Source organism: Desertibacillus haloalkaliphilus (assembly GCF_019039105.1).
In the GTDB taxonomy this organism is placed as follows: Bacteria; Bacillota; Bacilli; order Bacillales; family KJ1-10-99; genus Desertibacillus; species Desertibacillus haloalkaliphilus.
In genome coordinates this window covers 1-83,342 of record NZ_JAHPIV010000016.1, presented here as the reverse complement: position 1 = coordinate 83,342, position 83,342 = coordinate 1, and the positions used below count along the sequence as shown (strand labels likewise).

Sequence of the window (83,342 nt, the reverse complement as noted above, 5' to 3'; positions counted from 1 at the left end):
GCAGGTCCAGCACCTGGAATGATGCCTGGATACGGAGCAGGTCCAGCACCTGGAATGATGCCTGGATACGGAGCAGGTCCAGCACCTGGAATGATGCCTGGATACGGAGCAGGCCCAGCACCTGGAATGATGCCTGGACACGGAGCAGGCCCAGCACCTGGAATGGTGCCTGGACACGGAGCAGGCCCAGCACCTGGAATGGTGCCTGGACACGGAGCAGGCCCAGCACCTGGAATGATGCCCGGATACGGGGCAACACCGCATCCAGGGGCATTGCCAGATAACCAACATACTGCTCAGCCACCCGGAGCAATGCCTGGGCATGTAGCGTCACCAGCTACAGATGCTCATCCTGATTATGAGGCTGTTCCGGGCCAGCATGAATTTATTAACGATGTAATGGATGACCTTGATTATAATCATATGTATCCATATGGAGTCGCACCTGGTATGTACCGAGGTGAAGATGAAGGGTAAGTGAGTTTGTAAGGTCGACAATTGAACAGTAACGCAAAAAAAGTGCAGGAATATTCCTGCACTTTTTTATTATTTAGAGTTTGCTAGTGATTTCTTTTTTTGTGGCATATCAGGCATTTCATTAACAGATACAACTTCTTCTGTCTTTTTCTGTGGTGGTGTCCAGTATTGTTCGTTACCTGGTAAGTCATCAAACCAAGCTGCGTCTTTTGGACAGTCAAGAACCATAAACTTACCGTAATTATTATCTCGTGATTGGTGATATTTTAGATAAGCTTTTCCATCTTCAATCGCTAATACCTCGATTTTACCAGATGTGTGACTCATTGAAAGTCTTACACGTTTACCTAGTCCTGATGTTCTAGCTTTCGCTTCTTCAACGATATTGTAAACTTCTTCAAGTGTTAAGACAAAGTCGTTGTTTCCTGCAACAGGGCGGTTAATGAAGAAGTAGTAAGGCGTCACCCCTGCCCATGAAAGCTTATCTAATAATTCTCCTAGGACGGCAGGATCATCGTTGATTCCTTTTAATACAGGTGTTTGGTTGACAACAATCGCACCAGCATCATGTAGTGCTTGGAACCCTTTTCTTGCTTCTTCAGTGATTTCAACAGGGTGATTAATATGTGCCATAATATAAATTCGGTTTTCCGGTGTTGAATATTCACGGATAAGATCTAGCAACTCTTGATCTTCATAGATGCGCATCGGGTTAAACACTGGTAATTTTGAACCAATACGAATAATTTTAACATGGTCAATCGCACGTAATCGCTCAATAATGTATCGTAGCTTTTTCGTTGCTAGAATGAGTGGATCGCCACCCGTAAGTAGAACGTTATTAATTTCAGGTGTTCTAGCAATATAGTCAAGTCCTGGATCAACATCTGACATTGCTTCTTTTACGTCATTTCTAAATAAACGCTTTCTAAAGCAGTAACGGCAATAAGCCCCACATACTTCAGAACAGATAAGAAGAGCTGTTGTTTTATATTTATGCTGGCAGCCTGGTACGGCATAGTTTGTGTCTTCATCGGAAGCATCCCAGCGCCCATACTCATCTAATTCCCCTTCATTTGGTATAACAAGTTTTCGTATAGGATCGTTCGGATTTTCCCAATCAATTAAACTCAAATAATACTCATTTACACGAAAGACAAATTTGTCAGTAATTTGTTTTAACTTTTCTTTTTCCTGCTCTGGAATTTGATCTACCTTATCCAAATTCATAATGTACTTAGGTTGTGCCATGTTCGATCACCTTCCCCTTTTAATTCTTCTATCTTGTACCAAAATGATTATAACAACTAAGGTGATAAAACGTCAAAAAAGAAAGAAAAATTCTAATAATGTAAAAAAATGAAGTGTAACCTTCATAATTGACTAGGTTTCACATCATTATGAATCTTGACTTATCGTTTTAGTTATGAAATGAAATCTGTACTTCATTTCATAATGAATGAATAGGTGAATGTATGAAATTTTACATTCGTTTTTATTTAAATTTGAATTTTATACTTCAAATTTGTGAAAAAGTAGTATACTATGGAATAAATCATTCATATGATAATAACAAAGAAAGAAAACTTTCTTAAAAGTGAGGGAATAACTAATGGCGATCAAAAAGATCGATCACCCAATGCTTGAGTTTATTGAAAAGACAGAAGGCTCCTATGCATTTATGGAGAAAGCAAAAGAGGTTATGCCAGGTGGTGTGACGGCCAATATTAAATCATTTGCGCCATATCCGCTTGTGATGAAAAAGGCAAAAGGTGCTTATGTGACTGATGTTGATGGGAACGACTATATTGATTATTTACTATCATATGGTGCATTGATGTTAGGGCATGGTCACAAGGCGATTCAGGATGCCGTGATCAAACAGTTTCAGGACAACGGCACATGTTTATTTGGAACACCACATGAGCTTGAATATAAAATGGGAAAAAAAATAAAAGAACATTATCCAAGTATTGATTTACTTCGCTATACGAATTCAGGTACGGAAGCCACATTACTCGCACTTCGCTTAGCTGCTGCTTATACAGGTAAAAACAAAATTGCTAAGTTTGAAGGCCATTATCATGGCGGCTACGATCAAGTGTTATTAAGTGTTAGTCCATCGCTACAAGAGGCTGGAGACGAAAACCACCCCGCTCCTGTCGTTGAATCTAGTGGGGTAGATGCGTATCACGAAGAGCATACAATTATCTTACCATTTAATAACCTTGACGCTTGTAAAACGATCCTATCGAAGCATAAAGATGAGATTGGGGCTGTCATGATTGAACCTGTTCAAGGTGGCTTTATTCCAGCTGAACAGTCGTTTATGGATGGACTGCGAAAGCTAACAGAGGAGCTAGGAATTGTCCTCATCTTTGATGAAGTAAAAACAGGCTTTCGCTTAGGGCTTGGTGGCGCGCAATCAATATATGGGATTACACCAGACTTGACGACACTAGGGAAGGTTGTTGGCGGTGGATACCCGATTGGAATCGTTGGTGGAACAGAAGAGATCATGATGGTCAGTTCACCGACCTCGTCCTCCGATGTGTTTGATAGCAGTCAGAGCAAAACATCGTCAGCGAAAGATGTCCTCTTCCATAGTGGCACGTATAATGGCCATCCGACTATTTTAGCTGCAGGGCTTGCAACCATTGAAGTCCTTGAAAAGGAAATTGATCACGTATTTGAAATGACAAATCAGTTAAAGTCAAGATTAGAGGAGCTCTTTAACTCAAGAGGAATTCCAATGAAAGCGGTTGGCATGGGATCGATATTTAGTGTAGTATTAACAAATAAAGAGAAAATATTAAACTATCGAGATCTCCAACAAACCGACTTGTCAACAAGAAAGGAAATTGATCTTCATTTATTAAATGAAGGGATATATACAAAACCATTGAATCGATACAGCTTATCTACGGCTCATACAATGAAGGAAGTCGAGAAGACAGTGAAAGCTTATGATAAGGTGTTAACGAAGTTGTTTGGAGGGACTCGGTTTTAAAGGATGAGATCATGATGATTGAAAGTGACGTTTATCGCCGAATTATTGATCTTCAAGATAAAATGAGTAAATCACAAAAAAAGATTGCTAATTATTTAATTACCTACCCTGAAACAGCTCCATTTTTAACGGCTTCTAAGCTCGCGAAAACCGTCGGGGTAGGGGAGGCGACAGTGATTCGTTTTGCGGTTTTTCTTGACTATAAAGGTTACCCAGATTTACAGCGCCATCTTCAGGAAGCTTTGCAACGAAAGTGGACGTCAGCGGAAGTGTTTGCACGTACGACTGATGCAACCGAAGAACCTGAAAGTGCGTTAAAAGAGATTCTATCAGATGATATTCAGAATTTAAAAACAACGTTACATCAAATCGATACAGAAGTTTTTCAACAAGCAGTAACCGATATTGTTAATGCGAAGCGGATTTACATTATTGCCTATCGTAGCGCTGCTAGTATTGCGTTATTTTTAGAATTTTATCTTGATCTCGTTTTGCAGAATACTGAGTTGGTAGATCAGGCTGATGGCGTATCAGAGCATTTATTAGATATTACAGAAGAGGATCTTGTCATTGGTTTTGGCTTTTCGCGTTATACGAAGCGGACTGTAGAGGTTATGAAGTATGTGAAGCAACGCGGAGCTAAGACCTTGGTGATTACCGACCACCTCATGTCTCCACTTATCCCTTATGGTGATAAAAATTTACTTGCGACAACTGAAATTAACTCATTTATTGATTCATTCTCCGCACCATTAAGTATTGTAAGTGCATTAATCACAGCAGTGACAAGATCAGAACATGAAAAGGTCGAAAGTAGATTACAGCACCTTGAAGAACTATGGGGTAACTTTAATGTCTTTCACGAATAACGAATATGTCGCGATAAGAAAACGCTGTGCAGATTTGAACTGCACAGCGTTTTTTCATGAATTATACGGGTTGGTGTTCTGCTTGATTTTTCTTGGCACGCACATATTGAATAATTCCAATCAGTACTAATAACACGAGCCCTGGAATTGAAACAAATAGGTTTCCTGGGTAGATTAAGAGAATACCGGATACTAAGAGAAGGATTCGCTCAATAACTTTTGGATTGGTAACAAAATAGTTCATCATACTTGCACTTATTGCCGCCATCCCAATAAGAGCTGTCAATAACACGGGCGTTAGTGTGGCAAATGTTGCATCCTCAAGTACGAGAACAGGGTTATAGACGAATACATATGGAATAATGAACGCTGCGATTGCGAGCTTTAAGGCGGTTACCCCTGATTTCATTGGGTTCGCCCGAGCGATTCCAGCCCCAGCATATGCAGCAAGACACACAGGTGGCGTAATATCAGCAACAATACCAAAGTAGAACACGAACATGTGAGCAGCTATCACTGGAACACCGAATTCGATTAATGCTGGTGCAGCCATCGAAGCTGTCACCACATAGTTTGCTGTAGTTGGTAATCCCATACCAAGCAGGATACATGCAATCATCGTAAAGAATAAGATTAAGAAAAAGTTTCCGCCTGCAAGTTCTAAAATCCCGCCTGCAATTTTACCACCAAGGCCAGTTAACACAACAGTACCAACGATGATCCCTGCTGTTGCACAGGCTGCGATAACGGGTAAAGCGACTCTTGCCCCTTGTTCAAGTGCATGGAACATATCTTTGATTGACATACGAGTATCTTTTCGGAATAAGCTGACAGCAAAAGCGGCAAAAATCCCCCAAAGGGCTGCGTACGTTGCTGTAAATCCATTTAAAAGTAAACCGACAATTGTCACAAGCGGTAATAATAAATCCATACGCTTGGCGAGCATTTTAAACCCTGGTAATTGATCTTTTGGTAAACCTCTAATTCCTTGTTTTTTCGCTTGGAAATGGGTTCCCATAAAGACGCCAGAAAAATAAAGCAGGGCAGGTATTAAAGCAATAATGATAATTTCACTATATGGTACACCTGTATATTCAGCCATAATAAACGCCGCAGCTCCCATGATTGGCGGCATGATTTGTCCACCGGTTGATGCAGATGCTTCGGCAGCCGCTGAAAACTCTGGCTTAAAGCCTGCACGCTTCATCATTGGGATCGTAAACGACCCAGAGCCAACAGTGTTGGCAACTGAACTACCTGTTACCATCCCTTGAAGAGCACTTGCGGAAACAGCTGCTTTTGCTGTCCCACCGGTCATTCTTCCGGTCGCTCCGAAGGCTAAATCATTAAAGAATTTGCCGATCCCCGTTTTCGTTAGCATGACACCGAAGAATAAGAATAAATAAATATAAGTGGATGAAATTTGAATTGGAATCCCAAAAATCGCTTCTGTACTATAGAACATTCTTGTCATTAAGCGTGAAAAGTCAAAGCCTTGGTGACCAAAGTAAGGAATGCCGCTTCCCCAAAGTGAGTAAGCGATAGCAAGACCTGCGATAATAACAATTGGCAGTCCAACTGCTCGTCGTGTCGCTTCTAGTAGCAACAGAACCCCAACAGCGGCAACGATCATATCGAGATCTGTATAGCCTCTAATAATCGCTTCACGTACTAGGCGTTCATAATTAAAGATAATGTAGAAGTTCGCACCCATTGCGAGGAATGCAAGAACGACATCGTACCATGGGACGCCCGGTTTTTTTAGCATCGAGCGTTTGAGAGGATATAAAATGAAAATGAGGGCGAGTCCGCTCCCTAAATGAATTGCGCCTTGGATCAATGAAGTGTATGGCCCTTTAATCGCTGTATAGAGATGAAAGACTGTTAGTGAAATCCCGATGATTGTTAGGACCCATGCCCACTTCCCAAGATTCACTCGATAAGCTGATTCCTTATCATATTTTGCAATTAGTTCTTTCTCAGACAAGTTTTTATCTTGAGTCAAAACCACTCACCACCTTTTAATTCTCGTCGTTCATTATCCACGAAAAAGTAGGAAGCAGGTTACTAAACCATTGAATAGGACTGTTTTTAGTACATTTAAACGGTATTAGTTTCATTATATTCCACTACTGTGCTGGCTATCCTGCTTTTTCGTCGATAATCTTAACAATATCGCTTAAAAAAGACCGGACAGCTTAATGCCCGGCCCTTACATCTTTACTCTAGTAAACCGATTTCTTCAAAATATCTTTCCGCACCTGGATGGAACTCAAGACCATTTGATCCATTTAGTACGTTATCAATTGTCATATGTTCACCTTGTTGGTGCGTAATGTTTTCTGAATTCTCATAAAGAGCTTTTGTAATTTCATATGCTAGTTCTTCACTGATTTGATCTGTTGAACCAACAAGAACGGCATATGCTGTAATTGTACTAACAGGCTCTTCTAGGAAATCATATGCATCAGCAGGGATCTCTAAATGTTCGTATCCACTGTTTTCTTCAATAAATCCTAGCGCTTCACCTTCAACCGGTAGAATCACAACATCACGTTGTGTCGCTAATTCATTTACACTACCCGCAGGTAAGCCCAGTAATCCAAATGTTGCATCAAGTTGACCATCTTGTAGGCGTCCAGCTGCATCACCAAAACCTTCTTCAAATGCATCATAATCGCCATCTTCAAGACCATACGCTTCTAAGATTAGACGAGCTGCAGCTTGTGTACCACTTCCTGGTGGTCCAATCGCTACGCGTTTACCCTCAAGGTCTGCAATCGAAGTAATTCCAGTCCCCTCAACGGTAACAACTTGCATAACTTCAGGGTAGATATGACCCATGAATCCAAAGTTAGTCACAGGAATACCATCAAATTCACCTTCACCATTCAATGCGTCAAGAGCAGGGAGGTGAACAGACATCCCTAATTGCATTTCACCACGAGAAATTTGTGCAATGTTATCAACAGAAGCTCCTGATGAAACTGCACTAACGTTAAATCCTTCGTATTCAACGTGGTCATTCATTACGTTCGCCATTTCCTGACCAAGCGGATAGTATGTTCCGCCAGTACTTCCTGTACCTAACTGTAGATCAGTAAGGTAATCAGCGTCTGTCGCTTCCTCAGATGTACCCTCATCAGCACCTGTGTCTGCGTCATCAGCAGGAGCATCATCATCAGCTGTACCACAAGCTGCTAAGACGATCGCAAACGCAAACATACTTACGAGCAGAAATAATAACTTCTTTTTCAACGTAATTCCCCCTTGTTTATGTAGTTTTTAGCGTGAACTTTGTTCACACTCACTTTTTCATTTAACCAAAAAATACCTTGGTTGTCAAAGAAAAAAGGTAAGACCATGTTCTTATACGCGGTAAAATAAAAAATAAGCTCAAAGGTAGTCTTTGAGCTTAAGGTCACTATTATTCAATCCAGTCGTAATTCTCTGGGTCATCAGCTGGAATTGGTTCAGAAATGGTCATATGACCGAGGAATTCCTCACGATGTTCCCCATCAATTAATACTTGAGTTTCACTGAAACCGAATTGTTCCATGATAAGAGCTATTTGCGTTAATAACATACCTTCACCGCCAGACCCTAAGTTCGCTTCTAAGATCTCATTTGAGAAGGAAACATGTGCAACGCCCTCAATCTCCTCGACAGACTGTACAGTCACATTTGAAGGGATGAGGTAGCTAAGCTCGTTATGAGTCGGACCTGCAATCCATGTTTCTAATGTTGCTTTGAATAATTCATCATCTGTCGCTTCAATGCTTTCTTCTACGCGGTAAATTTCCATCTGTTGCTGATCAGTAAAATAGAGCGTAACTGGGTGTGTCTTCGCTTCTTCCGCGTTAGCGTCCTCTTCTTCTTGACCATCAGCGCCTGTTTGTTGGTTTACTTCTTCAGAATCAATTTCAGAATCGATCAGTTCTTCATTTTGATCGGTATCGATGCCATCATTTGTATCATCAGAATCAATCGTTTCATTATTTCCACAAGCAGCAATAATGAACACTAAACTTATCGTTAGTAATAACATAAGATGTTTTTGTTTCATATTAAATCCTCCTAATTTGCAATATGATAAGAGAGCTTGTCTAAATTTTACATCATTTCGGTTAAAATTCAATCATTTTTTTGGACTCTTTCAAAGGAACTAGAATCGTTCAATTTTCTGTAATAAATATGTCAAAATGATTATCTTCTTAATAATTAAAATCAGACGATCTGCCGTCTTGACATTTGGTTTTTAGCAGTATTTAGAAGAATATTTGTTTACACACAAAAAAAGAATAGGGCCCCACTAAAAAAGTGGAGCCCTCATCCTGGATTAACCTACCTCTAGTGAGGGACTAACGATTACGACTCTTCGTTTTCGTTAGCCGCTTCTTCACCATCTGGTTTCATTTCATTAATTTTTTCTTGATTCTCTTCAATCCATTGTTGAGCAACAACGTCTTCATCAATGCCTTCCTCAATTTGAACGATCATTTCTTCGATATCCTCAACAGGCATACTCCAGTTACTTAAAAATTCATACGCTTCAGGGGCTTTGTTTTCTAACTCATGATTCGTTAGTACATGTACTTCTGATGCCTCAACAAACCCTTGAGGGTCTTCGAGTACTTTTAAATCCCAGTTAACAAACATTGGATGTGGTCTCCAACCAAGGAAAAGTACAGGTTCTTCATCACCAATGACACGCCTTGCTTGAGATAACATACCGGCTTCACTGGATGTTACAAGTTCTAGGTCGAGATCATACGCTTCGATCATTTCACGGGTTGTCACTGTCAGACCTGCACCTTCTTCAATCCCGTAGATAGTACCTTCGAACATATCTTCATTTCCTTGAATATCTTCAACAGAGTCAATTCCTTCAACATATTCAGGCACGACCCAGCCGAGCTCTCCATTTGGGTAGCTGACAGCTACGTCATCAATACTATCACCATAGCGTTCCATATAGTTCGCGTGCATGTCTGGTAGCCAGGCATCCATAAAGACATCAATGTCACCTCTTGAAAGACCTGTGTAAACGGCACCTGCATCACCACTTTGGATGTTAACAGTATAACCCATCTCTTCCAAAACGGATTTTGCCACTTCTGTTGGAGGAATCGTGCTTGTCCATGGAGTTAATCCTAGCGTAATTGTGATATCACTGCGGTCGGCCCCTTCATCTGTTGGTGCAGCATCTTCTTCCTCGGCCGGGGCACACCCTAGCACCATCGTAAAAAAGAGAGGGAGAAGGAAGCTAAGTTTTACGTATTTTTTCATTTGTTTCACTCCTTATTATTTTGATAATTACCTATTTTTGTTGCTTATTCCATGTGTGATACGGTCTAATAAAATAGCTAACACTACGATACCTAAACCACCGATTAGACCTAATCCAACGTTGACGCTTGAAATACCAGCTAACACAATCGAACCTAGGCCTGGGGCACCGATCATCGATGCAATAACGGCCATTGATAATGAAAGCATAATGGTTTGGTTCACACCAGCCATAATAGTTGGGACTGCTAGCGGTAATTGTACCTTCGTTAACATTTGCCAAGGTGTAGAGCCAAAGGCGCGTGCGGCCTCAACGACATCACCTGGTACTTGGCGAATCCCTAAATTAGTTAAACGTACCGATGGCGGCGTGGCAAACACAAATGTCGAAATGACAGCAGGAACACCACCAAGACCAAAGAGCAAGATTGCTGGAATTAAGTAAACGAAACTTGGTAGGGTCTGCATAAAGTCTAATATCGGACGTACAACTCGTTCCACGCCATTTGACTTGGCACTCCAGATTCCAATCGGAACTCCGATAATAATGGAAAAGATCGTTGCAACAATCACAATCGTTAGAGTTTGCATCCCTTCAATCCATAGATCAACAGAGCCAAGATAGATAAGTCCGATAAGACTAAATAAAGCGATTCCTTTTCCTGCTGTTCGCCAGGCAAGGATGACGAGTAAAATCGTTAAAATTTCTGGTGGGATCCAGATCAGAAACACTTCAATCGCATTTAATATAACAGCAATATAGCTACTAAGCATGTCAAAAAATCCACCGAGAACCGGCAACAACCAGTTATCAACAAAACGGTTTGTCCATTCTTCTAACGGGAGGTAAAAATAATTCATGATTCATTCACCTCCTCTTTGTGCTCATCTTCCACATCATCTTCCTCATTATCTTCTTTTCCTAAGGCTAAACCTGAGAGGATCGATACTCTGACGATGATTCCTTTAAGCTTTTCATCTTCAACAACTGCAATCGGATATTTGGTTTCAGCGGCGACTCCAATTAATTCATGAAGCGGGGTATCTGGAGAAGTGGTTGGATAATCATGAATTAATAAGTCCTCCACCCATTTATTTTCTTTTAACCCCGTTAATGCGTCATCAATCGTAAGTAATCCTTTTAAGTTCCGTTCTTTATCGACAACGAAAATACTTGAAATTCCTTTCTCTTCCATTCGGCGAATCGCAACCCTCGGACCATCCTTCCAAGAGGTGACAACATCTGGTTTTTTCATGATATTTGATGCAACCAGTATCTTCGAGCGATCAACATCTTCGACGAAGTTGGAAACATACGTATTGGCAGGGTTTGACAAAATATCTTCAGAGGTCCCAACTTGTACGATGTTGCCGTCTTTCATAATTGCGATGCGATCACCAAGCTTTAATGCTTCATCAAGATCATGAGTAATAAATAAAATGGTTTTCTTGAGATCACTTTGTAGCTGAAGAAGCTCATCTTGCATTTCTTTACGAATGAGCGGATCAAGCGCACTAAATGCTTCGTCCATAAGCAAAATATCAGTTTCATTTGCAAGTGCTCTTGCGAGGCCGACCCGTTGCTGCATCCCACCACTCAATTCATCGGGTCTGCTATCTTCATAGCCCTTTAACCCAACATCGGCAATTGCTCGTTTTGCTTTTTCGACACGCTCTTTTTTCGGTACATTCTGTACTTCAAGACCGTATTCGACATTCTGTTGAATCGTTCGGTGTGAGAATAAAGCAAACTTCTGAAATACCATACCTAATTTTTTTCGTCTGACTAACATTAGATCTTTTTGGTTCATTGTCGTAATGCTTTCACCGTCAATGAAGATTTCACCATCTGTTGGTTCAATCAATCGGTTAATCAAACGAATTAATGTTGATTTACCACTTCCGGACAGCCCCATAATCACGAAAAACTCTCCTTCTTTTACTGTGAAAGAAGCGGTATTGACACCAACTGTTAATCCTGTTTCTTTTAAAATCGTTTCTTTGCTCTGACCTTGTTTTAGGCGCTTAACTCCTTCTTTGGGATTTGCACCAAACACTTTGGTAAGGTTGTTAACTTCGATTTTATCCATTGGTGACTCTCCTTTAGTTGTCCTCAAAAGTCTAATCTTACTATTTCTCAATTTCGAAGATTCATGTATGGTAACAATTTTTTTAGCGGGAAACGGGTGTGAAAGAACAGTTAAACAAAAGGATAATATCTTAACAAAAACGAACTATATTTAAAGCGAGGTATTTAAAATCTAGGTGTAATAAAGGAGGTTGATGAATTGTTGGAAGATTCGAGCTTTTCGATTCAGCCTAAAAAACAAGGAAAGCAAGCCTTTCATTTCCAAGACATTGGGGACTTGCTTTCCTGTCAAAAAGAAGGGGACCAGTTACGTTTAGAGTGTGAAGGCGGCTATGTGACGATACTTTTTTACAGTGAGCAGATTGTTCGAATCATTATGAATCCAGTTCAATCACCGTCCCTAAAAAGCAGCATTGCGGTAGTGAAACCCCCTGAACAGGTTGACATGAGTTATGAAGAACATGATTCCTACTTGCGTGTAAAAAGCAAGAGTCTAATTATCAAGGTCCAAAAAGCCCCGGTACGAGTGACCGTCCTTGATCAATACAATCGTATGATCGTTTCAGAGAGCGATCGTGGGATGGGGGTGACTGATCAAAGGAAAGTGATTTGTTATAAAGATATGGATAAAGCAGATCACTTTTATGGGTTTGGTGAAAAACCAGGCTTTCTCGAAAAGCGAGGCGAGAAGCTTGAAATGTGGAACTCGGATGTATTTGCGCCACATAATCCAGAAACAAATATGTTGTATCAATCGATCCCTTACTTTATGTCACTACGAGAGGGGAATGCTTACGGTATTTTTTTTGATAATACGTTTAAGACCGTCTTCGATCTTAAGACGAGTAACGATTTTTATTCATTTGGTTCTGAGGATGGACAATTGGACTATTATATCTTTGCGGGGTCTAAGCCAAAAGATGTTGTATGTCAATATACGGAGCTGACAGGCAAAACACCATTGCCGCCAAAATGGGCATTAGGCTATCACCAGTCAAGATACAGTTATGAAACGGAAGAAGAGGTGCGACAGGTCGTCGATCAGTTTGAAAAAAAAGACATTCCACTTGATGCCATTTATTTAGACATTCATTATATGAACGGTTATCGTGTGTTCACATTCGATCAAACACGTTTTCCGAATCCAAAACAGTTAATAACTGACTTAAAGGAAGCTGGCGTGCAAGTAGTACCGATTATTGATCCTGGGGTCAAAGTCGATCCTGAATACTCGGTCTATTACGAAGGGGTTACTCGTGATTTATTTTGTAAATATATTGAAGGATCGATTTTCTATGGAGATGTATGGCCAGGCAAAAGTGCTTTCCCTGACTTCGTTAACGAGCGTGTTCGCAACTGGTGGGGAGAGAACCATCGATTTTTAACGGAACTTGGGATTGAGGGCATTTGGAACGATATGAATGAACCAGCTGTTTTTAATGAAACAAAAACAATGGACATTCACGTGATGCATGACCTTGATGGAGAGCGCAAGTCACACTGGGAAATGCATAACGTCTACGGCCTTTATATGAGTGAGGCTACCTATGAAGGGTTGAAACAACAGCTAGCTGGTAAACGTCCTTTTTTAGTCACTCGTGCGGGTTATGCAGGTGTCCAACGTTATGCTGCCGTATGGACCGGGGATAATCGTAGTTTTTGGGAGCATTTACAAATGATGATTCCAATGTGCATGAATTTAGGTTTATCCGGTGTGAGCTTTTGTGGGGCTGATGTAGGTGGCTTTGCTCATGACACGACGGGCGAATTACTTATACGGTGGATGCAAGCTGGAGCATTTACCCCCTTTTTTCGAAATCATAGTGTATTAGGTAGTGTTCGCCAAGAGCCTTGGTCATTTGGTGAAGAAGTCGAAAAACATATAAAAAAGGCCATCGAGCTACGCTATCAATTGATGCCTTATTTGTATACATTATTTTATGAAACAAGTGTTACCGGGATCCCGGTGATGCGACCAATAATCCTTGAGTATCCTTCTGATCCAAACGTATATCATATCTCTGATCAATTTTTAGTTGGAGAACAGCTACTCGTTGCTCCAATCCTTACACCACATACGTTTCATCGCGTTGTTTATTTTCCAGAGGGTACGTGGATTGACTACTGGACAGATGAGACGATTGAAGGTGGGCGTCATCATATGATCGAAGCTTCAATGGATCAGGTTCCACTTTTTGTAAAAGAGGGCGCGATTTTACCTCATGATCTAAATCAACATATGGGGGGCTGTGAACAACGTACGCTAACTTATCATATCTATCCAAAAGAGGGAACGGAGACATCGTTTGGTTTGTATGAGGATGATGGTAAAACGTATGCTTATCAAAATGGGGAGTATTTGATGTGGAAAATCAGTTGTTTGAAGCACCAACAGCGAGTTATTGTTACGACGGAAGCATTGCATAACCAATTTCAAGCGCCCTGGAAGGAAGTTGTCTGTCATGTTCATGGCGTTAGTAATCAAACTAGTATATTGCTTAATGGCAAGGAAGTTGAGCAACTAACTTATAACCCGCAAACAAAGCTAGCTACCTTTGCTTGGAGAAACTGACGTCCTAAACCAGTCAAAACAGATAATTAGAATTCATATGATATAATAAAGACAGTGATAACCTGAGCATATATGCTAGGATTACAGTGTAAAGGTTAGTGATCGTTCATGCCATATACAAAAGCATTTAGAATCGGGTACGGAATTATAATCATTCTATTAATCATTTACTTAGCTAGTTTAGTTGATTGGATTTTTTATCCAATTGTTGTTCTGGTGCAAACATTGTTTGCACCGATTATCTTAGCGGGTGTCCTCTATTATTTGCTACGCCCCTTTGTTAACTTGCTTTCTAGAAAATTACCGAGAAGTGTAGCGATCTTACTTTTGTATTGTAGTGTAGCTTCACTTGTGACGTTACTTATTTTGTTGATTGGTCCAGAACTGCAAAAGCAGTTTAATAGTTTAGTTGGGAATATTCCACAATTAGTGAGAGATATTCGCGATATGATGATTGGATTACAGAATAATGAATACATTGCACGGTTTCAGGAAAGTGATAACTTCTCAATTGAAGACATTATGGCCCGAATTGAACAAGATATTAACCATATTCTTTCTCGGATCGGTTCAAATGTTGCGAGCTTTATCGGAGTTATTACAAATATCATCATCGTCGCGATTATTATCCCTTTTATATTGTATTATATGTTAAAAGAAGGTGAGAATGCGCCTCGTCAAGTGTTACGGTTATTTCCAAAAAAACACCAACATGAAGGACGTCGTATTTTAGGAGATATGGATCGAGCTTTGAGCTCTTATATTCAAGGACAAATAATCGTGAGTATTTGTGTTGGTGTATTAGTGTATATCGGATATCGAATTATTGGGCTTGATTATTCACTTGTGTTAGCCTTGATCGCCATGTTTACAAATGTAATTCCGTTTATTGGACCTTGGATTGGAACATTTCCGGGTGTAATTGTCGGCTTGTTGCATTCACCATTTATGGCATTGCTAGTTGTTATTGTTGTAGTCATCGTTCAACAAATTGAAAGTAACCTTATTTCTCCGCAAGTGATGGGGAGGAAGCTAGCTATCCATCCGTTAACGATCATTTTATTATTATTAGTTGCAGGGCAATTTGCAGGGCTCGTTGGCTTATTACTTGCTGTTCCTACATATGCAATATTAAAAGTCATCGTAAGTCATACTTATCGGCTGTTAAAGCTAAGAAAAGCCGATTAGGGTGTAAGAAACTTGAGATTTTCTAGCTAGTTCGGTAAAGTAGGAGAAAATGTAATTATGAATAGACGAGGTGTGAACATGGCATACGAGTTAGACGGAATTAATCAAATTGAATTTGAGGAATTAAAGGAAGTCATTAAGAACGACGATGATGAACGAATTGTCATTGATGTACGTGAACCTGAGGAATATGAAGAAGCACATATTCCCAAGATCCCGTTAATCCCGATGCAATCAATCCCTAATGTGATTGAGGAATTTGATAAATCAAAAGAGTATGTGTTCGTTTGCCGAAGCGGCACACGCAGCCAGAATGTGGCGATGTTTTTTAAACAGCATGGCTTTAACAAGGTTACGAACTATGCTGGTGGTATGTTATCTTGGGCAGCAGAAACGAACCAAGGCCGCGAAAATATTGTAGAGAAAATTAGTGACCTTTATAAAAAGTAATTAGGATTGTAAAAAAGCCTTTAATTGGTAAATTCCAATGAGGCTTTTTATTTTGCATGTAACCGACACACCCTATACAAAGGGAGGTGAAGGCATGGAAACTAACAACCATAAACAAAAAGCTCACGTTAAAACACCAGAAACAAAAGAAATGCTGACAGATACGCCAAAAGATGAAGAACTAACAATAAAGTCTGACTTGAACTCCAAAAACCCTTTTAAAACAACCGGCTCGTATTATCCAGGTGACTCTGTAAATGAACATAAAGAATTAGAGGAAGCGAATGCAGAAATTGCACAAGAAGAAATCCAGCAAGTCTACAATAACCAGTAAATCATACTCTGTTTATCCAGTGGTTGTCCTACGAGGTCGTACCTTGTAAGGCAACCTTTTTACTTAGCAACACTTTTGTGTATATGTTTTTTATACGGGCGTCAAAAAAATGTATAAAAAGTATTGTAATCACTTGAGAAAAGATATATTATAATATTCAGAAAAGTGGAAAAGTTAAAGTGCTCAGAAATAATGTAAACGGTTACTTATCGATAGATGGGAGGGATAAAGTAGTCTGTTAAATGATGTTCTCGATCAAAATGGTACTTCAAGAAAAGATGTTGAAGTTACATTTCTATCATACAATTTCTAGGAGGTAAAAGAGTGAACATTGAAAAAGGTGTTGGATTTAAGAACGTTTTCTCCGATTTTCGGCGTGATTTACATTCTAAAAACTTTGCTTCTGGTATTGTCGCAGGAATTTTTGGCTTAAGTGTAGGGTTAGTTTTTATTAGTGCGGGTACAGCTGCTGGGTTAAGTTCTGAATTAATCATGATGTGGCTGACTAGTTTTGTGTTCATTAATGGATTATTTGGAATTTTAATGGCATCGTATTATCGTCAACCGTTAGCGATGGCGAATTCGATACCTGGGGCTTTATTATTCACAGCTGCAGTTCCAATGGTTGGTCTTGGTCCTGTGCTTGGAGCAACATTGATTGCGGGGGTGATCACTTTACTAGTCGGGATCTCTGGTTTAATGGGAAAGGTTATGCATTTTACACCAACACCGATCATTATGGGGATGATTGCAGGGGTCCTTTTGAGTTTCGGGTTAGATATGTTTCGACCATTAGAAAGTGCATTCGTTCCAGCACTACTAATGATTGGTACATACTTAATCCTCACGCGAGTGGCCCCGAGATTTCCAGCGGTATTAGGTTCATTGATCGTCGGGATATTCTATTTAACATTGACAGGCGTGGACATTTCGGGTATAGAATTTACTGTACAGTACCCAACATTTGTCATGCCGGAATTTACATTAGAAGGCTTTCTTACGTATGGACTTCCCTTGGCAATTATTTTAATAGGGATGGAGACGCCTGTTGGTGTAAGTTTGTTACAGTCGGTCGGTTACAAGCGCTTACCGATTAACGGTATGACTACCGTTACAGGAATTTCAACAATGATTTCTTCCTTTTTTCATCTGCATAGTACTTGTGTAGCGGCACCGATGACGGCGATTTGCTCTTCACCAGAATCAGGAAAAAGAGAGACAAGATGGGTTGCAGCTGTTATCGTTGGGATGCTTTTCATGGCCGCATCTCCAGTCTATGGTGCCATTGTAGGTTTGCTCCATGATTTGCCAGGGTTCTTCATAGCGATTATTGCTGGACTACCATTACTTACTGTATTGATTTCGACATTGACAAAAGCTTTCGACCATTCCCATAAGGTAGGTGCGATATTTGCTTTCCTTATTGCTGCTTCAGACGTAACCATATTTTCAATTGGAGCCCCCCTTTGGGCATTAGTGTTTGGAATCATTGCTTCCTTGCTAGTTGAGCCAAAAGACTTTAACTTAAGGAAAAAGGAAAAAATTGATATCGCTGCTTAGAATAATAACTAAATTTAGATGAGGTGAAAACTCGTCTCTTATTAAGAGGTTGTCCTTGGGTCTCATTACCGTAGGATAACCTTTTTTAATTAGTAAAGGGGGTCGGAGAGGAAAGGGCGCCAAAAAGACAGGGTGTTCACAAGGAGCACGCTATTTATCTCCTCTCAATTCATAGAAATTGGGAAGATGAATTGTGTGAGGATAGGTGTTTATAGGTTTTTCTTGCAGGTATTTTAAAAAAAAAGAAAGAATATATAATTGTTATTGTTGAAAAGGGGGAGAGTTGGGTGAACCGCTGGTTTAAAATTGGATTGATTATTTGTTTATACATAGGTTTAGGATATGGACAAGCAAGTGCTAGTAATAGTGTTTCCTATTATTTTGATGGGCAGCGACAGTACGAATTTGCCAAGCCAATACATAATGATGGTCATTACTGGTTTCCTGCTGCGCCTTTATTAAAGCAAGTCGAGAAGCAAATAAAATATGACACAAAGACACAAGATTCTCAGGAAGAGGTTTCGGTGAGGACAATCGATGCACTGATGGCTGATCTTGAATCTGAGCAAGTTGTGGTTGGTGATCGGGAGATGATTTCCGATTCGGTTTTGGAAGATTACGGTTATTCAGTTTATCACTACGATCAAAATAATAGTTTGCATGTAAGCTCACCTGAATTGATGACGATTGCGGGTATAACGATTGGGAGTATGAAGCATGTAGTGGACACACAATTAACCGGGGTAAAATGGGATACGGCTTACGGGAAAAAAGCTGATGTTATTGGTTATTTTGGAGAGATGATAGATCTTCACTATACTGATCGGTACGGAATTGAAAGAAGTGGACAAGTACCTGAGCTCCAAATCGAAGTTACTGATGGTGTAGTATCCTACATGATTGTATCATCACCACAATTTTCAACGTCTAAGGGAATTGTTGTCGGTGACCGCCTTACGGATGTGATAAGATCCTACGGAACAAACTATTATCGTGAAAGGATTGATGGCAAAGAAGTCTTGATCTATGATGTTGAATTTGGATCAATTTGGTTTATTGCGAATTCTGAGCGTAAAATTGAACGAATCGGTTATTGGGATCATTGGGTCCGTGGGTTTTAAAGAAAAGCCGGCATTCGAGTGCGAGACTGCTGAAAAAGTAACAGGCAGGACAATTCAGGAAGAGTAATGGCTCCGCACGTTGCATAAAGGGCACTGAAAAAGTGAATTTCATACTTTTTCAGTGCCCTCTGCGAGTGCCGGCTTATTTATCGAGAGAAGTGTGTTCTTGAAGGAGCTATGTTTCAATCAGCTTATCAATATCAATCTTATATTTACGAATTTTATAAAGAAGGCTCTGCCTAGAAATTCCTAGCTGCTCCGCTGCTTGTGCTTGATTGCCTTCCGCACTTTGGATCGCGCCTTCAATCGCATGCTTTTCAAACGATTGTAACTGTTTCGGAAGTGGGAGACGATCATCAATCGGGTTTGCTCGCAATGTATCCGTGGCATCATGTTGATTTTCCTGAGCAAAATGTTTAATTTCTTCAGGGAAATCGCTTAATCGTAATTCTTCATCAGGTGAAAGAACCGCGGCACGTGCGAGTGCATTGTACAGCTCACGAATGTTGCCTGGCCATGGATAGGATGATAATGCAGCGAGAACAGCTTTAGGTACAGTGTACTGACGGTTGTGCTCCTCATTCAGCTGCTCAAGTGTTTGCGTAATGAGAAGAGGGATATCTTCTTGACGCTCACGTAGAGGAGGGAGCTCAATCCCAATAATGTTTAGTCGATAATATAGGTCTTCTCTAAATTCACCTTGCTGAACCATTTCTGCTAAGTCACGATTCGTTGCTGCAATAATTCGAACGTCGACATGCTTTGGTTTCGTACTTCCAAGCGGAATAAATGTCTTTTCTTGGGTCACTTGTAGTAACTTTGCCTGTAGCTCTAGTGAGATTTCGGCAATTTCATCTAAGAATAGCGTACCCCCGTCAGCTGCTTCGAATTTTCCCTTTTGTGTTTGAGTCGCCCCTGTAAAAGCACCTTTCTGATAACCGAATAGTTCGCTTTCAAGAAGGTGATCAGGGATCGCAGCACAATTTATCGGAATGAATGGTTGATTCCGGCGTGGACTTTCTAGATGAATCGCATGTGCACATCGAGATTTACCTGTACCGCTTTCACCTTGTAAAAGAACGGTAATATCTTGGATAGAAATCCGTTGAATGAATTCAAATACTTGCTGCATTTTCTTACTTTCACCGATCATCCCATGCATATGGTACTTCTTTTTAACTGCGTCCTTTAATTGTTTGTTTTCTTGATTTAATTGCGCCCATTCAAACGTACGTTCAATCACAACTTTCAGTTCATCTGCTTTGATCGGTTTTGTTAAATAATCAAAAGCGCCAATCTTCATTGCTTGTACAGCATCTTCAACATCACCATATGCGGTACACAGGATGTATTGGGTTTGTGAATGAACTGTTTTCCACTTTTCTAGTAGTTTAATTCCAGTCGTATCAGGTAAGTGAATATCTAATACGACGACATCGATCATCTGTTCGTTGATGGTCGCTTCTGCTTGAGCGCCTGTTGAAGCTTCATAAACATCATAGCCTTCTTTATCGAGTGTTAATTTAATATATCTTCTTAATTTATCGTTATCTTCAACAAGTAAAATGGATTTACTCACGATAATTTCTCCTTTTATATGACTGTAGTGATCGCCAGTCGACATCAGTCATCCTCAATGATTTTCAATGGGAGATGGTAAAATAATTGTAAATGTTGTACCAACTCCTTTATCACTTTCAACTTCGATGTGACCTTTATGTTGGGTAATAATGTCATGAGTGATCGATAAGCCGAGGCCTGTTCCTTCTTGTTTTGTTGAAAAGAAGGGATTAAATATTCGTTTTAATTTTGATCGCTCGATCCCAATTCCTTCATCCTGAATGATTAATTCAACGTTCTCCTCACGTCGTTCTGTTGTAACAGTAAGTATTCCACCTGACTGTTTCATGGCCTCGATTCCGTTTAAAAACAGGTTAAGCAGTGCTTGGATCAGTTGATTGCGATCCCCAATCATTACACATGGTTTTGATTCGAGGTGGTGGCTAACTTCGATTTGATAATAGTTACATTGGTGGGAGAGAAGTTGGATTACTTCATTTACCACTGTGTTAACGTCAAATTGTTTTTCCTCTTTCTTATGTTGACGACTTAATTTTAAAAAGCGACTGACTAACTCATTCATTCGTCTCGTCTCATCGGAAATATCTGATAAGGCCTCTTCAATGAGTGCGAGTGTAGGTGTCGTTAACTGTTCTTTCTTAATAAGGTCTTTGAGTTCAGCATCAACGACATCAGTTGCTAGTTGAATTGTCCCTAGTGGATTTTTAATTTCATGGGCAAGTCCAGCTGTCATCTGTCCAATCGCTGCTAAATGTTCTGAGCGCTGCAAGTGGCTTTCCAGTTGTTTAATTTTTGTAATATCCCAAAAGGTGATTAAGACTCCGATAAAGTTCTCTTGTTCGTCGAGTAAAGGGAAAATGGATACTTTCAAGATTTGTTTTTTACCTTCTGCATTGATGGACGAGATTTCTTCCTCAAGTTCTGTGAAACGTTCGGTTTTGTCTTTGAACTGTTGTAAAAACTGGCGTAATTTTTGTGATGGCAACGCGGAGATTGATTTACCGATAAGTTTATCCTTTTGGGTGTGAACGAGTTTTTCACCCGCCTTATTGAGCGAAGTGATTTCACCACGAGGGTCAGTCGTCATGACGCCGTATGGAAATGATTCTAAAATGAGCTGGAGGTAACGCTCTTTCTGCTTGAGCTCATCGGCCATATGTTTCATCGCTTTGCCTAAGGTTTGAATCTCATCTTTTTCTTTTAAAATATCAATTTTCCATTTCTCACCTTTTGCATAAAACGTTGCTTGGTCTGTTAATTGTTTAATCGGCTTAATGATCCAGCGCATACTGAGAGTAAGTACACTGATACCTGCAATGAAAATAAATACCCAGCCTTTTGTTAGGACGCTTGATAGGGCACTAATGGGAGCAAAGGCTTGTTCAACTGGTTGAATAGATAGGGCGAATACCGGTAGGTGATCGATTGGCCGATAGGCAATTAAGGAATCAATATTAGCAAACGATGCATCTTCATGGATTCCGGTTTTTTCTGTATAAATATCAGAGAAGAAAGATTCGTTAAATAAGCTCGTTCCACTTAAACGGCTATTTTTTGTATCGATAAAAACATGGCCGCTATGGCTAACTAAAAGGCTTCGACCTTCATTACCAATCATCGTTTCTTCAAGAAATGATGTTAGGTGCTCAAGGTTTACAGTTGCAATTAACGACCCAGTGATTTCACCATGCTCTTCCTCTTGAAACGGAACAGTAATCATCACGGCTGTTGAATCACGATCAGGGACAATCGATACGAACGAGTTTCTCCTCCACATCACTTCGTTGGCTTGTTCACGAATGATGTTGTAATTGGTTGTCACAAACGGCGTAATATGCCTAATCGTACCATTGTGATTTAAATAGGCAATTTGGTGAAAAAAAGGGTCCGTAATCGTCAGTTGATTCATCATATCAATATCAGCATGATCTGGATAGTCGCCATCCCGTTGCTGCTGTGTCATGACTTCTAGCAAACCAAGTTTTTGTTCAAATAATTGTTTCGTTGTATTCGCTAAAACTGTTGTTGCTTGTGTCATGTGTACTTTTGTTTGTTGTTCCAACGTTTCCTTCGATGAATGAATAGCTAATGAGAAAATAAATGTTAACGGTATAACAATAAAGCAAAGCCCAAGGACGAAAAAACGCCCGGCCAATCCTTTAGGTAAAAGCCTATTCATGATGTTTAATCCTCTCTATGAATCGTACTGATCCGCTGTGTTAATAGTTTTCATCTCTTTATTTTAACAAAAACCACTGTTAGAAGTAAGAGACTGTTGAAAAAGTAACAGGAAGGCCAATTCAGGAAGAGTAATGGCTTCGCACATTACATAAAGGGCACTGAAAAAGTGGATTTTACACTTTTTCAGTGCCCTCTAGAAGTAACAGTGTTTTTTTGGATGCTAAACAACGGCCCAGTGTCCAATCGTTTCTAGGGCAGAGTTTTGTGGGTAATAGTTTTTGAAAATTTTATAGTAGAGCCACTCTTGCTTGCTACGAATCGTAATTGACTCATTGTTTTGGGCACATACTAGCTCTTCGTCCGTTACCGCCTCATTTGCATAGCTTTCAAGAATATCAACGGCTCCGCTACCTTCTGAGAACTCGGCTTTTTTACGCCATAAAATGTGCTCAGGTAATACACCTTCAAACGCCCTTCGTAATAGTGCTTTTTCCATCTCTTCCTCGTTCGAAAGTTTTAACGAAGATGGGATTTTTAATGCGTAGTCAATCAGCTCTAAATCAAGGAATGGAACGCGGCCTTCCAAGGAATGAGCCATGCTCATCCGATCTAAACGCTGTAAGTTAATATTGTGTAGGCTGTTAATGATTCGTATCAATTCTTCATTTAGCTTAGTCTCGTCAGTAATCTCTTGTAGATAAGCGTACCCAGAGAACAATTCATCCGCCCCTTCGCCGGAAAGGACAACTTTCACATGCTTTGCTGCTAGTTTTGAGACAAAGTAACAAGGGATCGCACTACGAACGAGAGATGGGTCATAAGACTCTAAATAATAGATCACCTCTGGTAAGGCGTCGATTAATTCTTCTTTTGTATAGATGTGTTCATGGTGTATAGTACCAATTGATTTGGCGACATCGCGTGCAGCTTCGATATCTGGACTTCCTTCAATCCCAACGCAAAAAGAGTGCAGAGGACGTTCTTGATTGCGGTATTTTTGAGCAATCGCAGCGATTAAACTACTATCTAGTCCACCGCTTAAGAGAACACCAACTTCAACATCAGCTACGAGGCGTTTTTGTACGGATTTTTCTAGGATCGATTGTATGCCAGTTAGAATTTCAACTTCATTCGTTTTATCTAGAAGCTGTGACGGTGCTTTAATGCGACGATACGAGACGAAACCGCTCTCGGGTGTATAGTAGTGTCCTTGTGGGAACTCTTTGACATCGGTTGTGACATGGAAAAGTGTTTTTAACTCAGATGAAAAAGCCATGTTGCCATTTTCATCGTATCCATAATAAAGTGGCTTAATTCCTAGGGTGTCTCTTGCAGCCATGAATGTCTCATTTTCAACATCGGCGATCACAAAGGCAAACATCCCATCTAGATAGGTTACACCTTTAGCACCATGAGCTTCATACAATTTTAAAGGGACTTCACTATCTGAATCCGTCTTAAATGTTGTTGTTTTTTTGAGCTGTTCTTTCAAATGTTGGTAATTATAGATTTCACCGTTACAAACGATATATTTGCTTTGTTCTCGATTAGAAATCGGTTGTTTTCCATTATCAACGCCGATAATGGAGAGACGACGATGCCCGAAGTGAAAGTTGTTCACTTCGACATGGTCACCTTCGTCTGGACCGCGGTGGGTCATACTTTCTAACATGCTATCGATTTTTTCATTATCAATTGTACCAGTGACGGCAAATATGCCACACATGTCATTCACCTCTATTATGTTTCATATTTATTCTTCGATTAATCCTTGTTCAAGTAACCATTCGCGGGCAACTTCTGATTCATTCATTTGTTCAATATCTACCGTATAATTTAGTGTTGTCATTGTTTCGGTGTCTAAGCTTTCAGCTAGTGGTGCTAGCAACTCTACAAGTTCTGGGTGCTCGTCTACAATAGCTTCACGGACCGTAACCGCAGCATTATAAGCTGGGAAGAACTCTTTGTCATCTTCTAATGCTAGGAGGTCAAACCCTTTAATTCGGCTATCAGTAGAGAATCCCATCGCAATATCGACTTGTCCTTCATCTAATGCTTGATACGTTAGCCCAGAGTCCATACGAATGACATTAGAACTTCCGAATTGGAAATCATACACGTCTTCAACACCACTCAAACCATCTGAACGTGTTGCAAATTCTGCGTTAGAAGCAAACGTCAGTGTGCCAGGATTTTCGTTCACATAATTAGCTAAATCAGAAATCGATTGAATTCCTAGTTGCTCGGCGTGATCTTCGCGAATCATTAGCGTATACGTATTATTGACGTTTGACATATCTAACCACTCAATTTGATTTTCTTCCTTATCGATCGCTTTTACTGTTTGATAAGCTTCTTCAGCAGAAGATGCTGGCTCTTGATCAAGGTAGTTAATTAAACCAGTTCCTGTATATTCCCAATAAAGGTCAACTTGCTCATTTGACAGCGCTTGACGAAGAACCTCACTACCCATATTTGTTTTTTCTTCGATTTCATAACCATTTTCTTTTAAATAGATCGATGTGATTTTTGCAAGAATAAATTGCTCAGTAAAGTTTTTCCCACCAACAACTAATGTTCCTTTGCTGTCTAGGTTGTCACTAGATGTAGAGTCATTTCCACAAGCAGCAAGTAGTAGGAGTAAAAGTGTAAGTGCTATTGCTAGATATGTTTTTGTTTTCATCGTATTCCCTCCAAAAAATTGTTTGTAATTAGTTTGATGTTGACGCAGCTCGTCGTAAGCCTTTGGAAACAACGACTTTTTCAAAGAGGCGCAGTAGCAAGTCTACTAGGATGGCAAGGATCGTTACGGGTACTGCACCTGATAGTAAGTACGTGTGATCCTGCATCACAATACCTGTAAAGATCAGATCACCTAATCCGCCACCACCAACAAGGTAAGCGAGCGCAGCTGTTCCGATATTCATGACAATGGCTGTTCGAATTCCAGCCATAATTGGGTATGCTGCATTTGGTAATTCAACTTTGCGCAAGATTTGCAGTGGGGTGAACCCCATTCCTTTGGCAGCATCGATGAGGGCTGGGTCAACTGCATTAAGCCCTGCAACTGTATTTCGTAAAATAGGAAGTACTGAAAAGGCAAACAGTGCAAATACAGCAGAGTTAAAGCCTATACCTAAATAAGTCATAACAATCGCTAGAATTGCAATACTAGGAATGGTTTGTCCAAGGTTAGCAGTATTTAAAAACAGCCATTCTAATTTACGAAAGCGTGGCCTCGTTACGAAAATGCCGACGGGGATTGCGACGAGCAATGCCAACAGCGAAGAGACGACAACCATTTGAATATGCTGTATGAACAAATGGAAGAATTGTTCTGGCTGATCAAAAATAATTTGAAAGTTGCCAGCTGTTAAAGACCAAACAAAAAAGATAACAATGAGAATGGCAAAGGTAATTTTAATCCCATTGGTAAGTAGCTGTTGGCGTTTCATTGGTTTTCACTCCTTTCCATTTTATGCGGTCTTACTCAATTTTTGTAAAAAGTTTTGCAGGTCAGTCATCGTCAGTTGGCCAATGGCCTTATCATCTTTGTTAACAACAGTCAATTGTTTTTGCGTTTCATTAAAGAGCAGCGATAATACATCTCTTAAGTTATGATCAAGTGATATGGTTGCCTGAAGATTGTTCGTTTTTCCTAGCTGCTGAATACCCTGATCATCCAATAGATCAGCAACTGTAAACAAGCTTAAACGTTTGAGTGCACGGTCATTTCCGACAAATTGTGAAACGAATTCATTTTTTGGGTGCGCTAAAATATCAGCAGGCGCATCAAATTGCTTAAGTTGTCCAGCTTTGAATATGGCTACTTTATCGCCCATTTTAATCGCCTCGTCGATATCATGACTAACAAATAAAATCGTTTTTCGTACCTCTTGTTGAATTTGTAAAAATTCATTTTGAATATGAGTACGAATAATTGGATCTAGTGCTCCAAATGGTTCATCCATAAGCATCACCGGAGGGTCTGCTGCCATGGCACGGGCAATCCCAACTCGTTGTTGCTGCCCTCCTGATAACTCATGCGGATAGCGTTTACGGTACTCATCGGGTGCTAATCCAACAAGGTCCATTAAATAATTAAAGCGATCACGCATTTTTTTACGATCCCAACCAAGTAGGTTTGGAACAACGGTAACATTTTCTTCAATCGTCATATTTGGAAATAGTCCATTACTTTGAATGACATAACCGATGTTTCTTCTTAGTTCAATTTCATTTAATGAATTCGTATCGGTACCATTAATAGAAATTTTTCCTGATGTAATAGGTACAAGCCGGTTAACCATTCGTAGTAAAGTTGTCTTTCCACATCCTGATGGACCTAAAAATACAGCAATATTTCCTTTTGGTACGGTAAAACTAACGTTATCAATTGCTGTGACATTTCCATCATACTGTTTTGTAACTTTATCGAATGTTATCATAAGTAACCCCCATTTTTGTTTTAAGATTGCATTCCTTTTGGTGTTAGGAAGCGTTGCAAAAGTCCAAGCACTGTATCGGCAATAATGGAGAGGATCGATACGGCGACAGCGCCGACAATAATCATATCTCGATTTGATCTTGAGATGCCTTGGTCAATCAGTACACCTAGTCCACCTGCACCGATAAAAGCCGCAATTGCCCCAATTCCGATACTCAAAACAACGGCTGTTCGAACACCGGCCATAATGACAGGAAGAGCAATTGGAATTTCAACTTGACGTAAACGTTGGAACGTTGACATCCCAATTCCTTTTGCTGCATCACGCATATTTGGATCGACATTTGTAATTGCCACATACGTATTTCGTATAATCGGTAACTGTGAATAAAGAATTAATGCGATTAACGCTGGTAAAAAACCAATCCCTTGATTAATAAGAGAAAGAATTGGAATCATTAAGCCGAAGAGGGCGATACTAGGGATCGTCATTATAATCGCACAAATTTGCAAGACGACTTCTGCTAAACTTTTATTCGTTGATAGATAGATTCCAGTTGGAACACCAATTACAATCGCAATGATAATCGCTAAGCCAACGAGCTTTATATGTTCCCATGTTAAAACCAAAAGGTCTGTTTGGTTATTGAGAATATATTGAATGATACTTTCCATTGAATATTCACCTCCTATGTTCTCATCTTTTTAGTTATGCAAGATGTGTGCCAACTTATAAAATGTCGAAAAGAGCAGTTTTTTGCTGAATTCTAACAAACGATGTAAAAAATATTTAACGACGCTGGGGATGTGCACGTAAAAATAATTTAACAACGGGCGTAATGTATGCCAATATGTAATAAAAAACGTAAAGAGGTTAGTGAAGAGGGGGGTTATCAGAGCAAAAGTTTTAAACGATTATGTAGTAAATGATAGAATAATGATGAAATTCAATTTTTAGTGAGGTTAAAAGGGGACATTTTGTGATGATTACGATAAAAAATGAAAAAATAGCTCATATCCCATTTCTCCATGTTGCTAATGGCGAGAGATTTAATGAAGCCTTGCCGCTTGTCATTTTTTTACACGGTTATACGAGTGCGAAGGAACATAATTTGCATTATGCGTATTTATTAGCTGAACAAGGCTTTCGCGTTGTTTTACCTGACGCGCTATATCATGGGGAGAGAGAAGAAGAGAGCCTAACAGGAAAAGAGCGAGATCTTTATTTTTGGGATATTGTTGTTCAAGGGATCAAAGAGGTATCGCTAATTAAGGAAGAGTTAGATAAGCGCGGCTTTATTATCGATGAAAAGGTTGGTGTTGCAGGAACGTCGATGGGGGCGATTACGACGTTTGGAGCGCTGTCTGTGTATGAGTGGATTACAGCTGCCGTATCGTTAATGGGCAATCCTTGTTATCAACGATTTGCTAGCGCACAACTTGCACAGTTACAACAGCAAAATGATTCATTGCCGATGGAGAAGCTACAACAGAAGGTTAGCAAGCTAGCATCATTTGATTTATCAGAGCGTCCTGAAATATTGAAGCAACGCCCGTTATTATTGTGGCATGGGAAAAAAGATGATGTTGTTCCATATAAGTACATAGCCGAGTTTTATAATACAATCAGACCTCAGTATCGAGGGAACGAAGAGTGTTTAACATTTATCACCGATCCTCTTTCCGCTCATAAAGTGACAAGAGGTGCAGTCTTAGAAACAGTGGCTTGGTTTGAGCGGCACATCAGCCATTCGCGTATTGAAGCATAAAAGTAAAAAAATACTAATGATAGAACTGTAATGAAAAGCTAAATCTGATCATTACAGTTCTTTTTTATACTAAAGTCGTCTTTGAAGAAACGTTACGCTTATTTGTTTATTTCACGGCCATTAAGTAAAAAGTAAAATAATGAGCATTTCATCTTACATAAGAAGTGGAATAATGGTTAGATTCATGCGAACGAGTAAAAAGGGGTGTCTAGATGATTGAGGAAACGAAGAAAGTCATTGTCATTACATTTGCAGCCGTATTGCTTGCAATTGCATTAAATATATTTTTAATCCCAGCAAACGTGTTTGCAAGTGGCTTTACTGGTGTGGCACAGTTATTAGCTGTCGTTTTGCCACTATCCACTGGGATTTTATTATTCTTATTAAACGTCCCAGTTGCGATATTAGGTTGGTTAAAAATTGGGAAGGCATTTACCTTCTACAGCTTTTTAAATGTAGCACTAACGACTCTTTTTTTAGAGATTATTCCGGTTATATCTGTGTCTAATGACATTCTCTTAAATGCAGTTTTCGGTGGTGTGATCTCAGCTTTTGGTGTGGGTTTAACGCTGAAATGGGGGGCATCCTCAGGGGGGATGGATATTATCATCTTGATCCTCTCACGTCTAAGTGATCGGCCATTAGGACCGTTATTCTTTATACTAAATGGATTGATTGTTGTCACGGCAGGTTTGATGTTTGATTGGGAAAAGGCATTATATACGTTAGTCTCACTCTATGTTGCATCTCGTATCATTGATATGATCCATACTCGACACGTTAAAGTAACAGCATTGATTGTCACAAAGAAACCAGATGAATTACGGAAGGCGATCCATGAACGTGTAACGCGAGGACTAACTAGGATTCCTGCTAAGGGAGGATATATGGAAGATGATAAAGAAATGTTAATGATTGTGATTACTCGGTATGAGCTCTATGCGTTGCAGCATGTCATTGAGACGGTTGATCCTGCTGCATTTACGAATATCGTTGAAACGACCCAGATCTTTGGTTTGTTTCGCAAAGATGATTAATAGGGGGTATCTTTAATGTGGGTACGGCTGTTATTATATATGATTCTCATGTTACTGTCCGTTGGCTGCGGAACTGCTGAGGAGAGAGTGGAGCAAGGGGATGAAGAGATGAAGGAATCACTTGAGTTCGTTTTTGATATCAAGCAACAGGGGGAGGACGTGCAGTTTCTCATTGGTTTACGAAATACCAGGGAGGAAGATGTTGAGCTTGAATACATCTCTGGACAGCAATTTGAGATTACAGTTGTCAATCCAGATGACGAGATCATCTACCGTTTCTCAGAGGAGATGGCTTTTACCCAAGTGATCGTTGAAGAAACGCTTCTAGCAAACGATGAGCAATTGTCGGAAATAAGCTGGAAGGTTAATGATGTACCATCAGGTACTTATAAGGCTGTCGCTGAGTTATTGGTACGATCGATTAACGGTGAGGAGGTTGCACCAAGAACGTTTCAAGCAGAACAATTGATAATAATTGAAGAATGATTAATAAGAAAAGGGCAGTGGTACTAGGTGAAAATCTAGTTATCACCGCCCAATTTTAAAACGTTATTTTAAATCAGTCTGTTCTCTTCTCCGTGTTCATATGCCATTTTGTTTTCCCAGCTTTCTCAAGCGCTTTTAAAACGGCTTGCCACTTTTCTTGAGCGGGGTTTCCCTCAGAGGAAGAGGGGTGTTTTTGTACAATTGGTAGCTTTGAACATGATGGTTGCCAAAAGGTTTTAAACACGTCTGGTAAATCGTTCTTTTCCACCATTATTTACCTCCTTCATGATTTACGAAGTTCGAGTAATGATTTTAAATCATCATTTGATAGCTCCGTGAGTTGATTTTCACTCGAAAGTAAAATTTGGTCTGATAGTTGTTGTTTTCGTTCAATCATCCGGTCGATTTTTTCTTCGAGTGTACCAGAGGTTACCATTTTATGAACGGTCACATTTTGTGTTTGTCCAATTCGATAGGCCCGGTCGGTTGCCTGATTTTCAACTGCAGGGTTCCACCAACGGTCGTAATGAATGACATGATTAGCAGCTGTTAAGTTTAGACCAACACCTCCTGCTTTTAAAGACAGGATGAACGTAGAGATCGCTTGATCTTGTTTGAAACGTTTAATCATCTCTTCTCGTTTATTTCTTTGAATGCTCCCATGTAAGAATGGAACAGGAAAGCCTAACTTATTTGAAAGCCCCTTCTGAATGAGCTCGCCCATTTCTTTATATTGTGTGAAGATCAACGTCTTCTCATCGTTATCTGTAATTTGTGTGACTAACTCTTCAAGTAAATCCCATTTTTCAGAGCGGTGCTCTAATCTTCCGCCATCCTTTAAGAAATGGACGGGATGGTTACATATTTGTTTTAATTTCGTTAAACTGCTTAAAATCAAAGCTCTACGTTCCATTTCAGAAACGGTGTCAACCTTTTCTAATAAATCATTAACAACGGCTTGGTATAAGCTTGCTTGTTCAAGTGTAAGCCCAACCCTGTGTGTTTGTTCTTGCTTCGAAGGCAGCTGTAAATTTAGATGCTGATCCGATTTGCTACGCCTTAACAGGAAAGGGGAAATCAGCTGTTGTAACTGCTTTAGGCGTTGATCATTTTGGTTGCGCCCTTCGATTTCTTTGATAAATGTTTGTTGGAAGTGCTGATATGAATTTAAATATCTATGGTTTAGAAAATCGATGATCGACCATAGCTCCTTTAAGCGATTTTCAATCGGCGTTCCTGTTAATGCGATACGGTGATACGCATTGATTTTTTTAATCGAACGGCGTTGCTTCGTTTCGATATTTTTAATTTGCTGAGCTTCATCCAATAGGAGTCCATTCCATGTGATTGTTGCCCACACATCCTCATCACGTACTGCTAGTGCGTAGGAAGTAATAATTAAATCATAATCCTCTACTAAGTTCCGTAACTCTGTTTCACCCGCGCGGTTGGCCCCGTGATGAACATAGATGCGTAAGTGCGGAGCGAATTGTTCTAGCTCATTTGTCCAGTTACCGATTAATGATGTCGGACAGATTAATAAAAATGGTAGATGCACAGCTCCTTCTAGTTGTTGAGTTTCAAGAACCTTTACAAGGTAAGCAATTGTTTGGATTGATTTCCCTAACCCCATGTCATCAGCTAGGCAAGCGCCAAAGCCAAGTTTGCGCATATGAAGAAGCCACGAATAACCTTCTTGTTGATAGGGGCGTAATGTCCCGGTAAGAGTTTCCGGGGGCGTTGTAAGTGGGATCTTTTTGCTTCTAACTTCTTCAAGTAATTTCTGTAACTTTTCATCCCAATGGATGTCAACATCGACGGTTAACTCTTCATCAAGTTGAACGTCCTCATCGGCGAGCTGCAATTGCCATGCATCAAAATGCGTAATCGCCTCTGATTTTTGTTGTTCAAGTGTATCTTTTAGTTTTTCCGCTTGTGTCGGGTCCCAAACGACCCATTTGCCACGAATGTTAACGATGGGTTGTTTCGTATGGACAAGTGTATCAAATTCTTGTTCACTTAATTTCGCATCACCTATGGAGACAGTGTAGTCAAATTCCGTTAGGCTTTGCCAATTCATAATTGGATCAACAGATGCTTGTTTTTCAGTTTGCTTGTCTTTTACGGCTAATTGGATGGATAGTTGTTGTCTTTCATCATTCCACCAAGACGGGACAAAAATCGTAAAACCAATGTCTTCAAGCAGTGGGCTATCCTCGATTAGAAACGAATAAACATCTTCGCTTGTTAGTTCCATTTCAAAATTTGTTGGTGACAGCTGTTTAATGAGGGGGACTTTATTAGCCCCTTGCTGTATATCGTGCTTTAGTTTTGAAATTGGATTTTCTCGCCATGGGTGTAGCCCTTCATGCAAATCCTTCATCGATACGATCAAGGATGGATCATTCCGATCTTGGACAAACAGTACTAGCTTCCACGGCTCATCTTCTGTTTCAGGATCATCAATCGCAATCCCAGTTTTAAACGGGGATGAGGGGATAATCCCTAAATGCTCTTGTAACGTTGTCTCATTCATTTGCAGTTGTTTGGTTTCTCCTTCTTCAACCGAACGTAACCAATCTTGGATAGAGGGACTTTCCTCTGACAATTGAGCAAGTGCTCTTCTGAATTCGTTATTATTTAAGAGCAACTGCTTAATGAGACGGTCTGCGACTTCATTTGCGAAATCTTTTAGCGAATACGTCACAGATGGATTCGTGTTTGTTGGTTGTAGTTGATATTGTTCGGCTTTCAATGCCACACTGGCAGGCGGAATACACATTTCCCATGATTCGATATTCATATTTGTGAGCTGCCAACGCCCGTTTGTCGCTAGAATGACCTCTCCTGAAATAATTTCTGTTTGAATTTGTGAGAAGAAGAGCAACCAATAGCGTAAATCATCACCGATCAGCCATTCCTCATCGTTTAGCCATGACTTCATGGTTTCGATTGCTTCGGGTAAGTCTTCTAGCGAAAGAGAAATCCCTTCTACTGGAAACAAATGAGAAGTATTTGAGCGATCAGCATGATAGACTGGTGTGTTCCCAGCATGTGAATAAAACATACGTTCAACTAATGGTGCTTGTAATAACGCTTTTTTTGATTCGATAAATGTTCCATAAAAAGAGTCTGAATGGTACTTAAACAACGCGAGCTTTAGTTCAGACGGCGGATAGAGGAAAGGGTACTGAAAGTTAACGATTTCTTGGTATTTTTTATGCTGTTTACGTTCACCCCAGATAAAAAATTGTTCCTCTTGATCAAGCCATCCACCGTGAAGAATAATTTTATTTGGATTATGTTTATTGTACAATCTTTTTCATCTCCTGTAGCAAGGCGCGATACGTTTTGTATTTTGTTCGGAGCTGACTTATATATGAATGGAAGCGATCAGATAAACCAAGTTGCTCATAAATCAACTGTAATTCTTTCATATGAGAGACGGCTTGTTCATAGTGGCTACGGGATTTCTTTTCAATGAGCCGTACAATAAATTGATGGTAAAGTGGTAAAAGTTGTTCTGGTGCTGATTTCTTCGCGTAGTTAATCACTTGTTTTTTTTCATCGCTTAGTAGGCTTGGTTCTGTTTCATTTGTTAATAAACGAGCGATCGCTTTTTTGGTCTGGCCTTCGTTTAATAAGATCTTATAATAGAGCTGTTCGATTTTGGGCACATACAATTGTTCTTCTAATCTTGGAAGGATATAGTCAAGCGCCTCTTCTTTATAATCAGCAAAATCTTTCATCCGTTGAAGATACGTACTGTAGGAGGGGGACTGGAGCCACGCATTCCACAGTAAGATGATCTGTTCTTTTTCGTTACCCGTATTCATGAGCATCCGTTCGTATATCGGCTCGAGGCTTCCGAGCGATTTATTTTTCCAGAAGGTTAGAAATAAATCAAACCAGTTTTTGATTAAGTCCCAATCTTGGCGACGCTCTAGTAATTGAAAATGGTGAATAAGATCATTTGGGGTTAACGAATGTTTCATTTTACGAAGCAAGGACAATGATAATGCTCCATTTTCACAATCGAGAGCAAGGATACTTGCTAGCATCGTTAGTGACTCGTTGTTTGGTGAGCGTTTTTGCTCGGTTATGAAGAGATTGAGTACTTCCAGCTTTCGAGCTTGATTCGAATCATGCGTTAACCATTTTATTAAAAGTAGGTGCCACGGCGATTGTTTTACATCATTAGATAAAAAGTAACGGTGGATGAGTGTCTCTGTAAACCATAAGTAGAAATCCGAATCATCACGACGCTGACACTCAACAATGAACGGTTCACTTTCATTAATGAGTTGCGAAAAGAAACGAGTAAACCTACGCTCATATGTGTGATAGGTGTTAAATTTTCGACCGAGGGCAAATAAGCCATGGATCATTACGTTTACACAAATGAGCCGTTCACGAACATGCTCCTCATTTGAGTAGTTTTGTGCTGTTGCCCGGATGCAACGTTCAACAATTTGTTTTAAGTGATCGTCATGAAAATAACCTGCTGTTGTTAATGAACGATAGCTAGTTATAATGATTGAGTCGAGGTGAGATTGTAATTGTTCTTCGATATCTTTTGGTTTATGCTGCTCTATCACTAGAGTTACTGTACGGTTCTTGTATTCCTCTAGTTGTTCTTGGACTCTATAACGATGTTCTTCAATGTAGAACAAGGCAGCGACAAGGTGTTTACAATAATCGTGATAAGGACAAGTGCATGTACTTTCTGTAAGGTCATCAAGGTGAACCTCGACCGTATAAATCGACGATCCATGAACGGTAGCTTCAAGCACCTCCGCACTCGTCACTTTTATATCTGCAACGTTCCCTTTTTTGTAATAGTTCACACCGCGAGTAGCTATGTGACTGACGACATGGTCATGAATAAAGGTATGCAATTGTTCACTACTGAATGTTAAGTTTGTCATGATTTATTCACCACTACCTACTTGTAATTGTTCATCATTCCATTGTAACGTCCATTATTAAAAGAAACAATCTTCTGCTCTTATTTTTTCTTCGATCAGGGGGGAGGAAAGGTTAGAAAGAGACTGCCCCACCAAGTGTCACCTCAGGAACAGTGGTAGGGATCTTTTACCCCTATGCTCTAAATCGTACAAAAATGAGGTGATTCTAGTGATGGAACAGTCTCTGTTAATGAGCAAACTAAATGAAAAATGAATAGAAACTTAAGACAATGATCGCGCCGATGACGACAAAAATTAAGTTAGCACCAAAATAGGCAATAATAATTGCGGTTAGTCCACCGATGATTCCAAACCAAATGTCTTCGTTAACCGTTAAAATGCCTGGGAAAATTAAAGCCCCCAGTGCTGCATAAGGTACGTTTCGTAAGATCGCTTGTAATTTGGGAGGGATGCGATTTGCATTGAGTGTGACTAAAGGCAACATTCTCGGAATATATGTAACAATCGCCATTCCCATAATCAGCCAGAACATTGACATTGACATTATGATTCCTCCTTTTTCTCAACTAGTTCAATGAGAAGGGAGGATAGAATTGTTGCTGCGATAATTGACCATCCGCTCGGCAAAAAAAACACAAAAAGAGTATTAAACATCGCAGCAGAAATAGCTAAAGAAACAACTTTGCGATGTTTCTTTAGTGATGGCATTAATAAAGCGATAAACATCGCATAAAGGGCAATAGCCATACTTTCTTGGATCGTTTGTGGCAATGCCGATCCAACTAAAAAGCCGAGCGCTGAATGTAGTACCCAACTTCCATAGGCAATCACTCCGACACCGAGGACAAAGGACGTCGTTACTTTCCGTTCTTGAGTTGTCGTTACAGCAAATACCTCATCAGTAATACCAAATGCACATATTGCTTTTTTAATCGGGTGATCATGTTCGAGTTTTTCACTAACAGAAGCACTCATTAATAAATGACGAATATTTACAATGAAAGTTGTGAAGATGATTTCAAGAGCACCAGTACCTAGTGCGATTAAATTTAGTGCCATATATTGTGCAGCTCCTGCAAAGACAAAAGAGCTCATCAGAACAGCTTCTAGAAAGGTGAGTCCTGTACTTTTTGCTAATAAACCAAATGTTAAAGCGGCTGGGAAGTAACCTATTGCAATTCCGATACCGGCAACGACTCCACGAGGAAACTCTGATTTTGGTTTAGTGACGCTTGTGGTTGCCAACATAGCCTTACTCCTTTCAATCCATTAGTATGTTATAATGTATTAATTGTATGATATAGTATAACTTAATTCAAGGAGATATTATATGGACAAAATAAACTTAAATCATCGAATTGGAAAACGATTAAAACAAATTCGAGAGCAGCAGCGGTTAAGTTTAGAAAAAGCAGCTGAATTAACGAACGTGAGTAAACCGATGCTAGGACAGATTGAAAGAGGCGAGTCAAATCCGACGGTCAGTACGCTTTGGAAGATTGCTAACGGTCTTGGTGTAGGTTTTTCACGGTTTATTGAAGATGAACGACCGAAAGTAAAGGTAGTTAGCCGTCATGCGATTGAGCCATTGAAAGAGGATCAAGGAAGGTTTCAAGTCATACCGTTATTTACACTTGGGAATGGTCAGCCGTTTGAATGGTTTTCCGTTCAACTGAAGCCGGATTGTTCATATACATCTGAGGCGCATACGAGCGGGGTAGAAGAATATATATTAGTGGAGGAGGGAGAAATCGAGATCATCATTTCAGACGAGAGTTATCATTTAAAAAAAGGAGAAGCGATTCGTTTTGCTGCTGATTGTCCGCATCAATATAACAATAGCAGCGATTCAGTCAGTCGGGTTATGATGATGATTCATTATTCTTAATTGAAAGATGTGTATTGGGCAGTCTATTAACGAAAGGGGTTTTACATATGGAATTAGTTAATAAGTTATTTAAAATGTATCAAAATCATTTTACCGGTGATGAAGAGGATGCCTTCATTATTGTTAGTGGTTTAGTTGAAGAATTCGAACGTGAAGATTTTTTTGAGTATATTAATAGCATGAGTGACGACGACATTCATGATATGTTTAGGTTGTTTCTTTATGCGAAGTTACGAGATAAGATGGCTGACGAAGGGATTGGCTATAACCGGATGGAGAATGACCCAGATTCTGGGTTTATACACTAAAAGGGGTTGTCCTAAAAGGATCAAGTATACCTTTTAGGACAACCCTCAAATGATTTAGCGAAGTCATGATGGTCGTTATATCTTCAAGATAAAGAACAACCATTAGACATGCTTAGTGAGACAAATTAGTTTTTACTCGTACACTTCTTCAAAGGCTTTTTGAATCAGTGGTAGAAGGTTGTCCCATTCGACATCAGCGGTTTTATTGACGGTTACAAAGTCTTGGAAACCAAAAATATTATCAACACCATCAATGGCGATTAATTTTTGAGCTAATGGATGGTGTGTGTCGTCTCCTTTTTTAACAGAAGTACTTCCTGATCCTTCAAAGATCATTTGGTTAGCTGTTATTTTCATTGCATTGGGGTTCGGAGTTGATTGCGCTTGTAATTCGATTGACATGATTTCATTCCTCCTCATAATTGTAAACCTTACCAAGTACTTATGATAGCATGTCCATCATTCATTTTAAATATAATTGTTTGCTCAATACGCATGGATCAATGGTACGTCATGTAAAGCACGATCTAAAACGCCTCCCGAACGTTTTAGACCGTGCTTTACTTATTAGATGAGTTGTTTTACTTCTTCGCGGCGATGCAAGAGTTTCCTCAGTCGTCTCTTATGAGATCGTACGGCCTGTTCGTCGTTTGCATGAATTGCTTCGTGCAATTCCATTAACTCATAATCGATTTCCATATTCATAATATTAAAGATCGTTTTCGGCTCGAGGTTATGATCGTATTCTTTATATTCGATTATTGATCCATGTTTATTCATAATAATTTTCTCACTCCCATCAATTTCTATAATTGATTGAATATCCCCTGTTTTATAAGATGTAATATACAAGGGACCACCAGTGAACTTTTTGACAACGCCATCACCGCTAAATTGTGAAATAATAACCTCAATCGCCTCGCCAATAACTTCATCATTGACGGTTAAGTGGTCGATATTTAACGTCAAGAATTCTTCATTTCGTTCAAAGGGAATTTCATGAATCGCATCATCACTGTCGATGATAAGGAAGATTTTTTCTTCCTCATATCGCCAAAATAAGGATAGTTGTTCTTCCATCATTTTTTTAATAAATTCGTGGAGTGCATGTTTTGATATTTCAATATATACATTGTTAAATTCTGCTTCATAGAAGTATGGTGTCATATTGTACACTCCTTCTTATTGTTATTAAGATCAGTTAGAACATAAACGATTTGGCTGTTTTTTATATCTTATGAACAAGAAGGGAAAAAAAGAAGTGTAAATGACATTATTGGAGTTTTTGGGCCAAAGAAAAAAGGCCGTCTTAAAAGGTATTAATCTTTCCCTTTTAGGATAGCCTTAAAAAAGTTTATAGGTTGTATTTGTCCTCATTGTCGGGCCGTTCTAGAGGAATATATTCCGTCGATACTCCCATACTTAATTATCGGGATTTCACTGGGAAATGGTTTGCTAATACAGGATGTTTAAGAAGTCCGAGTTGGCTCTTTTTGTCCTCTTTTTGAACACGCACTAAAATTGAAAGCCATACCGTTTGGAAACAATATCATAAAAACCTAAAGAATTATAAAGACTCTTGGTTGCTTGATTACTGATGCCAGTTTCTAACTCAATTCCTTTGATTCCTTCATTTTCAGCCCAATAGATGACTTGGAGAAGTAATTTCTTTGCGATCCCCTGATTTCGGTGCTCTTTATGAACAAATAGATCATTAAGCCAGATGTAATACCCGCCTTTTGCAAGACTAATACCGATGTTAAAGAAAGCAGCACCAATGATTGTTTCATTATCCTCAACTACAAAAATACGAGCCGTTGAACCGTCTGTAAGGGCTAAATTGATCGCATCTAGTAAAAGTTCATAGGCATTATCACTTCCAATGGATTCCATTTGTCCCATTAGGAGGTCAGCGACTTTTAGACGAAGAGGTTGATCAGCATCGTTTGGTACTTTATAAATTTCCATTATCAAGTCCCCCTATCCAAATCTAGTATATTCGATACTAGCTTTAAAAAAAACCTTTTTATGAAAACGAATCTAGGAATTTACGGAACTGTGTTTTTGGCAAAAATATGCTTTTCTTGATTTCATAAATGGAAGGAAACATTCTGCTTCTGTAGCGATGCTCGTGATGAAAGTGATTAAAAGTGAAGACGTACGGCGATACTGTTAACTAGATTCATGGTCTGTCATGCGGCATAATGAACTAATTTTCATTTTGTTCATAAATTTGTTGGAAAAAGGCAACAGAAATCACATATGAAACGGGCGGGAACGGGAAGAAAATATGCTATAGTTAATAAAGTACAATATGTGTGTTTAATTTAGAAGTAAGCTCGCTCATTGATTAGTATAAAGGGAGGGTAAAAATTGATAGAGCAAGTGTTTAGTAATTTTAGTTTTCGAGCGATATGGACCCCTGAATTAATTGTGATCCTACTATTGGTTGCTGGTCTTTATTTTGCTCTTGTTGAAAAATGGCGCCATCGTTTTCAAGATGGAGCCCCTGTAAGTGCTAAGCAAAAAGTATACTTTTTACTTGGACTTATTGCTTTGTATATTGGATGGGGAGGACCGCTATATACGATTGGTCATATTATGATCACGTTTCATATGACACAAATGGTGTTTGCATATTTTATTGCAGTTCCACTATTTATTTTAGGGACTCCGAAATGGTTTTTAGTAGCGATGATCCAACGCTTCCGCACCCCTGCGACAGAAAGGATAGCGAAAATCATTTTCAGTCCAATTATAGGAGTGCTTTTATTTAATGGACTGTTTTCGATCTATCATGTCCCATTTATGTTTGATTCTTTAATGCAGTCTGTTTTTCTACACAGTGTTTATCAGTTCTTACTGCTTGGGGCTTCAACCTTAATGTGGTGGCACATGATTGCACCGTTACCAAACAAAGCTCTATTATCTGACTTACGTCGAATCGGTTATATCTTTGCAAATGGGATTTTAATTACGCCTGCGTGTGCACTTATTATTTTTGCTGGAGAACCTCTCTATGCAACATATACCGATCCAAACGTATGGGGAACAGTGATGTCTTATTGTTTACCACCAGGGGCAGACATTCCTTATCATTTATTTAGTGGACCTGAGGCATTTAGTCAATTAGACACGCGTATGGACCAGCAATTAGCTGGAGTCTTAATGAAAATTATGCAGGAAGTAACATATGGCTTTACGATTGGCTACGTCTTTAAGCAATGGTTAGCAAAAGAGAAAGTGAAGTCAAAAGGCGAACTTACGATAAGTGACATACCTGTTTCAGAAGACGGTGCAAAGTAAAAAGCAGCTTAAAAGTGGAGGTGGAAAAGGGATGAATAAACACCGTGTGAAACATGTTGTGTTGTTGCTGGTCTTATTGTTTGTCGGTAGCTTAGCTGGTTGTGGCTGGTTATATCAAACCGGGTCGGGCTCTCAAGAAACGAGTGACATCTCATCACTTGAGCTTGAAGTTCCGGAATTTGAGTTTACCAATCAGGATGGTGATCCATTTGGTAGTAGCGACTTAGAAGGAAACGTATGGATGGCTAATATGATCTTTACGAATTGTCCAACTGTATGTAATACGATGACACCAAATATGATGATTTTACAACAAGAGCTGGCCGATCAAGGTATTGATATTGAGATCGTGTCATTTACGGTTGATCCTGATTTTGATGACCCAGAGCAACTAACAACATATGGAAAAAATTATGGCGTTGATTTTGCCAATTGGCATTTCTTAACGGGGTATTCAGATGAAGAAATTACAGAGTTTGCTGAAGAGGCGTTTCAATCACTAGTGATGCCGGTCCCTGATGAAAATGACATCATTCATGGGACAAGTTTTTTCCTCGTTGATGACGATTTACAAGTGATCCATCGATTTAACGGGCTAGAGATTGATATTCCATTAATTACTGAGCAAATTAAAGCGGTTCTTGCTGAAAAAAATGAATAAAAAATCCAAGGGGAGTAATGGAAGATGAAGAGATTCAGTAGTATATTATTTTTGCTCATGAGTGTATTTTTAGCTGCATGTTCACAACCAGAGGAAGAGGCGGCAGTACCATGTGAGAATACGCTAGCACCGCTTGAAGTTGATTTTAGTTGGATCACTGAGGAGGCTGACGTCGTAGATGAGGCAGAACCTGTTTCTTTACAAGCTATAGTTTCTCATGATAACATTCCGATTGACGATGCCTATGAAGTCGTTTTTGAAATTTGGGAGCATGCTAATGGAGAATACCATCACATCGAGGATGCCAAAAATCAAGGAGATGGCCTTTATGCGTTAGATTGGACGTTTGAAGACGAGGGCGTATATTACGTCTATTACCATGTAACGGCATGTGACCAGCATCGCATGGAAAAGAGCCAATTGGTTGTTGGTGATGTTGATGTTGATGAAATTACATCGGTTCCAGATGATGTTGAATTATTGGAGCGCATGGACCATGGCGCACACTAAACCCTAAGACTAGGGGAAGTGAGAGGTGAGAAGTAGAGTGAAGAAGTCAATGTATAAAAAGATTATTTTGGCTATGACATTGATGGCGTTTCTAGCCGTGATATCCGCTTGTAATCAAGATGACGCTACAGACTTTACGCTAGTGAATGAGTATGGTGAGGACGTATCACTAACCGATAAAGAGCGTGCCACAGTTTTGTTTCATTTCACTGAAATTGGCTGAGGGATTTGTCAAGCGCAGCTAGTTGAGCTGCAGGAGAATTTCCATCTATTGGAGGATATCGACGCTGATATTTATGCGATTAGTGTTGATTCTGCAAGTAATCATCTCAGATTAAAAGAAGCAGGTGAATTTACATTCTCGTTCTTATCCGATCCTGAATTTGTTGTCATTGAAGAAGCGGATATGAGAAATGAAAGTGTCTCTCATCGTGGCTTTAGTATCATTGATGGTAATGGTGAAGTCGTTTATTCACATATCAATGATTTCTTTGGAGATCAAATTGAGGAAACGGTTGAAATCATTAAAGAACAATTCTAATAATGATGAGAAGAAAGGGCAGTCTTTAGAAGGTGATGTTCAACCTTTAAAGACTGCCCCTTTCTTTTAAAGGATGTTCAAAATGCAACAGGACGTTGCGATTTTAGCCGACCAGCTCTTTTGGTTCTCTTTTTTGAATACGCACGTTAAAAGAATAACAAAACAATAATCAAGGCAACGACCATCAAGCCATATAGCCAGTAAGCAATTTTTTTGTGCTTTTCTTGTACCTTGGTAGAGCGTGAAATATAAACAATCTTAAAAATAAAATAAACGATAAAAATTAGAAATGCTAATGTGAAAAAGTCCACGACGTTCGTTCCCTTCGTTCATTAATCCTCTTCTCTTTCAATGCCTTCAACAATCATTTCAATTTCAGTTTCAAAGTTTAATAAAAGTGGTGCAGGTAACTCTTCCTCGATTTCAGCAATTAATGGCAATTGAAATGCTTGTTCGAGTGTTTTCGGTTTGGATGGTAATTGCTTATACCACTCTTTAATTTCAGCAGTCATAATATAAAATAAACGTTCAAAAATATCAGCATCTTCTCCTGAGTCATCAATCGAACTCGACTGCATAGCTTGCCACTGCTTCAGCATCTTATCTTTTGTATTCTTAATTTCCTCCTCCAATCATGTCACCACCTTATATGAATGTATGTCTTCTTTTAGTTTAGCATGTGGTTCAAAAAAGTTCATCGATGATTTTCGTAGAGAAGTTATTTAAATTAGTATTTTATAATAGGTCTTTTTTGTTAAAACGCTTTCATTTAAAGAAGATTTATTTTTTTCAGAAAATATATTGTTTTTCTAATAAAGTGATAGTAAAATAATTTCATCTTAAAAACAGCGAAGGATGGTACATATGGTTACGTTTTTATTTTCATTACTTTTACTCTTTTTTGGATATGCCTTTTACTCTAAATTTGTAGAGCGTGTATTTATCATTGATGACAATCGACCGACGCCTGCGAATACGAAAAATGATGGTATGGATTTTATGCCGATAAGCTGGATAAAAGGTAGTTTAATTCAATTATTAAATATAGCGGGGTTAGGGCCAATTTTTGGGGCGATTTTAGGTGCGTTGTATGGACCAGTAGCGTTTATTTGGATCGTTATTGGAGCCATCTTTGCCGGCGCCGTCCATGATTATTTTTCAGGAATGCTATCAGTTAGACATAACGGTGAGCAGTATCCATCAATCGTTGGACGCTACCTAGGCAAGCCAATGAAAGTGATTATAAATCTAGTTTCAATCGTACTGATGATTTTAGTAGCTGCAGCATTTACGGCAGGACCCGCCGAACTGTTAGCTGAAGTGACATCTTTAAGTTTTATGAATGCTTTATTTATTATTTTTGCTTATTTTTTACTTGCGGCGTTATTACCGATTAACAAAGTGATCGGTAGAATTTATCCAATTTTCGGTGGTGTCTTAATATTTATGGCAACAGCGATTGGAATTGGTCTTCTGTTTCAAGATCAGCCGATTCCAAATCTGACACTGGATAATTTACACCCTGAAGAGATTCCAATTTGGCCGCTATTAATGGTGACGATTTCCTGTGGTGCGATCTCTGGGTTTCATGCAACACAAAGTCCGGTCATCGCGCGCACACTTAAGAAAGAGTCGGATGGTCGTAAGGTCTTTTATGGCGCAATGATTGGTGAAGCAGTGATCGCAATGATATGGGCAGCCGCTGCGATGACGTTCTTTGCTGGGACAGGCGGATTAGGTGAGGCGTTAGCATCAGGCGGCCCTGCAGGTGTTGTTAATGAAATTTCAACATCGATGTTAGGTGTTTTAGGTGGAATTTTAGCCATATTAGGAGTGATTATTTTACCGATAACCACCGGTGATACAGCGCTACGTTCATCACGGATGATGCTTGTTGAATTGCTACAGGTTGTGACGAAGAAAGAAAGTAAAGGGTTTAAAATGTTAATGGCAATCCCTGTGGTCATTCCAACCTTTTATTTAGCACAAATTGATTATTCGTTTTTATGGCGTTATGTCGGTTGGACAAATCAAGTGGTAGCAACAGTTATGCTCTGGACAGGGGCTGTGTATTTGCTTAAAAAGGGACGACTGCACTGGATTTGTGGGCTCCCAGCTCTGTTTATGACAGCGGTTTGTGGTACGTATATTTTCTATGCACCTGAAGGGTTTCAGCTTCCTTATCAAACGTCAGTCTTGATTGGTGTAAGTATAACGGTTATCGTACTCGTTTGGTACTTACGTATTATTAGTAAGAACGATAAGAATAAGGAAGAAGAAAGCGATCGAGCTGCATAAAAAGTTGTAAAAACAATAAGCTTTGTCTGTTTAATTTATGATATTTATAGGGAAACGTAGATAACCTCTCTGCATAATTAATGAAGGGAGGTTATTTTTATTTACGGGCAGTAGGTGATGGCTCTTCCACCTAAACCTGTGAAGGCACAATAAAGGATTGCGAAGTTATTAGCCTTTAATGAAAATTTAAACAAAAAATAAAAATACAGTTGCATTTATTTTTATTCATCATTATAATAGACACAACATAAATGATACGTGGAAGAAACGAGGAAGGGGAGCAGATCATGAATGCAGCAATTATTGGAGCAACGGGTTATGGAGGAGCAGACTTAATACGATTATTACACAATCACCCTGAGGTTGAACTTTCATCAGTTCACTCATCATCACAGCAAGGTGTAGCGATGGATGAAAGTTATCCGCATCTACAAGGACTTGCAACGCAGCAGTTAGAAGACATTGATCCAGTTTTAATCGGACAAAAAGCTGATATCGTATTTTTATCAACACCACCTGGGATTTCAAGTGCGATCACACCAAAATTGCTATCAGAAGGCTTAAAAGTTATTGATTTATCTGGTGATCTGCGTTTAAAAGATTCATCTTTATACGAAACGTGGTATAAAGAAACACCAGCAACAGAAGAGGTCCTGAATAAGGCGGTCTATGGTTTAACCGAATGGGCGAAGGAATCTGTCAAAGGTGCCGAGCTGATTTCAAATCCAGGATGTTATCCTACAGCTACTCTATTGGGCTTAGCACCACTCGTTCAAGAAAAGTTAGTTGAACCTGATTCAATTATTATAGATGCTAAATCTGGGGTGACAGGGGCAGGGCGCTCTCCTTCAGCAGTCACACACTTTAGTGAAATGAACGATAATTTTAAGATTTACAAAGTAAATCAACATAAGCATATCCCAGAAATTGAGCAGGGGTTGAAGGCTTGGGATGAGTCGTGTTCGACGGTGACCTTTAGTACTCATCTTGTTCCAATGACTCGAGGAATTATGGCTACGATCTACGGTAAAGCAACAAAGCCGATCACTGAACAGCAACTGCGAAAGCTGTTTGAGGAGAAGTATCAAGGTTCACCGTTTGTACGTATTCGTAAAGAAGGTCAATTCCCTTCTACGAAAGAAGTGTACGGATCAAACTATTGTGACATCGGTGTCACTTATGATGAACGAACAGGACGAATTACCGTCGTATCAGTGATTGATAACTTAATGAAGGGCGCTGCAGGTCAAGCGGTACAAAACTTAAACGTTATGATTGGTGCTGAGGAAAAGGCAGGTCTTGATTTTACACCGATCTTTCCTTAAAGAGTTTGTTTTTCCCTAGCAGGCGCACAGCGAGTGGAGCCATTGCAAAACACTTTTTAAACACGTTCTTAATAGAGAACTTTTTCAAAAAAACTTGAGGTGAATAAACATGAATTCAGTAACAGAGCAGTTAAAGGCGCAACCGGTTGATGGCGGTAGCATCATTACCCCAAGAGGGTTTTCAGCAACAGGAGTTTATACAGGTGTTAAACGTAAGCGCCTTGATTTAGGAGCAATCCTTTGTGAAGTTCCAGCGAGCAGCGCAGCTGTGTATACGTTAAATAAGATTCAAGCTGCACCATTACAAGTGACAAAAGAAAGTATTGCCAAGGAAGGAAAACTCCGTGCCATTATTGTGAACAGTGGCAATGCGAATGCATGTACCGGAAAGCGTGGAGAAGAGGATGCCTACGCGATGAGAAAACAAGGTGCAGATGTATTCTCACTACCAGAACATCACGTTGCAGTCACTTCGACTGGTGTAATTGGTGAATTTATGCCAATGGAAAAAATTAGTAATGGGATTACACAACTAAAACCAGAATCAAGTTTTGAAGCTGCTGACCAGTTTAATGAAGCAATTTTGACAACAGATACGGTGAAAAAACATGCATGTTATAAAACGAAAATTAACAATCAGGAAGTGCATATCGGCGGTGTTGCTAAAGGGTCAGGGATGATTCACCCCAACATGGCAACGATGCTTGGATTTATCACAACAGATGCAATGATTGAACCTGAATGGCTTCAAGTTGCACTCTCAGAGGTGACAGATCAAACGTTTAATCGTATTACGGTTGATGGAGACACATCAACGAATGATATGGTCGTCGTGATGGCAAGCGGTTTAGCTGAGAATGAACCATTGACAAAGGACCATCCTGATTGGGATAAATTTGTTTATGCGTTAAAAAAGACAAGTGAAGAGCTTTCAAAAAAAATCGCTCGTGATGGCGAAGGGGCAACAAAGCTAATAGAAGTCCAAGTGAATGGTGCAAAAGACGATGAGGAGGCTGGGAAAGTAGCTAAACAAATCGTTGGTTCAGATTTAGTGAAGTCAGCAATCTATGGAACGGATGCAAACTGGGGTCGAATCATTTGTGCGATCGGATATAGTGGGGCTGAAATTAATCCCGAGACAATTGACATCTCACTCGGTTCCATTCAAACGTTAAAAGACAGTCAACCGACTGAATTTTCTGAAGTAGAGGCGACAGCGTACTTGCAGGAAGATACGATTGTAATTTCAGTTGACCTTCATGTTGCTGATGGATTTGGTAAAGCATGGGGTTGTGATTTAACGTACGATTATGTCCGCATTAATGCTGGTTATAGAACGTAAATGTAAAAATAGAAAGGAAGAGAATCATGAGTGAAATCGTCGTTGTCAAATGTGGAGGAAGTACGATTGCGGAACTTTCAAATGACTTTTTCTTAAGTATTAAAGCATTACAAAATGCGGGGAAATCGCCAATTATCGTCCACGGTGGTGGCCCAGAAATTAATAAAATGTTAACAAAGCTGGAAATTGAGAGTGAATTCATTAATGGTTTGAGAAAAACGACGGAAGATGTATTGGATACAGCGGAAATGGTGCTTTGTGGGAAAGTGAATAAACGCTTAGTCTCGAAGTTCCAAGCGGTTGGCTTAAACAGTGTTGGACTTTCTGGCTGTGATGGAAAACTCCTAAAAGCAGAACCTTTAGATAAAGAAAATCTTGGCTTTGTAGGAGAGGCCGTAAATGTTAATGCTGATTTACTAGAACAGATGATAGAAAATAAGATTATTCCAGTGATTGCACCGATCGGCTATGGAGACGATGGTGAACGTTATAATATTAACGCAGATAGTGCAGCAGGCGCTGTTGCTGATGGCGTAGGTGCTTCTGAGCTAGTGTTTGTCACCGATGTTCCAGGAATTTTAGATGACGGCCAATTACTAGAGCAAGTCACAATTTCTGAGGTTGAGAACATGATAGAGAACGGTACGATATACGGTGGGATGATACCGAAAGTGACAGCTGCGATTAAAAGCTTACAAGGAAACATTCATGCAGTAATGATTATTAATGGAAAAGGTTCAACACTCGACCAGCAAGGAGAGATCGTTGGAACAAAGCTCACAAAAGGCAAAGTAACTACTCAAGTATAACAAGAATAAAATGTTTAGATTATGGAGGTGTCACAAGCGATGAGTTCCTTATTTCCAACCTATGCAAGATGGGAAATAGCAGTTGAAGAAGCAAATGGCTCTACAATTATTGATAAAAACGGCAAAGAGTATCTTGATTTTATTTCAGGGATCGCCGTTTGTAACCTCGGTCATTGTCATCCAAAAGTGACAACAGCTGTACAAGAGCAATTAAAAAAGGTTTGGCACGTCTCGAATTTGTTTGAAATCGAAGGGCAAGAACGAGTCGCTGCGCTATTAACGGAGCATTCGAGTGGAGATTACGTATTCTTCTGTAATAGTGGAGCGGAAGCAAATGAGGCGGCAATAAAACTAGCAAGAAAATATACAGGAAAACATAAGATTATTAGTTTTCAACAATCGTTTCATGGACGCACATTTGGTAGCATGGCAGCAACAGGACAAGAAAAAATTCATCAAGGCTTTGGGCCGATGTTAGCAGGATTTGAATATCTACCATACAATGATCTAGCGACTTTTGAAGAGACCATTCATGAAGATGTCGCAGCCGTTATGGTTGAAGTGATACAAGGAGAGGGTGGCGTAAACCCTGGGCAAGTTGATTTTATACAAGGGATCTCAAGCCTTTGTAAGCAAAAAGGCATCCTTTTAATTGTCGATGAAGTGCAAACAGGGATCGGTCGAACAGGAGAAACCTTTGCTTATAAGCATTATGGTATAGATCCTGATATGATTACGGTTGCCAAAGGATTAGGGAACGGTTTTCCAGTCGGTGCATTAATCGGCAAGGAGTTTTTAAAAGAATCGTTTGGACCCGGATCACACGGTTCAACGTTTGGTGGCAACCCACTGGCGATGGCAGCTGCAGAAGCTACATTAACGGAAGTTTTTAGTGATGAGTGCTTGCAGCAGGTAAAAGAATTAGGTGATTATTTACTTACGAAACTTAAAGAAGAATTGTCTGATTGTCTAGAAGTTGAAGACGTTCGTGGCAAAGGGCTGATGGTAGGTATCGCTTGTAAAGAAGATGTCGGTGTAAAAGTAAAGAGATTACGAGAAAAAGGGTTACTCGTATTAGTGGCTGGGCCTAAAGTGATTCGATTATTGCCTGCGTTTACGGTCAAAAAAGAGCAAATTGACGAAGCTGTCGCTTTGATAGTAAGTGAATGTAGAAATTAACTTCTTTTTTTAAATATAAATGAATAAAAATACTACTAATGATATAATTATACGATGCGGAATGAACAACAGGGAGGGTTAACGATGAAAGGATACCTCGTCTTATCAACAGGTGAAACATTTGAAGGTGAATGGCTTGGTGGAGAGGAAGAAGTGTACGGTGAAGTTGTTTTCTTTACGGGAATGACAGGGTACCAAGAAGTGATTACAGACCCATCATTTAAAGGGCAAATTGTCGTCTTCACATACCCACTAATCGGAAATTACGGTATAAATGAGGCTGATAATGAAAGCATAAAACCACAAGTCTCAGGTGTCGTTATGAGTGAGTGCAGTGATGATGGCTTTCATTATGAATCAAAAATAACTCTTGCCGATCATTGTAAAAAACAACATGTGCCGATGCTTGTTGGCATTGATACGCGTGCCGTTGTTAAAAGAATACGTGAATTAGGGGATATGGGAGCGATCATCACGAACGATTTAACAAACATTGATTTTGCAACAAAAAAGCCAATTGGAACACGTGACCTTGTAAAAGAAGTGTCCACGACGACAATTGAGACGTTCGGTGAAGGTGAACATCATGTAGTCCTCATCGATTATGGATATAAACGTTCGATAGTTGATGCTCTCGTTAAATACGGATGCAAAGTAACTGTTGTTCCATACAATACAGACATTGACACCATTCATGAATTGTCGCCTGACGGTATTCTTTTATCAAACGGTCCTGGCAATCCAAAGCAAATGGAAGCTTACTTAGATGATATTAAGCAACTAGCTTCCAGCTATCCAACGATGGGGATTTGCCTCGGTCATCAATTATTGGCACTCGCGTTTGGTGGCGATACAGAAAAGCTCCGTTTTGGTCATCGTGGAGCGAATCAACCTGTACAGGACCTTGTGAGTAAACAAGTGTATATGACATCACAAAATCATAGCTATGTCGTGAGAGAACACGGCATTGAAAAAACAGGGTTTGATGTTCGCTATCGAAATATTAATGACGGTTCTGTCGAAGGTTTGGTTCATTCTTGTCTTCCGATTACATCAATTCAATTCCACCCTGAGGCACACCCAGGTCCAAGTGACAGTGAAACAATCTTTTTAAACTTTGTAGCAGAAATGAACAGCAAGAGGAGAGAAAAAGTCTATGCCTAAACAACCATCCATTTCAACAGTATTAGTCATCGGTTCAGGGCCGATTGTCATCGGGCAAGCAGCAGAATTTGACTATGCAGGCACACAAGCATGTTTAGCCTTAAAAGAAGAAGGAATTAAAGTTATTCTTGTTAACAATAATCCTGCTACAGTCATGACGGATGAAGCATGTGCGGATGTGGTCTATTTTGAACCGTTGACGGTTGATAGTATTGAGAAAATTATTCAAAAAGAGAAGCCAGACGGTTTATTAGCAACGCTAGGTGGCCAAACAGGCCTAAACTTGGCGTTAGCGTTACATAAACAAGGGATCCTAGAAAAATATGATGTTGATTTATTAGGAACTCCGATTGAATCGATCATTAAGGGAGAAGATCGTGAAGAATTTCGTGCATTGATGCATGATTTAAACGAACCTGTACCTGAAAGTGAGATTATTGAAACGGTAGAAGCTGCAGTTGCTTTTGCGAATCAGGTTGGCTATCCCATTATTGTTCGTCCAGCTTATACACTTGGTGGTGGAGGCGGTGGGATCGTCCACAATGAAGAGGAGCTTCGCTATATCGTTGCCGGTGGCCTAGACGCAAGTCCAATAACACAATGTTTAATTGAAAAGAGTATAGCTGGTTTTAAAGAAATAGAATACGAGGTTATGCGTGATGAAAATGATACGTGTATTACCGTCTGTAATATGGAAAATATTGACCCAGTTGGGGTGCATACAGGTGACTCGATTGTTGTAGCCCCTTCCCAAACACTAACAGATGTTGAATACCAAATGTTACGCTCGGTATCTGTGAAGATTATCCGTGCGCTTGGAATTGTCGGAGGCTGTAATATTCAATTCGCTCTCGATCCAAACAGCAAGCAGTATTACTTAATTGAAGTGAATCCACGCGTGAGTCGCTCATCAGCATTAGCATCGAAAGCAACGGGGTACCCGATTGCAAGGATGGCTGCAAAATTAAGCTTAGGCTACCATTTACATGAATTGTTGAACCCTGTGACCGGTCATACGTATGCAAGCTTTGAACCTGCTCTTGATTATGTTGTTGTAAAGTTCCCACGTTGGCCGTTTGATAAATTTGTTCATGCTAACCGCCAGCTTGGCACACAAATGAAGGCGACTGGTGAAGTAATGGCGATTGAGCGAAACTTAGAAAGTGGCTTTCAAAAAGCGATTCGCTCCCTTGAAATTAAGACCAATGGTTTGATGCTACCTGCATTATCTGATTGGGATGAGCAGCAATTATGGGATGTTATTGTAAACCCTGATGATCGTCGCTTCTTTGCCATTTTAGAACTCATTCGTCGTGAGGTAGATATTCAAGACATTCATAATCGTACTCGAATCGATCTATTCTTTTTAAGTAGTTGGAAAAAGTTGATAGGGCTTGAGAAACTAGCGAAAGCTCGTCAACTAGCTAGCATTTCGACAGACGAACTCTATCAACTGAAGGTACACGGATTTTCTGATCAGTGGTTAGCTGAATCTTGGGGCGAGAGTCTCGAAGCAGTTCGTCAAAAACGTAAAGCGGCCAACATTGTTCCATCTTATAAAATGGTGGATACATGTGCCGGTGAATTCTCATCATCAACAGCTTATTTCTATTCAAGCTGGAGAGGCGAACACGATGTTGATGTATCATCAAGTAAAAAGAAGATATTGATTGTTGGCTCTGGCCCGATACGGATCGGTCAAGGGATTGAGTTTGATTATTGCTCTGTTCATGGTGCGATTAGTTTAAAAAAGATGGGTTACGAAGCAATTATTATGAACAACAATCCTGAAACAGTAAGTACGGATTATGAAATGGCTGATCGCCTTTACTTTGAACCATTAACGATTGAAGATGTTTTAAATGTAGTAGAGCTTGAACAAGTTGAAGGTGTTATCGTTCAGGTAGGTGGACAAACGGCGATCTCATTAGTCGAAGGATTAGAGAAGGCTGGTGTGACCATCTATGGAACGACGAATGACACGATTGATCAGCTAGAAGACCGCGCTAGATTCTATCAGTTTATGAACAAAGTAGATGTTCCTCACATCCCTGGAGTGACGGCTTATGATGAAAATGAACTAATTGAAAAAGCCGAAGAGATTGGTTTCCCGGTTTTACTCCGACCTTCGTACGTCATTGGTGGTCAAGGCATGGTGATTCATTCGACAAAACAGGAGTTACTTGATTACATCCATGATAAAGAACAGACAGTTATGTATCCTATTTTGATCGATGCCTATTTACCGGGAACTGAAATCGAAGTCGATGCCCTAACGGATGGAACCGATATTCTAATTCCGGGAATGTTTGAACATGTTGAAAAAGCGGGTGTTCATTCTGGGGATAGCATGGCAATTACACCACCCGTGTCATTAACAGACGACGTAAAAGAACTTGTATGTACGTATACAAAACAAATTGCTGAAGGCATGGATTTTAAGGGGATCTTCAATATTCAATTTGTTTATCATGAAGAAACGTTGTATGTGATCGAAATTAACCCACGTGCATCACGTACGGTACCGATTTTAAGTAAAATTACCGGCATTCAAATGATTGATTACACGATCCAATTGTTGCTAGGTAAGAAGTTAAAAGAGATCACAACGCAAGTGGGGTATGCAAAAGAAACACCTTATTATACGGTAAAAGCGCCAATCTTCTCTCATGCAAAACTACCAGGGTTAGACCCGTTGCTTGAAGCAGAAATGAAGTCAACTGGAGAATTGATTAGTATCGGTCATCGTCATGAAGAAGCCTTGAAAAAAGCATTTGCCTGGAGTGAAGGACAAATCCCAGCGCTTTATCAGCAAGAAGGCATGGTTTTCTGTGATGTAGTAGATGAAGAATGGGAGGCCTTTGTACCAAGTGCAAAACGATTAATCGAGTTAGGGTTTACACTTGTTGCCGAACAGGAAAAGAAACTTGATGGGAATAATGAAGTCAAAGCTGTTTCATCGTTTGATTCCATTGTAGAAGAAAGTGACGCACTTGCGCTAATAAGTATTCCGAAAAAAGGTCATCGTACCGGTAGCACTAAGCGACAACTTGCACTTAAAAACCGTTTAACGGTTATAACCGAGCTATCGACATTAGAAAAAATGTTAGCAAGTTTAACAGTTGAAGACGCAGGCGTGAAGTCTATCCAAGAGTGGTTAGGAAATGTTAATGAATCGATAAGTAGTTAAGGGGTGTAAGATGATGTTAGAAGAAAAGTCCGTTGATACGAGTCAATTAAAGGGAAGAGATTTTTTAACATTGCTAGATTATTCATCAGATGAAATCTTGTATTTACTAGATTCAGCGATGAAACTAAAGCAAGCGCAACAACAGGGAGAGTGCCCGAAGGTTTTAGCAGGGAAATCATTAGGGATGCTCTTTGAGAATGCATCAACAAGAACGCGAGTTTCTTTTGAAGTGGGAATGACGCAATTAGGAGGTCATGCGCTCTTTTTAAGCCCACGTGATTTGCAAATTGGACGTGGAGAACCGATCTCTGACACGGCGAAGGTGCTCTCAAGATACCTTGATGGAATCATGATTCGCACAAACAGTGATGAAAAGGTGGCAGAGCTTGCACGTCATGCTGATATCCCTGTGATTAATGCTTTGACAGATAATTATCACCCGTGTCAAGCGCTAGCTGATTTATTAACGATTTATGAGCAAAAAGGCGATTATACGAAGCTAAAAACAGCTTATGTTGGTGATGGTAATAATGTTGCTCATTCATTACTGATCGGTGCGGCAAAGGTTGGAATGGACATTACGATTGCAACGCCAAAAGGATATGAAGCCAATCCAGAATTTGTTAACAAGGCAATCGAGATTGGAAAAGAGACTGGGGCACTCGTTAAGGTTACTAATGATCCAGTTGAAGCAGTGAAGGGTGCCGATGCCATTTATACTGATGTGTGGGCGAGCATGGGCTTTGAAGAGGAGCAGAAAAAACGCGAACAAGCCTTTTCAGGTTTTCAAGTGAATCAACAACTAACAGCACACGCAAAAGATGATTATATCTTTTTACATTGCTTACCAGCTCATCGTGATGAAGAAGTGACTGCAGAAGTCATTGATGGAAAGCATTCATGTATCATTGATGAAGCTGAAAATCGACTACATGTGCAAAAAGCGGTCATGATCGCATTAATGGCATAAAAATGGGGGGGCTTCTAAAGGGCTAATGGCTAGCCTTGAGGAGCCCTTAACTAATGATCTCATGAAAAATAGAGTGAGGTGGTCCTTTTTCGCATTAGTAGTTATGATGGCATAAGTAATAAAAAGCTTCCCGTTTATATTGACGGGAAGCTTTTTATTGAACACAGAATGTTCACAGGTATTGACAAAATCTTCGTTGATGTGTGATCAAATTTACAGAATAGAGCAGGATGATCACATAAAATAAGAGTTGTAAAGAAAGCATTTTGCTGTTCTGAGCAAGCAGCAAAAATCAAACCTCATAAAATGTTTTGTTGCCCTGAGCAAGCAACAAAAGTAAACTCTGAATTAATACCAAGTACTTGAAGTTTTATGTATGAATGGGAGCCGAAAGAAAAGGCTAGCATGTAAGCAGTGGTAGCCTTTTCTCGGACCATATTAACTAATGTAATCTTTTAATTCTTCTATACTATGAATAGTAATATATCCTTGTTGCATACTCAAGACATGATGACGTTTTAATTTATTAATTAAGCGATTTACACTTTCTCGGGTAGCACCAAAGAAACTTCCTAATTCTTCGTGGGTTAGCTTTAAGTTAATTTTTAATCCAGTGCTAGTCTCCACTCCATACTCATCCGAAAGTCTTAACAATGTCGCAGCTAATGACTCTAGTTTACCATATAATGCGACATCGCGTAAGGTTGATTGAGAAATTCTTAGTCGTTCAGACATGATTCTGAAGATCGCTAATGATAATTCTGGATGATCCTTCAAAAAGTTTTCAATTTCTGATACAAGAATATAAGAAACGACGCCATTTTCGATGGCTGTTGCTGTTGCAGGGTACGTATTTCCAGGCTGTGTGAATAGCGATACTTCTGCAAAGATCTCTCCAGGTTGACGAATCGTTAAAACAATTTCTTTGCCATCTGGTGTTCCTTTGCTGATCCTCACTTTTCCTTCATTAACAAAAAAAACAGCTTCCGCAATTTCATGTTCGTGAAAAATAACTTCACCTTTTTTAATTGTTCTATGCATGATGATCTTATGAAGGTGCTCTTTTTGATGCTTAGGTAATTCGGAGAAAAGTGGGATATGATTAACAAATTCCTTAACGGTCATAACTATCACCTTTTTAACTGAACTTTTATTTTCATTCTTTTTATTGTAAGTGTATCACCATAGTCGTAAAAAAACCGTGATATTTTTCACAGCTTAATCACATTTGATCGGTTACAGTGATCCAAAAGGAAGTGATGTTATGACTTTAATAGATCGATATAACCGAATTCATGATTACTTAAGAATCTCGGTTACAGATCGTTGTAATCTTCATTGTCACTATTGTGTACCAAATGGTGTTCATGATTGTACGAGTTTTGATCGTCTTTTAAGTGACGAAGAAATCGTTCAGATTGTCAAGGTAGGGGCAGAACTCGGGATTCGAAAGCTTCGGCTTACGGGAGGCGAGCCACTTGTTAGAAAAGAACTTCCGCAACTCATCGCAACATTAAATGAAATTGATGGTATAGAAGATATCGCGTTAACAACAAATGGTATTTTTCTTCCTCGGTATGCAGAAGAGTTAAAGCAAGCAGGGCTTACCCGTTTAAATATAAGCTTAGATTCTTTAGATGAGCAAAAATATAAAATGATTACGCGAAATGGGAAATTAAAGGATGTATTTTCAGGCATTGAGCGTGCATTAGCATTAGGCTTTAACCCTATTAAGATAAATGTTGTTTTAATGCGTGATTATAATATTGATGAAATTGAAAAGTTCCTTCGCTGGACGCTAAATGAAAAGCTGCAGGTTCGGTTTATTGAGTATATGCCGATTGGTGATGAGCAATCATCATGGTCGAAGCAATACCAATCGCTCTCAATTGTTGAGGAAGTAGCATCAGGTATTGGGGCGTACCGTGAAAAAGATAAGGAAAAATTCTCAGGGCCCGCTAACGTATTTTCGTTTACGGGGGCAAAAGGAAGTTTTGGATTAATCCACCCGATTTCTAATGACTTTTGTAAATCATGTAATCGACTTCGATTAACGGCGGACGGCTACCTAAAGTCTTGTTTGTTTTGGGAACAAGAACTTGCGGTCAAATCGATCGCTCATTCACGAGAGAAGCTTGTAGAAGCGTATCATCAGGCGATGATAGTAAAGCCAGAAAATCATGAGATGGGAAAACAAGCCTATCAGAAAGGCATACCGACACATCGTAATATGTCAGCAATTGGTGGCTAATCAAGGTGTGACAAAAACCGCTGGTGCTTGCGGTTTTAAAACAAATTTTTTAAAAGAATGATTGAAACGTGATTTAATTCACAGACCATCACCTTCTAGATGGATTACAATACATTTGAATTGATCTTTTGATCTATTTAAATTCTCCCCTGTACGACTTTTTTGAAGGCTGTCAATGAACATTCATTGTCAGCCCCTTTTTTATATTTGGCATGAGTCATGATAAAGCCTCTCAATCTTATGAGAAGTTAGCATTGAAAAGAAGTACTTGCTATATTACTTAAGCATAATGTCAGATTTCAAACTATATCTTAACAAAGAAAGTCGCCATTCAATAAGCTGAATAACTATTGAAAATATTTTTAGGTATAACAAGGACAGATAAAATCCTTGTTCTTTTTTTTGGCTTATTTGTGACGAGAAAAATTTAAGCTGTTTTGCTAACCTAAGGAGTAAAACCCCTTCTATGAGAGGGTTTTACGTCGTTTGATGTTGACGAGGACCTTCCGTTTTAGATTCCTAATTTTGTATAGTTTGTGAAGAAAAGTTTATTTGTGATCTTAGTCACGCCATTTATAGCAAGATAGTAATACTATCGTAACTGAGGGGTGCGAATCACTTGCAATCCTTAAGCTATGAGGGGATTTTTACACACAAAGGAGGGTGGTCTTATGAAGAATGGTATTATGATCTTTTTAATTGGCTTTATTGTTGCATTTGTGGGTGGATACTTCATCTATCAAGGTGATTCGACTGCAAGTGTTGATGTTGAACAAACAGATCCAGATGTAACTGATGAGAAAACCATTGAGGAAGATGTTGCAACAGATACTGAGCCTACAACGGTATCCGCTGAGGCTCGTGTTATTAGTGACCAGGGTTGCTTGGCATGTCATGCTGTATCAAGTTTAGATTTAGATGGTGCTTCAACTGGTCCGGATCTATCTGATGCGTATAACATTACGCCAGGTAAACACGGCAAAGAGTTAGATGAGTTTTTACAAGAACCAACATCAGCCGTGATGACAACTGTGATTGATGGCAATCCGTTATCTGATGAGGATCGAGTAGCGATTGTTGAAGCATTAAGAAAGGCAGCAGACCAATAAAATAGGAGGTGTTGTTGATGAAAAAAGCATTATCGGCTGTATCAGGTATTGCCGTTGGTTTTCTTGCAGCTACTGTCTTTTTTGCCGAGTTCGGTGGCAGCGCGACGCCAACGTCAACAGCAAGTTCAGATGAAAGATCTAAAGCAGAACAAGTGTATGTACCATTTGGTGAGCATGATGATTATTATTTAATGAATTCTGGTGGGCATTCAGGTCAATTGTTTGTATATGGTGTACCATCGATGCGTCACATTCGAACCGTTCCGGTGTTTACACCAGATCCAGCTACAGGCTATGGCTATGATGCAGAATCAAAAGAAATGCTTGGTGACTATACGTGGGGAGACTTCCATCACCCAGCATTATCTGAAACAGATGGTGATTATGATGGGAATTTCTTATTTGCAACAGACGTTGCCAATAACCGTGTAGCTGCGATTGATCTCGAGGATTTCCATACTACTGATATCATGGAAGTGCCAAACATCGGTGGACCACACTGTGCGGCCTTTGTTACGGAAAATACTGAATACTTATTTTTACCGACGCGTTTCTCATTACCATTCGAAGATCCGCATGCATCCCTTGATGACTTCAGTGAGGAATACCGCGGTGTTTTATCAGCTATGATTTTTGATCAAGAACAGAAGACATTTGACATTGGCTATCAAGTGGCATTACCACCATGGTCTTATGATAAAGCACGAGCAGGTAAAGGGGTATCAGGTGAATGGGCAGTCATTACAACATATAACACAGAAGAAGCAACAACGAACTTAGAAATTAACGCTTCACAAGCTGATCGTGACTTTATTGTTCTTTTCAATTGGAAAGGTCTTGAGGAAATGGTTGCTAATGGTGAGTATGAAGAATTTAACGGTGAAAAGATGGTTTTCCCTGAGAACATCGATGAACATATTTATTTGGTACCTGTTGCAAAATCGCCACACGGGGTTGATGTAACTCCTGACGGAACACGCTTTATTGCATCTGGTAAACTAGCACCAGCGATGACAGTATTTTCATTTGAGAGTGCATTTGAAGCGATTGAAAATGAAGACTTTTCTGGCGAGCGTAATGGTATTCCAGTTCTAAACTATGAATCTGTGATGGAACGCGAAGTTGATCCTCCGGGAGCACTTGGACCACTTCATACACAATTTGATGACAGAGGAAATGCCTATACGTCAATGTTTATCTCTTCGGAAGTTGTAAAATGGAATGTAGATTCAGGGGAAGTACTTGATCGTCATGATGTCTATTATTCACCAGGACATCTTGTGGCAGCACATGGGGATACAGTTGAACCACATGGCAATTACTTAGTTTCTCTTAATAAAATTGCAAAAAATAACTTCCTTTCGGTAGGTCCTTCACACCCTGAATCAATGGACTTATTTGATATCACTGGGGATGAAATGGTTCACTTATCAACGACGCCAGTGAATCCTGAACCACACTACGGTCAAATGGTACATCGTGATGTGCTAGATCCGTTCCATGTTTACCCGCAAGACGAATCAGATCCACTTGCAGTATATGATCAAAATGATACACGGATTGAACGTAATGGTGATCATGTTGAAGTCTTCGGTATTACGATGCGCTCAAAATTCATTTTTGATGCAACAGCCGAGCGACCAGATGTGATTGAAGTCAATGAGGGTGATACTGTAACGATTCACTTAACAAATACTGACTTTGATCAAGATATCACACACGGCTTTGGAATTATGGATTATGACTTGAACTTTGAACAAATGCCAGGCCAAACGAAAACATTAGAATTTGTCGCTGATAAGTCTGGGGTATTCCCAGTCTATTGTACAAACTTCTGTTCAGCCTTGCACCAAGAGATGACAGGTTATTTAATCGTAAATCCAAAGGAGTAATGTAGAAAAGAAAGGGTATTGAAAAATACCCTTTCAGTTTTTATTAACGTAGGAGATGAGTCCATTGACTAAAAGATTGTCTAATAGCTCAGTCGTCAGTTTATATATAGCAGCGGGATTATTAGTCGTTTCTATTTTTTTGCCATGGTGGGGGATGAGATTTTATGCTCCGCAGTATCCAGAGGGCTTAGATATCATCGTTTATCCGTATAAGTTAGCAGGGGAAATTGATATTGTGAATAGTCTAAATCATTATATTGGAATGGCTAATTTTAGTGAGGAAACATTCCCAGAGTTACAAGTTCTCCCTTATATCATCGTCGGCCTTGCTTTATTAACCGTTGTGGTCACCATGTTAAGAAGAAAAAGTCTTCTCTATGGTTTGATTTTTATCATGGTGGTTGGCGGAATTATTGGTATTTATGATATGCACCATTGGTTAACAGAATTTGGAACGAACTTGGACCCAATGGCACCAATTGATCTCGAACCATTTGTACCACCAATTATTGGTGAAAACATCATCGCCAACTTTGTGACAAATAGTTACTTTACGTATGGCTCATTTTTACTAGGAATCGCATTCTTACTGATGTTATTTCCGCTTTGGAGGGATCGAAAACAATGAAAAAGCTAGTGGCTTTGTGTGTAACATGGTTGGTGATCGTGCTCGGCAATGCAAGTGTATCTGCAGAAACGTCTTTGCAGCAAATGATTGATGATACCCCTGAAAACGGCGTGTTAGAGCTGTCCGATCAAGTGTATGAAGGGAATATCACGATCACAAAGCCAATAACCATTATCGGTTCAGAACATACTGTAATTCGCGGGGATCAACGTGGAAATGTGATCGAAATTTTTGGTTCGGGTGTTCACCTAAAAAAGTTATCTGTTCAAGACAGTGGGATTGATCGTAATTCAGAAGAAGAGTATGCGGCAATTAAAGTTCACTCTGATGAAAACCATATCGAGTCGATAACGATTAGTAACTCATTTCACGGCATCTATTTAAGCCAAGCACACGAAAATAGGATTGAAGGTATAGACGTCACTGGGGTTGATGTGAGCGGACAAGTGGCTGCTCAAGGGAATGGCATTCATGTGTATTACTCAAACGGAAATACAATTATCAATAATCATGTTACGGGAACACGTGATGGGATTTTCTTTGATTATTCAAATGAGAATGAAGTAGTAGACAATATGATTAGTGAGACAAGGTATGGCTTGCATTACATGTATTCAGATGATAATCGCTTTGATAATAACTCGTTTAGTCAAAATACCGGTGGAGCTGCAATTATGCATTCAAGAAGAAATGAACTAACTAATAATACGTTTTCCTTAAATCAAAGTACACGCTCCTTTGGATTGTTATTGCAATCTGCCAATGACAATGTCGTTACTGGTAACGAATTTTTTCAAAATCAACGCGGAGTTTTTATCGATCAATCACAACGAAATTATCTAGCAAATAATGAGTTTTTTCAAAATCATATTGGCATTGAAATTTGGGCTAGTGCAAATGATCAAACATTTACGGAAAATACATTTTTCAGAAATATCGCATCAGTGATTACGGTTGGAGGTCAGTCTACGAATCAGTGGAGCGAGGGTGATATGGGAAACTATTGGGGGAGAGAGCTGCCGTTACTCGATCTTGACCAAGATGGAGTCGGTGATTTTCCAGTTACATTTGAGTCTGGTCTCTATCAATTAATTGAGGAAAATGAGTTAGCTTATCTGTTTTTGAAGAGTCCAACAATCACGATTTATGAGAAAATGAATCAACTGTTAAGTCGGCAGAAGGTGATGTTTGTAGATGAATACCCATTAGTCGATGGTGATTCGACACCGCTGTTAAGTCGAATACCGTTTTTCCTTCTCCTAGTAGCAGTGGTCGCGATTGGTTTAAGAAGGAGGCAGCTGAGATGACCACATATTTAATCAAGGAATGGAAAGAACAATCGAGAGGAAAGGGGCTTTGGCTAGGACTTGGCATTATAATCCTCGTCTCGATTTTTATTTTAATAGAAGCTAGAAATTACCCGACGGAACAAAGCTTTGAAGTGTTTTTGGTTTCACTCTATGAAATGAATGTCTATCTGCTACCACTTCTATGTTTATTTCTAGCATCATTTACGATTATGCAAGAAAAGGAATTAAAGACACTTATGATTCTCATGACAAAGAAGGAATCCTACCGCAGTTTTTTACTGAAAAAAAGTGTAGCCGTTCATGGGGTTATGTTGGCTTTATTTGTTGGCTGGTATTTTTTATTGGCGATTCCAATGAAATTCCTTCTTCCGTTTGAGACAAGTAGTTTTCTTACGTTTCTTGTTTCAGTCATTATTTTTATTGTGATTTTTAATCAAGTTGGCGTGTTTTTAGGTAGTATTTGCTCATCGAGAATGCAAGTGGTTGGTGCATGTGTGTTTGTATGGTTTTTGTTTGTTTTTCTTGCAGACCTTGTTTATCTTTATTTCCTACCAGCGGTAACCTTAGATAATGTATTGATTTTTTCAATCCTCTTCTTCCTGCATCCACTACATGCGATTCGAATCTATTTGGAGAATTCAATTGGGATTTTTTCATTAGAGTATATGTCTCGTTTAATGGAGAAAATGATTTGGTTATCCCCGGTGATGTTTGTCATGTTAAATATCATTATTTGGACAATTGTTTCGTTTGAATTAGCGGTCCGTTTGAAACGTAAAGGGGTGAGGGCATGATTTCAATCAAAGGATTAAGTTATCACTATAAGAAAAAACAAATATTAAATCATGTTGATTTAAAAATTGAATCAGGAGAACTTTGTGCACTTGTCGGTCGAAATGGTGCAGGGAAGTCTACACTCATTCATGCGATGCTCGGATTGCTACAGGTAAAGGAAGGTCAAGTGTATTTAGCAGGGTATTCTCATAAAAAAGGGGATTGGAAAAAACATGTGGCCTATTTACCAGAGAAATTCCAGTTGCATCCGCAATTAACGGGAGAAGAGAATATGCATTTCTTTGCTTCACTAGCTGATCAAAAAGTGGATGAAGAGCGTCTTTGCGATCAACTAAAGCTAGTGAACTTATATGAAGAACGTGGTAAGCCGGTAAAGGATTATTCAAAAGGAATGTTACAACGCCTCGGGCTAGCTGTCATGCTTTACTATGATACGGAACTATTGATCTTAGATGAACCGACGAGCGGGTTAGATCCGATGGGGCGGGCCGAGGTTTTACAAATATTAAAGTCACTCAAGGGTAAAACGATCTTTTTATCTTCCCACCATATGGATGAAATCAGGCAAGTTTGTAGCCATGTTGCTTATCTAGAAGATGGGGTGATGACAAAATATACGATTGATGAATTTTCTAAGTCAGTGTTGGAAGGAGAAAATGATGAGAAAACTAGTAATCTTGTTCACTTTACTACTATTGCCAATGGTCGTAGCTTGTAGTGCAACTGGTGACTATGAAGCTACGATTGAAGAGGTTCCAGTTTATGATGCAGGTGAAAGTTCTCTAATTTCGATTTTAATAACTGATAATGAAGAAGCTGCCGCAGGATTAAGTGCATCAGCATTTTTAGAAATGAGCCAGATGGACCATGGTGTGATTGAAGTTCAATTTGATGATCAAGGAAATGGACTCTATGAGAGTGATGTTGCTTTACCAATGGGTGGAGAGTGGCTTGTGACAATAACGATAACTGATGGTGACCATGTCGCAGAAGATGTCTTATTATTTGAGGTGGATGAAAAATGACAAAACAACATTCGATTCTAGTTACTTTATTAGCGATCACATTACTATTAGCGGCTTGTTCGACAGCAACGGAAAGTGATGCTGACATGGACGGTGCTGAAAATAACGAGCAAGTAGAGGAACATATCATGGCCAAGATTAATGGAAGTATGATAAGTGAAGAAGATATTGAATTTAATGAGTTACTCAATCAACTACATGTTGAGTTGAGACGTGCGGAAGAACTTGCTGTGGCAGATGAAAGCAGCAAAGAAGAGGTAATGGCTTATTGGGATAAGCAAAGTCAGGATGCTGAAAATATTAACTTAAGCTTGACAAGTATTATCCGAACGGAAGCGATGGCACAACTCGCAGAGGAAAAGGGATTAACCGTTGATGAAGAGGAAGTCATGGACCAAGTTGAACGCTTTCTTGAGCAATACGAGGCAGAAGAGAGTGTGATTGCTTTAATCGATGACTATGGACGTGAAGGATTTGAGTCACAGCTTAAGGAGTATACAGACCGATGGTTATTATCAATGAAAGTTTACAATGATGTGGAAGAAGAAGTAAGAGAAGACAATCCAGATCAAATTGAACAAGAAATTCGTTATTTAACAGAACAGAAGTATGAAGAATTACTAGTATCGCAAATGGATACAGTAGAGGTAGATATTTTAATCGAATAGAGTAATAGTGTGCTACTCTATAGTTTCTATTATTTACGCTAAATAGTAGATGTACCTAAAAACGCTTGGTGTGAAAAGAGCCAAGTGTTTTTACGTTTTTCATAAGTTGGAAGTCTTCTAAAGCTTGCTAAGAGGTGACTACTGTTAATAATAAAAATGTAGCTTTTATGGCATGTCTCTTTTTAGTTTGGTTATCATTTACTTTAATCACAGTAGAGAGTTTTTAAGGGAAGAGAAATACTTCTACTGCTAATGTTTGATCTGTGGCTCTTGGTTGGTACATTGAGAGTTTATATTGGTAATTGAATAGTTAACGAGGCATTCCTTGGTTAAGGGATGCCTCGTTTATATACAACTTAATTATAGACTCGGATGTTCATGTTTTGCTTTTAATCGATTCCAACGACGATCTACTTCCGCCTCAAATCCTTTGAGTAAGTTTTCGTTTTCAGGGCGTATAAGGTGCTTGGTTTTCCCCATCGCTTTTAACCAATCGCTTAACTCAATACGTTTTCCTTTTGCTTCTGGATCATAAGTGATCGTTGTTTCCCCTTTTTCAACTTCATATAGTGGGAAGAAACATGAATCAACGGCAGATTTCATGATCGTTTCACCTTGGCTTTCATCGGCTTTCCAGTTTAGTGGACAAGTGATGAGAAGCTTTCCGTAGACTAATCCTTCATTTTGTGCATACCATTGAGCCTTTGCTGCTTTTTTAACTAAATCTTGTGGGTATGCTTCCGTACCTGTAAACACATATGGGATATTTGTCTCAGCCATGATTTGGGCTGTATCTTTATGATGGAACGCTTTCCCTTGTTGGGTCTTGCCGACATTTGATGTTGATGTCATATGTCCAAGTGGAGTGGAGTATGACAGTTGGCTTCCGGTATTCATATAACCTTCATTGTCATATTCAAGAATGATCATCTTATGGTTACGAAGAGCTGTTCCAACAGCAGATCCCATACCAATATCCATACCACCATCGCCAGTAATCATCACAAATGTGAAATCGTCATCAACTTCGATTTCACCCCGACGTTTCTTTTCAAAGAACGCTTCAACAGCACCAGAAAGTGTTGCTGGACCGTTTTGGAATAAGTTATGCATAAAACTTTGTTTATGTGAGCTGTGTGGATAGCCTGTCGTCGTTACAAAGCCACATCCTGTATGAAATAATGTTACAACGTCACCTTCTATGCCTTTAAAGAAGAGCTCAAGACCTGGGAAGATTCCGCAGCCAGGACATGCCCCGTGTCCTGGAGCCAAGCGCTTTGGTTTTGATGTTAGCTGACGAAGTGGTGGGAGTTTTACTTTTAGTTTTCCGCTTTCGTCATCCGGTGTCACTTTGATTAATCCAGAGTTGTACTCAGACGGCTTTGTTTGCACTTCGAATGCTTTTGCATGTTCTAGGTTTCCTGGCGTGTGACCAAAGTAATCAAAGCTTTTAGGTGATTTGCCATTGACAACATCGATGGTTAGTTGGAAAAACGCTTCTGCTTCATCTGGATAAAAGTTTTTCCCGCCGACACCAAATACACGACTTAAAACAACTGTATTGTTGTCAGGGTCCTCTTGTAGAGTAGATTTCACTTCATGAGTTAAGTTTGCACCGTGGGCTCCGTAGGAATCGGCACGTTCGCCTACAAGAAGTGCCTTCACATTTTTAAGTGCGTGACGAAGGGCTTCTGCTGGGAATGGGCGAAGAATCGTCGGACTTACTACCCCAGCTTTTATTCCTTTGGCACGTAATTGATCAACAACATCTTTTGCTGTTTCTGCAGCGGAATTGACTAAGAATAATGCAACTTCAGCATCTTCCATTTGGTAAAGGTCAAGAAGTGGATAGTCACGGCCGGAGTATTGCTTATACTCAGCAGCAAGTTCTTTAAACACCTCTTCAGCGTTGTAAAGCGCTTCCGATTGTTGGAAATTATTGTTGATGAGATCTTGGTTACTCATGTATGGTCCAACGGTAACTGGGTGATCGCGATCAAGTATGTGTGGGTATTCAGTTGGTTGATCACCGATAAAGGTTTGAACAACTTCCGCGTCTTTAAAGTATTCTACCTTCCGCTTTTGATGAGAAGTAAAGAAACCATCATAAGCAACAATGACAGGGAGGCGCACGTCCTTATGTTCGGCTAATTTAAGTGCAATAATGTTCAGGTCATAAACATCCTGAGGTGTGCGTGCAAGTAAAATGACCCAGCCGGTATTGAGAGCATAATATAGGTCTGAATGATCGCCTTGGATATCAAGTGGTCCGCTTACTGCTCGTGTCACAAGGTTTAAAACCATTGGGAAACGTGTTCCTGATTGAACAGGGAGTTGCTCTAGCATATATAAAAGCCCATTTGCGCTTGTTGCATTAAAGACACGTGCGCCACTAGCTGCTGCACCGTAACAGATTCCGGCTGAGCCATGTTCACCATCTGCTGGAATCAAGTGAATATCATGTTGACCTTTTGCTTTCATTGTATCTAGAATTTGGGCAATTTCAGTTGAAGGAGTAATCGGGAAATACCCCATAATGTGATAGTTAATTTGTGCGGCTGCCATGGCTGCCATATCATTTCCTGTTTTAAACACTGACAACTGTTTATTTGGTTGAACGACTTCCTGAATTTGTTCTTTCTCGAGTACATGTTGAGTCATCTTTACATTCCCTCCTGTTGGACGAAAAACTGATGAGGATAGCGGTTTTCGTCTGCATAATTCTCCGTTTCGCGAATCGTTGTTAAGGCAGATGTTGGGCAAGTTGTCACACACTTCAAACAGCCCTTACAATATTGATAGTCAATCCCTTTTAACATCATTTGCTTTCTACCACGTTTATCTTCACCATCTTCCCAAACGAAACATAAATCAGGACAAACCGTGTCACATTGGGCGCAGTTAATGCATTTATCACGATCAAAAGCTGGTAGGAAGCCCTGTCTAGAGCCACTTAAGTCTTTTGAAATACTGTTTCCTGCACTCATAATCATGCCGCCAATTGCTTGAGTTTCATAACCAAGCACAGGTTCAGGTCGTGAAAATGGCTTTCCTACAGTTGTTTCATCAGTCGATATTTGTGTAAATGTGACTTCATGATAGCCGCGATCAAAAGTACGTAAGTTCGACTCAACAAGGTGCGGGTATTTTTTCTCAAACGTCTCACGAATTACATTTCGCATGACGTCAGCATCTAAAAAGTCACATACACGGTATAGGGCACCGAGCATCGCTGTGTTTACTCGTGTTTTTTCTTCAACGGCAATCGCCATTGCATCAATAATCGCTAGTGTCCCAGATTCAAGCTTTAAATCACGACGTATCTCTTCAGGGGTACGTGCGGAGTTAACAAGAACAACTCCATCGCCATGTAGGCCGCTGACAACATCGATTGTTTTGTATAGAGCCTCATGAAAGACACCGACGACATGTGGTTGTTCAATTGGATGATGGGCACGTATGTTTGTATCTGGATCACAGAAACGGACGAATGATTTTACAGGTGATCCTTTTTTCTCGGAGCCATATGAAGAAAAGTGACTTCCATTTAGGTTGTCCCCTAATACCCCGGCTTCGGCGAGCATCTTTCCAGCTAAATTGGCCCCTAATCCACCGATGGATTCTAGACGAATTTCAAAGAATCCGAGTTCATTTTTTGTAGGTAATACGGTCATAGTTTCCACTCCCATTTGAAAAAGTTTTATAAGAAGAGGGTAGAAGCAATCGATAGCTCATAGCCTCTAATTCGTGTAGTAAAGTCCTCCTTTTTGAGATCAAGCTCGGAATCTATTTTAATCCTTATAGGACTAGCTTTCAGTGATCAATAGCACAGTAAATAAAAAAATGTAGTACAGTATTTTTTTTCGATGGAAAACAAAGAAATATAAGTGGAAAAGTATATATAACAGAAGAAGGGACTGTCTGAAAAGGTTACGGTTCCTTTTCAGACAGTCCCTTTGCGCGGGATATTGTTATTCGTTTGTCGGTACTGAAAGCTTACGGTCTATCGTACGAGCTAATCGGTTATAGTGTTCAAATAGATTTGACGTTTCTGTTGCGATCGCTGGAACCTCACCATCTTCGTTTGGAATGGACATTGGGATTGAAGCGACTACTTCTGTATTTAAGGATGATGCTAGTGCTTCCCCGCCACCTTTACCAAATAAATAATAACGCTCATCTTGGTTGGTTGGTGGGGTGAAATAGGACATGTTTTCGACAACACCAACAATGTCATGATTCGATTTTTGAGCCATTTTTCCAGCTCTCTCAGCAACATGGGTTGCATTTGGATGGGGTGTTGTCACGATTAACTCTTTACTATTAGGAAGCATTTGGTGCATATCGAGGGCGATATCCCCTGTACCTGGAGGCATATCAAGAATCGTATAATCAACTTTCCCCCAAATGACATCATTAAAAAAGTGTTCTAACACTTTTCCGATCATCGGTCCTCTCCAGACAATTGGCTCATTTCCTTTTGAGATAAACCCTATGGACATCACACCCATACCCTCATAACCAATTGGGATCATTTTACCATTCATCGTTTTAGGTTTATCAGAAATGTTTAATATTTTTGGGATACTAAAACCATAGACATCAAGGTCGATTAGGGCTACTTTTTTTCCTAATCGTGATAATGCTAATGCTAGATTTGCAGAAACGGTTGACTTACCGACGCCGCCTTTTCCGCTTGTTACAGCAATTGTTGTTCCTTCAAGCATTTCAATCACTCTCCTTGCTTTCATCCTAATCGATAATCTCATATTACGATGTGAAAAATATCACGATAAAAGTATTGCAAGAAAATAAAATTAAAATAATGTGACAAAACTCACACCTTTAATCATTAAAAAGATGTATAATAAAGGATAAAAATGTAGGTAAAAATTACTACTATGAACATAGTGTTAAAGGGGGAGCGGGATGAAACATAAAAGTAACATCACAAAAAAATTAGGTATTATCATTTTTGGAATTATTGTATTTTGTATGGTCATGAACTCAGTAATTAATTATAAAATTAGTTATGAAAAGGTTAAAGAGGCAGCTGCCATCGAACTTTATGGATGCGCTAACATTACGACAGGCTTATTAGACCCTGATGAGGTTGCTACCTTAGCAAGTGGTGATCTGACTGAGGCTGAGCGAATTGGGGAAGTAATTAGCTGGACGATCGATCATAAAAATATTTTTGAGAACCAATACCTTCTTTCGTTAGATGGGACGATTTTAGCTGCAGATGAGAACCTACAAGCACAAGGGTTTCAGGCTGGAGATACGTTTTATCTAGATGAAGAAGCACTACAAATAATGATTGAGATGAAGCATCCGCATTATTCTGACATTTATGAATTTGGGGGCATGGAACGATTAACAGGTTATGCGCCGATCTTTAAGGATCATGACCCAAATAAAGAAATGATTGCGATTAGTGCTATTGATTTTGATGCAAGTATTGTTCATGAACGCACATGGGATATGGTTAGTGGCACGATTTTAGTTGGCTTTTTTCCACTAGCACTTGCGGGTATTGTAACGGTTTGGTACATAGCAAGAACGACTCGTCCGATTACAGAACTCATTGCATTTGCTCGCCGGGTAGCTGATGGTGACCTTACAGTAAAGCCATTAGAAAGCAAGCGAACAGACGAAGTTGGTCAATTGACAGAAGACTTCAATACGATGGTCGTTAACTTGAAAACGTTACTAAATGAAGTGTCGGAAAATACTGAACAGGTCGCTTCCACTTCAGAACAATTGAAGACGACCTCCAAAGGTGTGACTCGTTTTACGGAAGACAATGCTAGACATATTGAAACCATTAATGAAGGTTCGAAACAGCAAGTCCAAAGCGCAGCGAATGCGAATCAAATTATTGCTGACATCTCAAAGGAGATGGAGGAGATGTCAACTCGGACGACGAATGCTTCAGAAGCTGCTGGGAAAACCTCGAATCAGGCTGATGATGGTAATCAAGTCATTGAAAGAGCAATTGAGCAAATGAAGCTGATTGATAGTAAATCAGAAATCATGACAACAGCGATCGGATCATTAAATGATAAGTCAGTTAAAATTGAAGAGATCATAACGATGATTACAACCATTGCGGATCAAACGAATTTATTAGCATTAAATGCAGCGATTGAAGCTGCACGTGCCGGTGAACATGGTAAAGGATTTGCAGTTGTTGCAAACGAGGTACGCAAATTAGCCGAGCAATCCTCGGTATCTACACAACAAATCCAAGTATTAATTAATGAAATCCAAAAGGAAACGAATGAGGCTGTTGCCGCATCGAAAGAAGAGAAAACAGCAGTTAGTGATGGGATGGTTATCATAAATGATGCCGGTCAGTCTTTTGAAGCTATTTCGTCAGCCGTCTATGATGTATCTAGTGAAGTTGAAGAAATTGCTAATGCAATTAAGCAAATGAATCGTCAAATTCAAACAGTTGTGAAGTCGATTGAAGAAATTGTATCGATTTCTGAGGATCATGCAGAAAGTACAGCTAATGTAACAGCTGCCACACAAGAACAGACGGCAGCGATGCAGCAAATTGTCGCTGCAGTAAATGGGTTAACAGTGAAAGCTGAAAACCTTGATGAGAAAATAAATACATTTAAATTACATCAACAAGCATAAGAAAAGAGTCGTACGGGGCTTCCCATAAGTCATTACTCACCTCGATGAGGTACAATATCCACGTTAACTTTTTTAATAAAGTTCAAGATGTTGTTCCTTGAGGTGACTGATACTTAGGTTTGGGAAAGTCCCGTATTTTGTTTAAGTCTAGAAGTGTGAACAAATTGTAACAAGCAATAAGTGAGTTGCTAGAATTGTGACCCTTTTCACAGTCCTAACTAGATGACCTCTACTATCATTAAGGTGTAAATATTTGAAATGATCTACTTGAGCGAGTTGGACATAAAGAGGGGGATCCTATTGAACTTTTTAAGAAAAGAAAGAGATTATTCACAACATCCATTTATTGTCATTTGGGAAGTGACTAGAGCTTGTGCATTAAAATGTCTCCACTGCCGCGCTGAAGCGCAATATACAGCGGATCCGCGACAATTATCATTTGAAGAAGGTAAGAAATTAATCGATGAAGTGTCTCAATTTGACGATCCGTTATTTGTCTTTACCGGTGGCGATCCGTTAATGCGTCCTGATCTGTATGACTTGGCGAAATATGCGATCGAAGAAAAAGGGTTATCCTTATCAATGACACCGAGTGCGACACCCAAAGTTACGAAATCAGCGATTGAAAAAGCTAAAGATCTAGGCTTATCACGTTGGGCGTTTAGTCTAGATGGATCAAAAGCTGAGATTCATGACCATTTCCGTGGGACGAGAGGTTCTTATGATCTAACAATGAACGGAATCGATCATCTCCAAAAATTAAACATCCCCATCCAAATTAATACAACGGTATCCAACTATAATCTCAATGATTTAGAGGCAATTGCCGAAAAGGTTAAAGATATGGGTGCGGTCTTATGGAGTTTGTTTTTCCTCATTCCAACCGGGAGAGGGATGCAAAAAGATATGATTACACCAAAACAGCACGAAGCGGTGATGAAATGGATGTACCGAATCCAACAAGAAATGCCATTCCATGTAAAAGCAACGGAAGCCCCATTTTATCGACGTGTATTTGCTCAGGAGCGTAAGCGAAATCCATTTGTGGCTGGTGAAGGCTCAAAAATAACGGATGCGCTTGGTCGAGCGCCACAGGGTGTAAATGATGGGGATGGATTTGTATTTATTTCGCATCTTGGAGATGTTTACCCGAGCGGGTTCCTACCCATAAAATGCGGCAATGTTCGGGAGCAAACGTTACCAGAGATTTATCGCGATTCCCCAGTAATGAATGCATTACGTAATAAATCGTTATTAAAAGGGAAATGTGGAATGTGCGAATTTAAAGAGCTCTGTGGAGGTTCACGAGCGCGTGCTTATGCGGTTTCGGGTGATTACCTAGAAAGTGACCCAAGCTGTTCGTATGTCCCACTAGCGATGCGTTGAGATGAGAGATAGAAAGCTTAAGGGCATTGAACATTCTTGGTCACTGCTTATTTTACCTTACTTCTAGCGTGATTACGATCATGGGTCAGGTGATAAACCGAACCCTATGCTTATGACCAATATTTGTTATTTCTCAGTAGTATTATCAAGATGATCGCGATTGAGTTGTTATTGATTTTGAACTATAAAAGGGACCGGGACAAAACTAGTTAAACTATTGGCAATGGGTTCACTCACCACATGCCCGTTGTGAGAAACCCGTTCACACCGGGCTTTTAAAAGAAGATGGTGGTTACGATTATTGCTTAGAAGCTGGGCCAAAAGGTAAACCAACCTTTTGGCCCAGCTTCTTTTTTAATGCTTGAAATAAACTGACAAAATATGGTGTTCATTATTTTGTCAATATATTTTGAGGCTATATCAACATGAGTGTGAAAAAATTCACTGTTTGATTAGCAAGCTGTCACTACAATAAGAGTATCAACAAAACAACAAGATTCGATAAGCTGTAAATCAGATAAAGGAGTGGCAAGGATGAAACAACTAGAAAGATCCTTTTATTCAAAAGCTAGCATGTATGCTTTTTTCATCGTCTTGATCTTAATTGTTATGATGTGGATCGCTACTGGTGGATTCGCGAAGGTGAAGGTGATGTCATTTGGTTATGTCATTGCATCGATTGTTTTTGTAATTGGGATAACCGTGAGAATGTGTTCATGGGCGATTCGACCAGCAACACGTCAAATGCTTCAACGCAGTTTTAAAAACTTAAGAAATACAAAACGCAAGAAAGTTAATATGTTAGCGATTCTTAAAACATTATTTGACAATATCATTTTGCAGAAATTTATTTTTAAACGAGGAATTTATCGTGGGATTGCCCATTGGCTAATTGCTTGGGGGTGTATCGGATCACTAGCGATTACATTCAGTTTAGTATTTAATTTAATGCACTTTAAGATGGTCGATCCACATACGTTCCAAATCGTTGTGATGGGGATCCCAACGATTCAAATGGCACCAAATGGACTATTTGCTCAACTTGCCTATAACGGTCTTAATATAGCGTCGCTTATGCTTTTAGTCGGCTTGGTAATGGCGTTGGTAAGAAGAACTAATAATCATGATTTAAAAACAACTCAACGAACAGAGTTTGATTTATTTCCGATTTATGTCTTATTAGCGGTAACAGTAACTGGATTATTATTAACACTTTCATATAAATTTTTAGGCGGATTCGCTCATAGCTATATGGCACTGATCCATCAAATGACGGTTGTTATCTTTTTAGTTTACTTCCCATTCGGTAAGCTCTTCCATTTACCGATTCGTCCATTAGCAACAGCAGTACCATTGAACTACCAGGAGGGAGAACAATTGGATACTCGAAGCTGTAAAAAATGTGAAAAAGCATATAGTAACGATGCTCAAATTGAGGATGTTAAGGGGATTTTAGGAGCACAAGCGTTTGATTTGCAGCTTGCTGATGGCTCATATTTAGCTGACTATTGTCCAGCCTGTCGTCGACGCATTCGTGTCATGAGTCAATTAAATTTAGAAGCACCACAAGGGAATCCATACGGGCCTGTTCAAACCAACAATGGCATCCATATTCCTGGATTCGGTAGAAAACGTTCGGATGAATTTTACAGTAACTCGGTTGAGGAGGAAAAATAAATGACACAGTTTCAAGTTAAAGAAGGCGTGAAAAACTTACATCATGATGGGGAAAAGTTGATTACCACTCACTGCTGCTACTGCGGGATGCAGTGTGGAATGCATATACGATTAGAAGAAAAAACAGGTAAAGTGGTAGGTGTTGAGCCTCGTTACGATTGGCCAGTAACGATGGGGAAAATGTGCCCGAAAGGGGTTACTGCTTATCAGACGGTTGACCATGAAGAGCGAATCACAAAGCCACTAATCAAGAAGAATGGTGAATTTGTAGAGTCAAGCTGGGAAGAAGCTTTAGATGTCATTGAAAAGAATTATAAAGAATTGCAAAACAAACATGGTAAAAATGCGCTATCAGTTTTCGGTGGAGTGTCGATGACAAATGAAAAATGTTATCTTGTCGGAAAGTACGCTCGAGTTGCATTAGGTACACGCTACCTTGATTATAACGGTCGTTTTTGTATGAGTTCTGCGGCTGGAGGATTCCTGCAGACATTAGGTACGGACCGCGGTTCCACATTACCATGGCCTGAGCTTGAGCACACGGATTGCTTCTTTATGGCTGGGTCTAACACAGCTGAATGTCATCCAACAAGCATCCAATGGTTTTGGAGAGCAAGAGACAAGGGAGCAAAAATGATCGTCGCTGATCCACGCGAAACACCGACAGCGAGAATTGCAGATGTTCACCTTGACTTAAAACCAGGTACGGATTCTGCACTTGCAAATGGGATGTTGCACCTATTAATTCGCGAAGGTTACGTGGATGAGGAGTATGTGAACAGCCGTTGTAATAACTATGAGGAAATGAAAGAAAACGTTAAGAGCTTTACACCAGAATACACGTCTGAAATCACTGGTATTTCTGTTGAAAAAATTATTAAAGCGGCTCACCTGTATGGTCAGTCACAACGATCAGTCGTTATGTTTGCTAGAGGTGCGGAACAACAATCAAAAGGTGTAAATAATGTTCGTCTCTATACATCAATGGCCCTCGTTCGAGGACAAATTGGGAAATTTGCATCAGGAGTGGCTACCTTTACAGGACAGGGGAATGGTCAAGGTGGTCGTGAGCATGGGCAAAAGTCAGATTTACTGCCAGGCTACCGTAAGTTAACGGATCCTGAAGCAGTGAAATATATTTCAGGTGTATGGGGAATTGAGCCAGAAGAAATGCCAGAGCCAGGGGTATCAGCATTTGAGATGTTCGATGAAATTCAAGCAGGCCGTATTCGTGCGATGCACGTGATCTGTAGTAATCCAGCTGTGTCCGCACCACACACGGAATATGTGTGGGATAGCTTTAAAAAGCTTGATTTTATGGTTGTTAGTGACTTCTTCTTATCGGAAACAGCCGAGTTTGCAGATGTTGTCTTGCCAGCAGTAACATGGGCTGAAGATGAAGGGACAACAACAAACCTTGAAGGTCGTGTCATCCATATTCGTAAGGTTAAAGACCCGATCGGAGAATCAAAGCCAGATTGGGAGATTATGAAGTTAATAGCTGAACGTATGGGTAGAGGTAAATTCTTCAACTATAACAACCCGAAAGAGATCTTCGAAGAGTTCCGAGTGGCCACTAAAGGTGGTAAAGCTGATTACTATGGAATTACGTATGACCGTATTGATAAGGAAGATGGTGTGTTTTGGCCGTGTCCATCAGAAGATCACCCTGGTACACCGACAATGTTTAAAGAGGAATTTGGAACGCCAGATGGAAAAGCGAATCTCGCGGTCGTTGGCTGGGAAGAAGCTGATGAAACGCCTTCAAAAGAGTTTCCTCATATTTTAACAACGGGTCGTGTCGTTTTCCATTATTTATCTGGTTCACAAACGCGTAGAACGAAGTTTTTAATGGAACAATGTCCTGTTCCTTATGTAGAGATTCACCCAGAGTTAGCTAGTCAATATAACTTGGTGAATAACGATAAAGTGAAACTAACTACACCAAGATCAGCAATGGAACTTGATGTACGTCTAACAAAGGCAATTCGTAAAGATACAGTATTTGTCCCTTATCACTGGGGGAAAGAACTAGCAGTTAACCAGCTAACGAATCCTGCTCTTGATCCGACGTCCCGAATGCCAGAATTTAAAGTATGTGCGGTTAAAATAGAAAAGATCTAACAAAAATGTACAGAGGAGAGTCTCGTTATGAATAAAATCATGTATTTAGAATTTGAACGTTGTATCGGTTGTCGTTCTTGTCAAGCTGCCTGTCGTGAGTGTGGTGGACATGATGCGAAGGAACGAAACTATGTAGAGTATGTGGACTTTATGGAAAGTCGTCAAACGTACCCGATGTTATGTATGCAGTGTCAAGACCCAGCTTGTGCTCGGGTCTGCCCTGCAAATGCGATTCAGATTACTGAAGAGGGTGTCGTCCTTTCTGCAATGGAAGAGAAATGTATCGGTTGTCGTAACTGTACGTTTGGTTGTCCGTTTGGTATTCCGAAATTCGATTTTGAAGAAAACAAAATGTATAAGTGTGATATGTGTTATGACAGAACACAACATGATATTGCACCGATGTGTGCATCGGTTTGCCCAAGTGATGCGATCCGTTTTATTGATTTTGAAGAAATTCAAGCATTGCGTCGTCGTCGTACACAAATGAACTTAATTGAAGGAAAGAAACCAACCGAGCAAGACAAATGGCAGTATGTACCTGAGTTTTTCGGTGTTTACTCAGACTAAAGGAGGAGTAAGAGATGACTGATAAGAAAAAGTTAGGACGTAATGAAAAAGACTCGAATGATGATATGATTAACCTCGTTGACAACGTCAACCGTGTAGAGGATTTAAAATATAATCGCCGTGCGTTCTTAAAAACAGCTGTTGGAGCTTCTGTCGCTTTAGGTGTTGCGACGATTCCATTTTCCGTTCGTGCGGTATTAGGGTTTGATGAAGATGAGAAAGAACGTGTTGAAATTGCTAAAATGGAGGATCTCCCAAAAGGAAGCTCAAAAACGTTCTATTATCCAGAGGATGAGGCCGCACTACTTGTGCATACGGCAAACGGCGATTTAGTTGCCTATAATAGTTCATGTACACACCTCATGTGTCCAGTGACTTATGAAAAAGAGAAAGATATACTGTTATGTCCGTGTCATAAAGGTTACTTTGACATTAACACGGGGCATCCCGTAGCTGGTCCACCGCAACGTGAGCTTCCGCTTATTGAGATTGAGGTTGAAAATGGTGTTGTCTATGCCGTTGGAAGGAAGTTTCGCCATGGGTAAAAGAGCATGCTGGGCAATTATATTTATAGCACTTGTCGTTAATGTCGTCATGTTACAGTGGACTCTTAACGCTTATGTAGGTCGGGACCCTGAGTATATTTTAGTATATACAGCTGTCGCTGTTGCTTCTGCCATCATTACATTTATTACGTATTTAAGATGGCGAAAGCTCGAATACAAGAATGGATAAAGCAAAAAAGGAACCATAATGTTGGTTCCTTTTTTTGCTTTATTTATAGATGTCAACGATTGAGACCTTCTGATCTGTTGAGAAAAGAGAATATTTATGACTCTAAACCTAGAGACGATTTTTTGAACTTTCCCTGAAATGAACAATCTTTGAACAGTATACGATCTGTGACCGTGCGCACACCTATTTTGATTAAATTTCTATACCATAAAAGTATCTTCTAAATAATAAATAAATGCAAACACCAAGATGGTATGAAAATGGGGGTATGTACAAATGGCAAGAATTACGAGATGGGATCCAGAGGATCAACAGTTTTGGGAGTCTGAGGGTAAGCGGCATGCGAGACGAAATTTATGGATCTCAATACCAGCGCTATTATTAGCGTTTGTTGTTTGGCAAATTTGGTCTGTAGTTGCCGTTAATTTGAATGATGCTGGCTTCAACTTTACAGATGGTGAGTTATTTATGTTGGCAGCTTTACCTGGTCTAACAGGAGCAACGTTGCGAATTTTTTACACGTTTGTTGTCCCTATCTTTGGTGGACGAAATTGGACCGTGTTTAGTACAGCAACTCTATTAATACCAACGATTGGTATTGGATATGCTGTGCAAAACCCAGAAACATCGTTTACAACGATGGCGATTCTAGCTGCTCTTTGTGGTTTAGGCGCGGGGAACTTTTCATCGTCAATGTCAAACATTAGCTTCTTTTATCCAAAGAAAGAAAAAGGAACAGCTTTAGGGTTGAATGCAGGAATCGGTAACCTTGGTGTAAGTGTTGTTCAATTTGTATCACCTGTCATTATTACCGTTGCTGTGTTTGGGACTTATGTAGGCGCACCTCAACAATTAGCGGATGGGACAAATGTTTGGTTACAAAACGCCGCTTTTATTTGGGTCATACCAATTATTCTAACCGTAATTGTAGCATTTTTCGGAATGGATAACTTACCAGGAACAAAAGCAAGTGTAAGAGAACAAGCCATTATCTTTAAAAATAAGCATACTTGGATTATGACGTGGTTATATACGATGTGTTTTGGCTCATTTATCGGTTATGCAGCAGCTTTTCCATTACTAACAAGAACGGAGTTTCCAGAAGTGAATGCGATGCAATTTGCGTTTCTTGGACCGCTTGTTGGTGCGTTAACCCGACCAGTGGGAGGATGGATTTCCGATAAATTAGGAGGAGCCTTCGTTACATTTTGGGATATTATTATTATGATTGCAGCAACCTTTGGTGTCATCTATTTCTATAATATCGGTAATTTTACAGGGTTTTTGATTATGTTTATTGTTCTATTTATTACGACGGGGATTGCCAATGGTTCAACATTTAGAATGATTCCGTTTATCTTTCCACCGAAAGAAGCGGCTCCTGTATTAGGGTTTACAGCAGCGATTGCAGCATATGGGGCATTTTTAATTCCAAGTATCTTTGGCTGGTCAATTGAAAATACAGGCTCAGCAAATATGGCACTCTATATTTTTATTGCTTATTATGTTGTTAGTTTGGTGATGTGCTGGTATTATTATTCAAGAAAGAATGCTGAAGTGGAATGTTAAGTTTTAGGTAAGTGAATAATTGATGATGAAGATCCTTTACGATGAGTAGAGGGTCTTTTTTATGGAAGATATCTGAAAGCTGTTTTAATACTATAGGTATGATGTTAAAATAAAAATGATACAAAAATAATTTTAGGTTATATTATTGTAAAGGGGTTTTCTGATTGGAAAAGAAAGATGTCGAAATAAAGCGGTTTTTTAGTGAATTAAGTGAAGAAAATCAGAAGACTTTACTTAATATTGGTACTGATATGACCGTTGCTAATGGAACAACCCTTTTTTATGAAGGCGATGAACCGAACTATGTGTACTTAATTCGAAGCGGCAAAGTTAGTTTAAGTAAAATGACTGCTGATGGTAAAGAATTTAGTATACATCTAAAACAAAAAGACGAGCTTGTTGGCGAAGTTGGTTTGTTTAATGAGATGAGCATTAGTGTGACTGCGATTGTTGTTGAAGAAGCAGAATTGGTGAGATTTGAGCGAGATCGCTTAGAAGACCTTTTCCGTGAAAATGGTGAAATAGCAGTTGCATTTATGAAGTGGTTTGCAAGACATACCCAGTCTACACAAGCCAAATTTCGTGATTTGCTTTTAAGTGGAAAAAAAGGTGGATTTTATTCTACTTTGATCCGTTTTAGTAATTCGTATGGGGTTGAGCATGCTAAAGGTACGCTAATTAATGTACGTTTAACAAACCAAGATTTAGCTAGTTTTATAAGTACATCACGAGAAAGCATTAATCGCATGTTAAATGAGTTAAAGCGATTAGATGTTGTTGAAATGGATAACGGCTTTATCATTGTTAAGAAGATTGAGTTTTTGAAGGAATATCTCGACTGTGGAGATTGTCCGATTGAAATTTGTACGATATAGAAAATGGGGTGTCCTAAAAGTGTGTGTTACTTTTAGGGCACCCCTATTTACTTAAACGAATTCTCCAGTTGCTCGAATAATTAAATGATGGCCAGTATACTCTTTTTCACCAAATAATGTTAGTAATGTGCACTTCTTTACGATGAAATTTTTCTTATCTAACACATAATCATAGTCGAGTAGGATTCCTTCTGCGATCTTGTTGTCATTCTCAGAGACTTCGACTTTCTGACCTTCCATTGAATTGTGCTTTGCTCCACTAATAAAGTGTACCCATTCCTTCCAACCGGATAAGATATAGGCATGACTTCCATCAGATAAGTAGCCGATAAATGCGTTTGCTTCATCAATTTTATCTACTTTGACTTCCATTATAAAAGACTGAATCGTTTCATGTACGAGATCGAAATGATCGAGTGACAAGTCACCTGGGAAGGTAAAGTAAACAGCTTTTTCTTGTTTGTTAAATTGAACCATTAAGTCTATTTTTTCTTCCAATGAACGTTTATAAATCCCGTTTTGTAAACGAAACTGGGACTGATTTAAGAAGTTTTCAATATTTACATAATCCGTTGAAGTTATTTTTACTTCTAACATAGTACGACATCTCCTTTTACGAACATCACCGTATGAGGGCATTTTTCTTCTTTTATCATATCAACTTTTCACGTTTGTAACTGTGTAAAAAATCACTGTGATGATTGTCACTTTAAAAAAAGTCTCGCCACGATACAATGAGATATATACAAGAGTAAAAATGATGGAAGAAGAAAGGAAGAGATCAATGAAATGGTTCATTCCTAGAGAACATGGGGCTTGGGCAATGTTAGTGGTCCCGTATCTAATTGGTACCGTTGTAAGCGGACCGACTTGGAATCACCTCGTCTTTTTTATAGGAGTTTTGAGCTTTTATTTCGCTTCAAGCGCAATCTTATCTTATATTCGAAAACCAAGCTTGGGAAAGCAAGTGCTGCCTTCCTTGCTCGTATACACGCTTATAGGGTGTCTATTTGTCGTATCATATTTAATTCAACAACCGACGCTAATCGTTCTTGGATTGCTAATTATCCCCTTGTTTGTGATTAACCTAATTTTTGCGAAACAAAAAAAGGAACGGCTATTTATTAACGATGCGGTAGCCATTGCGAGCTTTTCTTTTTTGGTGTTAATTTCTTATGATCTTGGAACTGGGCAACTAGATACTCATGCTTACATTTTAATGTTTGTTAATTATCTATTTTTTATTGCGAGTGTTTTTCATGTAAAAACCTTTATCCGGGAACGTGGCAATAAACGTTTTACTTTGGTATCTTATGGCTATCATGGAGGTATTGTTCTCATTCCTTTAGTCATTGGCTACCCACTAATCGCACTAGCGTTTTTAACAAGTGCGTGTAAAACATGGGTGATGCCGAAAAAGGCAAAGCCGAAGCCTGCAATTCTTGGCATAATTGAAATGGCCAATAGTTTAGCCTTTGTTCTGATTATTACCTCACTTTAACATTAGATACGCTAATGTTTTCTAAATAATGGTGATGATGTTTTCACCCCTAAATGGAAATAGTAAAAATACCTTGTTTCATAAGGAGGGTGAAAGTAGTGGGCCAAAGTCATCAATTTGAACCAGGCCATAAGGCACCAAACAATGGGATATACGTTGAAATTGGTGAAACAGGAAGCATGGTTCAAAACCCTAAGTCGGTTAAGCTAAAAGCAGGAGAACGATTTCCGGAAACATCAAACCACAACCGGAAATGGATGCCTAAACGAAAACCATAAAGCAATGAAAAGACTGTCTAAAAAAAGGTGAAGTGACCTTTTAGGCAGTCTTTTTTATTTTTCAATAAAGGTTGCAACAATTTATACATTTAAACATATAGTTAATGGTATATAATAAATGGCAGAGACTTACTCGTTTTGAACGTGTTCTGTTTATCTACTGATGAAGGGAGATGATTTTATTAGCAGCTTTGACCAACGTCAATATGATGAACTACATGCCTTATTAAATCAGGAAGAGACAAACTTAACAACTAGTGGAAAGCAGAGGTTAGAGGAATTAAAACAACAATTAAATCAGGACTCAATCGATGCCTAGATCGTACATGAAACCAAGCCTCTCTGGACAAATTCTTTCGTACAGAGGGGGTTTATTGTTTTACGAGACAAATCTAGGAGGAAAAGGATGAAAAGGGTTGTAGTAACGGGTGCATTAGGCTTTATCGGTTTTCATTTGTGTTCACGGTTACTTGAGAAGGGGATTGAAGTCTATGCGATTGACAGCATGATTGATAAAAAAACGAAGCACCTTCAAGAAGAAAAATGGTTGAGGATTGGTAGGAATGCAAACTTTCATTTTTTTGATAAACAAATAGGAGAATTGAACCTTCGACGTTTACTCAAGAAGGCTGATGTGATTTTTCATTTGGCAGCAGCTACAAACCAAGATTTAGGCTGGGGTGATTTACGTTCTGTCATTAAGCAAAATGTAAAAACGACACAACAGTTGATTGAAGGGTGTCCGAAAGGAATTCATGTAGTTTATGCATCCACCATTGAAGTTTATGGGGAACGAACCGGAATCATTACAGAAAAAACACCGACAAATCCATCTACGCCTTATGGCTTAACAAAGCTTGTTAGTGAATCACTACTATATAAGGAAAGTCAGAAACATGGGTTTTCGGCAACAATCTTGCGCTTGCCAACGATTTATGGGCCGTGGCAACGAGAGGATATGACGTATCACAAATTGATCGTGTCTAAAGAACATAATAAAGAAATGACGACGGTTGAAGGTGACCGCTCAACCATTGATGTCATGTATATTGATGATGTCATTGAAGGCTTCCTTCTCTCGGCGGCTAAAAAGCAGGCAACGATCTATAATTTTTCAAGCAGTAAAACAGGAGAATGGTATCGAGGATGCCAAATGATTACCGGAAAACCAGAAGAAATTGAAAAAAATCGACGCTTACAAGTGAAAGTCTCTGGGGAAAAGGCAAAACGTGAGCTTGGTTTTACACCAAAGATTTCGTTAGAGGAAGGGATAAATAAGCAGAGGCAGCATATTCAGCAATCGCTTAACATGTATAAATGTTAAAGGGGCTTTAATCAAAGCAAAGAGGCTGGGACAAAATGATATGCTCCCTCTAGGGTAGACAGATTAAAAAATAAAAATCTGTTTTACCTTAGGGGGAG

Annotated in this window: 76 protein-coding genes and 1 pseudogene; 49 read left to right on the top strand and 28 right to left on the bottom strand. The window is 39.5% G+C overall.

The genetic code is table 11. From position 1 onward, the window contains the following. Positions 1-477: pseudogene (locus KH400_RS17365) on the top strand (hypothetical protein); the annotation flags it as partial. 69 nt (positions 478-546) lie between these two features. Here KH400_RS17365 and KH400_RS17360 read toward each other — a convergent pair. Beyond that, positions 547-1,728, bottom strand: a complete 1,182-nt coding sequence (locus tag KH400_RS17360; protein ID WP_217226755.1) for a KamA family radical SAM protein — start codon at positions 1,726-1,728, stop codon at positions 547-549. Between the two features lie 361 nt (positions 1,729-2,089). Here KH400_RS17360 and KH400_RS17355 point away from each other — a divergent pair, with 361 nt between their 5' ends. Both KH400_RS17355 and KH400_RS17350 read left to right on the top strand, forming a co-directional pair. Then, a complete protein-coding gene (locus KH400_RS17355) occupies positions 2,090-3,487 on the top strand; it encodes an aspartate aminotransferase family protein (RefSeq protein WP_217226752.1) in 1,398 nt (465 codons plus the stop codon). Between the two features lie 14 nt (positions 3,488-3,501). Beyond that, the gene (locus KH400_RS17350; protein ID WP_217226778.1) at positions 3,502-4,356 is read left to right on the top strand and encodes a MurR/RpiR family transcriptional regulator; all 855 of its coding nucleotides are present in this window, start codon (positions 3,502-3,504) and stop codon (positions 4,354-4,356) included. Positions 4,357-4,417: 61 nt separating this feature from the next. Here KH400_RS17350 and KH400_RS17345 read toward each other — a convergent pair whose 3' ends face one another. The 6 genes from KH400_RS17345 to KH400_RS17320 form a co-directional block, all read right to left on the bottom strand. Then, a complete protein-coding gene (locus KH400_RS17345) occupies positions 4,418-6,361 on the bottom strand; it encodes a TRAP transporter permease (protein ID WP_217226750.1) in 1,944 nt (647 codons plus the stop codon). Positions 6,362-6,576: 215 nt separating this feature from the next. After that, positions 6,577-7,614: a TAXI family TRAP transporter solute-binding subunit gene (locus tag KH400_RS17340; protein ID WP_217226749.1), complete on the bottom strand. Its 1,038-nt coding sequence runs from the start codon at positions 7,612-7,614 to the stop codon at positions 6,577-6,579. A 169-nt stretch (positions 7,615-7,783) separates the two neighbouring features. Continuing rightward, a complete protein-coding gene (locus KH400_RS17335; RefSeq protein WP_217226746.1) occupies positions 7,784-8,422 on the bottom strand; it encodes a GerMN domain-containing protein in 639 nt (212 codons plus the stop codon). Positions 8,423-8,724: 302 nt separating this feature from the next. Continuing rightward, complete coding sequence (locus KH400_RS17330) at positions 8,725-9,645, bottom strand: glycine betaine ABC transporter substrate-binding protein (protein WP_217226743.1); 921 nt, start codon at positions 9,643-9,645, stop codon at positions 8,725-8,727. Between the two features lie 27 nt (positions 9,646-9,672). Continuing rightward, positions 9,673-10,506 (bottom strand): ABC transporter permease, encoded by an 834-nt coding sequence (locus tag KH400_RS17325; RefSeq protein WP_217226741.1) that lies wholly within the window; start codon positions 10,504-10,506, stop codon positions 9,673-9,675. Next, positions 10,503-11,735, bottom strand: coding sequence for a quaternary amine ABC transporter ATP-binding protein (locus KH400_RS17320; RefSeq protein WP_217226739.1), 1,233 nt, complete (start codon positions 11,733-11,735; stop codon positions 10,503-10,505). The genes KH400_RS17325 and KH400_RS17320 overlap by 4 nt, the downstream gene beginning before the upstream one ends. Before the next feature lie 198 nt (positions 11,736-11,933). On the opposite strand from KH400_RS17320, the gene KH400_RS17315 reads away from it, so the two are divergent. The 6 genes from KH400_RS17315 to KH400_RS17290 all read left to right on the top strand — a co-directional run bounded on the left by KH400_RS17315 (position 11,934) and on the right by KH400_RS17290 (position 18,959). Then, complete coding sequence (locus KH400_RS17315; RefSeq protein ID WP_312889254.1) at positions 11,934-14,306, top strand: glycoside hydrolase family 31 protein; 2,373 nt, start codon at positions 11,934-11,936, stop codon at positions 14,304-14,306. A 108-nt stretch (positions 14,307-14,414) separates the two neighbouring features. Beyond that, positions 14,415-15,494 (top strand): AI-2E family transporter, encoded by a 1,080-nt coding sequence (locus tag KH400_RS17310; RefSeq protein ID WP_217226737.1) that lies wholly within the window; start codon positions 14,415-14,417, stop codon positions 15,492-15,494. Positions 15,495-15,551: 57 nt separating this feature from the next. Further along, positions 15,552-15,944: a rhodanese-like domain-containing protein gene (locus tag KH400_RS17305; RefSeq protein WP_246589785.1), complete on the top strand. Its 393-nt coding sequence runs from the start codon at positions 15,552-15,554 to the stop codon at positions 15,942-15,944. Between the two features lie 94 nt (positions 15,945-16,038). Further along, positions 16,039-16,278 (top strand): hypothetical protein, encoded by a 240-nt coding sequence (locus tag KH400_RS17300; protein WP_217226780.1) that lies wholly within the window; start codon positions 16,039-16,041, stop codon positions 16,276-16,278. A gap of 324 nt (positions 16,279-16,602) precedes the next feature. Then, positions 16,603-17,838, top strand: coding sequence for a benzoate/H(+) symporter BenE family transporter (locus KH400_RS17295; protein WP_217226735.1), 1,236 nt, complete (start codon positions 16,603-16,605; stop codon positions 17,836-17,838). Positions 17,839-18,125: 287 nt separating this feature from the next. After that, positions 18,126-18,959 (top strand): hypothetical protein, encoded by an 834-nt coding sequence (locus KH400_RS17290; RefSeq protein WP_217226733.1) that lies wholly within the window; start codon positions 18,126-18,128, stop codon positions 18,957-18,959. 175 nt (positions 18,960-19,134) lie between these two features. Here the strand turns inward: KH400_RS17290 and KH400_RS17285 are convergent, their stop codons facing one another. From KH400_RS17285 to KH400_RS17255, 7 genes are all read right to left on the bottom strand, one after another. Beyond that, positions 19,135-20,538 (bottom strand): sigma-54-dependent transcriptional regulator, encoded by a 1,404-nt coding sequence (locus KH400_RS17285; RefSeq protein ID WP_312889251.1) that lies wholly within the window; start codon positions 20,536-20,538, stop codon positions 19,135-19,137. 54 nt (positions 20,539-20,592) lie between these two features. Then, positions 20,593-22,719 (bottom strand): ATP-binding protein, encoded by a 2,127-nt coding sequence (locus tag KH400_RS17280; RefSeq protein ID WP_217226728.1) that lies wholly within the window; start codon positions 22,717-22,719, stop codon positions 20,593-20,595. A 222-nt stretch (positions 22,720-22,941) separates the two neighbouring features. Further along, on the bottom strand, positions 22,942-24,447 hold the full coding sequence (gene asnB / locus KH400_RS17275; RefSeq protein ID WP_217226726.1) for an asparagine synthase B: 1,506 nt from the start codon (positions 24,445-24,447) through the stop codon (positions 22,942-22,944). Between the two features lie 27 nt (positions 24,448-24,474). Beyond that, entirely contained in the window at positions 24,475-25,404 is a 930-nt protein-coding gene (locus KH400_RS17270; protein WP_217226724.1) for an ABC transporter substrate-binding protein, read from the bottom strand. 28 nt (positions 25,405-25,432) lie between these two features. Further along, a complete protein-coding gene (locus tag KH400_RS17265) occupies positions 25,433-26,176 on the bottom strand; it encodes an ABC transporter permease (protein ID WP_217226722.1) in 744 nt (247 codons plus the stop codon). Positions 26,177-26,197: 21 nt separating this feature from the next. Next, positions 26,198-27,169 (bottom strand): ABC transporter ATP-binding protein, encoded by a 972-nt coding sequence (locus KH400_RS17260; RefSeq protein ID WP_217226720.1) that lies wholly within the window; start codon positions 27,167-27,169, stop codon positions 26,198-26,200. Positions 27,170-27,189: 20 nt separating this feature from the next. Beyond that, positions 27,190-27,843 (bottom strand): ABC transporter permease, encoded by a 654-nt coding sequence (locus KH400_RS17255; protein ID WP_217226718.1) that lies wholly within the window; start codon positions 27,841-27,843, stop codon positions 27,190-27,192. A gap of 308 nt (positions 27,844-28,151) precedes the next feature. On the opposite strand from KH400_RS17255, the gene KH400_RS17250 reads away from it, so the two are divergent. The 3 genes from KH400_RS17250 to KH400_RS17240 all read left to right on the top strand — a co-directional run bounded on the left by KH400_RS17250 (position 28,152) and on the right by KH400_RS17240 (position 30,460). After that, positions 28,152-28,937 carry a prolyl oligopeptidase family serine peptidase gene (locus KH400_RS17250; RefSeq protein ID WP_217226716.1) on the top strand — a complete coding sequence of 262 codons (786 nt, stop codon included), beginning with the start codon at positions 28,152-28,154 and terminating at the stop codon, positions 28,935-28,937. A 212-nt stretch (positions 28,938-29,149) separates the two neighbouring features. After that, positions 29,150-29,974 carry a YitT family protein gene (locus KH400_RS17245; protein WP_217226714.1) on the top strand — a complete coding sequence of 275 codons (825 nt, stop codon included), beginning with the start codon at positions 29,150-29,152 and terminating at the stop codon, positions 29,972-29,974. Between the two features lie 15 nt (positions 29,975-29,989). Further along, a complete protein-coding gene (locus tag KH400_RS17240) occupies positions 29,990-30,460 on the top strand; it encodes a BsuPI-related putative proteinase inhibitor (protein ID WP_217226712.1) in 471 nt (156 codons plus the stop codon). A gap of 73 nt (positions 30,461-30,533) precedes the next feature. On the opposite strand, the gene KH400_RS17235 is transcribed toward KH400_RS17240, so the two are convergent. The 5 genes from KH400_RS17235 to KH400_RS17215 form a co-directional block, all read right to left on the bottom strand. After that, positions 30,534-30,731, bottom strand: a complete 198-nt coding sequence (locus KH400_RS17235) for a hypothetical protein (RefSeq protein WP_217226710.1) — start codon at positions 30,729-30,731, stop codon at positions 30,534-30,536. A gap of 12 nt (positions 30,732-30,743) precedes the next feature. Then, positions 30,744-33,776 (bottom strand): DEAD/DEAH box helicase, encoded by a 3,033-nt coding sequence (locus tag KH400_RS17230; protein WP_217226708.1) that lies wholly within the window; start codon positions 33,774-33,776, stop codon positions 30,744-30,746. Then, positions 33,766-35,388: an SWIM zinc finger family protein gene (locus KH400_RS17225; RefSeq protein WP_217226706.1), complete on the bottom strand. Its 1,623-nt coding sequence runs from the start codon at positions 35,386-35,388 to the stop codon at positions 33,766-33,768. Before KH400_RS17225 ends, KH400_RS17230 begins: the two co-directional genes overlap by 11 nt. 238 nt (positions 35,389-35,626) lie before the next feature. Further along, entirely contained in the window at positions 35,627-35,932 is a 306-nt protein-coding gene (locus KH400_RS17220; protein WP_217226704.1) for an AzlD domain-containing protein, read from the bottom strand. Beyond that, complete coding sequence (locus tag KH400_RS17215) at positions 35,932-36,633, bottom strand: AzlC family ABC transporter permease (protein WP_217226768.1); 702 nt, start codon at positions 36,631-36,633, stop codon at positions 35,932-35,934. Before KH400_RS17215 ends, KH400_RS17220 begins: the two co-directional genes overlap by 1 nt. A gap of 85 nt (positions 36,634-36,718) precedes the next feature. Between KH400_RS17215 and KH400_RS17210 the strand changes: the two genes are divergently transcribed. Next, positions 36,719-37,276 (top strand): helix-turn-helix domain-containing protein, encoded by a 558-nt coding sequence (locus tag KH400_RS17210; RefSeq protein WP_217226702.1) that lies wholly within the window; start codon positions 36,719-36,721, stop codon positions 37,274-37,276. Positions 37,277-37,323: 47 nt separating this feature from the next. After that, on the top strand, positions 37,324-37,584 hold the full coding sequence (locus KH400_RS17205; RefSeq protein WP_217226700.1) for a DUF6154 family protein: 261 nt from the start codon (positions 37,324-37,326) through the stop codon (positions 37,582-37,584). Between the two features lie 132 nt (positions 37,585-37,716). Here the strand turns inward: KH400_RS17205 and KH400_RS17200 are convergent, their stop codons facing one another. The 3 genes from KH400_RS17200 to KH400_RS17190 form a co-directional block, all read right to left on the bottom strand. Beyond that, positions 37,717-37,986 carry a NifU N-terminal domain-containing protein gene (locus KH400_RS17200; protein WP_217226698.1) on the bottom strand — a complete coding sequence of 90 codons (270 nt, stop codon included), beginning with the start codon at positions 37,984-37,986 and terminating at the stop codon, positions 37,717-37,719. Positions 37,987-38,151: 165 nt separating this feature from the next. Further along, positions 38,152-38,751: a YkzI domain-containing protein gene (locus tag KH400_RS17195; RefSeq protein ID WP_217226696.1), complete on the bottom strand. Its 600-nt coding sequence runs from the start codon at positions 38,749-38,751 to the stop codon at positions 38,152-38,154. Between the two features lie 348 nt (positions 38,752-39,099). After that, entirely contained in the window at positions 39,100-39,552 is a 453-nt protein-coding gene (locus KH400_RS17190) for a GNAT family N-acetyltransferase (RefSeq protein WP_217226694.1), read from the bottom strand. Between the two features lie 405 nt (positions 39,553-39,957). On the opposite strand from KH400_RS17190, the gene ctaG reads away from it, so the two are divergent. From ctaG to KH400_RS17165, 5 genes are read left to right on the top strand one after another with little or no spacing between them, the layout of a single operon-like run. Then, positions 39,958-40,890, top strand: a complete 933-nt coding sequence (gene ctaG / locus KH400_RS17185; protein ID WP_246589783.1) for a cytochrome c oxidase assembly factor CtaG — start codon at positions 39,958-39,960, stop codon at positions 40,888-40,890. A 31-nt stretch (positions 40,891-40,921) separates the two neighbouring features. Then, positions 40,922-41,551 (top strand): SCO family protein, encoded by a 630-nt coding sequence (locus KH400_RS17180; protein WP_217226692.1) that lies wholly within the window; start codon positions 40,922-40,924, stop codon positions 41,549-41,551. Positions 41,552-41,575: 24 nt separating this feature from the next. Continuing rightward, positions 41,576-42,061, top strand: a complete 486-nt coding sequence (locus KH400_RS17175) for a FixH family protein (protein ID WP_217226690.1) — start codon at positions 41,576-41,578, stop codon at positions 42,059-42,061. A gap of 25 nt (positions 42,062-42,086) precedes the next feature. Further along, positions 42,087-42,284, top strand: coding sequence for a peroxiredoxin family protein (locus KH400_RS17170; RefSeq protein ID WP_217226688.1), 198 nt, complete (start codon positions 42,087-42,089; stop codon positions 42,282-42,284). 3 nt (positions 42,285-42,287) lie between these two features. Then, positions 42,288-42,602, top strand: coding sequence for a redoxin domain-containing protein (locus tag KH400_RS17165; RefSeq protein ID WP_217226763.1), 315 nt, complete (start codon positions 42,288-42,290; stop codon positions 42,600-42,602). Positions 42,603-42,934: 332 nt separating this feature from the next. On the opposite strand, the gene KH400_RS17160 is transcribed toward KH400_RS17165, so the two are convergent. Then, positions 42,935-43,234 carry a hypothetical protein gene (locus tag KH400_RS17160; protein WP_246589779.1) on the bottom strand — a complete coding sequence of 100 codons (300 nt, stop codon included), beginning with the start codon at positions 43,232-43,234 and terminating at the stop codon, positions 42,935-42,937. 232 nt (positions 43,235-43,466) lie between these two features. On the opposite strand from KH400_RS17160, the gene KH400_RS17155 reads away from it, so the two are divergent. From KH400_RS17155 to argF, 8 genes are all read left to right on the top strand, one after another. Then, positions 43,467-44,900, top strand: a complete 1,434-nt coding sequence (locus KH400_RS17155; RefSeq protein WP_217226686.1) for a carbon starvation CstA family protein — start codon at positions 43,467-43,469, stop codon at positions 44,898-44,900. Between the two features lie 287 nt (positions 44,901-45,187). After that, positions 45,188-46,225, top strand: a complete 1,038-nt coding sequence (argC, locus tag KH400_RS17150; protein WP_217226684.1) for an N-acetyl-gamma-glutamyl-phosphate reductase — start codon at positions 45,188-45,190, stop codon at positions 46,223-46,225. A 109-nt stretch (positions 46,226-46,334) separates the two neighbouring features. Next, a complete protein-coding gene (gene argJ, locus KH400_RS17145) occupies positions 46,335-47,567 on the top strand; it encodes a bifunctional ornithine acetyltransferase/N-acetylglutamate synthase (protein ID WP_217226682.1) in 1,233 nt (410 codons plus the stop codon). A gap of 26 nt (positions 47,568-47,593) precedes the next feature. Beyond that, on the top strand, positions 47,594-48,376 hold the full coding sequence (gene argB / locus KH400_RS17140) for an acetylglutamate kinase (RefSeq protein ID WP_217226680.1): 783 nt from the start codon (positions 47,594-47,596) through the stop codon (positions 48,374-48,376). Positions 48,377-48,415: 39 nt separating this feature from the next. Continuing rightward, the gene (gene argD, locus KH400_RS17135; RefSeq protein ID WP_217226678.1) at positions 48,416-49,555 is read left to right on the top strand and encodes an acetylornithine transaminase; all 1,140 of its coding nucleotides are present in this window, start codon (positions 48,416-48,418) and stop codon (positions 49,553-49,555) included. A gap of 84 nt (positions 49,556-49,639) precedes the next feature. Further along, complete coding sequence (locus KH400_RS17130) at positions 49,640-50,719, top strand: carbamoyl phosphate synthase small subunit (RefSeq protein ID WP_217226676.1); 1,080 nt, start codon at positions 49,640-49,642, stop codon at positions 50,717-50,719. Beyond that, positions 50,712-53,909 carry a carbamoyl-phosphate synthase (glutamine-hydrolyzing) large subunit gene (carB, locus tag KH400_RS17125; protein WP_217226674.1) on the top strand — a complete coding sequence of 1,066 codons (3,198 nt, stop codon included), beginning with the start codon at positions 50,712-50,714 and terminating at the stop codon, positions 53,907-53,909. The genes KH400_RS17130 and carB overlap by 8 nt, the downstream gene beginning before the upstream one ends. A 13-nt stretch (positions 53,910-53,922) precedes the next feature. Then, entirely contained in the window at positions 53,923-54,879 is a 957-nt protein-coding gene (gene argF / locus KH400_RS17120) for an ornithine carbamoyltransferase (RefSeq protein WP_217226759.1), read from the top strand. A gap of 438 nt (positions 54,880-55,317) precedes the next feature. Here the strand turns inward: argF and KH400_RS17115 are convergent, their stop codons facing one another. After that, on the bottom strand, positions 55,318-56,004 hold the full coding sequence (locus tag KH400_RS17115; protein ID WP_217226672.1) for a Crp/Fnr family transcriptional regulator: 687 nt from the start codon (positions 56,002-56,004) through the stop codon (positions 55,318-55,320). 139 nt (positions 56,005-56,143) lie between these two features. On the opposite strand from KH400_RS17115, the gene moaA reads away from it, so the two are divergent. The 9 genes from moaA to KH400_RS17070 all read left to right on the top strand — a co-directional run bounded on the left by moaA (position 56,144) and on the right by KH400_RS17070 (position 64,557). After that, entirely contained in the window at positions 56,144-57,130 is a 987-nt protein-coding gene (gene moaA, locus KH400_RS17110; protein WP_217226670.1) for a GTP 3',8-cyclase MoaA, read from the top strand. Between the two features lie 671 nt (positions 57,131-57,801). Further along, on the top strand, positions 57,802-58,239 hold the full coding sequence (locus KH400_RS17105; RefSeq protein ID WP_217226668.1) for a cytochrome C: 438 nt from the start codon (positions 57,802-57,804) through the stop codon (positions 58,237-58,239). A 17-nt stretch (positions 58,240-58,256) separates the two neighbouring features. Beyond that, positions 58,257-60,131 (top strand): Sec-dependent nitrous-oxide reductase, encoded by a 1,875-nt coding sequence (gene nosZ, locus KH400_RS17100; protein ID WP_246589777.1) that lies wholly within the window; start codon positions 58,257-58,259, stop codon positions 60,129-60,131. 64 nt (positions 60,132-60,195) lie between these two features. Then, positions 60,196-60,759, top strand: a complete 564-nt coding sequence (locus tag KH400_RS17095; protein ID WP_246589776.1) for a hypothetical protein — start codon at positions 60,196-60,198, stop codon at positions 60,757-60,759. Further along, entirely contained in the window at positions 60,756-62,066 is a 1,311-nt protein-coding gene (gene nosD, locus KH400_RS17090; protein WP_217226663.1) for a nitrous oxide reductase family maturation protein NosD, read from the top strand. Before KH400_RS17095 ends, nosD begins: the two co-directional genes overlap by 4 nt. Next, a complete protein-coding gene (locus tag KH400_RS17085) occupies positions 62,063-62,863 on the top strand; it encodes an ABC-2 transporter permease (protein WP_217226661.1) in 801 nt (266 codons plus the stop codon). The genes nosD and KH400_RS17085 overlap by 4 nt, the downstream gene beginning before the upstream one ends. Beyond that, positions 62,860-63,582 carry an ABC transporter ATP-binding protein gene (locus tag KH400_RS17080; RefSeq protein ID WP_217226659.1) on the top strand — a complete coding sequence of 241 codons (723 nt, stop codon included), beginning with the start codon at positions 62,860-62,862 and terminating at the stop codon, positions 63,580-63,582. The genes KH400_RS17085 and KH400_RS17080 overlap by 4 nt, the downstream gene beginning before the upstream one ends. Continuing rightward, positions 63,521-63,889 carry a FixH family protein gene (locus tag KH400_RS17075; protein WP_217226657.1) on the top strand — a complete coding sequence of 123 codons (369 nt, stop codon included), beginning with the start codon at positions 63,521-63,523 and terminating at the stop codon, positions 63,887-63,889. Before KH400_RS17080 ends, KH400_RS17075 begins: the two co-directional genes overlap by 62 nt. Beyond that, on the top strand, positions 63,886-64,557 hold the full coding sequence (locus KH400_RS17070) for a hypothetical protein (protein WP_217226656.1): 672 nt from the start codon (positions 63,886-63,888) through the stop codon (positions 64,555-64,557). Before KH400_RS17075 ends, KH400_RS17070 begins: the two co-directional genes overlap by 4 nt. Before the next feature lie 360 nt (positions 64,558-64,917). On the opposite strand, the gene KH400_RS17065 is transcribed toward KH400_RS17070, so the two are convergent. The 3 genes from KH400_RS17065 to KH400_RS17055 form a co-directional block, all read right to left on the bottom strand. Next, complete coding sequence (locus tag KH400_RS17065) at positions 64,918-67,131, bottom strand: transketolase C-terminal domain-containing protein (RefSeq protein WP_438821126.1); 2,214 nt, start codon at positions 67,129-67,131, stop codon at positions 64,918-64,920. 89 nt (positions 67,132-67,220) lie between these two features. After that, positions 67,221-68,231 (bottom strand): 2-oxoacid:acceptor oxidoreductase family protein, encoded by a 1,011-nt coding sequence (locus tag KH400_RS17060; protein WP_217226651.1) that lies wholly within the window; start codon positions 68,229-68,231, stop codon positions 67,221-67,223. Between the two features lie 297 nt (positions 68,232-68,528). Next, positions 68,529-69,284, bottom strand: coding sequence for an Mrp/NBP35 family ATP-binding protein (locus tag KH400_RS17055; protein WP_217226649.1), 756 nt, complete (start codon positions 69,282-69,284; stop codon positions 68,529-68,531). 202 nt (positions 69,285-69,486) lie between these two features. Between KH400_RS17055 and KH400_RS17050 the strand changes: the two genes are divergently transcribed. The 9 genes from KH400_RS17050 to KH400_RS17010 all read left to right on the top strand — a co-directional run bounded on the left by KH400_RS17050 (position 69,487) and on the right by KH400_RS17010 (position 80,141). Continuing rightward, positions 69,487-71,205: a methyl-accepting chemotaxis protein gene (locus KH400_RS17050; protein WP_217226647.1), complete on the top strand. Its 1,719-nt coding sequence runs from the start codon at positions 69,487-69,489 to the stop codon at positions 71,203-71,205. 300 nt (positions 71,206-71,505) lie between these two features. Further along, complete coding sequence (locus KH400_RS17045) at positions 71,506-72,591, top strand: TIGR04053 family radical SAM/SPASM domain-containing protein (RefSeq protein WP_246589775.1); 1,086 nt, start codon at positions 71,506-71,508, stop codon at positions 72,589-72,591. A 534-nt stretch (positions 72,592-73,125) separates the two neighbouring features. Beyond that, positions 73,126-74,268: an MFS transporter gene (locus tag KH400_RS17040; protein ID WP_217226642.1), complete on the top strand. Its 1,143-nt coding sequence runs from the start codon at positions 73,126-73,128 to the stop codon at positions 74,266-74,268. After that, the gene (fdhF, locus tag KH400_RS17035; RefSeq protein ID WP_217226640.1) at positions 74,269-76,392 is read left to right on the top strand and encodes a formate dehydrogenase subunit alpha; all 2,124 of its coding nucleotides are present in this window, start codon (positions 74,269-74,271) and stop codon (positions 76,390-76,392) included. A gap of 27 nt (positions 76,393-76,419) precedes the next feature. Further along, the gene (locus KH400_RS17030) at positions 76,420-76,962 is read left to right on the top strand and encodes a 4Fe-4S dicluster domain-containing protein (RefSeq protein ID WP_217226638.1); all 543 of its coding nucleotides are present in this window, start codon (positions 76,420-76,422) and stop codon (positions 76,960-76,962) included. A 14-nt stretch (positions 76,963-76,976) separates the two neighbouring features. After that, positions 76,977-77,507: a QcrA and Rieske domain-containing protein gene (locus KH400_RS17025; protein WP_217226636.1), complete on the top strand. Its 531-nt coding sequence runs from the start codon at positions 76,977-76,979 to the stop codon at positions 77,505-77,507. Then, a complete protein-coding gene (locus KH400_RS17020) occupies positions 77,500-77,697 on the top strand; it encodes a hypothetical protein (RefSeq protein WP_217226634.1) in 198 nt (65 codons plus the stop codon). Before KH400_RS17025 ends, KH400_RS17020 begins: the two co-directional genes overlap by 8 nt. Positions 77,698-77,973: 276 nt before the next feature. Further along, positions 77,974-79,266, top strand: coding sequence for a NarK family nitrate/nitrite MFS transporter (locus KH400_RS17015; protein WP_217226632.1), 1,293 nt, complete (start codon positions 77,974-77,976; stop codon positions 79,264-79,266). Between the two features lie 164 nt (positions 79,267-79,430). Then, the gene (locus tag KH400_RS17010) at positions 79,431-80,141 is read left to right on the top strand and encodes a Crp/Fnr family transcriptional regulator (protein WP_217226630.1); all 711 of its coding nucleotides are present in this window, start codon (positions 79,431-79,433) and stop codon (positions 80,139-80,141) included. A 51-nt stretch (positions 80,142-80,192) separates the two neighbouring features. Here KH400_RS17010 and KH400_RS17005 read toward each other — a convergent pair whose 3' ends face one another. Beyond that, a complete protein-coding gene (locus KH400_RS17005) occupies positions 80,193-80,738 on the bottom strand; it encodes a hypothetical protein (RefSeq protein ID WP_217226628.1) in 546 nt (181 codons plus the stop codon). Between the two features lie 187 nt (positions 80,739-80,925). Here KH400_RS17005 and KH400_RS17000 point away from each other — a divergent pair, with 187 nt between their 5' ends. From KH400_RS17000 to KH400_RS16985, 4 genes are all read left to right on the top strand, one after another. Next, entirely contained in the window at positions 80,926-81,642 is a 717-nt protein-coding gene (locus KH400_RS17000) for a YwiC-like family protein (RefSeq protein ID WP_217226626.1), read from the top strand. A 98-nt stretch (positions 81,643-81,740) separates the two neighbouring features. After that, positions 81,741-81,920 carry a YjzC family protein gene (locus KH400_RS16995; protein WP_217226624.1) on the top strand — a complete coding sequence of 60 codons (180 nt, stop codon included), beginning with the start codon at positions 81,741-81,743 and terminating at the stop codon, positions 81,918-81,920. Positions 81,921-82,083: 163 nt separating this feature from the next. Next, a complete protein-coding gene (locus KH400_RS16990) occupies positions 82,084-82,239 on the top strand; it encodes a hypothetical protein (RefSeq protein ID WP_217226623.1) in 156 nt (51 codons plus the stop codon). Between the two features lie 87 nt (positions 82,240-82,326). Then, positions 82,327-83,244, top strand: coding sequence for an NAD-dependent epimerase/dehydratase family protein (locus tag KH400_RS16985; RefSeq protein WP_217226621.1), 918 nt, complete (start codon positions 82,327-82,329; stop codon positions 83,242-83,244). Positions 83,245-83,342: the final 98 nt, after the last annotated feature.

Bases quoted from the DNA above. Each gene is read 5' to 3' on its own strand.
- KH400_RS17265 (WP_217226722.1), bottom strand. From the start codon at position 26,176: ATGAAACGCCAACAGCTACTTACCAATGGGATTAAAATTACCTTTGCC.
- KH400_RS17330 (WP_217226743.1), bottom strand. From the start codon at position 9,645: ATGAAAAAATACGTAAAACTTAGCTTCCTTCTCCCTCTCTTTTTTACG.
- KH400_RS17030 (WP_217226638.1), top strand. From the start codon at position 76,420: ATGAATAAAATCATGTATTTAGAATTTGAACGTTGTATCGGTTGTCGT.
- KH400_RS17255 (WP_217226718.1), bottom strand. From the start codon at position 27,843: ATGGAAAGTATCATTCAATATATTCTCAATAACCAAACAGACCTTTTG.
- moaA (WP_217226670.1), top strand. From the start codon at position 56,144: ATGACTTTAATAGATCGATATAACCGAATTCATGATTACTTAAGAATC.
- KH400_RS17300 (WP_217226780.1), top strand. From the start codon at position 16,039: ATGGAAACTAACAACCATAAACAAAAAGCTCACGTTAAAACACCAGAA.
- KH400_RS16985 (WP_217226621.1), top strand. From the start codon at position 82,327: ATGAAAAGGGTTGTAGTAACGGGTGCATTAGGCTTTATCGGTTTTCAT.
- asnB (WP_217226726.1), bottom strand. From the start codon at position 24,447: ATGTGTGGCATATTTGCCGTCACTGGTACAATTGATAATGAAAAAATC.
- KH400_RS17325 (WP_217226741.1), bottom strand. From the start codon at position 10,506: ATGAATTATTTTTACCTCCCGTTAGAAGAATGGACAAACCGTTTTGTT.
- KH400_RS17155 (WP_217226686.1), top strand. From the start codon at position 43,467: ATGGTTACGTTTTTATTTTCATTACTTTTACTCTTTTTTGGATATGCC.
- KH400_RS17005 (WP_217226628.1), bottom strand. From the start codon at position 80,738: ATGTTAGAAGTAAAAATAACTTCAACGGATTATGTAAATATTGAAAAC.
- KH400_RS17225 (WP_217226706.1), bottom strand. From the start codon at position 35,388: ATGACAAACTTAACATTCAGTAGTGAACAATTGCATACCTTTATTCAT.
- KH400_RS17195 (WP_217226696.1), bottom strand. From the start codon at position 38,751: ATGACACCATACTTCTATGAAGCAGAATTTAACAATGTATATATTGAA.
- KH400_RS16990 (WP_217226623.1), top strand. From the start codon at position 82,084: ATGAAGGGAGATGATTTTATTAGCAGCTTTGACCAACGTCAATATGAT.
- KH400_RS17245 (WP_217226714.1), top strand. From the start codon at position 29,150: ATGATTGAGGAAACGAAGAAAGTCATTGTCATTACATTTGCAGCCGTA.
- KH400_RS17280 (WP_217226728.1), bottom strand. From the start codon at position 22,719: ATGAATAGGCTTTTACCTAAAGGATTGGCCGGGCGTTTTTTCGTCCTT.
- KH400_RS17200 (WP_217226698.1), bottom strand. From the start codon at position 37,986: ATGTCAATCGAATTACAAGCGCAATCAACTCCGAACCCCAATGCAATG.
- KH400_RS17175 (WP_217226690.1), top strand. From the start codon at position 41,576: ATGAAGAGATTCAGTAGTATATTATTTTTGCTCATGAGTGTATTTTTA.
- KH400_RS17000 (WP_217226626.1), top strand. From the start codon at position 80,926: ATGAAATGGTTCATTCCTAGAGAACATGGGGCTTGGGCAATGTTAGTG.
- argB (WP_217226680.1), top strand. From the start codon at position 47,594: ATGAGTGAAATCGTCGTTGTCAAATGTGGAGGAAGTACGATTGCGGAA.
- KH400_RS17115 (WP_217226672.1), bottom strand. From the start codon at position 56,004: ATGACCGTTAAGGAATTTGTTAATCATATCCCACTTTTCTCCGAATTA.
- argC (WP_217226684.1), top strand. From the start codon at position 45,188: ATGAATGCAGCAATTATTGGAGCAACGGGTTATGGAGGAGCAGACTTA.
- KH400_RS17050 (WP_217226647.1), top strand. From the start codon at position 69,487: ATGAAACATAAAAGTAACATCACAAAAAAATTAGGTATTATCATTTTT.
- KH400_RS17040 (WP_217226642.1), top strand. From the start codon at position 73,126: ATGAAACAACTAGAAAGATCCTTTTATTCAAAAGCTAGCATGTATGCT.
- KH400_RS17240 (WP_217226712.1), top strand. From the start codon at position 29,990: ATGTGGGTACGGCTGTTATTATATATGATTCTCATGTTACTGTCCGTT.
- KH400_RS17235 (WP_217226710.1), bottom strand. From the start codon at position 30,731: ATGGTGGAAAAGAACGATTTACCAGACGTGTTTAAAACCTTTTGGCAA.
- KH400_RS17270 (WP_217226724.1), bottom strand. From the start codon at position 25,404: ATGAAAACAAAAACATATCTAGCAATAGCACTTACACTTTTACTCCTA.
- KH400_RS17310 (WP_217226737.1), top strand. From the start codon at position 14,415: ATGCCATATACAAAAGCATTTAGAATCGGGTACGGAATTATAATCATT.
- argJ (WP_217226682.1), top strand. From the start codon at position 46,335: ATGAATTCAGTAACAGAGCAGTTAAAGGCGCAACCGGTTGATGGCGGT.
- KH400_RS17105 (WP_217226668.1), top strand. From the start codon at position 57,802: ATGAAGAATGGTATTATGATCTTTTTAATTGGCTTTATTGTTGCATTT.
- KH400_RS17350 (WP_217226778.1), top strand. From the start codon at position 3,502: ATGATTGAAAGTGACGTTTATCGCCGAATTATTGATCTTCAAGATAAA.
- argD (WP_217226678.1), top strand. From the start codon at position 48,416: ATGAGTTCCTTATTTCCAACCTATGCAAGATGGGAAATAGCAGTTGAA.
- KH400_RS17085 (WP_217226661.1), top strand. From the start codon at position 62,063: ATGACCACATATTTAATCAAGGAATGGAAAGAACAATCGAGAGGAAAG.
- KH400_RS17055 (WP_217226649.1), bottom strand. From the start codon at position 69,284: ATGCTTGAAGGAACAACAATTGCTGTAACAAGCGGAAAAGGCGGCGTC.
- KH400_RS17305 (WP_246589785.1), top strand. From the start codon at position 15,552: ATGAATAGACGAGGTGTGAACATGGCATACGAGTTAGACGGAATTAAT.
- KH400_RS17220 (WP_217226704.1), bottom strand. From the start codon at position 35,932: ATGTCAATGTCAATGTTCTGGCTGATTATGGGAATGGCGATTGTTACA.
- KH400_RS17130 (WP_217226676.1), top strand. From the start codon at position 49,640: ATGAAAGGATACCTCGTCTTATCAACAGGTGAAACATTTGAAGGTGAA.
- KH400_RS17360 (WP_217226755.1), bottom strand. From the start codon at position 1,728: ATGGCACAACCTAAGTACATTATGAATTTGGATAAGGTAGATCAAATT.
- nosZ (WP_246589777.1), top strand. From the start codon at position 58,257: ATGAAAAAAGCATTATCGGCTGTATCAGGTATTGCCGTTGGTTTTCTT.
- fdhF (WP_217226640.1), top strand. From the start codon at position 74,269: ATGACACAGTTTCAAGTTAAAGAAGGCGTGAAAAACTTACATCATGAT.
- carB (WP_217226674.1), top strand. From the start codon at position 50,712: ATGCCTAAACAACCATCCATTTCAACAGTATTAGTCATCGGTTCAGGG.
- KH400_RS17320 (WP_217226739.1), bottom strand. From the start codon at position 11,735: ATGGATAAAATCGAAGTTAACAACCTTACCAAAGTGTTTGGTGCAAAT.
- KH400_RS17080 (WP_217226659.1), top strand. From the start codon at position 62,860: ATGATTTCAATCAAAGGATTAAGTTATCACTATAAGAAAAAACAAATA.
- argF (WP_217226759.1), top strand. From the start codon at position 53,923: ATGTTAGAAGAAAAGTCCGTTGATACGAGTCAATTAAAGGGAAGAGAT.
- KH400_RS17250 (WP_217226716.1), top strand. From the start codon at position 28,152: ATGATTACGATAAAAAATGAAAAAATAGCTCATATCCCATTTCTCCAT.
- KH400_RS17210 (WP_217226702.1), top strand. From the start codon at position 36,719: ATGGACAAAATAAACTTAAATCATCGAATTGGAAAACGATTAAAACAA.
- KH400_RS17070 (WP_217226656.1), top strand. From the start codon at position 63,886: ATGACAAAACAACATTCGATTCTAGTTACTTTATTAGCGATCACATTA.
- KH400_RS17205 (WP_217226700.1), top strand. From the start codon at position 37,324: ATGGAATTAGTTAATAAGTTATTTAAAATGTATCAAAATCATTTTACC.
- KH400_RS17015 (WP_217226632.1), top strand. From the start codon at position 77,974: ATGGCAAGAATTACGAGATGGGATCCAGAGGATCAACAGTTTTGGGAG.
- nosD (WP_217226663.1), top strand. From the start codon at position 60,756: ATGAAAAAGCTAGTGGCTTTGTGTGTAACATGGTTGGTGATCGTGCTC.
- KH400_RS17065 (WP_438821126.1), bottom strand. From the start codon at position 67,131: ATGGCAGCCATGGCAGCCGCACAAATTAACTATCACATTATGGGGTAT.
- KH400_RS17075 (WP_217226657.1), top strand. From the start codon at position 63,521: ATGATGAGAAAACTAGTAATCTTGTTCACTTTACTACTATTGCCAATG.
- KH400_RS17190 (WP_217226694.1), bottom strand. From the start codon at position 39,552: ATGGAAATTTATAAAGTACCAAACGATGCTGATCAACCTCTTCGTCTA.
- KH400_RS17180 (WP_217226692.1), top strand. From the start codon at position 40,922: ATGAATAAACACCGTGTGAAACATGTTGTGTTGTTGCTGGTCTTATTG.
- KH400_RS17020 (WP_217226634.1), top strand. From the start codon at position 77,500: ATGGGTAAAAGAGCATGCTGGGCAATTATATTTATAGCACTTGTCGTT.
- KH400_RS17335 (WP_217226746.1), bottom strand. From the start codon at position 8,422: ATGAAACAAAAACATCTTATGTTATTACTAACGATAAGTTTAGTGTTC.
- KH400_RS17060 (WP_217226651.1), bottom strand. From the start codon at position 68,231: ATGACCGTATTACCTACAAAAAATGAACTCGGATTCTTTGAAATTCGT.
- KH400_RS17260 (WP_217226720.1), bottom strand. From the start codon at position 27,169: ATGATAACATTCGATAAAGTTACAAAACAGTATGATGGAAATGTCACA.
- KH400_RS17355 (WP_217226752.1), top strand. From the start codon at position 2,090: ATGGCGATCAAAAAGATCGATCACCCAATGCTTGAGTTTATTGAAAAG.
- KH400_RS17025 (WP_217226636.1), top strand. From the start codon at position 76,977: ATGACTGATAAGAAAAAGTTAGGACGTAATGAAAAAGACTCGAATGAT.